The following is an 89,178-nucleotide window of genomic DNA, read 5'->3' as shown; positions in this document are numbered from 1 at the left end:
CTTACAAAAAGTAGGAGCCTCGCAAGGGGTGACTGCGTACCTTTTGTATAATGGGTCAGCGACTTACATTCAGTGGCAAGGTTAACCGAATAGGGAAGCCGTAGAGAAATCGAGTCCGAATAGGGCGTCCAGTCGCTGGGTGTAGACCCGAAACCAAGTGATCTATCCATGGCCAGGATGAAGGTGCCGTAACAGGTACTGGAGGTCCGAACCGACTAGTGTTGCAAAACTAGCGGATGAGCTGTGGATAGGGGTGAAAGGCTAAACAAACTTGGAAATAGCTGGTTCTCTCCGAAAACTATTTAGGTAGTGCCTCAAGTATTACCGACGGGGGTAGAGCACTGTTTTGGCTAGGGGGTCATGGCGACTTACCAAACCAATGCAAACTCCGAATACCGTCGAGTACAGCTTGGGAGACAGAGCACCGGGTGCTAACGTCCGGACTCAAGAGGGAAACAACCCAGACCGCCAGCTAAGGTCCCTAAAATTGGCTAAGTGGGAAACGAAGTGGGAAGGCTAAAACAGTCAGGATGTTGGCTTAGAAGCAGCCATCATTTAAAGAAAGCGTAATAGCTCACTGATCGAGTCGTCCTGCGCGGAAGATGTAACGGGGCTAAGCCAGTTACCGAAGCTGCGGATTTGCAATTTATTGCAAGTGGTAGGAGAGCGTTCTGTAAGCCTGTGAAGGTGGTGGTGTAAACCCTGCTGGAGGTATCAGAAGTGCGAATGCTGACATGAGTAGCGTTAAAGGGGGTGAAAAGCCCCCTCGCCGTAAGCGCAAGGTTTTCTACGCAACGTTCATCGGCGTAGAGTGAGTCGGCCCCTAAGGCGAGGCAGAGATGCGTAGCTGATGGGAAACAGGTCAATATTCCTGTACCGATGTGTAGTGCGATGTGGGGACGGAGAAGGTTAGCTCAGCCAACTGTTGGATATGTTGGTTCAAGCCTGTAGTCGTGCCTGGTAGGTAAATCCGCCGGGCTTAGATGAGGGGTGATAACGAGTCTGCTTGCAGACGAAGTGAGTGATACCCTGCTTCCAGGAAAAGCCACTAAGCTTCAGCTACACACGACCGTACCGCAAACCGACACTGGTGCGCGAGATGAGTATTCTAAGGCGCTTGAGAGAACTCAGGAGAAGGAACTCGGCAAATTGACACCGTAACTTCGGAAGAAGGTGTGCCTTTAGTAGGTGAAGTCCCTGCGGATGGAGCCCAATGAGGTTGCAAAAAATCGGTGGCTGCGACTGTTTATTAAAAACACAGCACTCTGCAAACACGAAAGTGGACGTATAGGGTGTGACGCCTGCCCGGTGCTGGAAGATTAAATGATGGGGTGCAAGCTCTTGATTGAAGTCCCAGTAAACGGCGGCCGTAACTATAACGGTCCTAAGGTAGCGAAATTCCTTGTCGGGTAAGTTCCGACCTGCACGAATGGCGTAACGATGGCCACACTGTCTCCTCCTGAGACTCAGCGAAGTTGAAATGTTTGTGATGATGCAATCTCCCCGCGGAAAGACGGAAAGACCCCATGAACCTTTACTGTAGCTTTGTATTGGACTTTGAACAGATCTGTGTAGGATAGGTGGGAGGCTTTGAAGTAGGGTCGCTAGATCTTATGGAGCCAACGTTGAAATACCACCCTGGTGTGTTTGAGGTTCTAACCTAGGTCCATTATCTGGATCGGGGACAGTGCATGGTAGGCAGTTTGACTGGGGCGGTCTCCTCCCAAAGCGTAACGGAGGAGTTCGAAGGTACGCTAGTTACGGTCGGACATCGTGACGATAGTGCAATGGCATAAGCGTGCTTAACTGCGAGACTGACAAGTCGAGCAGATGCGAAAGCAGGACATAGTGATCCGGTGGTTCTGTATGGAAGGGCCATCGCTCAACGGATAAAAGGTACTCTGGGGATAACAGGCTGATACCGCCCAAGAGTTCATATCGACGGCGGTGTTTGGCACCTCGATGTCGGCTCATCTCATCCTGGGGCTGTAGCCGGTCCCAAGGGTATGGCTGTTCGCCATTTAAAGAGGTACGTGAGCTGGGTTTAAAACGTCGTGAGACAGTTTGGTCCCTATCTTCCGTGGGCGCTGCAGATTTGAGGAAGCCTGCTCCTAGTACGAGAGGACCGGAGTGGACACACCTCTGGTGTATCGGTTGTCACGCCAGTGGCAATGCCGAGTAGCTAAGTGTGGAAGAGATAACCGCTGAAAGCATCTAAGCGGGAAACTCGTTTCAAGATGAGATCTGCCGGGGCCTTGAGCCCCCTAAAGAGTCGTTCAAGACCAGGACGTTGATAGGTCAGGTGTGGAAGCGCAGTAATGCGTTAAGCTAACTGATACTAATTGCTCGTGCGGCTTGACCCTATAACTTTGATCAGTTTGATCAAGGAAGTTATGCCAAGTTGACGCATTCAAAAATCCTGCAAGTAAGCAATTACAAACAGGTTCGTTAAATCGATGAAGCTGATTAGCTCTATAAATTGGTTGTCTTGACCCAGTCAAGATGACAAAAAGTTATGTCTGACGACCATAGCGAAGTGGTACCACTCCTTCCCATCCCGAACAGGACAGTGAAACGCTTCTGCGCCGATGATAGTGCGGGTTCCCGTGTGAAAGTAGGTCATCGTCAGACTATTACACCGAAAACGCCCCGTCTAATGACGGGGCGTTTTTTTTGGTCTCGTTACTTTAACGACTCAGTTCTGGACAAATATCTACTGCCGATTAAAGTCCTAGGGACAGACAGGTCTGTAGATCTGCCGCACACTGCGTAGCATCGCCATGGGACAAACGCTGTATCCAAGAGGATTCACGTGCGTTGACAATCCCCAGGAATTCTTCGGCGCTACGGCCCTTGCCTGACATACCTGCAAAGGTGTCGAATCCGTTCTCAAGGAACAGCTGCAGTGACCCCAAGCCGGCGGCTTTGGCTGGACCGCGCATCATTTTGAGCATCAAGCGCAGCCCTGGTGTGCGCGTAAGTCGGTCCAAATCTCTCCCGACTTGAAGAACCACACCCAACTGCCGAAGACGCACGTCACTCTGGCCAGTGCTCCTCCAGCAGGCGACATAGTGCGTTGCTGCATCTTTCGCCGCCATTATTGGATCTAAGGCCCAATTTGAAGCCATTTGCCAATCCAACTCTTCTGTCAGCAGATGCAATTGAGCCAACAAAACGGCGGTCATAACCACTTGTTGAGGAAATAGCCGTTGCAAGGCCCCAGCGATGCGGGAAAATTGGGCATCGCGCTGTGAGTAGTCCTTGTCGCTGTATAAATCTTCTAAAAAGAAGCGCGAAGCAGCTCCGTAGGCCTCAGATCGCAGCAAATCGGCGTATGTGCCTGCAAATCGCCTAGCTTGAAGCGCCTTGACACTTGCTAGGGCTGTGCGGGCTTCGGGCCGGGACGCTGCCGCTTCCCGTATCGCACCGACTCGGGCGACTGCTTCGCGGATGGTTTGTGCTGCGTCCATAGAAGCCGTCAGTGTAACGACGCACTGCTTATCGGATGCCCCCGACTGACTACTTTGGGGTGCAAAGACTAGGGAAAACCCGTATATTCCAACCATGCTCGCAGCAGCCAATCTTATTAAAGCCTCGTTGGAAGTGGGGCGTGACTTTCTGCGCCCGCCGCAAGACGGCGGCCCGGAGGAACCGGCCAAGCGTTCGACTCCTTTGCTGGTTCCCATACGCTCCCTGGGCGCAAACCATCGCGCCCGTATTGCCCAACACCTGCTGTCATTGGATGCCCAAGACCGCTATTTGCGTTTCGGTTACCTCGCGCAAGACGAGCACATCCAACGCTATGTCGACGGCCTTGACTTTGAGCGCGACGAAATCTTTGGTATCTACAACCGACGGCTCGAATTGATTGCCATGGCCCACTTGGCCCATGCGCATGACAAGGATCTGGAAGCCTGCGCCGAGTTTGGCGTATCCGTGTTGCCGGGTGCCCGGGGACGTGGCTACGGCGCCCGCCTGTTCGAGCGCGCCGCCATGCACGCCAGCAATGACGGCATCAGTCTGCTGTTCATTCACGCCCTGAGCGAAAACGCGGCCATGTTGAAAATCGCCCGCAACGCCGGCGCCAAGGTCACGCGGGACGGCACGGAGTCGGAGGCCTATCTGCAACTCCCCCCGGCGACCTTTGATAGTCAAGTAACCGAGATGATCGAAGAACAAGTCGCCCAGACCGACTACCGTATCAAGGTCCAAGCCAAGCAATTTTGGAGTTTCCTGGCCGAGCTGCAAGAGATACGACGCAACGCCATAGACGCCCAAAGCCGCAGTTCTCCCTGAGCCCCGGTTCGCGGACGTGACGGAGCCGCCACGCAAATCCGCTATCCTTATGGGTCCACAACAACGGCAAGCTTTGCCTCCCCTCCGTGTCAGACCCCCACCCCGCGCGCGCGCCAGACAAAGAAGACAAGCGCACTTTTCTGCGCAAACTGGCCGAGTTCATCCACCCTGGCCCCGACTCGACCGCTGAGCTGATAGAGACGCTGGCGGAGGCCGAGGACAACAACATCATCGGCGCCGAATCGCGTGTCATGCTCGAAGGCGTGATCCGCATGGCTGATATGACGGCCGGTGACGTGATGGTGGCTGCCACGCGCATGGACCTGCTTAACATCCAGGCACCCATGGATGAGCTGATACACACCGTCATAGACACGGCGCACTCGCGCTTCCCGGTGTACGAGGGGGAACGAGAAAACGTCATCGGCATTCTGATGGCCAAAGATTTGCTCAAGCTGCAGCGCGCGCCCGAGCTCAATATCCGTGCTCTCTTGCGCCCGGCCGTTTTCGTGCCCGAGACAAAGGCGCTGAACGATCTATTGCGCGACTTCCGCGGCAACCGTAACCACTTGGCGATCGTCATCGACGAATTCGGCCGCGTGGCCGGTCTGATCACGATTGAAGATGTGCTGGAGCAGATCGTCGGTGAGATCGAAGACGAATTTGACATCGCCGAAGATGCGGGCGACATCTTCGCGCTGGCCGACCGTACCTACCGCGTCAGCGGCGACACACGGATTGAGCGGGTCAACGATGCCTTCTCGGTCACGCTGGACGGCCAAGACCCCGACCAACACTTCGACACTATCGGCGGCTTGATCGCCCACGAAATGGGTCATGTGCCCAAGCGTGGTGAACGCTACTCGGTGGGCGGCCTGGATTTCTTGGTGCTACACACCAAGGGCGGCGCCGTGAAATGGTTCAAAGTCTCTGCTGCAGCGGATGTGGACGGCTAGCGGTACGACGCTGGGCGGTGGCCAGCGCGCCTCGCTAACATCGACTCTTGCACGAGTAGTTACAGTTTTACTAGCGGCCTACGCCCAAGCGGCGGGGGTTAGCTGGCCCTTTTCTTTTGGCTTCGATACGGGCCAGTCGCTGTGGTGGCTGCAATGCGCCGCTTTGGCCGCCTTACTAGCTGTATTGCAAACCAGCAAAACCGCGAAACAAGCGGCTGGGTTGGGATTGCTGTTTGCCACGGCCTGGTTGTGCGCCACGTTCTGGTGGCTCTACATCTCCATGCACACCTATGCGGGCCTGGATGGCACACTCACGGTACTGGCGATTGTCGCCCTGGCCGCGGCGCTGGGCCTGTATTACGCGGTGGCTTGCGCACTGTACTGGCGCTGGAAGGGTGACAGCCCCTTGTTGGCCAGCCTGTTGTTCGCCGCGTTGTGGGTGATGGCCGAAATGGCACGCGGAACCTGGTTGACGGGCTTTGGCTGGGGTGCCATTGGCTACGCACATACTAGCGGACCGCTCGCCCCTTTCATTTCCTGGCTGGGTGCGTATGGCGTAGGGGCGCTGGCTGCCTGGCTGGCGGCTGCCGCGGTGCTCGTTTGGCAGCCCAAGGCGGGTACGCTGCGTGCAAGCTTGGTTGTGCTCATCGCTGCAGGCCTGTTAGTGCCGTTGGCCAACCTGAGTTGGTCGCAACCCACCGGCAATCTGTCGGTCACCCTGCTCCAGGGCAATATTCCCCAGGACGAGAAATTCCAAAGCGGCACCGGCGTGCCCCTGGCCTTGCAATGGTATGGCGACCAGTTGAATCGCAGCACGACCGAGCTGGTGGTCGCGCCGGAGACCGCCTTGCCCATACTTCCGCAAGATCTACCCGATGGCTACTGGGATGCATTAGCGGCCCGTTTTACCAAAGAGGGAAATTCACAGGGCGGGCAAGCCGCGCTGGTCGGTTCACCCTGGGGCAATATGCGCGAGGGCTACACCAACTCGGTGTTCGCCTTCGGCCCTGGCCAAACCGGGGAGTGGCGCTATGACAAGCACCACCTGGTGCCCTTCGGCGAATTCATTCCCCCGCTCTTCAAATGGTTCACGCGGATGATGAATATCCCGCTGGGGGACTTCAACCGCGGCGCTGTCGGCCAGGCGTCTTACCCGTGGCTGGGCCAGCGTCTGGCCCTCAACATCTGCTACGAAGACTTGTTTGGCGAAGAATTGGGCGCGCGCTTCCTGGACGCGGCCAATGCACCCACCATCTTCGTCAATGTCAGCAATATCGGCTGGTTTGGCGATTCCGTCGCCATTGACCAGCATCTGCAAATCAGCCGCATGCGGGCGTTGGAGTTCGAGCGTCCCATGCTGCGGGCCACCAATACCGGTGCCACGGTCATCATCGACCACACCGGCCGCGTCACCGAATCCCTGCCCCGATCCACGCGCGGCGTGCTGGTGGGTGACGTTCAGGGGCGCAATGGCACCACGCCCTTCGCGTGGTGGGTGTCGCGCTTCGGCCTGTGGCCGCTCTGGCTGGCAGCGATTGCTATTGTTTTCATAGCTGCTCGCACACAACGGACGAGGGCGATCTAGCGGACTCGCCCCTGTAAAATCGGGGCATGCTCACATTTCAACAAATCATCCTGAAATTGCAGGCCTACTGGGCCGACCAGGGCTGCGCGCTTTTGCAGCCCTACGACATGGAAGTCGGCGCCGGCACCTCGCACACCGCCACCTTCTTGCGTGCCCTCGGCCCCGAGCCCTGGAAGGCCGCCTACGTGCAGCCCAGCCGCCGCCCCAAGGATGGCCGCTACGGTGAGAACCCCAACCGCTTGCAGCACTACTACCAATACCAGGTGGTGTTGAAGCCCGCTCCCAGCAATATCCTGGAGCTGTACCTGGGCAGCCTCGAAGCCCTGGGCTTTGACCTCAAAAAGAACGACATCCGCTTCGTTGAAGACGATTGGGAAAACCCCACGCTCGGCGCCTGGGGCCTGGGCTGGGAAGTCTGGTTGAACGGCATGGAAGTGACCCAGTTCACTTACTTCCAGCAAGTAGGCGGTATCGATTGCAAACCCATCACCGGTGAGATCACCTACGGCCTGGAGCGCCTGGCCATGTACCTTCAGGGCGTGGACAATGTCTACAACCTGACCTGGACCGACGGCCTCTCCTACGGCGACGTGTACAAGCAAAACGAGGTGGAGCAATCGACCTACAACTTCGAGCACAGCGATGCGGACTTTCTGTTCACCGCATTCGCCGCTCACGAAAAGCAGGCCAAGCATTTAATGGAAAACCAGTTGGCGCTGCCCGCGTACGAGCAGGTGCTCAAGGCGGCCCACAGCTTCAACCTGCTGGATGCCCGTGGCGCCATCAGCGTGACCGAGCGTGCTGCATACATCGGCCGCATCCGCAATATCTCGCGCAGCGTTGCTCAGAGCTACTTTGAAAGTCGCGAGCGCCTGGGTTTCCCGTTGGCGCCGCGTGAATGGGTGGAGCAGATGACGACGACTACGAAGAAGGCTGCGTGAGCGCACGGAGAGAACAAGAATGACAACAACGAAAAACCTTCTGGTTGAACTGTTTGTGGAAGAGCTGCCGCCCAAGGCGCTCAAGAAGCTGGGTGAAGCCTTCGCCTCTGTGCTGGCTGACGCGCTGAAGGGTCAAGGCCTGGCCGGTGCAGATGCGGTGGTGACCCACTTCGCGTCACCCCGCCGCTTGGCTGTGCATGTGACGTCTGTGGCCGCACAGGCCGCAGACAAGGCCGTGTCGCAAAAGCTGATGCCTGTCGCCGTGGGCCTCGATGCCGCTGGCAACGCGACCCCAGCCTTGCTGAAGAAGCTGCAAGCCCTGGGTGCCGACGCATCTGCTGTGGCGGGTTTGAAGCGCGCACCGGACGGCAAGGCCGAAGCCCTGTTCTATGACAGCACGGTCAAGGGCGCCAGGCTGGCCGTCGGCTTGCAAAAGGCCTTGGAAGACGCGATCGCCAAGTTGCCCATTCCCAAGGTCATGACCTACCAGTTGGAAAGCGGTTGCGAATTGCCGGGTTGGACCAGCGTAAGCTTTGTGCGGCCGGCACACCGCTTGGTGGCCCTGCATGGATCGGACGTCATCGGCGTCAATGCGCTGGGCTTGCAAGCCAGCAATATGACACAAGGCCACCGATTTGAGTCTTCAGTGGACGCGTTCGCAATTCGCGACGCGGATAGTTACGAAGAGCAGATGCACTCCCAGGGTGCGGTGATCCCCAGCTTTGAAAAGCGCAAGGCCGAGATCGCGCGCCAACTCGCCACCGCAGCGGCCAAGGTCGGTGGTGGTTGCAGGCCCATTGAAGACGACGCCTTGTTGGACGAAGTGACCGCGTTGGTCGAGCGCCCCAATGTGCTCACGTGTGCCTTCGAAAAAGAGTTTCTCGATGTGCCGCAAGAGTGCCTGATCTTGACGATGAAGGCCAACCAGAAGTACTTCCCGCTGCTGGACGCCGCGGGCAAACTCACGAACAAATTCCTGGTCGTCAGCAACATCAATCCCGAAGACGCCAGCTTTGTGATCGGCGGCAACGAGCGCGTCGTGCGCCCGCGTCTGGCAGATGCCAAATTCTTTTTTGACCAAGACCGCAAGAAAACGCTGGCCTCGCGCGTCGAGGGCCTGGGCAAGGTCGTGTACCACAACAAGCTGGGCTCGCAGGGCGAGCGTGTGGAGCGCGTCCGCGCCATTGCCAAGGCTATCGCGGCGCAGCTGGGCGATGCCAGCTTAGTGGCGCAAGCCGACCAGGCCGCACAACTGGCTAAGACCGATCTGGTGACCGACATGGTTGGCGAGTTTCCTGAGCTGCAAGGCATCATGGGTGGCTATTACGCGCTCAACGATGGCTTGGGCGAAGTGGTAGCCAACGCCATTGAAGACCACTACAAGCCGCGCTTTGCCGGCGACACCTTGCCGCGCAGCATGGCCGGTGTGGTTGTGGCGCTGGCTGACAAATTGGAAACCCTGGTCGGCATGTTTGGCATCGGCAATCTGCCCACCGGCGATAAGGACCCCTTTGCACTGCGCCGCCATGCGCTGGGTGTGATCCGTATGTTGGTGGAGAAGAATCTACCGCTGGAGTTGGGCATCTTGCTGGCCAATGCCGTTCCCGCATTTGGCGACAAGATCAGCGACGCGACCGTGGCACTGACGGACTTCATTTATGACCGCCTGGCGGGCTCTTTGCGTGAACAGGGCTACAGCGCGCAAGAGGTGGATGCTGTGCTAGCCCTGCGCCCTCAACGTCTGGGTGATGTTGCCAAGCGTCTGGCCGCAGTACGCACCTTTGCCGGGTTGCCCGAAGCGCCCGCGCTGGCTGCCGCCAACAAGCGCATCAGCAATATCCTGAAAAAGGCCGATGGCGAAGTAGACCCGCATGTCAGCGAAGTGCTGTTGCAGGAGGCCGCGGAAAAAGCCTTGTATGCGGCTATGCAGACCGTGGTTCCTGCGGCCCAAGCCAAGTGGGAGGCAGGCGACTACACCGCGTCCTTGCAATCCCTGGCCGCGCTGCGCGCACCGGTTGACGCTTTCTTCGAAGACGTCATGGTCAACGCGGAGGCGCTGGATCTGCGTCTGAACCGGCTGGGTCTGCTCAAGAGCTTGCACGTAGCAATGAACCGCGTGGCCGACCTCTCCAAGCTCGCCACATGAACACCCCCACGCTCCACCGTTGCACGGGTCGCTGCCCCCCAAGGGGGCTAGCCTGCCTTGGGGCGGCCCGGCGGCAGGCTGTTTCCTCACTACAGGCTTGATATGAAACTCGTCATCCTCGACCGCGACGGCACCATCAACGAAGACAGTACCGAGTTCGTCAAGTCCCCGTCCGAGTGGCAACCGCTGCCCGGCGCATTGGAGGCCATTGCACGGCTCAACCATGCGGGCTGGCATGTGGTGGTGGCGACCAACCAATCGGGTCTGGGTCGCGGCCTGTTTGACGTGGCTTCGCTCAATGCCATGCACGCCAAGATGCACACCATGTTGGCGGCGGTTGGTGGCCGGGTGGATGCCATTTTTTACTGCCCCCATGCGCCAGACGAGGGCTGCCGCTGCCGCAAACCCGAGCCGGGTTTGTGCGAACAGATTGCTGAGCGCTATGGCATCACGCTGGACGGCGTTCCGGTCGTGGGAGATTCCCAGCGCGATCTGGTGGCGGGAGTGGCCGCAGGCTGCGATCCGCACCTGGTGCTGACCGGCAAGGCCGCCGTCTTTCGCGACCGACCTCTGCCCGAGGGATATCCGCCCGACACCATCGTGCACCAGGATCTGGCGGCCTTTGCCGAATACCTGGTCATGCAGGACGTGCGCCCCTCGCAAGCGGCCGATCTGTAGTGCGCTTTGTTTTTGATAGCGCCATAACCAATTAATACGAGGGCTACAGGCCCATTCGCTGCACTATGTCCTTTCTCCGCTCGCTCGTTCACATGGCCTGGATGGTGCTGACCGTGATTCCGTACACGCTGGCCATCATGCTGGTGGCGGTGCTGCGTCTGGACCGTACCTACCGCTACCGCATTGCGTCGGCGTGGCTGGGTTTGAGCAGTGTAGGCAGCGCGCGCGTGCTGCTGGGCATTCAGACACGGGTCACCGGCATGGAGAACCTGCCCAGCGGCGAGAAGAGCCCGGCCGTTCTGCTGGTCAAGCACCAGTCCACGCTGGAAACCTTTCTGATGCCGGCGCTGATGCCCCATCCGCTGGCCTATGTGTTCAAGAAGGAACTGCTCTACCTACCCTTCTTCGGCTGGGCCATTGGCTTGCTGGACATGATCCACATCGACCGCAGCCTGCGCACCCAGGCCTTCAAAAAGGTCGTGGCCCAGGGCAAGGAGCGTCTGGCCCAGGGCATCTGGATCATCATGTTCCCCGAGGGTACGCGTGTGGAGCGTGGGCAAAAGGGCGTCTACGAAACCAGCGGCACGCGTCTGGCCGTGCAGACGGGCGCGCCCGTGATTCCGATTGCAGTGACCTCGGCCAAATGCTGGCCGCGCAAGGCCTTTATCAAGACGCCAGGCGTTGTGGACGTGTCCATCGGCAAACCCATCCCCAGCGAAGGCCGCCACCACAAGGAACTGATGCAGGAAGTGGAAGACTGGATCGAGGCCGAAATGCGCCGTCTGGATCCCGAGGCCTACCGGTAGGCCGTCCCACCGAGAAGGCCACGGCACGCTCCACACCATGCGCAGCTTCTTTCAGTACACCCTTGACCTGTTTGATGCGCTAGCCCCCGTGGAGGCTGTGCATGCCGCTCCTGAAAATATAGCGCCCTCCAAGCCGGTATTGCCCGAGCCCAAGCCGGCGTCAGCCACCGCACCGGGCATCAACCACAAGCTGGCCCAGCCGCTGCACCAGGCTATCGCGCCCGCAGCCTTCACCCACCCTCGTGCCAACCGCGAGTTGCACCTGGGCGACGCCACGGTGGCCTACCTGTTCCAGCGCGCCAAGCGGCGCACCATAGGCTTTGTCGTGGGGCCAGACGGCCTGGTCGTGCGTGCACCCAAGTGGACGCCGCTGTTCGAAGTGGAGGCCGCGCTGCGTGAGAAGTCGCAATGGATCACGCGCAAGCTGGGCGAATCTCGCGAGCGCCAAGCACGCCAGCACGAGGCCCGTGTGGACTGGCGCGATGGCGTGGTGCTGCCATTCCTGGGCGATTACATTCAGGTGCTGCTGGACCCTGGCCACCACTTTGGCGCAGCCGGTGCGCAGTTGGAGGTGGAGCCAGCCACAGCGGCGTCACCGCGCGTACTGCGTGTTGGCCTGCCCAATACAGCCTCGCCCGAACAGATTCGTGATGCCGTACAGGCTTGGCTGATGCGCCAAGCGCGCCAACACTTTTTGGATCGGCTCCACCACTTTGCACCCCAATTGCAAGTGCGCTGGACCAAGCTCAGCCTCAGCAACGCAGGTACGCGCTGGGGCAGCGCCAAATCGGACGGATCCATCCGCCTGAACTGGCGCCTGATCCACTTCCGCCCCGCCGTGATTGACTATGTGGTGGTCCACGAGCTGAGCCATCTGCGCGTCATGGACCACAGCCCCCGCTTCTGGGACACGGTGCGCAGCGTGGTGCCTGACTATGCTGAGTTGCGCGGGCAGCTCAAGGACGATGCGATACCCAAGTGGTAGGCGATAATCCGCCGCGTCACATACCCTGAATCGGAATGCAAAGTCCGAAGTCGCATGAAGAAGAGAATCGCCTATACCGCGTTGGCACTCGCCACGCTTGTTCCCTGTGTACACGCTGCTGAAAATTCGGACTTTGTCCGAAAAGTGATCAAGAGTGATCGTGAATCGTCGCAATGGCTGTCCAATGGAGGCAACCAATCTTGGCCTTCAGGTGTGTACCAGTGGTACTACAACCCGTCGGGCCAGCCGGCTTCTTTCAGCACCGAAGATGTCGTTGCCGCCCTGCAAGCTGCCGCCGCGCGCTGGGCGCAGGTCTGCAAGGTCAACATCCAGTACATGGGCTTGACCAGCATTGCGCCCGAGACCGAAGTGGGTGGTCAACCCGACTATGTCAACGTATGGGGATGGCGTGGGTTTTGGCGCGACGAGGTTTACACGGCGGCCTACAGCCTGTCCTGGACGTCGGGCGATTCCAAGCGAATAGTGGACTCCGATATCGTCATCAATGCCTTCGAGTACTGGGATCTGGTCAAGCTGGATGGCGTCATGACGCACGAGATTGGACACTCTTTGGGGTTGGACCATTCCGATGTCAGCGAATCCGTGATGTTCGCCAAGCCCTATCACAGCGCGGCCTATATTCGAACCTTGCGCGGGGACGATGCGGAGGGGTGTGCTGCCCTATACGGCGCTAGCCCGAATGCAATGGCGGAACGCACTATGAACTGGGCGGAGCAAGCCTATGCTAGCCTTTTGTACAACATAGGGCCGGCCCCAACGGCAGTCAAAGACGGCTTCCGCTACCGCTACTACCGCTATTCCAGGAACTATGCGATGACGAAAGACGGCTTCGCATACTATGTTGACCCCAATGGAGTCACCGAAAACGTCGGGCCCTTGAGCAACTTCGAAGCAAGTGTGAAGGCCGCTGGCTTTTGACGATTCGGTGACCGGGGTTGCGGCTAGTTAGCGCCCCTTGTCGAGACCCAGCAGCGCTTCTTTCAGTTGTGAGTCCACCGGCGAACTACCCACCCAGATATTCAGCACCATGCTGAAGAACTCCGCATCGCCGACCGGGCTGCCCTGGGGTTTGCCAGATATGTAGAAGGTGGTGCCCTTGCCCGGCACGAAATCCATCGCGAAGGTATCGCCCGGCGTCAGTTTGGGCTGGCCTGAAAAAATATCGATCAAGCGCGTGGACGAGCCGGTGTGCTTCTGGATCTGCTCCCTGGAGGCATTGGCTTGCAAACCCTTGATGAAGGCCACACCCAGGTCGGTGCCCGGGATCTCGCGCAGCGCCACGAAGCTCAGGCGCTTGGGGCCGGGCAGCGCCAGCAAGTCTTCGGGCGTGCTCACTTTCTTGGGGGTGTACAGGGCCAGGTCGTAGACCTTGAATAGCAGCCTGTAGCGCGTCCCAGCGCCATTGAGCTGCAGGGTCGAGCCCTCCAGCTGACCGGAGGGCTCGAACTTGCTGCCGGTGGGTGCGGCATTTGCCAAACCGCAGGCCAGGGTCAGCAGGCCCGCTATGGCGAAAGCCCCAAAGCTCCGGCCCATCGAGGTAGCCGCCGTCATCAACTGCATGGAACGTCTCCTTGTTATGTCCGCCTATTGTGTAGCAAGTCACTCCCACTTCCGAGCAGGGTAGGGCGCTCCGCACCATGGCGCCGCCCGGCTTGGGATGGGTGTATTTTGGGGTGCACAGGCCCCTCGGTGCGTGCGATACTGGCCGCGCAACTCTGGAGGGGCGGTTCAATGGAAGGCTTGAAGTGGTTGGCAATCACCGTGGTGTCCGTGGCCTGCGGCTATTTCTGGCACAAACTGACCGGCAATTGGACTGTTGCCTCTGCCGTGGCGGTGGGGCTGATCGTGCTGCTCAACATGCTGCTGCAACAGCGTTGGAGCGTGGCCGCCGTCATACTCGGTGTGGGTGTCTACCTGGCGTTCACCAATGTCGGGGGAAATGATCCGCTTAAGAGCACGCTGACCCGCAAGCCGACGACCCCGGTGTCTGTGGACACCAGCAAGCCGCCGCTGGCGCAGCCATCCAGCCCAAAGCCGGACAACAACAAACCGTCGTCGCCGCAACCGGGCCTGGCCGTGCAGGCACCGGCATCTGCGCCGGCCAGCGCGGCCCCGCCGCCCGCAACCCCCCCTGTCGCGGTGGCCACCGTCGGCAGCGACGGCAGCACAGGCACCAAGGATTGCGCGGACTGTCCCGAACTCACCACCATCCCTGCGGGGCAATTTGTGATGGGCAGCCCTGCGAAGAAAAAAGCCGACCCCGCTGAGGCCCCAAATGTGCGCGAAGAAGGGCCGTCGCACAAGGTGACCGTGCGTGGTTTTGCCGCCGGACGTTATGCCGTGACCAAAGGGGAATTCGCCGCCTTTGTGCGCGCAACCCAATACCAGACCGAAGCCGAGCGCAGCGGCGGTTGCTTCGCATGGTCGAACGGCAAATGGGTCAACCACCGCAACTTCCACTGGCGGGAGGTGGGCTTTGTCCAGACCAATGACCACCCCGCGGTCTGCGTCAGCTGGAACGATGCCCAGGCCTACGTGCAGTGGCTCAGCCAGGCTACGCGCAAAACCTACCGCTTGCTCAGCGAAGCCGAGCGCGAATACGCCACGCGTGCCGGTAGCACCACGGCCTTCTGGTGGGGCGAAATGCTGGACAGCGAACGCGCCAACTACGACACCACGGCTGCGGACTACCGCGGTAGCCACAAGGGGGCGTGGCGCCAGGCCACGGTGCCGGTCAACAGCTTTGGTGCTAACCCCTTTGGCCTGTACAACGTCCATGGCAATGTCTGGGAATGGGTACAGGATTGCCAGCACGACAGCTATGCGGGTGCACCTGCGGATGGCAGCGCGTGGGTGAAGGCCTGCCAGGTGCTGGACAAGCGGGTGTTGCGCGGCGGCGCCTGGGTCGGCGAGCCCGCCGGCTTGCGTGCCAGCGGCCGCAACGGCCTGACGCCGGACTACCGATCCAATGCCATCGGCTTTCGTGTGGCGCGTGGCTTGGACGCGCCGAAGTAAACCTAAGCCAGGTGTCGGCTATCTCGCTGCGTTTACCACGCCAAACCGGTAGACCCCCTGCGCATCCGTTGTGCGTTGGAGTTGCCCCCCAAACCACAGCGCATGCAGGTGGGCCACCGCTTCACCCATTGCAAACGTGGTTTGGTGCATGTCCAGCGGGCGCTTGAACATCACTGGCAGGATGTCGAAGGCGCTGCAGGGGCGCTCGCCGCAGGCCTCCATGACCTCGGCCAGGCGGTCGCGGTGGTGGTCGTGCAATTGCTGGATGCGGGTGTGCAGGCCGGTGAAGGGCTTGCCGTGGGAGGGCAGCACCAGCGTGTCTTCGGGCAGCGTCAGGAATTTGTCGATGGAGTCCAAAAATTGCGCCAGGGCGTTGGCCTCGGGCTCCTGCTCGTAAACGCTGACATTGGTCGATATGCGGGGCAGCATCATGTCGCCGCCAATCAGCACATTCAGTTCTGCGCAGTACAGCGCAATGTGCTCGGGCGCATGGCCGTAACCGCTGATGCAGCGCCAGCCGCGGCCACCAATATCCAGCACCATGCCATCCATCAGTCGCCGATACTGCGGCGGAACGGACGGCACCAGCGATGGAAAGTAGCCGGTGCGGCCCTTGATCTGCTCCACGGCGTCGGGGCTGTTCAGTCCATGGGATGCGAAATACTCAGCGGCGCGGTCACCACCAAAACCGGTCGGTCCCAGGCAGCCCAGGCGCGCCACCTGGTAGTCCGTGGCGCTGATCCATAAACGCACATTCCAGCGCTCACACAGCCAGTGCGCCAGGCCGATATGGTCGGGGTGCATGTGGGTGACGATGACGCGCAGGATGGGCAGACCTTCCAACTCTTTGGCAAAGATGGATTCCCACTGCGCCTTGGCTTCGTCGCGGTGGATGCAGCAGTCCACGATGCTCCAGCCCTCTATGCCATCGATGCAATCGCGCAGTAGCCACAAGTTGATGTGGTTCAGCGCAAACGGCAGGCTCATGCGGATCCACTTGACGCCGGGCGCCGCCTCCAGCGTGCCGCCCATGGGGGCCAGCGCCTCGCCCAGCGGGTAATGGAGCTGCATTTCCAGTTCGTTCATCGGGCGCGCCTTTTTATTACATAATTGACGTTTACGTAAACGTCAACAACAAATGGGGCATTCTAGGCGGCGTCTTTTGAAGGCACTGTCGCACTTGTTCACACAGAATCATCCATGAGCACAACCTACAGCATTGGCGATCTGGCGCGCGAGTTTGACCTGACCACCCGCGCCATCCGGTTCTACGAAGACCTGGGGCTGCTGGAGCCCCAGCGCACCGGTCCTGGTGGACGCAGCCGCGTCTACAGCGGGCGCGACCGCACCCGGCTCAAGCTGACGCTGCGGGCCAAGCGACTGGGCTTGTCACTGACGGAGGCCAAGGAAATCATCCAGATGTACGACAGCCCGCGCGATACCGGCGCGCAGCTGCAGAAATTTCTGGATGTGCTGGCCGCCCACCGCCTGCAACTGGAGTCGCAAATGACCGATCTGCAGGCCAATCTGGACGAGTTGAAGACCCACGAAAAAGAAGCCCGCGCGCTCTTGGCCAAGGCGACCAAACCGGCCGCCAAGAAGGCCAAGGCCTGACTTTCCCCCAATAAACACCAACACAAACCCCAGCTACAACAGGAGACCCCCACCATGAACACCCTACCCGGACTGAACTTCCAACTCGGAGAAGACATTGACGCTCTGCGCGACGCCGTGCGCGAATTCGCCCAAGCCGAGATCGCCCCCCGCGCGGCCGAGATCGACAAGACCGACCAGTTCCCGATGGACCTGTGGCGTAAGATGGGTGATCTGGGCGTGCTGGGCATCACCGTGGGTGAGGAATACGGCGGCGCCAACATGGGCTACCTGGCCCACATGATTGCGATGGAAGAAATCTCCCGCGCATCGGCCTCCGTGGGTCTGAGCTACGGCGCGCACAGCAACTTGTGTGTGAACCAGATCAAACGCAATGGCAATGACGCCCAGCGCACCAAATACCTGCCCAAGCTGATCAGCGGCGAACACGTGGGCGCACTGGCCATGAGCGAACCCGGTGCCGGCTCTGACGTGCTCTCCATGAAGCTCAAGGCCGAAGACAAGGGTGGCTACTACCTGCTCAACGGCAGCAAGATGTGGATCACCAACGGCCCCGATGCCGACACGCTGGTCGTCTACGCCAAGAGCGAGCCCGAGCTGGGCGCGCGCGGCGTCACTGCCTTCCTGATCGAAAAGGGCATGCCCGGTTTCAGCATTGCCCAGAAGTTGGACAAGCTGGGCATGCGCGGCAGCCACACCGGCGAGCTAGTATTCAACAATGTGGAAGTGCCCCACGCCAATGTGCTGGGCGCGGTCAACGGCGGCGCCAAGGTGCTGATGAGCGGCCTGGACTATGAACGCGCCGTGCTGACCGGCGGCCCGCTGGGCATCATGCAGTCCGTCATGGACAACGTCGTCCCCTATATCCACGACCGCAAGCAGTTTGGCCAGAGCATTGGTGAATTCCAGCTGATCCAAGGCAAGGTCGCCGACATGTACACCGTGCTGCAGGCCGGCCGCAGCTTTGCCTATACCGTGGCCAAGAACCTGGACCTGCTGGGCGCCGAGCACGTGCGCCAGGTGCGCAAGGACTGCGCCTCCGTCATCCTGTGGACCGCCGAGAAGGCCACCTGGATGGCCGGCGAGGGGGTACAGATCTTTGGCGGCAATGGCTATATCAACGAATACCCGCTGGGCCGCCTGTGGCGCGACGCCAAACTGTACGAGATCGGTGCGGGTACATCGGAGATTCGCCGCATGCTGATTGGTCGGGAGCTGTTCGCTGAGACAATGTAGGCCGTTGCCCACATTCTGTCTCCCGTAGATGAAGCTCGCCCTCCAACGCACACTGACCACTCTTCTCCATGGCACCCTGCGCGGCCTGCTGCGCGCCTGGGTGCTGGTGCTGCCTTTGGTGCTGGTGCTGTCGGCCATCCGCATCGGGCAGCTGGTGCACTTCTGGCCGGCGGGCTACCAGGCCAGCAGCGGCGATATTGCCAGCGTGCTGCTGCAAGGTTTTCGTTTCGATCTGAAGGTCAGCGCAGTAGCCGTCTTTCTATTGCTGCTGGTGCTGCCCTGGGCGTCTGCCAAGGCCAATGGCCGCATCGCAGTCGGCGTCGCGTTCTTCTATGTGCTGCTGTCCCTGGTCAATCTGCACTACTTCGGCTTCTACAAGACCCCCATTGATTCGCTGGTGTTTGGCCTGGTAGAGGACGACACCACGGCCGTGCTGCAGACCATCTGGCATGACTTCCCGGTAGTGTGGACACTGCTGCTGGTCGCGGTGCTGACGGGGGTCTGCACACTGCTGCACCGCTGGATGACGGCGCGCTTGAAGCCGGACGCCGCGCTGCAAACGCGTTCCGCCGCCGTTCAACTGGTGCTGGTTGTCGTCATCTTCTTCGCACTGGTCTTTGCCGGCAAGGGCACCATCCGCGAGATGGCCTTGCAGCGCCAGCATTTGACCGTCACCACCTCCCAGTTCCTCAACGACATGGTGCCCAATGGCCCCATCGCGCTGAAGTACGCCTGGGACAGCCGCGGTCAGTCGCAGAACCTGCAGAACCCGTTGGCCGGCCTCAAGGCCATGGGCTTCGATTCCGCTCAGGCCGCGGCCGAGGTGCTGGGCCTGCCCCATGGCAGCGAGGCCGAGGTCAAAGCCGCGCTGACCGCGCACGAGGCAATGCCACCGGGTGCGCCTAAGAAAAACCTGATCTTCTTCCTGATGGAGTCGTGGAGCGCCGAGCCGCTGCTCTACCAGGCTCCCAAGTTCGACGTGCTGGGCCGCATGGTGCCTACGCTGGACAAGGCCTGCCACTTCCGCAATTTCGATTCCGCGCAGCCCGGCACCCATCCGTCGCTGGAGGCCATCCTGTTCTCCACCCCGATCACGCCCTTGACCATGGGCGACGTGGGGCGCAAGCCCATCCCCTGGGCCATTCCCCGCGTGGTCAAGGATGCCGGTTATCAGACGTTGTTCGTCACCTCGGCCCGCTCCGGCTGGCGCGACCTGAACCGTGTGCTGGCCGTGCAGGGCTTTGACGAGGTGGTGGACGCCAACACGTTGAAGGAGCAGTACCCTGATGCCACCTTGGGTATTTGGGGCGTGTGGGACAGTTATGTCTTCAAGTACCTCGCCAAGCGCCTAGCTGCCCAGCCCGCGGACAAACCCATCTTCGTCTTCGTGCTGACGTCCACCAACCACCCGCCCTATGACCTGCCGGCCGACTACCAACGTGTGCCGCGCGACATGGCGCTGTGGAAGGGCGAGACCACGTCCGATACCCTGCTGCTGAACCTGGACACCTACCACTACGCCACCGACCTGTTGGGCGGTTTTGTGCAGGATGTGCAAAAGGGTCCGCTCAAGGCCAACACCATCATCGCGGCCACCGGCGACCACAATGTGCGCTCGTTTGGTATGTATGCCGATGCCTCGCGCCGCTACCTGCAGCGCCAGGTGCCCTTCGTGATCTGGGGAGATGGGCTGGGCGGGCCGCAATGCGGCCCGCAGCAGGCCCTGCCCGCCAGCCACCGCGACATGTTCAGCACGCTGCTGCCGCTGGTCGGCGTGAACGGCCCCTACGTCAATGCCGGACGCAACCTGCTGCGCACGCCAGCGGCCACCAACCCGCTGGACGCGCCCCGCACCATGTTCTTCACCGGTGAGGTGCGCAACACCCAGGGCCTGTGGCAGTTGGGTAACAAGGATTCATTCACCTGCAGCTCGGCAGCGTCGTCTGCCACGCCCGCAACAACACCGTGCCAGTTCAATGCGTTGGATGACCAGCAAGAGCGGGCCCGCTACGGCCTGCTGGACTGGAACGTGCGCTACTCCCTCAAGAAATAAGTCAGATAAATAAGGAGCTTATCGATGGCAGACAAACTCAGCGACCTCTTCGCCCACAACCGCGCCTGGGCCGCCCGCATGGAGGCCGAGCGCCCCGGCTTCTTCACCGGCCTCAAGGCCCAGCAAAAGCCCAAGTACATGTGGATTGGCTGCTCCGACAGCCGCGTGCCCGCCAACCAGATCACGGGGCTGGAGCCGGGCGAGGTCTTCGTGCACCGCAACGTGGCTAATGTGGTCGTGCATTCCGATCTGAATGCCCTGTCCACCATCCAATTCGCCATCGACCTGCTCCAGGTGGAGCACATCATGGTGGTCGGTCACTATGGCTGCGCGGGTGTGCGCGCCGCATTGGACGGCGCACGCGTAGGCCTGGCGGACAACTGGCTGCGCCACATCCAGGACGTACGCGACCGCCATCGCCACCTGCTGGAGGCGCTGCCCGAGCATGGCCGTGCCGATGCCCTGTGTGAACTCAATGTCATCGAGCAGGTCGTCAATGTGGCCCAAAGCACGGTGGTGCAGGACGCCTGGGCGCGCGGCCAGGGCGTCACCTTGCACGGCTGGGTCTATGGCCTGCAGGACGGCCTGCTGCAAGACCTGCATATGACGGTGAGCGGTGCGGATGACCTGGACGTGCTGTACCGCCAGGCCCTGTCGGGCGTGCGCCTGATCGCCCGCCACGAGTAGGTTTGAAAGAAATAGGCGCTAGCCCTCGTCGGTATTGCGTGAGTAGCTATGAATAAGTGAGCAGCATGTTTCCCACCCGCCTGGACTCTTCTATCGCTTATGACATCGCCAAGGCGATGATGGATGGCTTCAACCGCCACTACCAGCTGTTCCGCACCGAGTCCGCTCGCGCCAAACACCGCTTTGAGACGGCTGATTGGCACGGCCAGCAGCGGGCGCAACGGGAGCGGATCGAGTTCTACGATCTGCGGGTGACGGAATGCTCACGCCGCCTGGAGCGCGAGTTCAAAGCCGGCGACCAGTCCATGGACATCTGGCAGCAGATCAAGCTGCATTACATCGGCCTCTTGGTGAACCACCACCAGCCCGAGCTGGCCGAGACCTTCTTCAACTCGGTCACCACCAAGATACTGCACCGCAGTTATTTCCAGAACGACTTCATCTTCGTGCGCCCGGCCGTCAGCACCGAGTACATCGAAAACGACGAGTCCAAGAAGCGCCCCACGTACCGCTCGTATTACCCCAAGCGCGACACCATGGCCAGCGTGCTGGTCACCATGGTCAAGGACTTTGACCTGCAGCGCCCCTTTGACAACCTGGAGCACTATTGCGGCCTGGTGCAAGACGCCATGATGGAGCGCCTGGGCGATGCCAAGCTGCGCGCCAATTTCCAGATTCAGGTGCTGACCGGATTGTTCTTCCGCAACAAGGGTTGCTACATCGTCGGCAAGCTGATCAATGGCTTCAACGAGTTTCCGTTTGCGCTGCCGATTCTGCACACCAAGAAGCCCACGGCCGCGCGTCTGGCGGACGATCGCAATGCGGCGGGTGACGCCGCCGAGGACAGCCATGCGCACCGCTCCAAGCTGGTCATAGACGCCGCGCTGTTTGGCGAGGACGACCTGCTGATGCTGTTCAGCTTTGCTCGCGCCTACTTCATGGTGGACATGGAGATCCCGTCCGCCTATGTGCAGTTCCTGCGCAGCATGATGCCGCGCAAACCCCGCAACGAGATCTACAACGCGCTGGGCCTGGCCAAGCAGGGCAAGACGCTGTTCTACCGCGACCTGCTGGCCCACCAGCGCCACAGCACCGACAAGTTCCGCATCGCGCCGGGCATCAAGGGCATGGTCATGCTGGTGTTCGATTTGCCGTCGTTTCCCTATGTGTTCAAGGTCATCAAGGACTACTACCCGCCGCAGAAGGACACGACCCGCGAACAGATCAAGGGCAAGTACCTGCTGGTCAAGCAGCACGACCGCGTGGGCCGCATGGCCGACACGCTGGAGTACAGCGAGGTCGGCTTCCCGCGCGACCGGTTTGACGACGAGCTGATTGCCGAGATTCAGAAATTCGCCCCCAGCCAATTGGAGATCAGCGACCGCGATGGCGATGGCACGGTGGAAGTCATCATCAAGCACGTCTACATCGAGCGGCGCATGATCCCGCTCAATATCTACCTGCAAGAGGCCTTTGATGCCGGCGGTGCCACTGCAGCCGACCAAAGCCTGGCGGCGGTGCGTGCCCGCGAGCAGATCGAGCGCGGTGTCGTCGAGTACGGTAACGCCATCAAGGACCTGGTGGCCGCCAATATCTTCCCTGGCGACATGCTATGGAAGAACTTCGGCATCACCCGCCACGGCAAGGTCGTGTTCTACGACTATGACGAGATCGAATACATCACCGACTGCAACTTCCGCACCGTCCCCCCGCCGCGCAACGAAGAAGACGAAATGTCCGGCGAGGTCTGGTACAGCGTGGGCCCCAAGGACGTGTTTCCCGAAACCTTCGGCCCCTTCCTGCTGGGCAATCCGGCGGTGCGCAGCATCTTCATGCAGCACCACGCCGACTTGCTGGAGGCCTCGTTCTGGCAAAGCCACAAGGACCGCATCCAGGCGGGCCATGTGCACGATGTGTTTCCGTATGACAAGGAGAAGCGGTTCAAGCCGCCACACAGCTAACACGGACGACAATGCGATAGATAACGGTTTCAGTCTCTCGCCACGCAAGGAACAGCATGCCCCATCTGACCATCGAATACTCCAACAATCTGCCACAGTTCAACGCCGAAGGCGCTTTGATGGCGTTGAACCAGGCGCTGATGGCGTCCGGTCAGTTTGAGGAAGTTGACATCAAGAGCCGAGCCGTTCGACTCAGCAATTTTCTGGTGGGCACATCAACGGCGGACCGTGCTTTTGTCCATGCGAAGTTGGCGATATTGAGCGGACGTTCGATTGAGATCAAACAAGAACTTTCGAAGAGCTTGCTGAGTGCGCTGAATGGCGTGTGTGCCTGGCCATCAACTCTGCAGGTTCAGCTCTGCGTTGAAGTGCAGGAGATCGAGCGCCAGTCTTACGCCAAGATGAGCGTTGGATAGCCCATGGCAAGCACCTCTCGCCTGCACGGGCTCTTCCTGGCCAATGCCACCGTCCTCATCACGCACCAGATAGACGCCGCCTTCTGGCGCGAGTGGGAGTTGTTTCGGATTCCCGGTGGCAACCAGATGAACTTGCTGCTCAACATTCCCATCATCGCGCTGGTGCTGTATGCGCACAACCGCGTAGTGGCCAATATTCAAGCTGGGATGTTTTTCTACAAGCTGCTGGCGGCCTTGGGTTTCCTGACCTGCGCCATCCACTCTGGTTTCTTTTTGGTTGGTAGCACGGCGTTTGTCCAACCCATGTCGATATTGCTGCTGGTCGCCACGTTTGTCCTTTCTGTATGGCAATTGCTTGCCGTGCGAGGTATGGGCAAACTGGCGGCGCCAGTGCGGCAATGACGCCAATACCGGTGTTAACTGAATTCACAAACAGTAACTCTTCGTAAGACGCCGCACACCCCGGCCTCATCCATTTACAGAGCCTTGCATTCAGCCCTCATAACATCGCATGATGATGGCGATGAACGGCGTGTCGGGAAGCGTGCCTCGCACGGAAGGCGCCCGCTGCAAGAGGAGTACTGCCATGCGCATTCGAAACAGCTATTGGGCCATGCTGGGCCAAGATATCAGCAGTGCCCCCGATACCTTCGCGCGGGTGCGTGGGGCGATGCTCGCGCTGATGGAAAAGCACTGCCCCGACAACGCCGATCTGCGCCATAGGGTCACCTTTGCTACCGACATTGACACCCTGTGGTACTTGCGTTCCAACCTGTTGGCCGCCCTGGCTGCGAGGCAGGGCGAGACGGTGGCGCGGGATTACATCTCGCAGGTCACCCTTTTGTTTCAGGAGCGGCAGCCAGGTGGAGCACTGAGGAACCAGCCCTGACTGGGGCAACGACCGGTTTGTCGTACACTCCGCCTTGCCCGGGGTGCGCAGTGGTTGCGCTGAGATGGATTCCGAACCCGCGAACTTGATCTGGTTGATACCAGCGTAAGAAGTGCACAGCCGCCAATGGCCCAGAACCGTCCAGGCGGCGCCTTTTCACAGTTTGCGGGGCAGGTGCCTTTTGTCTTCGGGTGATGACGATTACCTCAGGAGACATTCCAATGAACGCACCCGACAAGCTAGCCCAGTTCATCCGCCTCACCCGCGAACCGCTTCCCGCTTCCACCAAACGCTACCTGCCAGGCAGCCGCCCCGACATCCAGGTGCCGGTGCGCGAGATCTTGCAAAGCAATGGCGAGGCCGTCACGGTTTACGACACCTCCGGCCCCTACACCGACCCGCGTGCCGAGATCGATGTGCGCCAGGGCCTGCCGCTGGTGCGCCAGGGCTGGGTTGCCGAACGCGGCGACACCGAAGTCTACGAGGGCCGCAAGCCCTACGCATTGGACGACGGCCTGAAGCACGGCGAGACCGATGCGCTGGCCGCACTGCGCGCCCAGGCCGCCGGCCTGCAGCGCCAGCCGCGCCGGGCCAAGGCGGGCGGCAACGTGACGCAGATGCACTACGCACGCAAGGGCATCATCACGCCCGAGATGGAATACGTGGCCCTGCGCGAGAACCAGAAGCTGACCTGGATGGAGCAGTACCTGGGCAATGCCGAGCGCGAGGCACGTCTGGCGGGCAATAGCTTCGGCGCCAGCATCCCCAAGGTCATGACGCCGGAGTTTGTGCGCGACGAGGTGGCCCGCGGCCGCGCCATCATCCCCGCCAACATCAACCACACCGAGCTGGAGCCCATGGCCATAGGCCGCAACTTCCTGGTGAAGATCAACGCCAACATCGGCAACTCGGCTGTCACCTCCAGTATTGAGGAAGAGGTGGAAAAACTGGTCTGGTCCATCCGCTGGGGCGCAGACACCGTCATGGATTTGTCCACCGGCAGAAACATCCACACCACGCGCGACTGGATCGTGCGCAACTCACCGGTGCCCATCGGCACCGTGCCCATCTACCAGGCGCTGGAGAAGGTGGGGGGCATTGCCGAAGACCTGACCTGGGACATCTTCCGCGACACGCTGATCGAGCAGGCCGAGCAGGGCGTGGACTACTTCACCATCCACGCCGGTGTGCGCCTGCCCTTCATCCACCTGACCGCGAACCGCGTGACCGGTATCGTGTCGCGCGGCGGCTCCATCCTGGCCAAGTGGTGCATTGCCCACCACAAAGAGAACTTCCTGTACACGCACTTCGACGAGATCTGCGAAATCATGAAGGCCTATGACGTGAGCTTCTCGTTGGGTGACGGTTTGCGCCCTGGCTCGGGCGCTGATGCCAACGACGAGGCCCAGTTCGCCGAACTGCGCACGCTGGGCGAGCTGACACAAAAGGCCTGGGCGCAAGACGTGCAGGTCATGATCGAAGGCCCTGGCCACGTGCCCATGCACATGGTGCAGGCCAATATGACCGAGCAGCTCAAGCACTGCGGCGAGGCGCCGTTCTATACCCTGGGCCCGCTGACCACCGACATCGCACCGGGCTACGACCACATCACCAGCGGCATTGGCGCGGCGATGATCGGCTGGTTCGGCACGGCCATGCTGTGCTACGTGACACCCAAGGAACACCTGGGCCTGCCCGACCGCAACGATGTGAAGACCGGCATCATCACCTACAAGATCGCCGCCCACGCGGCCGATGTGGCCAAGGGCCACCCGGGTGCGCGGGCACGGGATGACGCGTTGAGCAAGGCACGTTTTGAATTCCGCTGGATGGACCAGTTCAACCTCTCGCTGGACCCCGACACCGCGCGCGACTTCCACGACGAAACCCTGCCCAAGGACAGCTCCAAGGTCGCGCACTTTTGCAGCATGTGCGGCCCCAAGTTCTGTTCGATGAAAATCACGCAAGAGGTGCGTGAGTACGCCAAGGCCAAGGGCGTCAGCGAAGAGCAGGCGCTGGACGCCGGCATGGAGGCCATGTCGGACTCGTTCAAAAAAGCGGGCGGCGAAATCTACATCCCCATCACCAAGGCCTGACCGAGCCAGGAGAGTCGATATGCACATTGGCATTGCAGGAGCGGGTTTGCTAGGCCGCCTGCTGGCGCTGGAACTCAGCCGCGCCGGGCACCGGGTCGATGTGTTCGACCCGGCCAAGGGCCCTGGGCCTAACGCCGAGTCAGGCTCTGAGGCCGCAGCCTGGACAGCGGCGGGCATGCTGAGCCCGGTGGCCGAACTCGAGTGCGCCGACGAGCGCGTGTTTGCCTGGGGCCTGCGCTCCTGCTACCTGTGGCCGTCCATCGTGCACGGCCTGGGTGAGCCGGTGGCGCTCAGCCTGCAAGGCAGCCTGCTGCTGGCCCACCGGGGCGATGCCGGTGCGGCCCAGCGCGTGGTCAGCCTGCTGCAGGCCAAGGCCGGTGCGCCCTACCAGCCCGAGCTGCTGGACGCCAAACGCCTGGCCGAGTTGGAGCCATCCATCCAGGGCCCGGCCCTGAGCTGGCTGCTGCCTTGCGAGGGCCAGATCCACACCGTGCAGGCCATGCAGGCATTGGCCGCGCAGGGCACGCGCCAGGGTACGCATTGGCACTGGAACACGGTGGTGGAGGGGGCCGCCGCGGGTGAACTGCAGGTGCGCCTGAGCAAGGGCGGCGCGCATGGGGCCGAGAGCCTGCGCTTTGACCATGTGTTCGACGTGCGCGGTCTGGGTGCGCGCCCGCAGCTACCGGTGCGCGGTGTGCGCGGCGAGGTGTTCTGGCTGCACGCGCCGGGTATTCAGCTCAGCCGCTCGGTGCGGTTGGTGCATCCGCGGCACACGGTCTACATCGTGCCCCGCCCCGACGACATCCTGGTGGTGGGCGCCAGCGAGATCGAGAGCGAGGACCGCTCGCCAGTGTCGCTGCGCAGCACGCTGGAGCTGCTGAGCGCCGCGCACAGCGTGATCCCCGAGCTGGCCGAGGCCCGCGTCGTTCACTCCGAGGCCAACCTGCGGCCGGCCCTGCCCAACAACCTGCCGCTCTTGACGCGCGATAAGGGCATCACACGCATCAACGGCCTGTACCGCCACGGCTGGCTGGTGGCACCGGCCATGGTGGAAGAGGCACTGGCCGGGGGCTTGCAATGAGCGCATCCGCAGCCACCGTGTCGCAGACCCTCACCGTGGTGGTCAACGGCACCACGCAGACCACCGCCGCGCGAACCTTGGCAGAGTGGGTGGAGCAGCAGGGCCACAGCCCCAACGCCGTGGCCACCGCATTGAACAGCCAGTTTGTGCCACGCGCTTTGCGGGCCGCGCAGACGCTGGCGGATGGTGACGCCATCGTCACGTTCCAACCGATTGAAGGAGGTTAGTCCTGTGGACACGAGCAACAGCACAAACCCGGGCTACAACCCGTCCGATACCTGGACCCTGGGTGGGCGCACGCTGCAGAGCCGCTTTCTGCTGGGCACGGCGGGCTATCCATCGCCCGCCATCCTGCAGCAGGCCATTGCCGCATCGGGCGCGCAGGTGGTCACCGTGGGGCTGCGCCGCCAGGTCGCTGCCGGCGCTAGCGCCGCGGCCGAGGGCGATTTCTTCGGCACCATCAAGGCCACCGGCGCCCACCTGCTGCCCAATACGGCCGGCTGCCGCACGGCGCGCGAGGCCATTACGCTGGCGCAGATGGCGCGCGAGCTGTTTGACACGCACTGGGTCAAGCTGGAAGTGGTGGGAGATGCGCACACGCTGCAGCCCGACCCGTTCGAACTAGTGGACGCGGCCCGCCAACTGGTCAAGGACGGCTTTGAAGTCTTCCCCTACTGCACCGATGACCTGGTCAGCTGCCAGCGCCTGCTGGACGTGGGCTGCAATATCCTGATGCCCTGGGGCGCGCCCATTGGCTCCGGCCAGGGCCTGGTCAACCCCGGCGCGCTGCGCACGCTGCGCGCACGCCTGCCCGGTGTGCCGCTGATCGTGGATGCCGGCATAGGCTCACCGGCGGACGCCGTGCAGGCCATGGAGCTGGGGCTGGACGGCGTGCTCCTCAATACCGCCGTGGCCAAGGCGCTGAACCCGGTGCGCATGGCGCGCGCGTTTGGCTTGGGAATCCGCGCCGGACGGCTGGCCTACGAGGCCGGCGTCATGGCCAAGCAGGACATGGCAGTAGCATCCACGCCGGTAGCGGGTTACCCCATATTGCTATGAAATCAGAAGCGCATCACATAGATTCGACGAGGGCTAGCGCCCCATTTGGCAATGGTGCTTCTGGCGGAAAAGAGTCGGCACGGCCCATCGTCTGGAGCATTGCCGGGTCCGACAGCGGCGGTGGCGCAGGCCTGCAGGCTGATCTGAAGGCCTTGGCGGCATTCGGGGTGCATGGTTGCACGGCGGTGGCCGCCATCACCGCGCAAAACTCGGTGGTGGTGACGCAGGTGGAGCCGGTGCGCGCCGAGTTGCTGGACGCCCAATTGGCGGCACTGGCGCAAGACATGCCACCCGCAGCGATCAAGACCGGCCTGCTGGGCAGTGTGGACAACATTCGCGTGGTCTGCCGCTGGGTGGACCGCCTGCGCGCCCAGGGCCATGCCGTGCCGCTGGTTGTGGACCCGGTGCTGGGTGCCAGCACCGGCGCGGGCTTTGCCGACGACGCCATCGTGCAGGCCTATGTGCAGGAGCTGCTGCCGCGCGCCACGCTGGTCACCCCCAACCGCGCAGAGGCGCAGCGCTTGCTGGCGGCCCTGCAGCCGGGATTTGACGGCGCCGATGCAGAGGCTATGGCCCGCGCGCTGGCCCAGCGTGCCAACCCGCCCGTGGCCGTGGTCATAACCGGTGGCGATGCCGCGCAGCACGAGGGCGTCGCCAGCGACTGGCTCAGCAGCCCGCAGGCCAACGCCTGGCTCAGCCTGCCGCGCATGGACACCGCGCACCAGCACGGCACCGGCTGCACCTTTGCATCCACGGCCGCTGCTGCGCTGGCCAGCGGCTACTGTGTGGCCGATGCCGTGGTGCTGGCCAAGATGACCACCACCCACGCGCTGCGGCACGGCTATGCAGCGGGTGCTGGGGCCGGGCCGGTTAGCGCACAAGCGGACTTTGCGCAGCAGATTGCCAACCTGCCGGCGCTGTCGCCCCATGCCAATGCTCTCCAAGCGAGTGGCCGCAGCGGCGAGGCGGTAGATCCCCCCGCCTTTCGCACGCTCAGAGACCCACGCCTGGGCGTCTATGCCGTCGTCGACAGTGCCGCCTGGGTGCGCCGCGTGCTGGCCGCCGGTATACGCACGGTGCAGTTGCGCATCAAAGACCCCCACGAGCCGACGCTGGAGGCGCAGGTGCGCGAGTCCATCGCGCTGGCCAACGCCACGCCCGGCGCCCAACTGTTCATCAACGACCACTGGCAGCTCGCACTGCGCCTGGGCGCCTATGGTGTGCACCTGGGTCAGGAAGACCTGGACACGGTGGACCTGGGTGCCCTGCGCCAGGCCGGCGTGCGCCTGGGGCTTAGCACCCACAGCTATTGGGAGGTGGCCCGCGCCTGGGCCCTGCGCCCGTCCTACATCGCCTGCGGACCCATCTTCGCAACACAGAGCAAGGACATGCCGTGGATTCCCCAGGGGCTGGACAACCTGCGCTACTGGGCCGGCGTGCTGCCGGTGCCGGTGGTTGGCATTGCGGGTATTGATGCGGGCAATATCGCCGAGGTTGCGGCCCAGGGCGTGGCCAGCGCGGCGGTGATCACGGCGATCACCCGTGCGGCCGACCCCGAAGACGCGTGCTCTACGCTGATGGCGGAGTTTGCGCGGGGGCAGCAGCGCAGTAGAGCGGTGCTGCCGCTGCAGGCCAAGCCTACGCTGTAGGCGCGGCCTTCACTACGCCCGCGCCGTAGCCGCTTTGGCCGCCACCGTCTCCAGCACGGTCAGATAGGCTTTGGCCTCGCTGGCGATGGCGTGGTCGGGGAAGCGCCCCAGCACGGAGCGTATGAGGGCCGCGGCCTTGTCGTGTTGGCGCATCTTCTCGCTCATCAGCTTGGCGCCCATGAACAGTACGGCGGGCAAGTCCGGGTGCTGGGGGAAGCGCTTGTCAAACCCCTTCAGTAGCTTGACGGCCAGGGCTGCCTCGCGCATGTCCAGCGCTGCTTGTGCGGTGGGCAACACCACATCACCGTCGGCGACCACAAACTCGGGGTCAATGGCCAGCAGCTTGCCCAAGGCCACCACCGCTTGCTTGCCCTGCTGGGCGCGCACCAATGCCGTCAACCACTGTTGACCATGGGCGGTGGTGGCTGCAGGGTCACCTTGCTGCACATACAAGGCATGTAAGCGTGTGTTGAGCGCGGGGTCGTAGCGGTCGTAGCGCATGTGGTCCTTGACCTCGGCAATCGCTTCCTTGACGTTGCCCTCTTTGAGCAGTGCATGGATTTTGCGTTCGAAGGGATCGGCCGGGGCCACACCGTGGATGGCCACATTGGCAGAGCCCGCGCGGGCGATGGCCTTGGCGCCGCCTGCTTGGCGGTGGTCGTCAAAGTCGACTTCCACATCCAGGTTGAGCTCCTGGTGGAACTGGTACAGGGTGTAGCCCATCATCGCAAACAGCACCAGACCCAGATAGGTTGCCAAGGCCATCTCCAGCGGAAAGCCCAGTCCCATCGGCCAATTCTGGCCAGCCGACATGGCCAGTTGGCGAGCACCGGCAATGGACAGGAAGAAGGCCCACAACGCAAAGTAGGCGCTGCCTATGGATTGGATGAAATAGAAGACCAGCGCAGGGTTCAGGGCTTTGAAGAATTTGTCCTCCAGCGCGATGACGATGGCGGCCGACGGCAGCATCAGGCTCAGCAGGACCATGACACCCCAGTACCACGCGGGCTGGAGCTTGAACCACAGCGGGTCGGTGAAGCTGGGTTTGCCCGCTTCCAGCATCTCGGCACGGCTGGGGCCGCTATCGGGTCTGGCAACCTCCGGCAGGGCGCTGGGCAGCGGTGGCAGCGCCGCGGCTTGGCCCGCCTCTTGCGGGCCGTCGTCATCGCCGTCGGTGGAGGGTGGGGCGCTTTGACCGCCGACCGGAGCACGCGCGATGCTGCTCATGTGTCTGTCGTACTCTTCCTGCTCCAGGCGACGAGCCTCTATTTCCTGGGCATGGGCGGCCTTGTAGCGTTCCAGAACACGGTCCTGCACAGCGGTGTTTTTGGCGATACGTGCGTCCAGCGCACTATTGCCCAGGTTGATGCCCACCGTAATGAAGAGCGCGATCACCAGGCCCAGCTTGGCGGGGCGTTTTTCCGGCCCCCACAGGGAGTGGTCGACCGAATGCCCTTCAAACCGGCCCTTGGCAAACAACTCCAGCACATTGAAGGCATAGCGCAGTCCCAGATAGACCAGAAACCCCTTGAAGACCAGTCCGAAGCCGCCCAGTACAAAGCCTGCGACCGCGCTCGCCACAACGATGCAGGCCATGAAGATCAGGGGGCCGAAGCGAAACGGAAACAGAAAGAAGAACGGCAACTTGTGCCAGAAGGGCGTGATGGCCGCCTGCTTGTACTGGATCGTCAACTCTTCGGACATGCGCAAATCCCCCTGCGTTGGTGTGAGCCCTGGTACCGGTGATGTGCCGCTGATGTGACAGGTGCGGCGGATCGACCGTGAAGATTATCCGGCAAGTCCAGGCGGGCGATTGGTGTCGCCTCGCACGCTGTCTGGCGCATCCAGTGCGTCAATGCACGCCACCATCTGTTCCCTGCAACGCTCCATCAGCGCCGGCATATCGTCCAGCGTCATCCCCGTCGTCGGCATGGGCGGCAGGGCGCGTATGCGCAGCGGGCCGCTGTGCCAACGGTTCAACCGCATCGTGCGCTTGTAGTTGCTGCAGCAGATGGGCACGATGGGCACACCGGCGGTGATGGCCATCTGGAACGCGCCCTTCTTGAACGGCAGCAGGCCTTGGCCCAGGTTGCGCGTGCCTTCGGGGAAGACCCAGATGGACGTGTCTTTGTGCAGCAGCGTGTCGGTGGTTTTCAGCATCGCGGCCTTGGCCTTGATGGCGTTGCCGCGCTCGATCAGCACATTGCCGGCCAGCCAGTAGATTTGGCCAAAGATGGGAATCCAGCGCAGGCTGGTCTTGCCGATGGTCACGGTGCGGCGCGGCACCACACTGCCCAGGACGTAGAGATCAAAGTTGGATTGGTGGTTGACGACGATGACACAGGGACTGCTCAGCCTGCGCAGTTCATCCACCTGCAGCTCGGTCTGCAAACCCAGGAAGCGCAGCGCCGGCAGCGAATACACGCGCCCAAAGATGCGGCTGTTGTCGGGATTGAAGGGGCGCAGCAGACCCAAAGTCAGGTTGATGGCGCCGGCCACCAGAAAGTGGAGGCCCAATAAGAAAAACCGCACGGTGACTAGCATGGCGACAAAAAGAAAAGTGCGGTGATCGCGTGAGGAATGAAGGGCTTATGAAGTGGGGCACTCGGCCAGATTGACACTATCCAGCGCACGCACCAGTTGCCCCAATTTACGCTGGCCCTGGACCAGCGTGGAACTGGGGATCTGTGGCAGCGCAGTGGTGGGCTTCTTCAGCGCCGTCTCAAAGTTTTCCAGCGTCATGCAGGCCAGCGTCTTTTTGGCGTCTGCTGAAATCTTGCCTTGCAGGCTTTCCACATTGCGCTGGGCCACATCCAGCGATGTCCGGGTGCGGGCGCCTTGCACGGCCAGCAGGAACGCGCCATAGGCGATGTTGGTGTTGACCTCGACGCCCGTGCCGTCGCGCAGCATCACGCCCATGGCATTCAAGCCGTCAAAGTTGTCCAGGCCCCACGCGGCCGAGAACCAGCGGTAGGCCAGCGCGTTGTCCTTGGGCGTGAGTTCGCCGTTCAGGTAAGACAGGCCCACGGACTGCGCGGCGATGCCGTCGCGGTAGCTGGCCATGTGGGCAAAGATCGCGCGCATCGTAACGCCGTCACCGCGCTCGCGTGCGGCCTGTGCGGCCTCCAGGCTGGCTATAGCCTTGTAAGCGTTTTTTTCCTGGTACTGCTGGTTGATGTGCGCGGGGATGGTGTAGCCGTTGGTGGAGCGGAATGCCTTCAGGGTTGCACCAAACTCGCCAAACTGCTCATACCCCGGGTTCTTGCCCATGGCTTGGAAATCCATTTGGGGGGCTGCGTAGCCCAGCAGGGCGCGGTTGCAGCTCGCGGGGGTGGGTTGCTCGCGGTTGAAGTAAACCCTGACGCGGCCGGTCACGCCATTGGCCACCGAGGTCATCAGCGCAGCGGACACGCGCTGGTGTGCCTCGGCACTGATGGCCTTGGCCTGGGCCAGGTATTGGTCCGCCCATACCGTGGCCGCGATGATGTCGTCCTTGTTGCGGTCAAACCAGGCACGGGCGATGGTCTCTACGTGGGTGGACTCTGTTGGCATCATGGTGCCGCACTCCAGGCGCAGCACCTGCAGGCTGGCGTCTGCCACCTGGACAAAGGCCGTAGCCGCATTGCGGCGTTCGACCTCGGCTGCCGGCAATATGCCGACTTGGGCCAGGCACGCCGGCATGGCAGCACCCCAGAGCAGGCATGCCAGGAGGGGCTTTCGGGCACGCAGGTATCGGGTTGGTTTTTGCATCGGGCCAGTTTAGCGCGGAGACCGCTGCTTTCTGTCACAATTGACGTTTACGTAAACGTCAACTCGGACGCCTTCCCTTAATCAGTTGAGGACAGCGCTAAAGTCTGTCCCGCAACGTCTTCGCAAACCAGGAGAACCAGCATGTCGGATTCCATCGTTATCGTCGGCGCAGCCCGCACCCCCATGGGCGCTTTCCAAGGTGATTTTTCCAGCCTCGCGGCGCATGACCTGGGTGGCGCGGCCATCAAGGCGGCGGTGGAGCGCGCCGGCGTCAAGCCCGAATTGGTGACCGAGGTTTTGTTTGGCAACTGCCTGATGGCGGGCCAGGGTCAGGCGCCCGCACGCCAGGCCGGTTTCAAGGGTGGCTTGCCTAAGAGCGCTGGCGCGGTCACGCTGTCCAAGATGTGCGGCTCGGCCATGCGTGCGGCCATGTTCGCCCACGACATGCTGCAAGCCGGCAGCCACGAGGTGCTGGTGGCCGGCGGTATGGAGAGCATGACCAACGCCCCCTACCTGCTGCTCAAGGGCCGTGGCGGCTACCGCATCGGCCACGACCGCATGTTTGACCACATGATGCTGGACGGCCTGGAAGATGCCTACGAGCCCGGCCGCTCCATGGGCACATTCGGCGAAGACTGCGCCGCCAAATACAGCTTCACCCGCGCCGAGCAGGACGCGTTTGCCACCGCCAGCGTGCAGCGTGCCAAGGCGGCTACCGAATCTGGCGCGTTTGCCGCCGAGATCACACCCGTCATGGTCAAGGGCCGTGGTGGCGAGGTGGTCGTGTCCATTGACGAAGGCCCCGGCAAGGTCAAGCTGGACAAGATCCCCACGCTGAAACCCGCATTCAAGAAAGACGGCACCATCACGGCCGCCAGCAGCTCGTCCATCAACGACGGCGCCGCAGCTCTGGTGATGATGAAGGAAAGCACCGCTGCCAAGCTGGGCTGCAAGCCGCTGGCCCGCATCGTGGCGCATGCCACCCACGCGCAGGAGCCCGAGTGGTTTGCCACCGCCCCCGTTGGCGCTACCCAAAAGGTGCTGGCCAAGGCGGGTTGGGAAGTGGGCGACGTGGACCTGTGGGAAGTGAACGAAGCTTTTGCCGTCGTGCCCATGGCGCTGATGAAAGAGCTGAACGTGCCACACGACAAGGTCAATGTGAACGGCGGCGCCTGCGCACTGGGCCACCCTATCGGCGCATCCGGCGCGCGCATCATGGTCACGCTGATGTATGCGCTGCAGGCCCGCGGCCTGAAGAAGGGCCTGGCCACGCTGTGTATTGGTGGTGGCGAGGCAACGGCGGTGGCATTGGAAATGCTATAAATTTGGTAGCTATTGGCGCATATTCAACGAGGGCTAGAGGTCTGCTTCTCATATGAACATTCTTGTGATGGGTGCCTCCCGCGGCATTGGACTGGAGTTTGTGCAGCAGTACCGCGCCGCTGGCGACCGTGTCATCGCCACCGCCCGTGATGACGCGGGGCTGGAGCGCCTGCGGGCCTTGGACGCGGTGGCGTTGAAGCTGGATGTGGCCAACCCGGCCAGCATCAGCGGCCTGGCCTGGCAACTCGACGGCGAGAAGATCGACGTGGCGGTCTATGTGGCCGGCGTCATGTCGCGCGGCGATGCCCATGCACCGCCCACGCAGCCCGACTTTGACCAGGTGATGCGCACCAATGTGCTGGGCGCGATGCAGGCCATTCCCCAGGTGGCCCCCTTGGTGGAGGCCGCGCAGGGGCGCTTTGGCTTCATCAGCAGCGACATGGGCCATATCGCCGGTGTGGCGTCCAGTTATAGCTGGACCTACCGCGTCAGCAAGGCCGCGTTGAACATGGCCGTGGCCTCGGCCCGGCACGATTACCCACAAGCCATTTTTACGGCGCTGTCACCCGGCTGGGTGCAGACCGATATGGGCGGCAGCGGTGCCCCCCTGACCGTGCAGGACAGCGTGGCCGCCATGCGCCGTACGCTGGCCCAACTGAAGCCTGCCGACAGCGGCCGCTTCTTTGGTATAGACGGCAAGCCCAAGGCGGGCTGGTAGAACACGAAACATAAAACCCGAGGAGACTTTTCAGATGTTGTTGACCCAAGACCAGGAGATGGTGCGCGATGCCGTCCGCGATTTTGCCCAGGCCGAGCTGTGGCCCAACGCCGCGAAGTGGGACAAGGAACACCACTTCCCCAAGGCCGCCCACCAGGGCCTGGCTGCACTGGGCGCCTATGGCATTTGTGTGCCAGAAACCTATGGCGGCGCCAACCTGGACTACGTCACGCTGGCCCTGGTGCTGGAAGAAATTGCGGCCGGCGACGGCGGCACCAGCACGGTCATCAGCGTGACCAACTGCCCGGTCAATGCGATCCTGATGAAGTACGCCACCGAGGCGCAAAAACAGAAGTGGCTGGTGCCCTTGGCCCATGGCCAGATGCTGGGCGCCTTCTGCCTGACCGAGCCGCATGTGGGCAGCGACGCATCCAGCCTGCGGACCACGGCGGTGCGTGAGGGTGATGAATACGTCATCAATGGCGTCAAGCAATTCATCACCAGTGGCAAGAATGGCGATGTGGCCATCGTTATCGCCGTTACTGACAAGGGCGCCGGCAAGCGGGGCATGAGCGCCTTCCTGGTACCCACCAATGCACCGGGCTACGTGGTGGCTCGCATCGAAGACAAGCTGGGCCAGCATTCCAGCGACACGGCGCAGATCAATTTCGACAACTGCCGCATCCCGGCCGAGAACCTGATCGGCAAGGAAGGCGAGGGTTATGGCATTGCGCTGGGCGGCTTGGAAGGCGGGCGCATCGGCATCGCGGCCCAGAGCGTCGGCATGGCCCGCAGCGCGCTGGATGTGGCCGTGGCCTATGCCAAGGATCGCCAGAGCTTTGGCCAACCCATCTTCAACCACCAGGCCGTGGGTTTCCGCCTGGCCGAGTGCGCGACACAGATTGAAGCAGCACGCCAATTGATCTGGCACGCGGCTTCATTGCGTGACGCGGGCCGTCCTTGTTTGAAAGAGGCTGCCATGGCCAAGCTGTTCGCCAGCGAGATGGCCGAGCGCGTTTGCAGTGCCGCCATCCAGACGCTGGGCGGCTATGGCTACGTCAGCGACTTTCCGCTGGAACGCATCTACCGAGATGTGCGTGTCTGCCAGATTTATGAAGGCACGTCAGACGTGCAGAAGATCATCATCCAAAGGTCGCTGGCGGGCTGAGCGCCGGGGCAGCGACCCGCGTAGCGGCGGAGCGTGGGGGCAACACCTTACTCTTGCCGGAACTCGAATTCGATTTGCGTCGTGCGGTCGGCCAGCAGGGGCTCGAACCGCCATTGGGCAATGGCCTGCATCGCAGACCGGTTCAGTCGGCGGTCACTGCCGGCAAGCACGGTTGGGGTCGCCACGGTTCCGTCCCGCTGCACGGTGAAGCCCAACTGCACCTTGGCGTTAAAGACCTCATCGCGCATTTCCCGCGGAATAGTCGGCTCCACGACAAAGACGGGGCGCAAGGGCTTGGCGGTCTCCGCTGCAATCTCAGGCTCTGGCGTTGCGGGCGCCGCCACGGCGACAACTGGCGGTGCTGGCTGCTGCTGTTGTTGTGTGTCTGTGCCGGGCAGGGCAGCCGCAGGTGCCGCGTCGGCCATGGCGGGCGCTGGGCTTGATTCCGCAGGCGGCTTGTTGGCGTCGGGCTTCTTGACGACCAGCGGCGGTGGCTGTTCGGCCTTGGGGCGCGCCTTGGCCGGGTCGACCTTTTTGGGCTGCTCGGCAAAGTACTTGATCCACTTGTAGACGTTGTCCGACTGCTGTTGCGAACGCTCCTGAGCCTTGTCGGTGCTGGCCGCGGTTTGCGCCAACGCGGGCCATGCAGCGAGGGCGATGCAGCCAGCGATGCTCCAAGCCAACGCTGCGGTGGCCAGATGGCGCGGCGAGTTGCCACCGGAATGGAGGGGAGCGGAAGTGGAAGTCGGCAACATGTCCTGGTGCGGGAAGATCAGCAAACAATACGGGGGGCTATTGTGCGTTGAATGCGATTTCCACCTGCACGGTGCGCGGAATGCGCACGGGCTCAAACACCCACTTGGCAACGGCATCGGTTGCCGGCTTGCCCAGCTTGCGGTTGGTGTAACTGACTACGGTGGGTTCGGCCACGGTGCCGTCGGTCTGCACCGTAAAGCTGACGACCACTTTGCCATGCGAAATCACGGTGCGCAGGTCCCGTGGGAATTCAGGTTGGGCTTGGGAAATGATTTTCAGATCGGCATCCAACTCCTCGCTGGTTTCGGCAACCGGTGCGGGCGCCGGCGCGGCGGCGGTGACAGCGGCCACAGGGGCACTGGCCACGGGGGTCACATTGTTGTTACCGGCAGGTGCTGGCTGGGGTGCTGCTGCCTCTGCAGGCGCAGTGGCTGCTGGTGTGCTAGCCTGTTGCGGGCGCTCGGTGGTGCCAGCTGGGGCTGTCGTTGTGGCCTGGGCGTCGGGTTTGCGTACCGGGGCAGCGGCTGGCGCTGCGGGCTTGGGCTTGGGTGCATCCGCCGTGGGTTTGCGCTGGGCATCGCCCTGGATCTTGATCCAGCGGAACACGCTGTAGGCAGGGTCTTCGGTGCGGTTGTTGGTCGTGCTGTTCGCAGGTGCCGCTGGTGTTTGCGCCCATAGGGGCGTGGCGACGAACGCCGTGCAGACCAAGGCCGCACACATGCCCAGGCGCATTACCGCGGGCATATCTGCCGCGGGCGCACCCGTCTGGGGGGTTACAAAGAAAACGGGTGGAGGGAACAACGCATGTCCTGTTCTGGAAAAATAACTCTGGCGCAGGGTGCAAAAAAATGCGCCCGGTTAGTATCACGGCAAAGCCAAGCGGCAACAATGGGGCTAACCCCGAGCAGAGGAGAGCAATAAATATGCCCATTACGACATCGTCACGCCAACTGGTGGACCAGGCCATGGCGCATATCCGCACGTATACGGTGGCCGACGTCTTGCCCCGGCTGAACGACCCCAAGACCCAGTTGGTCGATATCCGCGATATTCGCGAACTGGCCGACGGCACGGTGGTCGGGGCCTTCCATGCTCCGCGCGGCATGCTGGAGTTTTGGGTGGACCCGGCCTCGCCCTATTTCAAGCCCATCCTGGGCGACGAGAGCAAGGAATACATCCTGTTTTGCGGTGCCGGGTGGCGCAGTGCGCTGACGACCAAGACCTTGCAGGACATGGGCATGACCAATGTGGCGCACATCGAGGGCGGTTATACCGAGTGGGTCAAGCAGGGCGGTCCCACCGAGACACTGGAGGCCCAAAAGGCCCGAAGGGCCGCTTCGAAAACCTAAGCCTTCGCTCCAGAGGCCGATACGGCCCGCAGGCAAAAGGCCTGGATGGCGGAAATCAATTCTTCGGCCGGTAAGTCCGGCTTGTCTGACGCCGTCCACGACAGCGGCCCCACCATGGATTCGGCAATCACCCCCACCAGCGCAGCCGCGCTGACGGTGGGCAATTGGGGTGCAAATGCGCCGTTGGCAACACCTTCTGCTACTAAATCCACAAACACAGTGGCATAGGCCTGGCGGTAGCGCAGACGCTGGGCATCCACCAACGCGTCCACGGGTTCGGCGATCAGTGCAAAGGCCAGCCGTGGGTTGCGCAGGGCGCGCAGTGCAAAGGCTTGCACCGTGTGCAGCAGGCGCTCGCTCGGCGTGCCGGGGCCTGAAGCCATGGCGCGCACCATGGCCACTTCTTTTTCGGTGGCGATACCAAAGACCTCGGCGCACAAATGCGCCTTGGACTCGAAGTGCTTGTAGACAGCCCCGGTGGCGATGCCAGCCCTGGCCGCTACAGCCACCACCGTCAATGCGGCAAAGCCGCCCTCGCTGACCAGGGCTAATGCGGCGTCCAGCAGCCTTTGTCGGATTTCGGCTTTGCGTGCCTCGGTTTTTTCAGTGGGCCGGTAAGCCATGGGTGGGGGAGCCTGCAGGATTGGTGAACAGGTGCCACTGTAGCGCAACCGTGGTGGCAGGCCCCGGTCTGTGCACCAGCGGATTGACGTTGGCCTGGCGTTGTGGTGTACTTTTGGGAATATGTGAATTTGAATTCACAGGTTTCATTAACCATAGTCCACAGTTGCCCGGCCCGCTGTGGCACAGGGAGAATCCAAGCATGCAGCCAACCACGACCGAAGCCACCGCCGCTGCCATTGCCTACGGGCATTTGGCCGAAACCCATGTTGTCACCAACCAGCCGCCGCCCCTTTGCGACTACAACGCCTACCAGCAGGACATCGCCCTGCGCGAGGCCGTGGCGCGCGAAGGCGCAGGCTGGGCCGAGCCGGAGCTGCAGGCTTTTGGCGCGCTGACCGGTAGCCGCGAGCTGATTGAGCTGGGCTTTCAGGCCAACGAAAACAAGCCGGTGCTCTATACGCACGACAACTATGGCCACCGTGTCGACGAGGTGCGCTTCCACCCGGCCTACCACCGGCTGATGCAGATATCCATGGAGCACGGCCTGCACGCCGCGCACTGGCGCATGCCCCAAAGCGGCGCCCATGTGGCCCGCGCTGCCATGTGCTACCTGCAAAACCAGGTCGAAGCGGCGCATGGCTGCCCGGTGACGATGACGTCGGCCGTCGTGCCCGCGTTGCAAGAGCAGCCCGACCTGGCGGCCCAATGGCTGCCCAAGATCACGGCCCTGCAATACGACCACCGCAACATCCCCATGGAGCAGAAGTCCGCCATCACCGTGGGCATGGCCATGACCGAAAAACAGGGCGGCTCGGACGTGCGTGCCAACACGCTGCGCGCCCACGCTTTGGGCGCCAGCGGACCGGGCCAGACCTATGCACTGGTCGGCCACAAGTATTTCGTGTCGGCGCCCATGAGCGACGCCTTCCTAGTGCTGGCCCAGGCGCCCGATGGCCTGTCCTGCTTCTGGCTACCGCGTTGGCAGGCCGACGGCCGCAAGAACCCCATGCAGATCCAGCGCCTGAAGAACAAGATGGGCAATGTGGCCAATGCATCCTGCGAGACCGAGCTGCGCGGCGCCTATGCGCAGATGGTGGGCGGCGAGGGTCGCGGCATCGTCACCATTTTGAAGATGGTCACGATGACACGCTTTGACTGCATGGTAGGGTCCAGCGCCGGCATGCGCCAGGCCGTGGCCCAGGCTTTGCACCATTGCAGCCATCGCTCAGCCTTTGGCAAGCGTCTGGCCGAGCAGCCGCTGATGCAAAACGTGCTGGCCGATCTGGTGGTGGAAAATGAAGCCGCACTGGCCATGACCATGCGCATCGCCAAGGCGCTGGACGCAGGCGAGACCAGCGAGCACGAAAAAATGCTGGTACGCGTAGGCACCGCGGTCGGCAAATACTGGATCTGCAAACGCACACCAGCCCACGCTTACGAAGCCATGGAATGCATAGGCGGCAGCGGCGTCATGGAAGACTGCATCATGCCCCGCCTGTTCCGCGAATCCCCGGTCAACTCCATCTGGGAAGGCAGCGGCAATGTGCAGTGCCTGGACATGCTGCGCGCCATGGGCCGCAACCCCGGCTCGGTCGACGCCTACATGGACGAAGTGCAACTCGCCGCCGGCACCGACCGCCGCCTGGACCAGTACGTGGCCCGCCTGGGCAGCGAATTGCTGGACCCTTCCGCCATCGAGTACCGCGCACGCAGCGTCGTCGAAAAAATGGCACTGGCCTTGCAGGGCTCGCTACTGGTGCGCTTTGGCAACCACGCCGTGGCCGATGCCTTCTGCGCCTCGCGCCTGGGTGAGCACAGCAGCGGACTCACCTTTGGCGCGATGCCCCGAGGGCTGGATTGCGCGGCGATTATTGAGCGGGCTACGCCGCGCTTGTAGGCTCGGCTCCGGTGCTTTAGTTACAAAGAACAGAGAGACAAGCTCCTGTAGTTCTCGGTCTAGGCTAAATCCGTTGGTTATTGCTGCGTTGCTTAGCCCTGCGGCGGCGTGCTATCTCACCCATTAGCCCCAGGCCAACCAGCATCATCGCGTATGTTGCCGGCTCCGGAACCGCTGCAGTAGGGGATAACAGAAAACCGTGTGTTACTCCAGTATGCATGTTCTTTGCATCGCCTACGATCAAGCCAGAGTCATTGATATCCCTGGCACTGACAAGGACCCAACCTGCTTCGACGTCACTGAGAGACAAAAAGCTGTTGAGGTCAGTTGCCGTGTGGCCATTCCACAATGTGGCGCGCATTCCTCCACCGTAGCCGAAGGTGGCGGCGTCGCCAACCACTTGTCCCGCATTGTTGATAGCGTAGGCTGTGCTGTAGCCACCACCCAGCGTACCAAGGTCTATTGCCGTTCCAGCACTCCAAAGCGTAGCGTGAAAACCCAGATCGCCGAATATTTGAGAGTCTCCCACCACCTGCCCAATGTCATTGATGGAGTGGGCGGAACTATTGCTTCCACCCACCGTACCCAAATCAATAGCGGTACCTTCGCTCCAAAGCGTAGCGCGTCCTCTGACATTGCCAGCGGTAGTGGCGAATCCTGCAATTTGCCCCTTGTCGTTAATGTCATACGCTTGGCTATATGCACCACCCAGTGTGCCAAGATCGGTAGCGGTGTTGCCGCTCCAAAGCGCAGCGTGCCAGAGATGATCCGTGGTGGCGGAATAGCCGACGACTTGCCCCGCACTATTGATACTTGAGGCGTAGCTGCTGGGTCCATACATCTCAGTGGAAGTGCTTAGCGTGCCAAGGTCGGTTCGACCGTTGGCGTTCCATACGGTGGCATGCCACTGACTAGGTGGGGTGAACAAGGACGTCCCCGCCACTTGGCCAGCATTGTTGATACTCGTGGCATTGCTGTTTGCTAAAAAAGGTGCTCCCAGGTCGATGGCAGTTCTATTGCTCCATACGGTCGCATGGTCGGTCTGGCCTGCAATGCTGGAATATCCGGCAACTTGGCCAACACTGTTGATTCCACGCGCAAAACTACTTCTCCCGCCAGGCGCAGCTAGGTCCGTGAAGGTATAAGAGGTTGCTTGTGCTTGGCTAACGCATACGAGCAAAATTGCAGATGCAAATATGTTCAGTTTCGACTTCATCTTTGTGTATTTGGAGTTGTGAACGCAATCGCATGAACCCATCCCTATGCAAATTGCGCGGATTGATTCTATGGGCATTGATCAGTTGAACTTGCCAATTAGTGGCGCATGTTGTGTCGTGGTCACGCTCCTCAATGTAGGCGCGAGCAGAATTGCCATCCGCGTTCGATAAGCAACTGTACATGTCACCCCACTGATACAACGCATTCCATCCACCCCCATCTGTGCCTTGGCGGCAAGCGCTTCGCCTCCTACAGTCAAGCCATTGACCAAGGAGCCTGTGCCAAATGTGGACCGATTTACTGCCGTTGATGACCTACTGCTTTGTGATGTCCAGCACACCGGGGCCGAACAATGTGATGCTCGCCACCTCGGGCGCCATGTTTGGCTACCGTCGCGCGCTGCCGCAAATCTTTGGCACCAACAGCGGTGTGGCGGTGCAGACCTTCATCACCTGCCTGGGGCTGGGCAGCCTGTTCGTGGCCTTCCCGGTTCTGCACCAGATTCTGCGGGTGACCGGGGCGCTGTACCTGGTCTTCCTGGCCTGGAAGTTGAGCGCCAGTTCCCTGGGCGAGGCGCGCGAGACCAAGCCGCTGAGCTTTACCCAGGCCGCACTATTCCAGGCCGTCAATCCCAAGAGCTGGGTGAAGGCGATCACGCTGGCCTCCGTCTTCATGCCCGTGGGTCTGAGCGCTCCAGTGGGGGCGCTGCTGGTGGCCGTGGTAGGGCTGGTCATCGGCTTCCCCAGCGCGTCCATGTGGGCCCTGTTTGGCGTGGCCATTCGTCGCCTGCTGACGGACCCCTTCAAACGGCGCATTTTCAACCTGACCATGGGGGCCATGTTGGTGGTGCTGGCGGTCAGCTTTCTGCTGTAACCTTGGCGTGTGTTTTCCCTTGACCGCAACGCCCCAACCGCACTGGCCGACCAGATTGAGCTGCGCCTGCGCGAGCTGATCGCGGCCGGCCAACTGCCCTGCGCTGCGCGGCTGCCGTCGATACGCCAATTGGCTGCGCAGTTGGCAGTCAGCCCCAACACCGTGGTCACCGCCTATGACCGCTTGATGGCCTTGGGCTTGATTGAATCACGCGGCACCGCCGGCTACTTTGTTTGCGAGACACGCCGCAGTGCGTTGCCCGATGCCGCGGCATTGGAGGCCGGTGAGGAACAAGAGGGCGTGTGGCTGGCCCAGCAAGCCAACGACCAGCGGGCCGGCGTGCTCTTGGCCAGCAGCGGTGCGCTGCCGCCTGCGTGGCTGGAGGACGCTGTGCCCGCAGCCGCCGTGCAGCGCGGCCTGGCCCGCGCCACCGCCGGCATGGCCTCGCGCTGCCCGCCGCAAGGCCTGCCCGAGCTGCGCGAACGCATTGCCATGGTTATCCGCGGCGTGGGCATTGCCGTGGATGCCGGGCGCATCCTCACCACCTACGGCGGCACGCACGCCATCGACCTGATCTGCCGCGCCTTCTTGCAACCCGGCGACACGGTGCTGGTGGAAGACCCTGGCTACTTCTTGATGTTCGACCGGCTGCGCAAGGACGGTGTGCGCATCGTCTCCATTGCGCGCCGCCCCGATGGCTTGGACCTGGAGCAATTGGAGGCCGCCTGCAGCGAGCACCGGCCACGCCTGCTCTTCATCCAGACCGTGCTGCACAACCCCACGGGCTGGAGCAGCTCGGCCGCCAACCTGCACAAGGTGCTGGTGCTGGCGCAGCAGTATGGTTTCTTGATCGCCGAAGACGATGTACATGGTCACTTCCACCCCGGCCACGCCATGCGGCTGGCCAGCCTGGCGGGATTGGACCGCGTCATCTACTACTCGAGCTTCTGCAAGGCACTCAGCCCGGCACTGCGCGTGGGCTATATGGCGGCCGACCACTCGCTGCTGAAGGCGCTGATGCGTGAAAAAATTTATTCGGTACTGACAACACCGGCGCTGAACGAAAACGTGATGTTGGAAATCTTGGCCGCCGGTCGCTGGCGCAAGCACCTGGACCGCCTGAACGCCAAGCTGCTGGCTGCCCGCCATGCCAGCGCGCGCCAGTTGACCGATGCCGGCCTGGTGCTGGACCATCCTGGCGAAGGCGGCCTGTTCCTGTGGGCATCTGTGCCGGACCATGTGGACCTGAACCTGCTGGTGCAAGACGCCTACCGTAACAAGATACTGCTGGTGCGCGGCGCCACCTTTAGCGCCGACAACCCCAACGATGCGCACATTCGCTTCAATGTCGCCTTCAGCCAGCAAACGCGGCTGGCCGACTACCTGCGTGAACGCCTGCAATCCCTGGCGGGTGTGCGGGCCACGCTGGCGCGGGTTGGCACGGTGGGCCCGGGCGCGGTGCCCCGCGCCTGACGCGCCGGAGTGTTGGCAGGCCCCGAAAAGGCGTGTATATACCTAAATTGGGGTTGTTTGGTATGCCGATGACGGCGTTACACATAAAAATGGCCGCTAGCCCTCGTTGGATATACCTATTTCGCTATCAAATGTGAAGCATTGCTTGATTCGACTGGGGCAGAGCGCACGCCACACCCCGCGTTTGGTTAATATCCAGACACACCATGCAAGCCGTTCCCGAACACTTCGAATTCCCCAGCGACCGCGCCGAGTTTCGCGTGGCGGCGGGTGGGCGCGCGGGGGTCGAGCTGTACCGGGCGCACATCGTGCGCCATGCTTTCGAGCCACACACCCACGACGCCTATGGCTTTGGTGTCATCGAGCAGGGCGTGGAGCGCTTCCGCTACAAAGGCAGCGACCACCTGGCTCCGCCCGATTCCATCGTGCTGATGCACCCCGACGTGCTGCACACCGGGCGCGCCGAGACGGCCGGCGGTTGGCGCTACCGCATGATCTACATCGAGCCCACGGTGCTGGCCGACATCGCTGGCGAGCCGGGCTGGTGGTTTGACGAGGCCGTCGTCGAACGTGACCGGCCCCGCGCCCAGCATCTGGCGCGCCTGCTGGAGGCGCTGTGGCAGACCCCCGATGACCCGCTGGCCTTCGACAGCCTGCTGGCCCAATTGGTCGCCGGCGTGCGCCCGCTGGCCCGCCAGCAGCCCGGCGCACCGCAGCGGCCGGTGCGACGCTTTACCGAGGTGCTGGACTACATGCAGGCCCATCTGGGTGACCGCATCGTGCTGGAGGACCTGGCTGCCGTGGCGGGCTTGAGCTCCTTCCATTTCTTGCGCCAATTCCAGGTGCAATACCACGTGACACCGCACCAGATGCTGATGGCGCGGCGCCTGTATGCGGCCAAGCAGTGGCTGGCCCAGGGCATGGCGCCCGCGCAGGTGGCGGCCATGGCGGGGCTGACGGACCAGGCCCACCTGACACGCGCCTTTGGCCGCCGTTATGGCGTATCTCCCGCGCGCTACCAGCGCCAAGTTGCTCCGTAGTCTGGGCGGCGGAGCGTTCTGCTCCGTGTCCTCCGCCCGCTGCGCGGGCTCCCCCTTTACCTGCGCAGAACGCCCCGCCGCCCAGACTACTCCTTTGCTCTTGCAGCAATCTCGTACAAGACGCGCCCATCCTTTTGGCGCGACACTGCCAGCCTTACATAGAAATGTAGAAAGAGGGGCGGTTGTTCATGTTGGCAGGTGTTGCGTTTGCGCTGGCGGCGGGGGTGATGTGGGGTTTGGTGTTTGTCGGGCCTCTGATCGTGCCGGAATACCCGGCCGCGCTGCAGGTCTGCGGCCGCTACCTGGCTTTTGGCTTGATCGCACTCCCGTTGGCGTGGCTGGACCGTGCGGAATTGCGGCGCATGACCCGCTCCGATTGGCTGGAGGCGCTCAAGCTCGCCGCCATCGGCAATGTGCTGTACTACCTGTGCCTGGCCAGCGCCATCCAGCGCGCCGGCGGTCCGTTGCCCACCATGCTGATCGGCACCTTGCCGGTGGTGATTGCCATCTGCGCCAACCTACGCAACCACCAGCGCGACGGCCGTCTGCCCTGGGCGCGCCTGGCGCCTTGCCTGGCCGTGATGCTGGCGGGCATTGCCTGCGTGAACCAGGTCGAGCTGGCGGCCTTGGCCGCCGAGCCCGCCGCCGACTACGCACGTTATGCCAGCGGCGCCCTGTTGGGAGTTGGTGCGGTTGCCTGCTGGACCTGGTACCCGCTGCGCAATGCCGACTGGCTGCGCGACCATCCCGGGCGCAAGCCCCGCGCCTGGGCCACGGCGCAGGGCTTGGCCACACTGCCTTTGGCGCTGGTGGGGTACGTGGCTTTCTGGGGCTGGTCCGCAGCAACACAGGACAGCTTCCCCATGCCTTTCGGTCCCCGGCCTTGGGTCTTTGTGGGCTTGATGCTGGCGATTGGCCTGTTTGCCTCGTGGCTGGGCACGCGCTGCTGGAACGAGGCCAGCCAGCGCCTGCCCACGGCGCTGGTGGGCCAGTTGATCGTGTTTGAAACGCTGTCGGCGCTGACCTATGCCTACCTGCTGCGCGGCCAGTGGCCCCAGCCGCTGACCATTGCGGGCATCGTGCTGCTGCTGGTGGGTGTGCTATGGGCGGTGCGCATCAAGCCCGAGCGAACGCAGTTGGTGGAGAGCACCGCTTCCTGACGTGGTATTTGGAAATTTAACCGCTAGCCACCGTCAATATTACGTAATGCGCTATTAAATACAGAGCATTCGCGCGCTACGTCCGGTTCAGGGCCGGATGTCAGGCGCGGGTGTCGTGGGCACACCCTGGTCCAGCGCGGCTTGGTGCTGCACCGCCAGTGCCCGCTGGAACGCAGGCCGGGCCTGCAGGCGCGCCCAGTAGGCCGCCACCGCGGGGGTGAACTGGGCGCTCAGGCCCAGGTGGTTGGCCAGCATCAGTGCATAGGCGACTGCGATATCGGCAGCGGTGAAACGCCCTGCGCAGAGGTGGTCTTGCTGTTGCACGACTGCGTCGACGGCGCGCAGCCGGGCCAAGAACCAGCGACTGTAGTCTTCGGCCACCTGGGGCTGCTTGCGTTCGGCGGGTTCGAAGTGGGTGTAGCGCAGTACCAGGGTTTGCGGGAAGGTCAGCGTGGCGTCGCTCATGTGCAGCCAGTTCAGGTAGGTGCCGTAGGCGGGTTCGTCCATCGCCACATTCAGATTTCCGGGGCTGTGCCGCGTGGCCAGGTATTCGCAGATGGCGGCGGACTCGGTCATGCGGGTCTCGCCCTCCACCAACAGCGGCACCGTGCCCAGCGGGTTTTCTTGCAGGTAGGCCTTCGCCAGCGCACGGGGCGGGAAGGGCAGCATTTTCAGCTCGTAAGGCAGCCCCAGTTCCTCCAATAGCCACAGGGGGCGAAAGGAGCGGGCGCTGACGCAGTGGTAGAGGGTGATCATGGGAATAGCCTAATTGCGTTTCTTGAGGGCGCGCAGGTCGTGCATACCGGGCAGCGTGCGCGGGTCCTGGCCTTCGGGGAAGATGCGGTGCTTCTGGATTTTCTGCGTGCCAGTGGTCGGGATTTCGGCAGCGAACCACAGCCAGCCGGGCGCCTTGTAGTAGGCCAGGTTGGCATGGCAGAAGTCGAACAGGGTGTGGGCGGTGTCCACCGTCTCGTTGCCTTGACGGTCCTTCAGTACGATGCAGGCCAGCACCTCTTCCTCGCGCACGTCATCGGGCAAAGCCATGACCGCCACATTGGCGACCAGCGGGTGTGTCAGTAGCAGGGCCTCCACCTCGGCGGCGGCAATGTTCTCGCCAGAGCGGCGGATGATGTTCTTGCGCCGGTCCATGAAGTGCAGCATGCCGTCAGCTGAACGGGTCACGATGTCCCCGGTATGGAACCAGCCGCCGCGCCACGCATCCTCGGTGGCGGCGGGGTTGTCCAGATAGCCGCTGAAGAAGTGCCGGCGCGGAGTGGCTTCGGAGTGGCGGATGACCAACTCGCCCGGCGTGCCGTCTGCCACCACTTGGCCAGTCTCGTCCATCACGCAGGCATCCAGCCCGGGCCGTGCGCGGCCAAATGCGCGGGTGCCCACCTGGCGCGGCGCATGGTTGTCGCACAGCGGGCGAACCATCTCGGTCATGCCCCACAGTTCCAGCAGCGGGAAGCCATAGCGTTCTTCAAACACCGCGTGCAGTTGCGGCTCCACCCCCGCGCCGTAGCCAAAGCGCACGCAGTGGGCGCGTTCCAGCGGGCTCACCGGTTGCGACAACAGCATCGGCACGACCACGCCCAGGTAGTGCACGATGGTGGCGCGGCTGTCCACCACCTCCGTCCACCAGCGGCTGGGCTGGAAACGGTCGGTCTGCACCTGGCAGCCGCCGCTGAGCAACATGCAATAGAACGACAGGATGGACGCGTTGACATGGAACAGCGGCAGCGGGTTATACAGCCGCTCCTGCCCTTCGCGCACCGTGCCCAGGCCGCCCTGGTGGGCGTACCAGTGGCCGGCGGCCAGCTCGTAGGTGTGGGACAGCACGCAGCCCTTGGGTTGGCCGGTGGTTCCGGAGGTGTAGAGGATGCTGGCAGGGGTGTCGCCGGTGGGTGTGCCCGCCTGGGCGGGCGTGGCGGGTGCGGTCAGCGGCGTGTTGGCGAAATCTTCCAGCAATGCAACCGAAACTTGGTGCTGCGTCAAAGCCAGCGCAGCTTGCACCGCATCGTTGCGGCTTGCCAATGCCACGATCAGATCCACCTTGGCATGGTCCACCACATAGGCCAGTTCACGCGGCCGGTAATCCGGGTTGATGGGCACGCAGCACACGCCTATTGCATTGAGCGCCAGCTTGTGCAACATGTGCTCGGGGCGGCTCTCCAGGAATAGGCCCACGCGGTTGCCTAGCCCGTAGCCTGCGGCACGGTATTGCGCTATGAGTTCGCGGACGGTGTCGGCCGCTTCGGCGTAGCTGATCTCGCGGCCCGCAGGGTCGTAGCGCCGTGCCGGGTTGGCGGGCACGGCCAACAGGCTATTGGATGCATAGCGTTCCGCAGCTTGGAAGAACGCTACGCCTATCGTCGTGGAGTCGTCAATGGCAATCATCATCGTCATGGTTTTTGCAGTCTACAAACAGCAGGGATGCCGCGTGTGCCATGAAGGGGACAAATCATGCCAAGGAGGAGTTGTTGGTGTGGCGCGGTGGTGATGGCAGGCAAGCTCCTGTTTTGCGAGAGGACGGCCGTGATTGGACATCTTTCAGCCATCGGTACAGAAGCTAAAGTAGCGGCTTCTTGATCATCCTTCACGCGGGGCGGTGGTCCAGTTGCAGGGCGCAGCCGACAGCGGCTGTTGCGTGTCAATCCGCATTAACCGTAGGTGCCACTTCAGATGCTGCGCTCGTTCATCCCCATCGTGTACATCCGCATTTCAGCCGAGCGTCTGACCGTGACCAATGCACGGAGCGGCGAGTCTGTGTCAGAGGTGCCTGAGCTTGCCATAGCCAAGAATCCGGAGAGGGTTCTGGCCGCTGGCTCAGCCGCCCGCTCAGCCGCAGCGAATGCGCAAGCCGTTGTCGTCAACCCGTTCGCCCATCCCAGGTCGCTGGTTTCTGACTTCACGTCGGCGCAGCAATTGCTGAAGCTGTTCGTACGGCGGCTCTTTGGCAAGCCTTGGTTTTTGCCGAGCCCGCGAATCGTCATCCATCCCTTGGGTGATCCTGAAGGGGGCTTTACGCAGGTCGAACGCCGCGCATTTCGGGAAATGGCGCTTGGAGCTGGTGGTGCCAACGTCGTGGTGTGGATGGGGAGAGAGCTGACCAATGAAGAAGTCGTAGACGGCGCTTTTCCTGCAGGCGGTGTCGCAGAATAAGCTTGCACGTCGCCTAGGGATGCGTGGCTTCACTCCGTCGGCACTGCCTGTCTGCGAAACTCCGCCGGCGATAGCCCAGTCCAGCCTTTAAACGCCCGGATAAAACTCTTCTCATTGCGAAAGCCCGCCGCCTCGGCCACCTGCTTGATCGGTCGCTCGGTGCGGTGCAATAGTTCGATGGCTCGACCTTGGCGTACCTCGTCTTTCAGACCTTGTAGCGTCGCACCCTCGTCCTTCAGCTGGCGGTGCAGCGTGCGGGGCGACACGTTCAGCAGAGTCGCCAATGCCTCCGCACTATGGGTTTGCTGCGCATGGCTGGCCAGCGTCTGGCGCACGCGCTGCACTAGCAGGCGGTCGCGGCGGTATTGCAGCACGGTCAGCGGTAGGGCGTGTTGCAGCATTTGTTGCAGCGCCTTTTCGTCGCGGCGCAGCGGCAGCTTCAGATATTGGGCGTCAAACCGAATGCTGGCCGGGCCGCTGTCGAAGCTGGTAGGGCCGGAGAACAAGACGGCGTAGGCGCTTGCGTGTGCAGGTGCTCCAAATGGAAATTGCGCCCCCAGCAATGCAATGCGCGAATCCACTAACCAGCAGGCCAGACCGTGGATGTTGCGAAGCACGGAAACCAGGCAGAACTCGCGCATAGGTGCAGGAAGGCTGTGTGGCTGGGGATTCTGCGTAGGTAAAGGAGGAGCCCGCAAAGCGGGCGGGGGACACGGAGCAGAGTCCCCAGCCACACGGTCTTCCCGTGTCCCAAAGTGCTCCGCAATTCGGACAGTCGCCACGTCGCCCGCAATCTCAAGCGACAGCGCAATGTCCGGAGCAATCAACCCGTGGTGTCGGCACCAACGGGAAATCGCCACCCCCAAGGTCGGCGCGCTGATGGAAGCCCGCGCCAGCATGCCGTAGCTACCCCAGGGCAGGCGCCGGCTGAACCAGCCCAAGGCCTCGTCGTCCAGCTCCTGCATCGCGGCTCCCGATAGCGTTTCCATCTGCCAAGCGGTGATGCGCGCATCGGGCTTGTTGATTTGTTCTGGCGCAATCTGTGCCTGGCGCAGGGCCTGGGCCGGTTCCTTGCCATAGCGTCGGTAGGCGGCCACAATGGCGCGCACAAAGGCCATGGGCGTAGCGGCAATGGGAGATGATGCAACCATGCCCTAAGTGTGCCGCAGTTTTTAAGCGGTGGCGCGATTTGCAACCTTTATGACCTGCGCGACCTGCCCCACCCGGCTGAAAATGCAAGCTGAATCCTGAAACCTTCTACTGGAACTCCCATGCCCATTCTGGAGACCCAACTCAACGCCCGCTCGGCCGACTTCGTCGCCAACGCCAACGCCATGCGCGCGCTGGTGGCTGATCTGAACGCGCAGACCGACAAGGCCGCCATGGGCGGTGGCGACGCCGCCCGCGCCAAGCACACGGCCCGCGGCAAGCTGCTGCCGCGTGACCGCGTGCACAACCTGTTGGACCCGGGCACGCCGTTCCTGGAGCTGTCGCCGCTGGCCGCCATGGGCATGTACCCGGACCGCGACGGCAGCGACAGCGCGCCCTGCGCCGGTGTGATTGCCGGTATCGGCCGCGTGTCGGGTGTGGACTGCATGATTGTGTGCAACGACGCCACGGTCAAGGGCGGCACTTACTACCCCGTCACCGTCAAAAAGCATTTGCGCGCGCAAGAGATCGCCCAGCAAAACCGCCTGCCCTGCATCTATCTGGTGGACTCTGGCGGCGCCAACCTGCCCAACCAGGACGAAGTCTTCCCCGACCGCGACCACTTTGGCCGCATCTTCTTCAACCAGGCCAACATGAGCGCCGAGGGCATTGCCCAGATCGCCGTCGTCATGGGTTCGTGCACGGCTGGTGGCGCCTATGTGCCGGCCATGAGCGACGAGACCATCATCGTCAAGAACCAGGGCACGATCTTTCTGGGCGGCCCGCCATTGGTGAAGGCGGCCACGGGTGAGGTAGTGACGGCGGAAGACCTGGGCGGTGGTGATGTGCACACGCGGCTCAGTGGCGTGGCCGACCATCTGGCGCAGAACGATTTGCATGCCCTGTCCATCGCCCGCACCGCGGTGGCCAACCTCAACCAGAAGAAGGCGCTAGCCCCCGCACTCAAAGCGCCTGTTGCTCCTAAATTCGCAGCAGAAGAGTTGTACGGTGTGATCCCCACCGACACCCGCAAGCCCTTTGACGTGCGCGAGATCATCGCCCGCATCGTCGACGGCTCGGAGTTCCACGAGTTCAAGCCCCGCTTTGGCACCACGCTGGTCACTGGCTTTGCGCACATCGAAGGCATGCCGGTGGGCATCATCGCCAACAACGGCATTCTGTTCAGCGAATCGGCGCTCAAGGGCGCGCACTTCATCGAGCTGTGCTGCCAGCGCAAGATCCCGCTGGTGTTCCTGCAGAACATCACTGGCTTCATGGTCGGCCGCAAATACGAGAACGAAGGCATCGCCCGCAACGGCGCCAAGATGGTCACGGCCGTGGCCACGGCCAATGTGCCTAAGTTCACCATCATCATCGGCGGCAGTTTTGGCGCCGGCAATTACGGCATGTGCGGCCGGGCCTACTCGCCCCGCTTCCTGTGGATGTGGCCCAACGCGCGCATCAGCGTCATGGGCGGCGAGCAGGCCGCCAGCGTGCTGGCCACCGTCAAACGCGACGGTATAGAAGGCAAGGGTGGGGCATGGAGTGTGGAGGAGGAGGAAGCCTTCAAGACCCCGATCCGCCGCCAGTACGAAGAGCAAGGCCACCCGTACTACGCAACTGCTAGGTTGTGGGACGACGGCATCATTGACCCGGCGGACACGCGCCGCGTGCTGGCCCTAGGCTTGAGCGCCACGCTGAACGCGCCGATCCCGGATGTGAAGTTTGGCGTGTTCCGGATGTAATGAGGATACCGACTATGTTTACCAAAATACTCATTGCAAACCGCGGCGAGATCGCCTGCCGCGTAGCCGCCACCGCACGCCGCCTGGCCATCAAAACAGTCGCGGTCTATTCCGACGCGGACGCAGGCGCCAAGCACGTGGCCGCCTGCGACGAGGCCATCCACATCGGTGGCAGCGCACCCAAGGACAGCTACCTGCGCTGGGAGCGCATCATCGAAGCCGCCAAGGCCACGGGAGCACAAGCCATCCACCCGGGTTATGGCTTTCTGAGTGAGAACGAAGACTTTGCCCAAGCCTGCGCCGCTGCTGGGTTGGTCTTCATCGGACCACCCGCATCCGCCATCAAGGACATGGGGCTCAAGGCCGAATCCAAACAGCTGATGGAAAAGGCTGGCGTGCCGCTGGTGCCCGGTTACCACGGTGCCGACCAGGACCCGGCGCTGCTGCAGCGCGAGGCGGACCGCATTGGCTACCCCGTGTTGATCAAGGCCAGCGCCGGCGGCGGTGGCAAGGGCATGCGCGCGGTAGACAAGGCCGAGGACTTTGCGGCAGCCTTGGCATCGTGCAAGCGCGAGGCCATCAACAGCTTTGGTGATGACGCGGTGCTGGTCGAGAAATACGTGCAGCGCCCGCGCCATATCGAGATCCAGGTGTTTGGCGACACGCACGGCAATTACGTGTACCTGTTCGAGCGCGATTGCTCGGTACAGCGCCGCCACCAGAAGGTCTTGGAAGAGGCCCCCGCACCCGGCATGACACCCGAACTGCGCGCCCGCATGGGCCAGGCAGCGGTGGAGGCAGCGCGTGCGGTGAAGTATGTGGGTGCGGGTACCGTGGAGTTCATCGTCGAGCAGCCCGGCGGCTACGAACACCCCGAGCAGATGAAGTTCTATTTCATGGAAATGAACACGCGCTTGCAGGTGGAGCACCCCGTCACCGAAGCCATCACCGGGCAAGACCTGGTGGAGTGGCAATTGCGTGTGGCATCTGGCGAGAAGCTGCCCTTGGCGCAGGACGAACTGAAGATCCACGGCCACGCCATCGAGGCCCGCATCTGCGCCGAAAACCCCGACAACAATTTCCTGCCCGCCACCGGCACCTTGCATGTCTATGGCCTGCCAGCCTGCACGACCTTTGAACGTGCCGACAACGCGGTGCGCGTGGACTCGGGCGTGCGCCAGGGCGACAGCATCAGCCCCTTCTACGACTCCATGGTGGCCAAGCTCATCGTGCATGGCGCAACGCGCGAGCAGGCGCTGGCGCGCTTGGACACGGCGCTGGCGCAGACCCATATCGTTGGCCTGACAACCAATGTGCAGTTCCTGCGCCATGTCACCACCAGCGCGTCCTTTGCGCAAGCCCAACTCGACACTGCCTTGATTCCGCGCGAATCGGCTGTGCTGTTCAAGCAGGAGAAGGTGGGCCTGCACATGGCCACCGCGGCCATGGTGGCGCAGACGCTGGTCAGCGAGCTGGCCCTGGCGACGAAGGCGGATGCCAGTGGCTGGATAGACCCTTGGGCACAGCGCGATGGCTGGCGCTCGCACGGTGCGTCCAACCGCGACTTCATGCTGGAGTTCCATGGCGAACCCCATACCGCGCGGTTCACCCGCTTGCACGATGGCGGTCTGCAGTTGTCTGTGGATGGCAACACCGCGGCCCTGCACTACACGCCACTGGCCGGCGGCGCGCTGGATGTGCGCTATGGCGACCTGCGTTCCACTGTGCACCTTTACAAAAATGGCGAGGTAGCCCACGTATTCACTGCACGTGGCGCTACACAAATCGTAGCAATCGATGCGTTGGCCCACTCCGGCGATGCCCATGCCGAAGCCGGCCGACTGACCGCGCCCATGCCCGGCAAGGTGGTGTCCTTCGCCGTCAAGGCCGGTGATGTGGTGAAGAAGGGGCAGGCCCTGGCTGTTATGGAAGCGATGAAGATGGAGCACACCATTGCCGCGCCGACCGATGGCACGGTGGCCGAGCTATTGTTCGCACCAGGTGACCAGGTGACCGAAGGTGCAGAGTTGCTGAAGCTGACCGCTGCGGCCTGACATGCGGATGCAGCTGCCTATCGCCACCGTCTACTAGACTGCGATCCTGTCTTCACCGGGATCACCAGCCATGCGCATCACCTTCTGCTGCACTGACACCGCGTCCGAGCCCTGGCTGCAAGGCCTGCGCGCGGCGCTGCCCGATGCCGATATCGCGTTGTGGTCGGCGGGCGCGCCGGCCGCGGACTACGGCGTAGTCTGGGCGCCGCCGCAACAGTTCTTTGACGAGCAGTCGCAACTGAAAGCTGTGTTCAATATTGGCGCCGGGGTCGATGCGCTGCTCAAACTTCGGTTGCCTGCCCACGCGCAGATCGTGCGGTTGGACGACGCCGGCATGTCGGTGCAAATGGCCGAGTATGTGTGCCACGCGGTCATCCGCCACTTCCGCGAGTTCGATGCGTATGAGGCCGATACCCGCCAGGGCAAATGGTCTTACCGCAAGCCACAGGCCCGGGCCGATTTTCCGGTCGGTGTCATGGGGCTGGGTGTGCTGGGTGCGCGTGTGGCCCGGGCATTGGGCAGCTTCGAATTCCCGGTCCATGGCTGGAGCCGGTCTCCAAAAACAGTGGAGGGCGTGCATTGCTTCTCGGGCACGCAGGGCTTCCAAGACTTTCTGGCCGCCAGCCGCGTGCTGGTCTGCCTGCTGCCCCTGACGCCGGACACACAGGGCATCATGAACCGCGGCACCTTGTCGCAACTGCAGGCCGGGGCCTATGTCATCAATGTCGCGCGTGGCGCCCATCTGGTGGAAGAGGACTTGCTGGCGCTGCTGGACAGCGGCCACATTGCCGGCGCCACGCTGGACGTGTTCCGCACCGAGCCCTTGCCTGCAGAGCATGCATTCTGGAAGCATCCGCGCATCACCGTCACGCCGCACACATCGGCCCGCACGTTACGCAGTGAGAGCATTGCGCAGATCGTTGGCAAGATGATGGCCTTGCAACGGGGCGAGCCTGTTGCCGGTATCGTGGACCGCGGCCAGGGCTATTGACGCCGTTGAAATAGGGTGACAGCGCCCCCGAATGGCAGTACCCTTCGCAGCACAAGAACCTCGCCCACGAGGGCCAATACCTGTTGGGATGCACCATGAATTTTCGTAATTTGCGCATTGGCCCCCGTCTGGGGATCGGGTTCGGAATCGTGTTGGCGATCCTGGTGGCCATGGTTTTGATTGGCAATTCGCTGAACGCATCCAACAAGGCCCAACTGGTGGCAGGCCTGTCCAACAGCGCCGACAAATCCGCGTTGGCCGGCACGATGAAAGGCAGCCTGCTGGAGATTGCCGTCGCCATGCGCAACATCGGGCTGACGGCCGATGTGCCCCTGATGCAAAAGGAAGAGGCCAAGGTCAAGGAACAACGCGCAAGCTATGTCGCGGCCCGTGACAAGCTCACGGCCCTGGGCTTGAACGATGCCGAGAAAAAGGTGCTCGACGAAATCACCAGGATAGACAAGACCACCGAGGGCCTGTTCAAAGAGGCCGTCGGCCAGGCGCTGGCCTTCAATACCGAGGGCTCGGCCAAGATCATCGTGAGCCAGATAGACCCGTTGTCGCAGCAACTGCTGGTGGAGATCAACAAACTGGTCGGCATCCAGGTGGCGGCGGGCAAAGAGGTGATGGACCGCTCCATTGCGGCCGACCGCTCGCTGACGCTGGTACTGCTGGCCTGCGGCCTGGTGGGGGTGGTGTTGGGTGCCGCCTGCGCCTGGCTGACCACACGTAGCATTACCGAGCCGCTCAAGGGCGCGGTGCGTGTAGCGCAGACGGTGGCGTCCGGTGAGCTGACCTCACGCGTGGAACTGAGCGGGCGCGATGAGGTCAGCGAATTGCTGGCAGCCCTCAAGGAGATGAACGACAGCCTGGCCAAGACCGTAGGCGAGGTGCGCCAGGGTACCGAGACCATCACCTCGGCTTCACAAGAAATTGCAGCCGGCAACCACGACCTGTCGGCCCGTACCGAGAACCAGGCCAGTTCGCTGGAAGAGACCGCCGCCGCGATGGAAGAGCTGACCGGCACCGTCAAACAAAACGCCGACAGCGCCCGCCAGGCCAACCAGTTGGTGGAGTCCGCATCCGCGGTGGCCGCGCAGGGCGGCCAGATCGTCACCCGCGTGGTCAGCACCATGGGCTCCATCAAGGCCAGCTCCAGCAAGATTGTGGACATCATTGGCGTCATCGACGGCATCGCGTTCCAGACCAATATCCTGGCGCTGAACGCGGCGGTGGAAGCCGCGCGGGCCGGTGAGCAGGGCCGCGGCTTTGCCGTGGTGGCCGCCGAGGTGCGCAGCCTGGCACAACGCAGCGCCAGTGCCGCCAAAGAGATCAAGTCGCTGATTGGTGACTCGGTGGACAAGGTCGATGCGGGCAGCAAGCTGGTGGACGAGGCCGGCCAGACCATGGGCGCCATCGTCACATCGGTTAAGCGCGTGGCCGACATCATGGGCGAGATCACCGTGGCCAGCCAGGAGCAAAGCGTGGGCATCGAAGAGGTCAACAAGGCCATCAGCCAGATGGATGAGATGACGCAGCAAAACGCGGCCCTGGTGGAGCAGGCGGCGGCCGCCGCATCCAGCATGCAGGAGCAAGCGCAAATGCTGCAGCGCGCGGTCAGCATCTTCAAGCTGGCCGAAGGTGAGGGCTTGGCCTTTGGCTCGGGCCGCAGTACTGCAGCGATTGGGTTCCAGCGCTAAAGGGTCCCAACTCCCACGCTTGCCACTGCGCGCGTATTGCCCTTGTGGCGGGTGTTGCGCAGGCTTTTTTGAGACAATTGCGCAGCAACCCCAACAAGGAATTCCATGGCTATACCCACCCGCGTCAAGCTTGTCGATGTCGGCCCGCGCGACGGTCTGCAGAACGAAAAACAACCGGTTCCCGCCGCCGTCAAGATTGAGTTGGTGCACCGTCTGCAGGATGCCGGTCTGACCGAGATCGAGGTCACCAGTTTTGTCTCGCCCAAGTGGGTACCGCAGATGGCCGACAACGCCGAGGTCATGGCCGGTGTGCAGCGCAAACCGGGTGTGCGCTACTCGGTGCTGACGCCCAATATGCAAGGCTTCGAAACTGCCCTGAAATCCAGTCCCGATGAGATTGTTGTGTTTGGCGCGGCCAGCGAAGCCTTCAGCCAAAAGAACATCAACTGCTCCATTGCCGAGAGCATCGAGCGCTTCCGCCCCGTGGTGCAGGCCGCGCTGGAAAAAGGGCTCACCGTGCGCGGCGCCATCTCGTGTGCTGTGGGCTGCCCCTATGAAGGCGAGATTGCCCCAGCGCGGGTGGAGATGGTGGCGCGGCTGATGCATGACCTGGGCGTGCAGCATGTGGGCGTGGCCGACACCATTGGTGTGGGGACCCCGCACAAGGTGCAAAAGGCGATGGAGGCCACGCTCAAGGTCTATGGTGTGGACCATATCTCGGGCCACTTCCACGACACCTATGGCATGGCCCTGGCCAATACGCTGGCCAGCCTGCAAATGGGCATCTGGAACTACGACACCTCGGTCGCAGGCCTGGGCGGTTGCCCCTATGCCAAGGGTGCGACCGGCAACGTGGCGTCGGAAGACGTGGTCTACCTGCTGCACGGCATGGGCATCGAGACCGGCATTGACCTGGACAAGCTGGTGGACGCCGGCAAATTCATCAGCGATTTTTTGCAACGCAAGCCCAATTCGCGCGCGGCGACTGCGTTGCTGAACAAACGATTGGGTTGAGCGCAGCATGGAATTGAACAACCTGCCTGAAGGCGTGCAGCGCGTGGCGGCTGCATTGAAGGCCAAGAACCACCCCCATCAGCCCGTCATGCTGGACGATGCCGCCCGTACCGCCCAGCAGGCAGCGGATGCGCTGGGCATCGCCGTGGGCCAGATCGCCAAGAGCATCATCTTCCGCCGCAAGGAAGACGATGTGGCCGTGCTGGTCATCACCTCGGGCGACCGGCGCGTGGACGAGAAAAAGGTCGAAGCCTTGGTGGGCCGCATAGGCCGTGCCGATGCCGACTTTGTGAAGACCAAGACCGGCTTCAGCATTGGCGGTGTGTCGCCCTTGGCCCATGCGCAGCCCCCAGTGACCCTGGTGGACCAGGAGCTGTTCCGCTTTGAAGAAATCTGGGCCGCGGCCGGCCATCCGCATGGCGTGTTCAAGCTGCACCCGCGCGATCTGGCCGTGTTGTCGGATGCGCCCACAGCCGATGTGACGCAGGTGGTGCCGACATGACGGTCGAATGGGATGCTACACAATCGATAGCGGTTCGCGCAGAACTGGTGAGGGCTATGGCCGAAGAAATTCCATCGCCCTGTGTGTCGGTGTGCCGCATGGACGCCCAGCGCACCTACTGCGAAGGCTGCCTGCGCAGCATCGACGAGATCCGCGTGTGGCGCGCCAGCAGCGATGCCGAGAAGAAGGCCATCTGGGCCCGCATTGCCGAGCGGGCCACCACGCTGAGCCCGGTAACGCCTTAGCCAACTGCCTGCGCTTGCCTATCCTATGAAACAGATCAGCTTCTACCTGGACTTCATCTCGCCTTATGCCTATCTGGCGTTTGAGGAGATGCCACAGGCCCTGGAGGGGCTGAGCTATTCGGTGACCTACAAGCCGCTGCTGTTTGCTGCTCTGCTGAAGCACCACGGGCAACTAGGGCCTGCGGAGATACCCGCCAAGCGGGACTGGACCTACCGCCAGGTGCAGTGGCTGGCGCACAGCAAAGGGCATACGCTGGAGATGCCGGCCACGCACCCCTTCAATCCCCTGGGACTGTTGCGTCTGGCACTGGCCACCGACGCCAATGGCCAACCCAATCGCTATGTATGCGAGACCCTGTTCCGCTACGTGTGGATGGGCGGGGCCGATGCGGCAGACGCGGACCGGCTGGCCGCCATCACCCAGCAGTTGGCACCACAGCGCGACCCGGCCGACGAGGCGGTCAAAGCCCAATTGCGCACCCACGCCGAAGAGGCGATCGCGCTGGGTGTGTTCGGTGTGCCGGCCTATGTGGTGGATGGCAAGGTCTTCTGGGGGCTGGATGCATTGCCGATGCTGCGCGCCTACCTGCTGGGCGACACCTGGTTCGACGGGCCGCAGTGGGAAGCTTCACGCACGGTCGGTGCGGGCGTGGTGCGCGCACGGTCGTAGCCGCATCGCTCAAAAACCCGCCCCAATGCCCCTGTTAGCCTGTAGGGAATACGGGGACTTTCCCTAGGTTCCATGGCCACTGCGGTCAGGCTGTATGGGGCTTTCCAAGGCTTTTGTGGGCCCAAATTCCATATCAAGAAACGCTGAATCCGGGTTAGTACGGAGTCTGTAAGTTCACGTTCAGGTGGCGGTAAGTTGCTGTTGGCAAGGTGTCAGAACTGGGTCAGACCGTGCTTGCATAGTGCGATCACCAACCCGCGTCGGTAGCACGCATCCACAACCTTGATTGGAGACACAAACCATGGCAACTGCAGCCCCACGGCCGATGTCAGCAGAAGAGAAGAAAGTCATCTTCGCTTCTTCGCTCGGTACCGTTTTTGAATGGTATGACTTCTACCTCTACGGCTCTCTGGCCGCCATCATCGCCAAGAAATTCTTTGGCGGTCTGGACCCCACATCGGCCTACATCTTCGCGTTGCTGGCCTTTGCCGCGGGCTTCCTGGTGCGCCCCTTTGGCGCCCTGGTGTTTGGCCGCCTGGGCGACATGATTGGCCGCAAGTACACCTTCCTGGTGACCATCCTGATCATGGGCCTGTCCACCTTCATCGTGGGTGTGCTACCTACCTATGCCAGCATTGGCTTGGCAGCACCGGTGATCCTGATCGCGCTGCGCATGCTGCAAGGTTTGGCGCTGGGTGGTGAGTACGGTGGTGCCGCAACCTATGTGGCCGAGCACTCACCGCATGGCAAGCGTGGTGCCTATACGGCCTGGATTCAGACCACGGCGACCCTGGGCCTGTTCCTGTCGCTGATCGTGATTCTGGTGACCCGCGAATTCACCGGCGCCGATTTCGATGAGTGGGGCTGGCGCGTGCCATTCCTGGTCTCCATCCTGCTGCTGGGCGTGTCGGTCTACATCCGTTTGAGCATGAACGAGTCGCCCGCTTTCACCAAGATGAAGGCCGAGGGCAAGACCTCCAAGGCACCCTTGTCCGAGTCCTTTGGTCAGTGGCGCAACCTCAAGATCGTCATCTTGGCCCTGGTCGGTTTGACCGCAGGCCAGGCCGTGGTCTGGTACTCGGGCCAGTTCTATGCGCTGTTCTTCCTGACGTCCATCGCCAAGGTGGACGCCAAGACCGCCAACCTGTTGATCGCCTCGGCGCTGGTTATTGGCACGCCCTTCTTCATCGTGTTCGGTTCGCTGTCGGACAAGATCGGCCGCAAGCCCATCATCATGGCTGGCTGCCTGTTGGCCGCGGTGACCTATTTCACGGTTTTCCCGATGCTGTTGAACTATGCCAACCCCAAGCTGGTGGCCGCACAAAAAGCGGTGCCCGTGATTGTGACGGCCGATCCCGCACGCTGCTCGTTCCAGGGTAGCCCGATCGCCCGTCCGATCGACTTCACGACGTCTTGCGACATCGCCAAGCGCACACTGACCGAAAACTACATCCCCTACCAGAACGTGGCGGCCGCTACCGGCACCGAAGCCACGGTCAAGGTCGGTGAGACACTGATTCCGTCGCTGGTGGCTACGCTGAACGACAAGCGTGATGCCTTCTCGCCCGAAAGCGCCAAGGCCATCGCCGAGTTCAAGAAGGCTGTGGTCGACGCTGCCAAGGCCGGTGGCCTGACCACCAAGGCCGATGACAAGCTGATGAACACCCCCATGGTGTTGGCGGTGTTGGTCTACCTGGTGATCCTGGTGACCATGGTGTACGGCCCCATTGCCGCCATGCTGGTGGAAATGTTCCCCACCCGCATCCGCTACACCTCGATGAGCTTGCCCTACCACATTGGTAACGGCTGGTTTGGCGGTCTGCTGCCGACCACAGCCTTTGCGATGGTGGCCGCGACCGGCGACATCTTCTACGGCCTGTGGTACCCCGTGGTGGTGGCCGCTGGCACTTTCATCATCGGCATGATCTTCATCAAAGAGACCAAAGACGTTGACATCTACGCCAACGACTAAGCACCGATGACATACACGACCCCGGGCTGTGGTGGCCCGGGGTCTTTTTTTGGAGAAAAACCATGTGGAAAATGGCTTTGGGCTTTGTGGTCTTTGCTGCACTGGCCCTGTTCATCTTGAACCGCGGTGGCAGTGACATCGACATGAGCGGAGAAAAACACGGATCCGACACCACGGCGCCCGCGCACACCGCGGCTCCGGCCAGCGCCGCCGCATCGACCGCACCTGCGGTGGCGGCATCCTCGCCTGCATCTGCTGCGTCAGAGCCTGCATCCTCGGCCAAACCTTGAGCCGGATGGGTGTCGGCAGCCGCCCAATCCCGGCGTAGAGGCTGCGCAAAGGGTAATCCGCCTTGTATAGGCCAATGTCCTGGAGTTAGGATATGGCAATGAAACTTATAAAAACGGAGACAGGGCAGCAGGCATTCAAGGCGCGTTCACCGCTGTTTTCGGCACGGCAGCGCACGGCCTTCATCATGTTCGATGGCAACAAGACCGTGGGCGAAGTGCTGACGGCGGCTGCGGCCTTGGGGCTGACCGCCGAAGACGTGGAGCACATGGTGGCCCACGGCATGCTGGCTCCGGCGCCGGGCGAGACGCAAGCCTCTGCCAGCGCGTCGGTCGTTGAGCCCACCTGGGCTGCCAAAACCGTTGCCATTACGGCCCCTCTCAACAGCGGGCGCACACCGCAAGAGCGCTATACCGAAGCCAAGCCCATTGCCACCAGACTGACTGCAGCCTTGGGGCTGCGCGGTTTCCGCCTGAACCTGGCCGTAGAGTCGGCCAGCGGTTACGACGAATTGCTGGCCCTGTTGCCCAAGATCACCGAAGCCGTAGGCGCCAAGGCCAGCGAAGAGCTGGAGCGGGCGCTGATCGGCTAGGGGCAAATCCGCGCCGGGCCGCCCCAAGCGGATTTAGCCCCCTCGGGGGGGCAGCGACCCGCGCAGCGGCGGAGCGTGGGGGCCACATGCTTCAGCGCATGAATTTTCCGTCCGATCCAATGATGGACAGGTCGGCAAAGTCCAGGCCGCTGTGGTTGCCCGGGCTATAGCTGACCTCCAGCCCGCCCAGGTCGAATTTCTGCAAGGTTTCCAATGCGTCGCGCAGGCTGCTGGGCGTGGGTTTGGGGCCGGCACGGCGCAGGCCTTCCACCAGCACCTTGGCTGCGGCAAAGCCTTCAATCATCGCCGGTGACACGCCGCTCAGTCCTTTGGCCTTGGCCAACTCCTGGGCCTCCTTGATCAAGCGGTAGTTCATGGCCCGCTCATTGGGGAAGACCTGGGTCACGATGATGCCGCGCGCATGCTCGCCCAGCAACTTGATAAACCCCTCGGACGCGTTGTTGGACAAGGTCACAACCTGTACCGTCAGGCCCGCGGTGCGCAAAGCCTTGACGCCGCTGGCCACGCTGCCAGAGGACCCGATGTACAGCACGGCCTGGGCATCGCTGGCCTTGACCTTGGCGGCCAGGTCGGCAAAGTCCGGTTTCTCGCGCGGGAATTTTTGCAACAGTACGGGCTTGAGGTCGGTTGAGGTAAAACCCTTTTCCGCGCCCATGGCCGCGTCGGCGCCAAAGGAATCATCGGTCTGCAGCACCGCGATGCGCGTCATGCCCAGACTGGCCAGGTGGCGTATCGCCTTGATCGCTTCACGCTGGTAGGTGGCGCGCACATTGAAGACCCAGGGCAGCACAGGCTCGTGCAGTGCCATAGCACCGGTGCTGGGCGCGACCAAGGGCACATGCAATTCGGCCAGCACCGGCAGCAGCGCCTGGGCGTGGGGCGTGCCGCGGTTCAAAAACAGGGCCAGCACATGTTGTTCGGTGATCAGTGCACGGCCCATGGCGGCCGTGGTGGCGGGGTCGAATTTGTCGTCCATCGTGACCAGCTCAATTTGCTGGCCGTTCACGCCCCCACGCCGGTTGACCGCGTCGAGGTAGAGCTTGGCACCCTCGGTGTTTTCCTTGACCCCTGCCGCCGCGGAACCGGTGAAACCCGAGGGCTGGCCTATGCGCAGTTGGGCCTGTGCGCTGGTCGCAAGAGCGGCCAGCAACACCGCATTCCACAGGGTGTGGGCAATATTCATGGTACGTCTCCTGGCTTTGTTATGCCCCAATTGTCCGGAGCGTATCTCTGGCGCGCCAGTTGTGGTCTTCCACACCTAGGGTTTGCCCCAGCGCGCAACAAGACCCTGTGCCATGTGGCCCGGATGCAAGTCCCTAGAATGATTGGCCTCATGCAGAAAGACCGCACACCATGACCCAGGGAACCATCCGTATCCGCGGCGCGCGCCAGCACAATTTGAAGAACCTGGACCTCGATATCCGCACCGGTGAATTGACGGTAGTGACGGGTCCCAGTGGCTCCGGCAAGTCCAGCCTGGTGTTCGACACGCTGTATGCCGAAGGCCAGCGCCGTTATGTGGAAACCTTCTCGGCCTATGCCCGCCAGTTCCTGGACCGCATGGACAAGCCAGCCGTCGACAAGGTAGAGGGTGTGCCCCCGGCCATTGCCATCGACCAGACCAACCCGGTGCGCTCCAGCCGCTCCACCGTCGGCACCATGACGGAGCTGAACGACCACATCAAGCTGCTGTATTCCCGCGCCGGTAATTTGTTCGACAAGCAAACCGCGCTGCCGGTGCAGCACGATACGCCGGAGACCATTTATGCGGAGCTGGTGCGGCGTGCGGCGATCAATACTCCCACGGCAGACCCTCGTCTGGTGCTGACATTCCCGGTTGAACTGCCTGCCAGCACCACGGCCGAAGAACTGACCCAATGGCTATCCGCCAGCGGCTTCACCCGCATCCACGCCGAGCGGGAAGTGGAGGTGGCGGAAACGGGGTCAGATCCCGATTCAGGAAAGAAAACCAAACGGAGCGCGAAGCCTGGTGCGAGATCGGGCTCTGACCCCGTTTCCGACTCTAACCGGAGAAAAGTCCTCGACGTCGTAGCCGACCGCTTCCGCATCACCAGCGTAGAAAAAGCCCGCGCCCTGGAAGCCATCGAAGTCGCCCTCAAGCGCGGCAGCGGCCGGCTCAATGTGTATGTGGTGGTGGATGCAGAGGCGGAATTCGCCGCCGGGCCGCCCCAAGGCGAATTGGCCCCCTCGGGGGGCAGCGACCCGCGCAGCGGCGGAGCGTGGGGGCATGTCTGGCGCTTCTCCACCGGCCTGCACTGCCCGCAAAGCGATATCCGCTATACGGACCCGATTGCGTCCATGTTCTCGTTCAACTCCGCCGTGGGCGCCTGCGAAGCCTGCCGTGGCTTTGGCCGTGTGGTCGGTGTGGACCTGGGTCTGGTCATCCCCAACGACAAGCTCACGCTGCGCGCCGGCGCCGTCAAGCCCATGCAGACCCCCGCCTGGCAGGAGTGCCAGGACGACCTGATGCGCCACGCCGAGGTGGCCGGCATCCCGCGCGACACGCCCTGGTACAAACTGACGCCCGAGCAGCAGGGCTGGGTCATCAACGGATCGCCCAACTGGAACGGCAAATGGAACCAGCACTGGTTTGGCATCAACCGTTTCTTTGCCTACCTGGAGAGCAAGGCCTACAAGATGCACATCCGCGTGCTCTTGTCCAAGTACCGCAGCTACACGCCATGCGGCACCTGCGGCGGTGCGCGGCTGAAGACCGAGAGTCTGCTGTGGCGCATTGGGACCAAGGCGCAGGCGGATGCGGTGCTGTTGCCCTCCAAGCGGTTTATGCCGCAGGGGGTGACGTGGTCGCGTGCGCAGCTCGAAGCCTTGCCGGGCCTCTGTTTGCACGACATGATGTTGATGCCCATCGACAAGCTACGCCGCTTTTTCGATGCGTTGCAGGCCGGGCTCGACGTGTCCGAGGGCTCGGAGGCCGACGCCAAGACGCTCAAGCTGCTGTTCGAGGAAGTCTGCACACGCCTGAAGTACCTGTGCGACGTAGGCATAGGCTATCTGACCCTGGACCGCCAAAGCCGCACCCTCAGCGGTGGTGAAGTCCAACGCATCAACCTGACCACCGCGTTGGGAACTTCGTTGGTCAATACCTTGTTCGTTTTGGATGAACCCAGCATCGGCCTGCACCCGCGCGACATGCACCGCATCATCGTGGCCATGCAGCGCCTGCGCGATGCCGGCAACACACTGGTGGTGGTAGAGCACGACCCGGCGGTGATGCTGGCTGCAGACCGCATGATCGACATGGGCCCGGCGCCGGGCGAACGCGGCGGCCAGATCGTGTTTGATGGCAGCACCGAAGCGCTGCGCAGTGCCGACACACTGACGGGCGCCTACCTGGGTGGTCGCAAACAGGTCGGCATGGGCTTCAAGCGCATGGTGGCCGAGAACACACCGCGCCTGATCCTGGAGGGCGTGACCGAACACAACCTGAAAAATATCTCGGTGGAGATCCCGCTGCAGCGCCTGGTGTGTGTCACTGGCGTCAGCGGCTCGGGAAAGTCCACGCTGATCCAGGATGTGCTGGCACCAGCGCTCTTGCGCCACTTTGGCAAGGCGACTGAGACGCCGGGCGCGCATGCACGCCTGCTCGGTGCCGAGCAGTTGAGCGAAGTGGTGTTTGTCGACCAGTCGCCCATCGGCAAAACCGCACGCTCCAACCCGGTCAGTTATGTCGGCGCGTGGGACGCGATCCGCGAACTGTTTGCTGGTGCCGACCTGTCGCGCGAACGGGGCTACACCGCCAGCAAGTTCAGCTTCAACGGTGGCGACGGGCGTTGCCCCACCTGCGGTGGCTCGGGCTTTGAGCACATCGAGATGCAGTTTTTGAGCGACGTGTATTTGCGCTGCCCGGACTGCGATGGCAAGCGCTACCGGCCCGAGATTCTGGAGGTGACGATTGAGCGCGGTACCGTAGGGCCCTCCGGTAGCCGCAAGCGCGTCAATGTGTCCGATGTGCTGGACCTGACGGTTACCGAGGCCGCCGACCTTTTCTCCAACGACCGCGATGTGATCCGCGCACTGCAGCCCATTGTGGATGTGGGTCTGGAGTATGTGAAGCTGGGCCAACCCGTGCCCACGCTGTCGGGTGGCGAAGCCCAGCGCCTGAAGCTGGCCGGCTTCCTGGCCGAAGCCGCCAAGAGCAGCACTGCCAGCCGCCAACTGGTGGCCAAGCGCGGCACGCTGTTCATGCTGGACGAGCCCACTACGGGCCTGCATTTCGACGACATTGCCAAGCTCATGCGCGCATTGCGCAAGCTGCTGGATGCCGGACATTCGCTGCTGGTGATTGAGCACAACCTGGACGTGATACGCGCGTCGGATTGGTTGATCGACCTGGGGCCAGAGGGCGGTGATGCGGGCGGTGAAGTGGTGGCCCATGGCACGCCGGAAGATCTGCTGCTGCACGCCACATCGCATACCGCGCAGGCGCTGCGGGAATATGCGGCTGCCATGGGGGTGGTGCATGAGGTGCAGGAAGAACGGGCTGGGTATGTTGCGCTCGCTGCAGTCGAACCGGGTTCGCCGGGGGCCTCATACGGGTACACGAAATCGGCCCCCGGCGAACCCGGTTCGGCTGCGGGTCTGGGTGTGCCAACGCTCTCCGACGCAGGCGACGCCAACGCGATCCGCATCGTCAACGCCAAGGAGCACAACCTCAAGTCGCTGAGTGTGGATATTCCGCGCGGCAAGTTCAACGTCGTCACCGGCGTCTCCGGCTCCGGCAAATCCACACTGGCATTTGACATCCTCTTCAACGAAGGCCAGCGCCGTTACCTGGAGTCGCTCAATGCCTACGCAAGAAGCATCGTGCAACCCGCAGGCCGCCCCGAAGTGGACGCGGTCTACGGCATCCCCCCCACAGTGGCGATCGAGCAGCGCCTGTCCCGCGGTGGCCGCAAGTCCACCGTCGGTACCACCACCGAGGTCTGGCATTTCCTGCGCCTGCTGTATGTCAAGCTGGGTACGCAGCACTGCATCCACGATGGCGCGGCGGTGGAGCCGCAGTCAGCAGACAGCATTGCCGCGCAGTTGCTGAAGAATTTCCGCGGCCAGCACATTGGCCTGCTGGCGCCCTTGGTGTCGGGTCGCAAAGGCGTCTATACCGAGTTGGCGGACTGGGCACGGCCGCGTGGTTTCACGCATCTGCGAGTCGATGGCAACTTCTTGCCTACCACCGGCTTCCCGCGCATCGACCGCTTCAAGGAGCACAACATCGAGCTGCCCGTCGCCAGCCTGGATGTGAACCCGGCCCACGAGGCGCAGTTGCGCGAGGCACTGGCCACGGCCCTGGTGCACGGAAAGGGCGTTGTGCATGTGTTGAGCGAGCTGGATGGTTTGAAAGAGGCCATCGTGGCCGGTACGTCCACGGCCAGTATTGGCAAGGTCCAAGTGTTCTCCACCAAGCGCGCCTGCCCGGTGTGTTCGACTTCGTATGTGGAGCTGGACCCGCGCCTCTTCAGCTACAACAGCAAGCACGGCTGGTGCCCGGATTGCGTAGGTACCGGCGTGGCCTTGACCAAGGACCAGCGCAAGGTGTTTGACGATTCGGTGAAGGACGATGACAACAAGGGCCGCGAGCAGACCTTTGCCGAGGCCGATATCGAGGACCTGCATGACGCAACCTGCCCCACTTGCCAGGGCACGCGCCTGAATGCCACGGCGCGCGCGGTGCAGTTCAGTGGTGTGGGTATCACCGACATAGCGCGCCTCTCCGTGACCGACGTGCGCAAGTGGGTGCAGACCTTGCAAGTGGTGGGTGGCATGACCACGCGCGAGGGTGACATTGCGCGCGACCTGGTGCCCGAGATCAAGAGCCGCCTGGAATTTTTGGAAGAGGTGGGGCTGGGCTATCTGACACTGGACCGCGGAGCCCCCACGCTCAGCGGTGGCGAGGCGCAACGCATCCGCCTGGCCGCGCAGTTGGGCAGCAATCTGCAAGGTGTGTGCTATGTGCTGGACGAGCCCACGATTGGCCTGCATGCGCGGGACAACAAGATACTGCTGGGCGCCCTGCGGTCACTCAGCGACAAGGGCAATACGCTGGTGGTGGTGGAGCATGACGAGGACACCATCCGCCATGCGGACCACATCATCGACATCGGGCCCAGTGCGGGCAAGCGCGGTGGGCGGTTGGTTGCGGAGGGGATGGTGGGTGATTTGCAGGGGGCTGCCGACTCTCAGACCGGGCGCTATTTGTTGCATGCGATGAAGCATCCGCTGATGGTGCGGCGGGCTACGGTTTCGTTTGAAGAGTCGGCTGAGTTGTCGGCGCTCGCTGCGGCCGAAGCCGGTACGCCGGGCGCCTCATACGGGTACACGAAATCGTCACCCGGCGTACCGGCTCCGGCCGCGGGTCTGGGAGGGGCAAAGGGCATCAAACTGCCGAAAGGCAAAGCGGCAAAGGCCGCCGCGATTGCAGCGTCACGCGTGACTTCCAGCGTTGAAGCCAACGCAGAGTTGGTCGAACGCGCGCGCGTGGCAGCCCAATACGCAGCAGCGGGAGCGGCCAGGGCGGGTGACGACATCAGCTACGCGTCGGAGGAACCCGCCCTGGCTGCTCCGGCTGCGGGCACAGAACCTCAGCCGCCGATAGATTGGCTCACGGTCAAGGGCGCCAACCTCCACAACCTGCAAAACGTCACGGCCCATATCCCCCTCAAACGCCTGGTCGCCGTAACCGGTGTGTCAGGCTCCGGCAAGTCCACTTTGGCGCGCGACGTGTTGCTGACCAATGTGCAAGTCGCCGTCCAGAAACGCAGCACCAAGGCAGGCAGAGACGCCCTGGGCGCTGGCGAAAAAATCCAGTGGACCGGTTGCGAAGGTGTCACCGGATTCGAGACCGTGGACCGCGTGCTGGAAGTGGACCAGACCCCCATCGGCAAGACACCGCGCAGCTGCCCCGCCACCTACATCGGCTTCTGGGACACCATCCGCAAACTCTTCGCCGACACGCTGGAGGCCAAGGCCCGCGGCTACGCGGCCAACCGCTTCAGCTTCAACACCGGCGAAGGTCGCTGCCCCGGTTGCGAAGGCCAGGGCATCCGCACCATCGGCATGAGCTTCCTGCCCGATGTGAAGGTGCTGTGCGAAACCTGCAAGGGCGCGCGCTTCAATCCCGAAACCCAGGCCGTCACCTGGCGCGGCAAGAACATTGGTGATGTGTTGCAAATGGAAGTGGACGAGGCCGTGGAGTTCTTCGCCGCCATGCCATCCATAGCCCACCCGCTGCAACTGCTGAAGGATGTGGGCCTGGGCTACCTGACGTTGGGTCAGCCGTCACCCACACTCAGCGGTGGCGAGTCGCAGCGCATCAAGCTGGTGACCGAACTCTCCAAGGTGCGCGACGACATCGGCAAGCGCGGCAACAAGTCGCCGCACACGCTCTACGTGCTGGACGAACCCACGGTGGGCCTGCACATGGCGGACGTGGAGAAGCTGATCCTGGTGCTGCACCGCTTGGTCAATGCGGGCCATAGCGTGGTCGTCATCGAGCATGACCTGGATGTGATCGCCGAGGCCGACTGGGTCTTGGACCTGGGGCCGGAAGGCGGCAACGCGGGCGGTCGCGTGGTGGCTGCAGCGACGCCCGAGGCCGTGGTGGCGCTGGGCACGCACACGGGTGTGGCGCTGGCGCCGGTGCTGGCGCGCTAGTCGTGGGCAGTGTTGCTATGAAAATAGAAGCTACTCAGGTATATTGCACGAGGGCTAGAGCATGATTTCATCTAAAAGTGCGGCTGGGACCCCTGTTTTGACCTCTGAAAACCCTGATTTGGGTATTTTGGAAACCAACCCCTTGCCTCCGCTGGTGGAAGCATTGCGCGCCTTTGCCCAAGCGCGCGACTGGGGGCAGTTCCACACCCCCAAGAACCTGGCCTGTGCGCTGTCGGTAGAGGCGTCCGAATTGCTGGAGCACTTCCAGTGGCTGACCGACGCGCAAAGCCAGTCTCTGGCGCCGGACAAGCAGCAGGAGATTGCGGCCGAGGCGGCGGATGTATTCCTCTACCTGCTGCAGCTGTGCGACAAGCTGGACATCGACTTGGTCGCAGCCGCGCGGGCCAAGATGGTGGTGAATGCTGAGAAATACCCCGTTGCCACGGCGCGGGGCGGCAGCGCCAAGTCCACGGAGCGTTGAACCTCAACCGCATGGGCGGGTTAGCCTGGCCCCACCGGAAACCGGTTCACCGCCTTGATCTCCCGCATGGCCAGGCTGGAATGCATCATGCTGATGCCGGGCACCTGGCGCAGCAGGGCTTCGACAAAGTCGCTATAGGCGTCCAGATTCTGGGCCACCACCTGCAGCATGTAGTCCGCCTCGCCGGTGATCTTGTGGCAGGACAGCACGGCGGGGTGGACGCGGATGATGTCTTCAAATGCCTTGACCGACGCATCGGTGACCACGGTGAAGCGCAGTTGCACAAAGGCCAGCACATCCAGGCCCAGCTTGCGGCGGTTGAGGTTGGCCTGGTAGCCGGTGATGTAGCCCTCGTCCTGCAGGCGCTTGAGCCGGCGCCAGCAGGGGGTCACGCTCAGCGACAGGTGTTCGGCCAGTTGCGCGTTGGACAGGGTGCCGTCTTGCTGCAGCAGGCTCAGAATGGTCAGGTCTGCGCTGTCCAATTCTGATTTGGAGGTCTTTGGACTCATTTTTGTTGCATTTTTAGTTCATTCATCTCAAATCATAGGCTTGGCGGCTCTGTAAAAGCAAAGCGCATGCTGCTCGCCATCGGCATACTGTGGACCTCTGCAACCCCTTTGCGATGCCTCCACTGTGATCACCTTCTACAACCACCTCCACGCCCAGCACCAGGGCAAGGTCGAAATGTTCCGCGGCGCGCTCGTGCCGTGCTTTGAAGTGCCGGCCCGCGCCGACCACGTGCTGGCCGAGCTGCAGCGCCGCAAGCTGGGCAGGGTGCAGCCGCCCGATGCGTTTGACGATGCCGTGCTGGCGCGCATCCATAGCCCGCGCTACCTGAAGTTTTTGGCAACCGCGTGGGAGCAGTGGGTGGCGCTGGACCCTGCGAATGCGGACAAGGACATCCTGCCCTCGGTCTGGCCCACGCGCACCCTGCGCAGTGACATCGAACCCGACAATTTCGCGGCCAAGGTGGGGCTGTATTCCTACGATGCCGGCTCGCCCTTTACGTCTGGCACCTGGGTGGCTGCGCGTGCCGGCGCCCACTGCGCGCTGAGCGCGGCCCAACGGTTGGTGCAGGGGGATCGCGCGGCCTTCGCGCTGAGCCGCCCGCCCGGCCACCACGCGGGGGCCGACTTCTTTGGCGGCTACTGCTTTTTGAACAATGCCGCGCTGGCCGCCCAGAACCTGCGCGATGCGGGCCTGCAGCGGGTGGCGGTGCTGGACATCGACTACCACCACGGCAACGGCACGCAGGCCATTTTCTACGACCGCGCGGACGTGTTCTTCGCCAGCATCCATGGCGATCCGCGCACCGAATACCCGTTCTACCTGGGTCATGCGGACGAAACCGGAGCCGGGGCCGGGCAGGGTGCCAACCTCAATATTCCGTTGCCCCGTGGCACCGACTTCGTGCGCTGGTTCGCCGCGCTGGAGCATAGTTTGCAGGCCATCGCCCGGTTTGGCGCCCAGGCCCTGGTGGTGTCGCTGGGTATGGATACCTTTGAAGGCGACCCCATTTCGGGGTTCACGCTGCAAAGTGCCGACTATCTGCATGTCGGTGAGCGGTTGGCCCGGGCTGGTCTGCCCACCACCCTGGTATTTGAAGGCGGCTATGCCGTGGCCGAGGTGGGTGTCAATGCCGCCAATGTGCTGGAGGGCTTTGCTGCTGCGGCAGGGGCTTGACGCTGAGACACCGCACGCGCTACTCTCAGTGCGTGCGCGACCCTCTCAAATCTGGAGATCCGTATGGCCAAGCCGCTGTGGTGCAACGCTCAGGCAGTTTTGGCTTGCCCGAAGACACGCACCCCGCCGCCAGCGAGCCTGCGGGTCCTGCCACCGCGGGCGGGTTGATGCTACGACTCTTGCACAACTGGAAGCCCAAGTCGGCCAAGGCCACGCTGGCGGTCATCGCACTGGTGGCCTCCACGCTGCTGATGGGCGGCTTTGCGGCCGGCAGTTACTGGATGACCGAGCAACGCCTGCACGCCCAGCGCACCGAGTTGTGGACCCAGGTGCAGCGCCACCTGGGCCAGCCGACTGCCATGTCGCTGTGGAATTTCGATCTCAAGGGGCTCAATGCGGCGCTCAGTTCCGAGATGGGGGGCTCGGTGTTGGGGCTAGCCGTCGTCGACGAGGCCGGCAAGGTCGTGACCCAGGTCGGCCAAGCCCTGCCCGTGGCGGGCGGCACACTGCCCGCCGATGCCGAAGTCCTGAGCATGGACATCCCGCCGGTGGATGGCCACCAATTGGGCCGCATTCTGGTGGGCTGGTCCGATGCTTCGCTGCGCGAGGCGCTCAATGCCACGCTGTGGCTGGCGCTGGCCCAGCTCATTGGCGTGAGCCTGGTCCTGCTGGCCGTGGTATGGGTGGGCATGGATTGGCTGATCTTCAAGCGGGTGGCCGAGTTGCAGCGCGCGCTGGACCATGCGGCCGGCCGCGACCAGGCGGCCGACATCGTGGCCTTGCCGGAAACGGCGGATGACGAGTTTGGCGACATCACGCGCAGTATCAACGCCATCACCCAACGCCTGGGCGATGAGTTGGAGGCCGGCAAGGAATCCGAAGAAGAAGCCCGCGCCGCGCTGACCAATATGGAGAACGCCCAGGAGGGGCTGGTCCAGGCCGAAAAGATGGCGGCGCTGGGCCGCCTGGTGGCGGGCGTGGCGCACGAGCTCAACACCCCCATCGGCAACATCATGATGGTGGCCAGCACACAGCAAGAGGTGTCGCAGACCTTGACCCAGTCCATGGCGTCGGGGGGCCTCACGCGCAATGCCCTGACCAGTCTGGTGGGCCAGATTGACGAGGGTGCGGGTCTGATGCTCAGTAGTTCGCGGCGCGCGGCCGAGCTGATCCAGAACTTCAAACAGGTGGCTGTGGACCAGACCACAGACCAGCTGCGCGACTTTGACTTGGACCGTCAGATTGCCGAGATGCTGTCCGTCATCAACCACGTGTTGGCCAAGACACCGATCAAGATGGTGCAACAGCTCGAGCCCGGCATCGCCATGCGCAGCTACCCCGGCCCGCTGGGCCAGGTGCTGACAAATCTGGTCATGAACGCGTTCAAGCATGGCTTTGATGGCACACGGGCCGGCACCATCACCATCACCTGCGCCCGCCAGGGCGAACGCGCCTGCATCACCGTGGTGGATGACGGTGTCGGCATTCCACCCGAAAACGTGGGCAAGATTTTCGACCCCTTCTTCACCACGAAATTGGGCCAGGGCGGCACGGGCCTGGGCCTGCACATTTCGCACAACATGGTCTATGGCCCGCTGGGCGGTCGCATGTCGGTGCAGAGCACGCCCGGCACCGGCACGGTCTTTACGCTGCTACTGCCATTCACGGCGCCCGATTCCAAGCGGCATTGATGCTGCCATGAAAACCCAGCCCATTCGTCTGCAACCCGGCCAAGACCTGCGCTTGGCATTGGAGGCCGTTGTTCAGAGTCAGGATTACCGCGCTGCCTTCGTGCTGTCCGGCATTGGCAGCTTGTCTGCTGCCGGCCTTCGGTTTGCCGGGGCCGATCAGGCCGAATGTCTGACGGGTGACATGGAAATCCTCAGCCTATCGGGCACGGTGGCATGTGATGGCGCCCATACCAGCTCCCACCTGCATATGGCTTTGGGTACTTCCACCGGCCAGGTGCTGGGCGGCCATGTGGCGCTGGGCTGCACCGTGCGGACTACGGCCGAGGTGCTGCTGGCCCTGTTACCGGACTGGGCATTTACCCGCGAGCCCGATGCGGTTACGGGGTATGACGAACTGGTGGTGCGGGCGCGTTGACGTCAACAATCGCTGCGGCCACTTCCGCAAACCCCGCCCCACGTTCACTGGGCGTGATATAGCGTGGCAAGTGCGTCAGTTGGGCTTCAAAACGGCGAATATTGGCCACACCCGCGCTGTGCGTGAAGTGTTCAAACATGGCTTGGTCGTTTCCCGAGTCGCCGACAAATACCCAGTGGTCCAGCTCTTGCGCGAGGTCGCGCTGCAGCAGCTCGCGGACGATCCAGTTGGCGCCCTGCCACTTGTTGAAGTCGCCAAAGCAGCCGTGGATGTGGATGCTGCTGACGGTGGTGTGCATGCCAAAGCCCTGCAGCAGGTTCACGACGCGCTGCACTGTGGCGGGGGGCAGGCGGGCGTGCTCGTGGTAGTCAAAGGCCAGATCGGTCTCGCGGCCGGCGCCGTCGCGGGTGATGAACACGCCGGGCACTTCGAACATCACCCGCGCGCCGATCTGCTGCATGCGCGCCTGGTTGGTGGCGCGGGTGCCTGCGGTCTGTTGGTATAGTTTTGATAGCGCTACAGGTCCACTCGACGAGGGCTTCAGGCTATTTTCTTCAAGTGGCTTGTCGCGAACCAGGGCTACGGCACCGTTCTCGGCAACGATGGCATCCACGGGCCAGGTGGCGGCAAAGGGTTCGCACCAGCCCACGGGGCGGCCCGTGATGGCAATGACCGTCAGCCCCGCGGCCTTGAGTTGCGCCATGGCCTGCAGGGCGTCTGGCGTGATGGCCCCGTCGGTGGTCAGCGTGTCATCGATGTCGGTGAATACGCCGGCAATCTTGCTGCGTTCACTGGCTGGCCAAAGATGCAGGGGGCGCATGGTCACGTGTTGGTATGCTGTGGCGGGAGTGCAAGTGTATCGGCGCCGGCGCCATCCATGTTCCAGGAGATTCGTGTGCGTCCTCTAGTCTTTCAGACCCTGCTGATCTCCATGGCCTTGTCCCTGATGGCATGGGCTCCGCCGGTAGTTGCACAAACCCGGGGTGACCAGGCCTTCACCTGCAAGCGCGCGGCGGACAAGATCGACAGCATGGTTGAAGAGTGGCGGGAACTGGTCATAGAGCATAAGGGCCAAGCCCAAAACGCAGCCGTGCTGAAGATGGCCGCCGAGCACCGCAAAGGGCGCCTGAAGGCCAACTTCACGAAGCATTGCAATGCCCAGTGGGCCACCCACCAGGCCATCTTTATCTGCTTCAGCGGCTCCGTCTCGGCGGTGGGTCTCGCCTTGTGCCGGGCGCCGGACGACAACCCCAATAACTGGCAGTACCAGTAGCCCGCTGACGGGCCGTATCAGCCCGCCGACTGCAGCGCCAAGCCGGCGTGCTCGCGCAGCGGATGGAAGTGGATCTTGGGGAAGCGTTCCTGCGCCAGGCGCACGTCGTACGGGCTGGTGCACAGGTAGGCCAGCGTGTCGGCCGCGTCCTTGGCCATGCGCTGCGGGTAGGCGTTGATGAACTCCTGCAGCTCCTTGGGCGAATCGGCGGTGATCCAGCGCGCGCCGGTGTACTGGCAGCCCTCCAGGCGGATATCGGCATCGTATTCGGCCTTCAGGCGGTGCTGCACCACTTCAAACTGCAGCTGGCCGACGGCGCCCAAGAGCATATTGCCGCCCATCTCGGGCTTGAAGACCTGGATCGCGCCTTCCTCGCCCAGCTGGGCCAGGCCCTGCTGCAGTTGCTTGGTGCGCAGTGGGTTCTTCAGCACCACGGTCATGAACATCTCGGGTGCGAAGAAGGGCAGGCCGGTGTAGAGCAGGTTGACGCTGCCGTCGGTGATGGTGTCGCCCAGCTGCACGCCGCCATGGGTCGTAAAGCCCACGATGTCGCCGGCGAAGGCTTCGTCCACCGCCTCGCGGCGCTGGCTCATGAAGGTGACCACGGAGGTGGGGCGCAGCTCCTTGGCGGTGCGCATGACCTTGAGCTTCATGCCTGGCGTGTACTTGCCTGATGCCATGCGCACGAAGGCAATGCGGTCGCGGTGGTTGGCGTCCATATTGGCCTGCACCTTGAAGACCACGCCGCTGAAGGCTTCGTCCTCGGGCTGCACCTCTTTCACCACGGGTTGCTTGTTGACCAGCACGCTGCTGGTGCGGCTCTTGGGGCTGGGGGCCAGCTCCACCAGGGCGTCCAGCACCTCCATCACACCGAAGTTATTGACGCCCGAGCCAAAGAACACGGGCGTCTGCTTGCCGGCCAGAAAGGCTTCGTGGTCCCACTCGGGCGATGCGCCGGTGGCCAGTTCCATGCTCTCGAACGCGGCATCGATCTCGAAGCCAAAGCGCTTGGTCAGTGTCTCGGTGTCGGTGACGGGGATGGTTTCAAAGTCCTGCGGGCGGCGCTCGGAGCCGGACTCGAACACCGTCATGCCGCGGGTGCGCAGGTTGATGATGCCGCCGAACGATTTGCCCTGGCCCACGGGCCAGGTCATGGGCACGCAGGGCATGCCCAGTTCGCGCTCGATTTCGTCGAGGATGTCCAGCGGGTCGCGCACCTCGCGGTCCATCTTGTTGACGAAGGTGATGATGGGGGTATCGCGCTGGCGGCACACCTCGATCAGGCGGCGGGTCTGTGATTCCACACCGTTGGCCGCGTCAATCACCATCAAGGCCGAATCCACGGCCGTCAGCACGCGGTAGGTGTCTTCCGAGAAGTCCTTGTGGCCGGGGGTGTCCAGCAGGTTGACCACATGGTCGCGGTAGGCCATTTGCATCACGCTGGATGCGACCGAGATGCCCCGCTGCTTTTCAATCTCCATCCAGTCCGACGTGGCATGGCGGCTGGCCTTGCGGGCCTTGACCGAGCCCGCGATCTGGATCGCACCCGAGAACAGCAGCAGCTTTTCGGTCAGCGTGGTCTTGCCGGCGTCCGGGTGGGAAATGATGGCAAAGGTGCGGCGACGCTTGGTCTCGGCAAGAAAAGTCATGGAAGCAGGTGGCTGCGAGCAGCGGCAGAGGCAAAGGGCGTGATTTTAAGGGGAAGGCCCTTTTGCCGGGCTTTCCTCAGTTGGCATCCACCCCGATGAAGTCGGCCAGGGCCTTGGTTTCCAATGCACCCAGCGTGCTGACCAGCTCGCCGGTGCGCACGTTCTTGGTCAGGATGAAGGGCACCGACTCAATCTTGAGCTGGTTGAAGATGTCGGTATTGCCCTTGATAGCGGCCGCCATGGCGGGCGACATGCTGCCCATGGTGATGACGCCGCCCTTGCCCGTGGCCAAGGACGTCTCGTGGGCGGTCATGGCTTGTTCGGGGTTGGATGCGCCCAGTAGCGCTGCGCCCTGCGGGCCGCTCTTGGGGTTCAGTATGGCAACGGGAATCCACACAAATTGGGTCTTGCCCAGTAGCGGTTGCACGGTTTGCCACAGATGGCCGCAGTGGGGGCATTGGGCGTCGAACATCACGTACACCGTGTTGGCGCTGGCCGCGGACCCGACCGTGAAGCCCTTGGCCTGGGCGCTGATTTGCGCCAAGGCCTGTGCCGGGTTGGCCACGCCGGGTGGTGGTGCGTCTTTGGCCCAGCCGCTCAGGCTGAACAGCATCACGGAGAGACCGAGAATCAGGGCTTTGGTGCGTGCAGAAAGTGTCATATTGAAACGTCGTGTAAGGGGTGATGGCGCCAGCGCCAAAACCCAAGCTTACGCGATGGCGACCAGCCTGACACGGCGCACCCGGAGTGGGCTGCCTAGGCCTGGGTGTGCAGCGCGTACATCTTCTGCATGCCACCGATCCAGCGTTCGTAGTCCTGGCCCTTGTTGCGGAAGTACTGCGCCACTTCGGGATGGGGCAGCACGAGGAATTTGCCGTTGTCCATGGTTGCCACCACTTCTTGCGCCACGGCTTCGGGCTCCAGGATGCCGTTGACCGCTGCCGAGCCACCGTCGGTGCCGGCCGTCATATCGGTCTGCACCGACTGCGGGCATAGGCAGGCCACCTGCACGCCCTTGCGGCCATAGGCAATGCGCAGCCATTCGGCAAAGGCCACGGCGGCGTGTTTGGTCACGGCATAGGGTGCAGATTCCACAATCGTCAGCAGCCCGGCCGCTGATGCGGTGACCAGAAAGAAGCCCTCGCCCCGTGCCACCATCTCGGGTACCACGGCGCGGGCCGCCCACACATGGGCCATGCCGTGGATGTTCCACATGCTGTTCCACAACGCGTCTTCCAGATCCAGCCCGCCCATGCGGCCCAGGATGCCGGCGTTGGAGATGAAGGCATCCACTTGGCCATAGTGTTGGCGTGTGGTCGCCACCAGGGCCTGGATGTCGGCCTCCTGGCTCACATCGCAGCGCACGGCCAGGCCCCCAAACTCATCGGCGACGGCCTGGGCGCGTTCCAGGTTGAGATCTGCCACGACCACGGCGCGTGCGCCGTCTGCGGCGAAGCGGCGGGCGATGCTGCGGCCAATGCCGCTGGCGCCACCGGTGACGATGGCGACTTTGTTTCGGATGTCCATGTACAAGCACTCCTGTTGGTTGCCCACAGTGTCTGGCCTGATTGTGTCGGGGTCAGCCACGCAGGTGACATCGGAGGCGGGCTATTTGGCGTGCCTGCTGATAGCTCCGTATAATCGGCCACTTCCGAGGAGCGTTGCAGCTCGAAACCCTGGTCTGAAACAGACGCAGGCGGCGAGCGAGGCTCGGAACACGTTGCCTCCACAAAAGGCAACGCAAGTCAACGGCGCTCACCCACTGGTCTGTGCGGTGAGCCTATACCCGGTTTGTGCGCAGTCCAATGGCCCCACTATTTTTTGGAGCAAACCATGAGCGCACTGAAACCCGTTTCCAAGACCCCTGACTACAAGATCGCCGACCTGAGCCTGGCCCCCTGGGGTCGCAAGGAGCTGACCATCGCCGAGACCGAAATGCCCGGTCTGATGGCCATCCGCGAAGAGTTCGCCAAGTCCAAGCCGCTCAAGGGCGCGCGCATCACCGGTTCGCTGCACATGACCATCCAGACCGGCGTGCTGATCGAAACGCTGAAGGCCCTCGGCGCCGACGTGCGCTGGGCTTCTTGCAACATCTTCTCTACCCAGGACCACGCTGCCGCCGCGATTGCCGCCACCGGCACCCCCGTGTTTGCCCACAAGGGTGAGACTCTGGACGAGTACTGGGACTACACCCACCGCATTTTCGAATTCAACGGCAAGAAGGGCACCGCCGCCGAAGGCCCCAACATGATCCTGGACGACGGTGGCGACGCCACGTTGTTGATGCACCTGGGCGCCCGCGCCGAGAAGGACATCAAGGTCCTGGCCAAGCCCGGCAGCGAAGAAGAGACCTGCCTGTTCAACAGCATCAAGGCCAAGCTCAAGGTGGACCCCACCTGGTACAGCCGCCGCCTGAAGAACATCATCGGCGTGACCGAAGAGACCACCACCGGCGTGATGCGCCTGGAAGAAATGTCCGCCAAGGGCACGCTGGCCCTGCGCGCCATCAATGTCAACGACTCGGTGACCAAGAGCAAGTTCGACAACCTGTACGGCTGCCGCGAATCGCTGGTGGACGGCATCAAGCGCGCCACCGACGTGATGATCGCCGGCAAGGTCGCCCTGGTGGCCGGCTACGGTGACGTGGGCAAGGGTTCCGCCCAGGCCCTGCGCGCACTGAGCGCCCAAGTGTGGGTGACCGAGATCGACCCCATCAACGCGCTGCAGGCCGCGATGGAAGGCTACAAGGTCGTGACCATGGAATACGCCGCCGACAAGGCTGACATCTTCGTGACCACCACCGGCAACAAGAACGTCATCACCTACAAACACATGGACGCGATGAAGGACCAGGCCATCGTCTGCAACATCGGCCACTTCGACAACGAAATCGACGTCGCCTCGCTGGCCAAGTGCAAGTGGGAAGAGATCAAGCCCCAGGTCGACCACGTGATCTTCCCAGCCACCAAGGGCAAGAACGGCAAGGCCGAAAAGCGCATCATCCTGCTGGCCAAGGGCCGCCTGGTGAACCTGGGTTGTGGCACGGGCCACCCCAGCTTTGTAATGTCGTCCAGCTTTGCGAACCAGACCATCGCCCAGATCGAACTGTTCACCAAACCCAAGGAATACAAGGCCGGTAAGGTGTACGTGTTGCCCAAGCACCTGGACGAAAAGGTGGCCCGCCTGCACCTGAAGAAGGTTGGCGCCATGCTGACCGAACTGACCACCGAGCAGGCCGCCTACATCGGCGTCGACAAGGCTGGTCCGTACAAGAAAAACACTTACAGGTATTGAACACCCCCGAAGCGCCTGCGGCGCCTCCCCCTCAAGGGGGCGATACCAGCCGCCCGGCAAAGCCGGTTCGGCGGTATCCCTGGTAAGGGGAGGGCTCGCGGTGCAACAACTGGAAAATTATGCGCATTGACCAACTACTCGTCCAACGTGGCCTGGCCACTACCCGGTCGCAGGCCCAGCGCCTGATTGCCGATGGTGTGGAATGGCTGCACGGCGAGGCGTGGAAGCGCGTGGCCAAGAACGGTGACGAAGTGCCGGAGAACGCCGAGATTCGCTTGCTCGACGACTCCGAGGCCCGCTACGTATCCCGTGGCGGCCTGAAGCTGGAGGCGGCGCTCAAGCAGGTGGGCCTGTCGGTCGATGGCTTGGCTTGCCTGGACGTGGGCCAGTCCACCGGCGGCTTCACCGATTGCCTGCTGCAACATGGCGCGCGCCTGGTCGTGGGAGTGGATGTGGGCAGTGCCCAGTTGCACCCGCGCATCCGCGAAGACGGCCGTGTGTTGTGTGTGGAGGGTGTCAACGCCCGCTCCTTGGTTGCTACAGATTTCGAAGCGGCCTGTGTCAATTACACGGGGGCTGGCGGCCAGTTTGATCCAGAGGCCGAAGACGCAGAGCCGTTTATGCCGGAGTTTGACGTGCTGGTGGGCGATTTGTCCTTCATCTCGCAGACCTTGGTGCTGCCGGCGGTTGTGCCCTTCCTGAAGGCGGGCGGCACGCTGCTGACCCTGGTCAAGCCGCAGTTTGAGTTGCAGCCTGGACAGGTGGGTAAGGGTGGCATCGTCAAGGATGACGCGATGTACCCCATCGTCGAGCAGCGCCTGCGCGAGGCCTGTGCCGAACTGGGCCTGACCGTGACCGCGTGGTTCGATTCGCCGATAGCCGGTGGCGATGGTAACCGCGAGTTTTTTATCTGCGCGAAGAAGAACTAACCCATGTCCGACATATCTCGCATTCCCCTCAGCGTGGAATTCTTTCCACCGAAGACGCCTGAAGGCGTGGCCAAGCTGCGCACCGTGCGCCAGCAGTTGTATGCGCTGAAGCCCGAGTTCTGCTCGGTAACCTTTGGGGCCGGCGGCTCCACGCAAGATGGAACCTTCAACGCGGTCTCTGAAATCCTGGCCGAAGGTGTCGGCGCTGCCTCGCACTTCTCGTGCATAGGCGCCACACGCGACACGGTGCGTGCTCAGTTGGCCACGTTGAAAGCCATGGGCGTCAAGCGCCTGGTGGCCCTGCGCGGCGACTTGCCCAGTGGCTATGGCGCCGGTGGTGAGTTCCACTACGCCAGCGAACTGGTGGCCTTCATCCGCGCCGAGACCGGTGACGACTTTTTCATCGAGGTCGCGGCCTACCCCGAAATCCATCCCCAGGCCCGCTCCCCCGAGGCGGACCTGCAGGCCTTTGCGGCCAAGGTGAAGGCCGGCGCCAACTCGTCCATCACCCAGTATTTCTACAACCCGGATGCCTACTTCCGGTTTGTCGATGATGTGGCGGCGATGGGGCTGAACGTGCCGGTGGTGCCCGGCATCATGCCCATTACCAGTTCTACCCAATTGATGCGCTTTTCGGATGCCTGTGGCGCCGAGATTCCGCGCTGGATACGCCTGCGCTTGCAGAGCTTTGGTGACGACACCGCGTCCATCAAGGCATTTGGCCTGGATGTGGTGACCAGTCTGTGCGAGCAATTGCGCGCCGGTGGTGCTCCCGCTTTGCACTTCTACACGATGAACCAGAGCGTGGCGACGATCGCCCTCTGCGAGCGGCTGGGGTTGACGGGCTAGCTCTGCGCGCCCCGACACGGGCCGCAGCAGAACTGGGGTAAGCGCCGTCGTTCGTGTCCCCCGGCCTTCGGCCTCCTCCTTTACCTCACTATGTCGCTCACCCCAGCTCTGCTGCTCGACGCAATTGGTGGCAGTGACGAAATCTAAACCCCTTCAAACTCCATCGCCGGCCGGTGTTCGGCCTGGCTGACAAATTGCCAGCGGCCGATAAAGCAAGCGGCCAGCCAAGCCACGCCTCCGATCAAGGCCAGGACCCGCCAGGCGCTGAGCCAGTCGCCGTCAAAGGCGTCAAACATGCTGGCGCGCAGGGCTTTGATGACCCAGGTGAACGGCAGCCAGGGGCTCACGGTCTGGTAGATGCCGCCCGACAGCTCCACCGGCAACACACCACCGGCGGATGACAACTGCAGCACCATCAGCAACAGCACGGCGGCCTTGCCGGCGTCACCAAAGGCGCGGGTGATGGCCACGATCAGCGTTAGAAAAGTCAGCGAGCTCAGCACCAGGGTCAGAGCGAAGGCCCCCAGGCGCGCCACCTGCAGCTCCAGCAGGAACAAGGACATCAGCATGATGACCATGGCCTGCGCCACGACCAGGGCGCTCAGTATGCCCAGCTTGCCCAACAGCCGCGCTGGCCGTGATGTGGCGGCTGCGGCCTCCGGCAGGCGGCGCAAGTGGAACAAGAACGCCGACATCACCGCGCCCAGCCACAGCGAGGTGGCCAGAAAGTTGGGTGCAAAGCCCGCGCCGTTGTTGGGCACCGGGGCCACGATCTCCACCACGGGCTCCACCGAGTCGGCCAGGCCGCGCGGGCTGCCATCGGGCGCCCGTACGTCGCCTGGTAGGGAATGGTTCAGCAGCTTGAGGCCAGAGGCCAACTCCTTGGCGCCGGTCTTCAACTGGCCCAAGCCATTGCGCAGATCTTGCGCGCCGGAGCCCACGCTGCGGCTGGCGCTGGCCAGCTCGTCGAGCTTGCTGTCGGCAGGCACTTTGCTGGCCGCTGTGTGTATGCCATTGCCCATGGCGGTCACGCCATCGGTCAGTTTGCCGATGCCGGTGTTGAGCCGCACCGTTCCGTAGTTCAGGCGGGTCTGGCCGATGCGAGCCGCCTCCAGGCCAGCGGTGAGCTGGGTCGCGCCAGCAGTGAGTTGGGCAGCGCCCTCGGATATGCGGGTGCCGACCAGCGGAATGCCCTTGGTCTCGTCACGCATCTTGGCGCTGCCATCGGCCAGTTCCTGCGCGCCCTCGTGCAGCTCTTGCAGGCCGTGGGCCAGCGTGGCGTGCCCCGCCAGCAATTCGGAGGGACCGGCCTTGAGTGCGGCCAGGTCTTGTGCGGATGGGCGCTGCTGGTCCATGGTGCGCAGGCCCGCGCCCAATTGTTTGACCCCGTCAGTGAGCTGCACGACGGCGGTACCCAGTCCGTCCGTTCCGTTGGCCAGTGTCTTGGAGCCGGCTTCGGCCTTGGTCAGCCCTGCGTCCAACTTGATGGCGCCTTCGTTCAGGGCGGCAACGCCGCGGCGCAGTTCGGCCAGCTTGTCGCGCGAGCCGGTCACGGTGGTTAGCACCAAGGACCAGCGGTTCTCATTCAGGTTGATATTGACCTGGTGGCCCAGCTCGGACGCAAAGCGTTTGGCGATGTTGGCCCCGTTGTAGTTGTTGCCTTCGGACACGTACATCACCAGGCGACCGCCGGCAGCCTCTTGGCCAGGGACGGCATTGGCGCTGAAGTCCTTGGGGATGATCAAGGCGAAGGCCAGGCGCCCCCGGCGCACGTCCAGCTTGGCTGCCTCTTCGTCGGTGTAGGCTACAAACCCGAAGGTGCGCTTTTCCTGGATGGAGGTGGCTACCGCCTTGCCCACATTGACGTCCTGGCCGCGGTAGTTCAGGCCCTGGTCCAGATTCACCAGCGCTGCTTTCAGGTCGCCCGTGTGGGCGCTGGGATCCGTCACGCTGGACAGGTAGATCAGCGCGTACAACGCCGGGATGATGATCACCCCCAGCGCCGATACCTTGAGCTTGGGGAAGCGCCGAAACAGCAGGGCCTCCATGCGGAAGATCGCCAATGCATCGTGAAAGACGCGCATGGCCGGCCAGCCCCCTTCAGCCGCCCGATTCGAGCGTGAACGCAGCGTTGGCGTCCTGCGGAAGCAACTCCACCATCTGGGGCAGGGCTTTTTGCAGACCGGCCTTCAGCGTGTGCGGCGGGTTGATGATGAACATGCCGCTGGCGGGCAGGCCCGGGCGTATCACTTCACCCGCGTCATCCTGCAACAACTTGCTGGACTTGACGGTCAGCGTGGCGCCCAGCCAACTCTTGCCAGCCTTGTTGGCCAGCGTCTTGAGCTTCTTGGGCAGGTCGTGGGCTTCGGGGCGCGGGATGATGGGGTACCAGACGGCATAGGTGCCGGTTGCAAACCGCACCAGCGCATCGGCCACCATGTCGACGACACGGCCGTAGTCGGTCTTGAGCTCGTAGCTGGGGTCGCACAGCAGCAGGGCGCGGCGCGAGGGCGGGGGCAGGAATTTTTTGACGCCCTCAAAGCCGTCTTCGCGCAGGATGGCGATCTGGCGCCCGGCTTCCAGCTGCGCCACATTGGCGGTCAGTGTCTTGGTGTCGGTGGGGTGCAGTTCAAACAGCTTGAGCTTGTCGCGGTCGCGCGCTTCTTCTTGCAGGATGCGATGGATGATGAAGGGTGAACCGGGATAGACCTTGTGGCTGCCGGCTTTGTTGAAACCGGCCACCAGGTCCACATAGTCCTGCAGCAGCGGGGCCAGGGGTTGCGTGGGCTTGCCGGCCACCAGCTTCAAATAGCCTTCGGCCGCTTCGGCGCTGGTCTGGGCGTAGTCGCCGTCCAGGCGGTAGAGCCCGGCGCCGGCATGGGTGTCGAACACCGTTAGCGCAGCCTCTTTTTGCACCATGTGCCGCAAAATGGCCAGCAAAATGCTGTGTTTGAGAACGTCGGCGTGATTTCCGGCGTGAAAGGCGTGGCGGTAACTGAACATGCCTGGATGGTAACCGCCCCGGATGCGGGCTGGTGTGTGCTTGGTGTAAATGGCATCCAGCCCTCACCGGTGCTGCGTTTAGTGCTACGGTTTTGGTAGTGGTTGCTGCGACGACGGTTTCCACCCCTACGGTGGCCTGCCTGAAAAACTGGCAGTTTTTGGCAAAACGTCTTATAATCATGGGCTTCGCAGCGATTTTGTGGCTCCGCGGCGAAGCACTCTGAGCAACGTCTCGCGACCGCGCGCCGAGTATCCCCACCTAAGAGATTCCCATCAGAGGAACGCCGACCGTGGAAAAGAGCCCGCCAAACCAACTCCTTTTAGGAAATTCTCATGTCTACTTTCAGCGCAAAACCCGCTGAGGTCGTGCACGAGTGGTTTGTGATTGACGCGACCGACAAGGTCCTCGGACGAGTAGCCAGCGAAGTTGCTCTCCGTTTGCGCGGCAAACACAAGGCCACCTACACGCCTCACGTTGATACCGGCGATTTCATCATCGTCACCAATGCAGCCCAGCTGCGCGTCACCGGCGCCAAGTCGCTGGACAAGGTGTACTACCGCCATTCGGGTTACCCCGGCGGCATCTCGTCCACCAACTTCCGTGACATGCAAGGCAAGTTCCCCGGCCGCGCTTTGGAAAAAGCCGTCAAGGGCATGCTGCCCAAGGGCCCCCTGGGTTACGCCATGATCAAGAAGCTGAAGGTCTACGGCGGTGCTGAGCACCCCCACACAGCCCAACAGCCCAAGGTTCTGGACATCCCCGGTATTTCTCCCGCAGCAGTGAAACGTGAGGCCGCCAAATGATCGGTGAATGGAACAATGGCACCGGCCGTCGCAAATCCAGCGTCGCCCGCGTGTTTCTGAAAAAAGGCTCCGGCCAAATCGTCGTGAACGGCAAGGACATCTCCAAGTTCTTCGGTCGCGGCACTTCCATCATGATCTGCAAGCAGCCCCTGCTGTTGACCAACCACGCTGAAACGTTTGACATCATGGTCAACGTCGCTGGCGGCGGTGAGTCCGGCCAGGCCGGTGCAGTGCGCCACGGTATCACCCGTGCCCTGATCGACTACGACGCAACGCTCAAGCCAACACTGAGCCAAGCTGGCTTCGTGACGCGTGATGCGCGCGAAGTCGAACGTAAGAAGGTCGGCTTCCACGGCGCTCGCCGTCGCAAGCAGTTCTCCAAGCGTTAATCGACGCACGTCACTGCAACACTCCGTTGCAAATCGAGCGGTCGCCAGGGTGCAAACCCTTGCGGCCGTTTTACATGGCACTGCTAGACTTCGCGCTCCATGCGATTCAAACTCCTACGCCGCCGCCTCACTATCAGTGCTCCGCGCATGTCGGTGCGCAGCGCCATGCCATGGCCTTTCCGTTGGGCCATCCTCGCCATCGTGTTGGGCTTTTGTGCGGCCATCGGCCTGTGGGCCTTCGAGTTTGGCAAGGACATTGCCGGGCTTGAAAAGGGCTCCAAGGAAGAGATGCTGCGCCTGCGCACCGAGTTGGTCGAAACGCGGGCCGAGTTGGCTAAGATCCGGCAGGAGCGCGACCATGCGCAGTCCATTGCCAACACCGCAGACACCTTGGTCACCGCCGAGAAGGCTTCGCACGAAAGCCTGCTGGCCCAGCTCAAACAACTGGAAGCCGACAACCGCACGCTGCGTGATGACCTAGGATTTTTTGAAAAACTGATACCGGCCGCGGGTGGCGACGGATTGGCCATACGCAGCCTGCAGGCGGATCTGCAAAATGGCAACAAGTTAAAATGGCAGGTGCTGGTGATCCAGTCGGGCAAGAACCCGGCCGAGTTCAATGGCCGGCTGGAGGTCTCTTTCTCCGGGTTCTTGGACGGCAAGCCCTGGACAACCACGCTGACGGGTGACTCCCCTGCTATCAAGGTCAAGCAGTACGGCCGCATGGAGGGCACGTTTGACATTCCCGCCCAGGTCGTTGTGAAGGGCATGTCTGCCAAGGTGATGGACGGCGCGGTTGTCAAGGCAACGCAATCCATCAAGTTGTAATTTTCTTTACCGAGGATAGCCGTATGTTCAACAAGAAAAAGCAGCCCCCCATCAAGAGCCTGATTGCCGAAGGCAGCGAGATCGTTGGCAACATCACGTTCACCGATGGCCTGCGGGTGGATGGTTGCATCACCGGCAACATCCGCGCGGGTGAAGACGTCGCCAGTATTCTGGTGATTTCGGAGATCGCCAGCATCACCGGCGAGGTGGTCGCCGACCACATCATCATCAATGGCAGCGTGAAGGGCCCTATCCACGCCCGCAAGATGCTGGAACTGCAGCCCAAGGCCCGCATCGAGGGCGATGTGGAATATGCCGCCCTGGAAATGCACCAGGGAGCCTTGATCACCGGCCAATTGCGCCCTTTGCTGTTGGTGGACGGGGAAAAGCCCACACTGAAGCTGGCGGCAAATAACCAGTAAAAGAATTCCCGAGCGAATTGCTGTACTATTCGCCGCAACCCCTGAATACTGATTTGACCGGAGTCCACCCATGAGTGCCGTAGCCCTAGCCGAAACCACCCCCACCGAAATGCCCGCGCCCATCCTGTTCACCGACAGCGCGGCCGCCAAGGTGG

Annotated in this window: 79 protein-coding genes, 2 rRNA genes and 2 riboswitches (2 of these 83 cut by a window edge); of the genes, 60 read left to right on the top strand and 21 right to left on the bottom strand. The window is 62.6% G+C overall.

The window, feature by feature from the left end; translation table 11 throughout:
* Positions 1–2,363: ribosomal RNA gene (locus AC07OO_RS12980) — 23S ribosomal RNA — on the top strand (it extends 517 nt beyond the left edge of the window).
* Between the two features lie 155 nt (positions 2,364–2,518).
* Positions 2,519–2,631, top strand: a 5S ribosomal RNA gene (rrf, locus tag AC07OO_RS12975).
* A gap of 92 nt (positions 2,632–2,723) precedes the next feature.
* Here rrf and AC07OO_RS12970 read toward each other — a convergent pair.
* Positions 2,724–3,470 carry an FFLEELY motif protein gene (locus AC07OO_RS12970; RefSeq protein ID WP_495082526.1) on the bottom strand — a complete coding sequence of 249 codons (747 nt, stop codon included), beginning with the start codon at positions 3,468–3,470 and terminating at the stop codon, positions 2,724–2,726.
* A gap of 94 nt (positions 3,471–3,564) precedes the next feature.
* Here AC07OO_RS12970 and AC07OO_RS12965 point away from each other — a divergent pair, with 94 nt between their 5' ends.
* The 9 genes from AC07OO_RS12965 to AC07OO_RS12925 all read left to right on the top strand — a co-directional run bounded on the left by AC07OO_RS12965 (position 3,565) and on the right by AC07OO_RS12925 (position 13,332).
* Positions 3,565–4,296, top strand: coding sequence for a GNAT family N-acetyltransferase (locus AC07OO_RS12965; RefSeq protein ID WP_495082525.1), 732 nt, complete (start codon positions 3,565–3,567; stop codon positions 4,294–4,296).
* An 86-nt stretch (positions 4,297–4,382) separates the two neighbouring features.
* Complete coding sequence (locus AC07OO_RS12960) at positions 4,383–5,252, top strand: CorC family transporter (protein WP_495082524.1); 870 nt, start codon at positions 4,383–4,385, stop codon at positions 5,250–5,252.
* Positions 5,239–6,837: an apolipoprotein N-acyltransferase gene (gene lnt, locus AC07OO_RS12955; protein ID WP_495082523.1), complete on the top strand. Its 1,599-nt coding sequence runs from the start codon at positions 5,239–5,241 to the stop codon at positions 6,835–6,837. Before AC07OO_RS12960 ends, lnt begins: the two co-directional genes overlap by 14 nt.
* Positions 6,838–6,863: 26 nt before the next feature.
* Positions 6,864–7,778, top strand: coding sequence for a glycine--tRNA ligase subunit alpha (gene glyQ / locus AC07OO_RS12950; RefSeq protein ID WP_495082522.1), 915 nt, complete (start codon positions 6,864–6,866; stop codon positions 7,776–7,778).
* A 19-nt stretch (positions 7,779–7,797) separates the two neighbouring features.
* Complete coding sequence (gene glyS / locus AC07OO_RS12945) at positions 7,798–9,924, top strand: glycine--tRNA ligase subunit beta (RefSeq protein ID WP_495082521.1); 2,127 nt, start codon at positions 7,798–7,800, stop codon at positions 9,922–9,924.
* A 102-nt stretch (positions 9,925–10,026) separates the two neighbouring features.
* Complete coding sequence (gmhB, locus tag AC07OO_RS12940; protein WP_495082520.1) at positions 10,027–10,602, top strand: D-glycero-beta-D-manno-heptose 1,7-bisphosphate 7-phosphatase; 576 nt, start codon at positions 10,027–10,029, stop codon at positions 10,600–10,602.
* Between the two features lie 65 nt (positions 10,603–10,667).
* A complete protein-coding gene (locus AC07OO_RS12935; protein ID WP_495082519.1) occupies positions 10,668–11,408 on the top strand; it encodes a lysophospholipid acyltransferase family protein in 741 nt (246 codons plus the stop codon).
* Between the two features lie 37 nt (positions 11,409–11,445).
* Entirely contained in the window at positions 11,446–12,393 is a 948-nt protein-coding gene (locus tag AC07OO_RS12930; protein WP_495082518.1) for a M48 family metallopeptidase, read from the top strand.
* 54 nt (positions 12,394–12,447) lie between these two features.
* Complete coding sequence (locus AC07OO_RS12925; protein ID WP_495082517.1) at positions 12,448–13,332, top strand: matrixin family metalloprotease; 885 nt, start codon at positions 12,448–12,450, stop codon at positions 13,330–13,332.
* 27 nt (positions 13,333–13,359) lie between these two features.
* Here AC07OO_RS12925 and AC07OO_RS12920 read toward each other — a convergent pair whose 3' ends face one another.
* A complete protein-coding gene (locus tag AC07OO_RS12920; protein WP_495082516.1) occupies positions 13,360–13,974 on the bottom strand; it encodes a chalcone isomerase family protein in 615 nt (204 codons plus the stop codon).
* Between the two features lie 171 nt (positions 13,975–14,145).
* On the opposite strand from AC07OO_RS12920, the gene AC07OO_RS12915 reads away from it, so the two are divergent.
* A complete protein-coding gene (locus AC07OO_RS12915) occupies positions 14,146–15,429 on the top strand; it encodes a formylglycine-generating enzyme family protein (protein ID WP_495082515.1) in 1,284 nt (427 codons plus the stop codon).
* An 18-nt stretch (positions 15,430–15,447) separates the two neighbouring features.
* Here AC07OO_RS12915 and AC07OO_RS12910 read toward each other — a convergent pair whose 3' ends face one another.
* Complete coding sequence (locus AC07OO_RS12910) at positions 15,448–16,515, bottom strand: MBL fold metallo-hydrolase (RefSeq protein WP_495082514.1); 1,068 nt, start codon at positions 16,513–16,515, stop codon at positions 15,448–15,450.
* A gap of 114 nt (positions 16,516–16,629) precedes the next feature.
* Here AC07OO_RS12910 and AC07OO_RS12905 point away from each other — a divergent pair, with 114 nt between their 5' ends.
* The 13 genes from AC07OO_RS12905 (at position 16,630) to thiD (ending at position 30,170) form a co-directional block, all read left to right on the top strand.
* On the top strand, positions 16,630–17,043 hold the full coding sequence (locus AC07OO_RS12905) for a MerR family transcriptional regulator (protein WP_495082513.1): 414 nt from the start codon (positions 16,630–16,632) through the stop codon (positions 17,041–17,043).
* Between the two features lie 54 nt (positions 17,044–17,097).
* Complete coding sequence (locus AC07OO_RS12900) at positions 17,098–18,279, top strand: isovaleryl-CoA dehydrogenase (RefSeq protein WP_495082512.1); 1,182 nt, start codon at positions 17,098–17,100, stop codon at positions 18,277–18,279.
* A gap of 28 nt (positions 18,280–18,307) precedes the next feature.
* Positions 18,308–20,332 (top strand): LTA synthase family protein, encoded by a 2,025-nt coding sequence (locus AC07OO_RS12895; RefSeq protein WP_495082511.1) that lies wholly within the window; start codon positions 18,308–18,310, stop codon positions 20,330–20,332.
* A gap of 24 nt (positions 20,333–20,356) precedes the next feature.
* Positions 20,357–21,019: a carbonate dehydratase gene (can, locus tag AC07OO_RS12890; protein WP_495082510.1), complete on the top strand. Its 663-nt coding sequence runs from the start codon at positions 20,357–20,359 to the stop codon at positions 21,017–21,019.
* A 65-nt stretch (positions 21,020–21,084) separates the two neighbouring features.
* Positions 21,085–22,980, top strand: a complete 1,896-nt coding sequence (aceK, locus tag AC07OO_RS12885; protein WP_495082509.1) for a bifunctional isocitrate dehydrogenase kinase/phosphatase — start codon at positions 21,085–21,087, stop codon at positions 22,978–22,980.
* Positions 22,981–23,036: 56 nt separating this feature from the next.
* Positions 23,037–23,396 carry a 5-carboxymethyl-2-hydroxymuconate Delta-isomerase gene (locus tag AC07OO_RS12880; RefSeq protein ID WP_495082508.1) on the top strand — a complete coding sequence of 120 codons (360 nt, stop codon included), beginning with the start codon at positions 23,037–23,039 and terminating at the stop codon, positions 23,394–23,396.
* Positions 23,397–23,399: 3 nt separating this feature from the next.
* Positions 23,400–23,798, top strand: a complete 399-nt coding sequence (locus tag AC07OO_RS12875) for a DUF6713 family protein (RefSeq protein WP_495082507.1) — start codon at positions 23,400–23,402, stop codon at positions 23,796–23,798.
* A gap of 184 nt (positions 23,799–23,982) precedes the next feature.
* Positions 23,983–24,285, top strand: coding sequence for a hypothetical protein (locus AC07OO_RS12870; RefSeq protein ID WP_495082506.1), 303 nt, complete (start codon positions 23,983–23,985; stop codon positions 24,283–24,285).
* 29 nt (positions 24,286–24,314) lie between these two features.
* Positions 24,315–24,415: riboswitch (TPP riboswitch) on the top strand.
* Positions 24,416–24,506: 91 nt separating this feature from the next.
* Positions 24,507–26,381 carry a phosphomethylpyrimidine synthase ThiC gene (gene thiC / locus AC07OO_RS12865; RefSeq protein WP_495082505.1) on the top strand — a complete coding sequence of 625 codons (1,875 nt, stop codon included), beginning with the start codon at positions 24,507–24,509 and terminating at the stop codon, positions 26,379–26,381.
* A gap of 19 nt (positions 26,382–26,400) precedes the next feature.
* Positions 26,401–27,462: an FAD-dependent oxidoreductase gene (locus AC07OO_RS12860; protein WP_495082504.1), complete on the top strand. Its 1,062-nt coding sequence runs from the start codon at positions 26,401–26,403 to the stop codon at positions 27,460–27,462.
* Positions 27,459–27,689: a sulfur carrier protein ThiS gene (gene thiS, locus AC07OO_RS12855; protein ID WP_495082503.1), complete on the top strand. Its 231-nt coding sequence runs from the start codon at positions 27,459–27,461 to the stop codon at positions 27,687–27,689. The genes AC07OO_RS12860 and thiS overlap by 4 nt, the downstream gene beginning before the upstream one ends.
* A 4-nt stretch (positions 27,690–27,693) precedes the next feature.
* On the top strand, positions 27,694–28,521 hold the full coding sequence (locus AC07OO_RS12850; protein ID WP_495082502.1) for a thiazole synthase: 828 nt from the start codon (positions 27,694–27,696) through the stop codon (positions 28,519–28,521).
* On the top strand, positions 28,518–30,170 hold the full coding sequence (gene thiD, locus AC07OO_RS12845; protein WP_495082501.1) for a bifunctional hydroxymethylpyrimidine kinase/phosphomethylpyrimidine kinase: 1,653 nt from the start codon (positions 28,518–28,520) through the stop codon (positions 30,168–30,170). The genes AC07OO_RS12850 and thiD overlap by 4 nt, the downstream gene beginning before the upstream one ends.
* Before the next feature lie 12 nt (positions 30,171–30,182).
* Here thiD and AC07OO_RS12840 read toward each other — a convergent pair whose 3' ends face one another.
* The 3 genes from AC07OO_RS12840 to AC07OO_RS12830 form a co-directional block, all read right to left on the bottom strand.
* On the bottom strand, positions 30,183–31,874 hold the full coding sequence (locus AC07OO_RS12840) for a tetratricopeptide repeat protein (protein ID WP_495082500.1): 1,692 nt from the start codon (positions 31,872–31,874) through the stop codon (positions 30,183–30,185).
* 84 nt (positions 31,875–31,958) lie between these two features.
* Complete coding sequence (locus AC07OO_RS12835; RefSeq protein WP_495082499.1) at positions 31,959–32,714, bottom strand: lysophospholipid acyltransferase family protein; 756 nt, start codon at positions 32,712–32,714, stop codon at positions 31,959–31,961.
* 45 nt (positions 32,715–32,759) lie between these two features.
* Positions 32,760–33,920, bottom strand: a complete 1,161-nt coding sequence (locus AC07OO_RS12830) for an SEL1-like repeat protein (RefSeq protein WP_495082498.1) — start codon at positions 33,918–33,920, stop codon at positions 32,760–32,762.
* A 141-nt stretch (positions 33,921–34,061) separates the two neighbouring features.
* Between AC07OO_RS12830 and AC07OO_RS12825 the strand changes: the two genes are divergently transcribed.
* The 3 genes from AC07OO_RS12825 to AC07OO_RS12815 are packed head-to-tail and all read left to right on the top strand — an operon-like array spanning position 34,062 to position 37,129.
* Positions 34,062–35,243 (top strand): acetyl-CoA C-acyltransferase, encoded by a 1,182-nt coding sequence (locus AC07OO_RS12825; protein ID WP_495082497.1) that lies wholly within the window; start codon positions 34,062–34,064, stop codon positions 35,241–35,243.
* A 52-nt stretch (positions 35,244–35,295) separates the two neighbouring features.
* Complete coding sequence (locus tag AC07OO_RS12820; RefSeq protein WP_495082496.1) at positions 35,296–35,961, top strand: SDR family oxidoreductase; 666 nt, start codon at positions 35,296–35,298, stop codon at positions 35,959–35,961.
* Positions 35,962–35,995: 34 nt separating this feature from the next.
* On the top strand, positions 35,996–37,129 hold the full coding sequence (locus tag AC07OO_RS12815) for an acyl-CoA dehydrogenase family protein (RefSeq protein WP_495082495.1): 1,134 nt from the start codon (positions 35,996–35,998) through the stop codon (positions 37,127–37,129).
* A 47-nt stretch (positions 37,130–37,176) separates the two neighbouring features.
* Here AC07OO_RS12815 and AC07OO_RS12810 read toward each other — a convergent pair whose 3' ends face one another.
* Positions 37,177–37,884 (bottom strand): TonB family protein, encoded by a 708-nt coding sequence (locus AC07OO_RS12810; protein ID WP_495082494.1) that lies wholly within the window; start codon positions 37,882–37,884, stop codon positions 37,177–37,179.
* 37 nt (positions 37,885–37,921) lie between these two features.
* Positions 37,922–38,629 carry a TonB family protein gene (locus AC07OO_RS12805; RefSeq protein ID WP_495082493.1) on the bottom strand — a complete coding sequence of 236 codons (708 nt, stop codon included), beginning with the start codon at positions 38,627–38,629 and terminating at the stop codon, positions 37,922–37,924.
* Positions 38,630–38,808: 179 nt separating this feature from the next.
* Between AC07OO_RS12805 and AC07OO_RS12800 the strand changes: the two genes are divergently transcribed.
* On the top strand, positions 38,809–39,234 hold the full coding sequence (locus AC07OO_RS12800; protein WP_495082492.1) for a rhodanese-like domain-containing protein: 426 nt from the start codon (positions 38,809–38,811) through the stop codon (positions 39,232–39,234).
* Here AC07OO_RS12800 and AC07OO_RS12795 read toward each other — a convergent pair.
* Positions 39,231–39,857, bottom strand: a complete 627-nt coding sequence (locus AC07OO_RS12795; RefSeq protein ID WP_495082491.1) for a TetR family transcriptional regulator — start codon at positions 39,855–39,857, stop codon at positions 39,231–39,233. The two genes, AC07OO_RS12800 and AC07OO_RS12795, sit on opposite strands and share 4 nt — an antisense overlap.
* 200 nt (positions 39,858–40,057) lie before the next feature.
* On the opposite strand from AC07OO_RS12795, the gene AC07OO_RS12790 reads away from it, so the two are divergent.
* Complete coding sequence (locus AC07OO_RS12790) at positions 40,058–41,755, top strand: acyl-CoA dehydrogenase family protein (RefSeq protein WP_495082490.1); 1,698 nt, start codon at positions 40,058–40,060, stop codon at positions 41,753–41,755.
* A 64-nt stretch (positions 41,756–41,819) separates the two neighbouring features.
* Here AC07OO_RS12790 and AC07OO_RS12785 read toward each other — a convergent pair whose 3' ends face one another.
* Entirely contained in the window at positions 41,820–42,971 is a 1,152-nt protein-coding gene (locus tag AC07OO_RS12785; RefSeq protein WP_495082489.1) for a PEPxxWA-CTERM sorting domain-containing protein, read from the bottom strand.
* A 287-nt stretch (positions 42,972–43,258) separates the two neighbouring features.
* Here AC07OO_RS12785 and AC07OO_RS12780 point away from each other — a divergent pair, with 287 nt between their 5' ends.
* The 4 genes from AC07OO_RS12780 (at position 43,259) to AC07OO_RS12765 (ending at position 47,519) form a co-directional block, all read left to right on the top strand.
* Positions 43,259–43,846, top strand: coding sequence for a LysE family translocator (locus tag AC07OO_RS12780; RefSeq protein ID WP_495082488.1), 588 nt, complete (start codon positions 43,259–43,261; stop codon positions 43,844–43,846).
* A 9-nt stretch (positions 43,847–43,855) separates the two neighbouring features.
* Positions 43,856–45,319, top strand: coding sequence for an aminotransferase-like domain-containing protein (locus AC07OO_RS12775; protein WP_495082487.1), 1,464 nt, complete (start codon positions 43,856–43,858; stop codon positions 45,317–45,319).
* 206 nt (positions 45,320–45,525) lie between these two features.
* A complete protein-coding gene (locus AC07OO_RS12770; protein WP_495082486.1) occupies positions 45,526–46,359 on the top strand; it encodes an AraC family transcriptional regulator in 834 nt (277 codons plus the stop codon).
* A 188-nt stretch (positions 46,360–46,547) separates the two neighbouring features.
* Positions 46,548–47,519, top strand: coding sequence for a DMT family transporter (locus tag AC07OO_RS12765; protein WP_495082485.1), 972 nt, complete (start codon positions 46,548–46,550; stop codon positions 47,517–47,519).
* 87 nt (positions 47,520–47,606) lie between these two features.
* On the opposite strand, the gene AC07OO_RS12760 is transcribed toward AC07OO_RS12765, so the two are convergent.
* Positions 47,607–48,275 (bottom strand): glutathione S-transferase family protein, encoded by a 669-nt coding sequence (locus tag AC07OO_RS12760; protein ID WP_495082484.1) that lies wholly within the window; start codon positions 48,273–48,275, stop codon positions 47,607–47,609.
* Positions 48,276–48,284: 9 nt separating this feature from the next.
* Positions 48,285–49,925: an AMP-binding protein gene (locus AC07OO_RS12755; protein ID WP_495082483.1), complete on the bottom strand. Its 1,641-nt coding sequence runs from the start codon at positions 49,923–49,925 to the stop codon at positions 48,285–48,287.
* A 276-nt stretch (positions 49,926–50,201) separates the two neighbouring features.
* On the opposite strand from AC07OO_RS12755, the gene AC07OO_RS12750 reads away from it, so the two are divergent.
* Positions 50,202–50,681: a rod shape-determining protein gene (locus AC07OO_RS12750; RefSeq protein WP_495082482.1), complete on the top strand. Its 480-nt coding sequence runs from the start codon at positions 50,202–50,204 to the stop codon at positions 50,679–50,681.
* A gap of 29 nt (positions 50,682–50,710) precedes the next feature.
* Here the strand turns inward: AC07OO_RS12750 and AC07OO_RS12745 are convergent, their stop codons facing one another.
* Positions 50,711–51,832: an AraC family transcriptional regulator gene (locus AC07OO_RS12745; protein WP_495082481.1), complete on the bottom strand. Its 1,122-nt coding sequence runs from the start codon at positions 51,830–51,832 to the stop codon at positions 50,711–50,713.
* Between the two features lie 120 nt (positions 51,833–51,952).
* On the opposite strand from AC07OO_RS12745, the gene AC07OO_RS12740 reads away from it, so the two are divergent.
* The 11 genes from AC07OO_RS12740 (at position 51,953) to AC07OO_RS12690 (ending at position 63,603) form a co-directional block, all read left to right on the top strand.
* On the top strand, positions 51,953–53,575 hold the full coding sequence (locus AC07OO_RS12740) for a carboxyl transferase domain-containing protein (RefSeq protein WP_495082480.1): 1,623 nt from the start codon (positions 51,953–51,955) through the stop codon (positions 53,573–53,575).
* Between the two features lie 14 nt (positions 53,576–53,589).
* Complete coding sequence (locus AC07OO_RS12735; protein ID WP_495082479.1) at positions 53,590–55,629, top strand: acetyl/propionyl/methylcrotonyl-CoA carboxylase subunit alpha; 2,040 nt, start codon at positions 53,590–53,592, stop codon at positions 55,627–55,629.
* Positions 55,630–55,699: 70 nt separating this feature from the next.
* The gene (locus tag AC07OO_RS12730; protein ID WP_495082478.1) at positions 55,700–56,620 is read left to right on the top strand and encodes a 2-hydroxyacid dehydrogenase; all 921 of its coding nucleotides are present in this window, start codon (positions 55,700–55,702) and stop codon (positions 56,618–56,620) included.
* A 95-nt stretch (positions 56,621–56,715) separates the two neighbouring features.
* Positions 56,716–58,320 carry a methyl-accepting chemotaxis protein gene (locus tag AC07OO_RS12725; protein ID WP_495082477.1) on the top strand — a complete coding sequence of 535 codons (1,605 nt, stop codon included), beginning with the start codon at positions 56,716–56,718 and terminating at the stop codon, positions 58,318–58,320.
* Between the two features lie 105 nt (positions 58,321–58,425).
* The gene (locus AC07OO_RS12720; RefSeq protein WP_495082476.1) at positions 58,426–59,334 is read left to right on the top strand and encodes a hydroxymethylglutaryl-CoA lyase; all 909 of its coding nucleotides are present in this window, start codon (positions 58,426–58,428) and stop codon (positions 59,332–59,334) included.
* Between the two features lie 7 nt (positions 59,335–59,341).
* A complete protein-coding gene (locus tag AC07OO_RS12715) occupies positions 59,342–59,836 on the top strand; it encodes a YbaK/EbsC family protein (protein WP_495082475.1) in 495 nt (164 codons plus the stop codon).
* On the top strand, positions 59,833–60,081 hold the full coding sequence (locus AC07OO_RS12710; protein ID WP_495082474.1) for a DUF1289 domain-containing protein: 249 nt from the start codon (positions 59,833–59,835) through the stop codon (positions 60,079–60,081). The genes AC07OO_RS12715 and AC07OO_RS12710 overlap by 4 nt, the downstream gene beginning before the upstream one ends.
* 25 nt (positions 60,082–60,106) lie before the next feature.
* Complete coding sequence (locus AC07OO_RS12705; protein ID WP_495082473.1) at positions 60,107–60,751, top strand: 2-hydroxychromene-2-carboxylate isomerase; 645 nt, start codon at positions 60,107–60,109, stop codon at positions 60,749–60,751.
* 301 nt (positions 60,752–61,052) lie between these two features.
* A complete protein-coding gene (locus tag AC07OO_RS12700; protein ID WP_495082472.1) occupies positions 61,053–62,723 on the top strand; it encodes an MFS transporter in 1,671 nt (556 codons plus the stop codon).
* 62 nt (positions 62,724–62,785) lie between these two features.
* Entirely contained in the window at positions 62,786–63,013 is a 228-nt protein-coding gene (locus AC07OO_RS12695) for a hypothetical protein (protein ID WP_495082471.1), read from the top strand.
* 98 nt (positions 63,014–63,111) lie between these two features.
* Positions 63,112–63,603, top strand: coding sequence for a hypothetical protein (locus tag AC07OO_RS12690; protein ID WP_495082470.1), 492 nt, complete (start codon positions 63,112–63,114; stop codon positions 63,601–63,603).
* 91 nt (positions 63,604–63,694) lie between these two features.
* Here the strand turns inward: AC07OO_RS12690 and AC07OO_RS12685 are convergent, their stop codons facing one another.
* Positions 63,695–64,807, bottom strand: coding sequence for an ABC transporter substrate-binding protein (locus tag AC07OO_RS12685; protein ID WP_495082469.1), 1,113 nt, complete (start codon positions 64,805–64,807; stop codon positions 63,695–63,697).
* Between the two features lie 170 nt (positions 64,808–64,977).
* On the opposite strand from AC07OO_RS12685, the gene uvrA reads away from it, so the two are divergent.
* Complete coding sequence (gene uvrA / locus AC07OO_RS12680; RefSeq protein WP_495082468.1) at positions 64,978–71,313, top strand: excinuclease ABC subunit UvrA; 6,336 nt, start codon at positions 64,978–64,980, stop codon at positions 71,311–71,313.
* Between the two features lie 97 nt (positions 71,314–71,410).
* Positions 71,411–71,794, top strand: a complete 384-nt coding sequence (locus tag AC07OO_RS12675) for a nucleotide pyrophosphohydrolase (protein ID WP_495082467.1) — start codon at positions 71,411–71,413, stop codon at positions 71,792–71,794.
* Positions 71,795–71,814: 20 nt separating this feature from the next.
* On the opposite strand, the gene AC07OO_RS12670 is transcribed toward AC07OO_RS12675, so the two are convergent.
* Positions 71,815–72,303 (bottom strand): Lrp/AsnC family transcriptional regulator, encoded by a 489-nt coding sequence (locus AC07OO_RS12670; RefSeq protein ID WP_495082466.1) that lies wholly within the window; start codon positions 72,301–72,303, stop codon positions 71,815–71,817.
* Between the two features lie 124 nt (positions 72,304–72,427).
* Between AC07OO_RS12670 and AC07OO_RS12665 the strand changes: the two genes are divergently transcribed.
* The 3 genes from AC07OO_RS12665 to AC07OO_RS12655 are packed head-to-tail and all read left to right on the top strand — an operon-like array spanning position 72,428 to position 75,583.
* Positions 72,428–73,477: a histone deacetylase family protein gene (locus tag AC07OO_RS12665; RefSeq protein WP_495082465.1), complete on the top strand. Its 1,050-nt coding sequence runs from the start codon at positions 72,428–72,430 to the stop codon at positions 73,475–73,477.
* 32 nt (positions 73,478–73,509) lie between these two features.
* Complete coding sequence (locus tag AC07OO_RS12660; RefSeq protein ID WP_495082464.1) at positions 73,510–75,168, top strand: sensor histidine kinase; 1,659 nt, start codon at positions 73,510–73,512, stop codon at positions 75,166–75,168.
* A gap of 7 nt (positions 75,169–75,175) precedes the next feature.
* On the top strand, positions 75,176–75,583 hold the full coding sequence (locus AC07OO_RS12655) for a PPC domain-containing DNA-binding protein (RefSeq protein WP_495082463.1): 408 nt from the start codon (positions 75,176–75,178) through the stop codon (positions 75,581–75,583).
* Here AC07OO_RS12655 and AC07OO_RS12650 read toward each other — a convergent pair.
* On the bottom strand, positions 75,546–76,403 hold the full coding sequence (locus AC07OO_RS12650) for an HAD family hydrolase (protein ID WP_495083343.1): 858 nt from the start codon (positions 76,401–76,403) through the stop codon (positions 75,546–75,548). The genes AC07OO_RS12655 and AC07OO_RS12650 overlap by 38 nt on opposite strands.
* A 75-nt stretch (positions 76,404–76,478) precedes the next feature.
* Between AC07OO_RS12650 and AC07OO_RS12645 the strand changes: the two genes are divergently transcribed.
* Positions 76,479–76,856, top strand: coding sequence for a hypothetical protein (locus AC07OO_RS12645; protein WP_495082462.1), 378 nt, complete (start codon positions 76,479–76,481; stop codon positions 76,854–76,856).
* Between the two features lie 17 nt (positions 76,857–76,873).
* Here the strand turns inward: AC07OO_RS12645 and AC07OO_RS12640 are convergent, their stop codons facing one another.
* The 3 genes from AC07OO_RS12640 to AC07OO_RS12630 form a co-directional block, all read right to left on the bottom strand.
* Positions 76,874–78,505 carry a peptide chain release factor 3 gene (locus tag AC07OO_RS12640; protein WP_495082461.1) on the bottom strand — a complete coding sequence of 544 codons (1,632 nt, stop codon included), beginning with the start codon at positions 78,503–78,505 and terminating at the stop codon, positions 76,874–76,876.
* Positions 78,506–78,581: 76 nt separating this feature from the next.
* Positions 78,582–79,166, bottom strand: a complete 585-nt coding sequence (locus AC07OO_RS12635; RefSeq protein WP_495082460.1) for a DsbC family protein — start codon at positions 79,164–79,166, stop codon at positions 78,582–78,584.
* Between the two features lie 95 nt (positions 79,167–79,261).
* Positions 79,262–80,032 carry an SDR family oxidoreductase gene (locus AC07OO_RS12630; protein WP_495082459.1) on the bottom strand — a complete coding sequence of 257 codons (771 nt, stop codon included), beginning with the start codon at positions 80,030–80,032 and terminating at the stop codon, positions 79,262–79,264.
* Positions 80,033–80,152: 120 nt separating this feature from the next.
* Positions 80,153–80,269: riboswitch (S-adenosyl-L-homocysteine riboswitch) on the top strand.
* A gap of 69 nt (positions 80,270–80,338) precedes the next feature.
* On the opposite strand from AC07OO_RS12630, the gene ahcY reads away from it, so the two are divergent.
* From ahcY to metF, 3 genes are all read left to right on the top strand, one after another.
* The gene (gene ahcY, locus AC07OO_RS12625; RefSeq protein WP_495082458.1) at positions 80,339–81,799 is read left to right on the top strand and encodes an adenosylhomocysteinase; all 1,461 of its coding nucleotides are present in this window, start codon (positions 80,339–80,341) and stop codon (positions 81,797–81,799) included.
* Between the two features lie 119 nt (positions 81,800–81,918).
* A complete protein-coding gene (locus AC07OO_RS12620) occupies positions 81,919–82,728 on the top strand; it encodes a TlyA family RNA methyltransferase (protein ID WP_495082457.1) in 810 nt (269 codons plus the stop codon).
* A 3-nt stretch (positions 82,729–82,731) separates the two neighbouring features.
* Complete coding sequence (gene metF / locus AC07OO_RS12615; protein ID WP_495082456.1) at positions 82,732–83,577, top strand: methylenetetrahydrofolate reductase [NAD(P)H]; 846 nt, start codon at positions 82,732–82,734, stop codon at positions 83,575–83,577.
* 143 nt (positions 83,578–83,720) lie between these two features.
* Here the strand turns inward: metF and AC07OO_RS12610 are convergent, their stop codons facing one another.
* Entirely contained in the window at positions 83,721–85,661 is a 1,941-nt protein-coding gene (locus AC07OO_RS12610; protein WP_495082455.1) for a YhgE/Pip domain-containing protein, read from the bottom strand.
* 16 nt (positions 85,662–85,677) lie between these two features.
* Complete coding sequence (locus tag AC07OO_RS12605; RefSeq protein WP_495082454.1) at positions 85,678–86,580, bottom strand: 23S rRNA (adenine(2030)-N(6))-methyltransferase RlmJ; 903 nt, start codon at positions 86,578–86,580, stop codon at positions 85,678–85,680.
* Between the two features lie 333 nt (positions 86,581–86,913).
* Here AC07OO_RS12605 and rplM point away from each other — a divergent pair, with 333 nt between their 5' ends.
* The 5 genes from rplM to erpA all read left to right on the top strand — a co-directional run.
* On the top strand, positions 86,914–87,384 hold the full coding sequence (gene rplM / locus AC07OO_RS12600; RefSeq protein ID WP_495082453.1) for a 50S ribosomal protein L13: 471 nt from the start codon (positions 86,914–86,916) through the stop codon (positions 87,382–87,384).
* Positions 87,381–87,773, top strand: coding sequence for a 30S ribosomal protein S9 (gene rpsI, locus AC07OO_RS12595; protein WP_209397630.1), 393 nt, complete (start codon positions 87,381–87,383; stop codon positions 87,771–87,773). Before rplM ends, rpsI begins: the two co-directional genes overlap by 4 nt.
* A gap of 99 nt (positions 87,774–87,872) precedes the next feature.
* The gene (locus AC07OO_RS12590; RefSeq protein ID WP_495082452.1) at positions 87,873–88,601 is read left to right on the top strand and encodes a DUF6776 family protein; all 729 of its coding nucleotides are present in this window, start codon (positions 87,873–87,875) and stop codon (positions 88,599–88,601) included.
* A 23-nt stretch (positions 88,602–88,624) separates the two neighbouring features.
* On the top strand, positions 88,625–89,023 hold the full coding sequence (locus AC07OO_RS12585) for a bactofilin family protein (protein ID WP_495082451.1): 399 nt from the start codon (positions 88,625–88,627) through the stop codon (positions 89,021–89,023).
* Positions 89,024–89,093: 70 nt separating this feature from the next.
* Positions 89,094–89,178, top strand: the beginning of a protein-coding gene (erpA, locus tag AC07OO_RS12580) for an iron-sulfur cluster insertion protein ErpA (RefSeq protein ID WP_495082450.1). 287 nt of this gene lie beyond the right edge of the window; 85 of the gene's 372 nt are visible here — the first part of the coding sequence; it begins with the start codon at positions 89,094–89,096; its stop codon lies beyond the right edge, outside the window.

It is taken from the genome of Rhodoferax sp. GW821-FHT07G04 (genome assembly GCF_059418585.1).
Note: the sequence above shows the minus strand (reverse complement) of the source record. Positions and strands in the feature narration are given on the sequence as shown.

Bases quoted from the DNA above. Each gene is read 5' to 3' on its own strand.
- AC07OO_RS12970 (WP_495082526.1), bottom strand. From the start codon at position 3,470: ATGGACGCAGCACAAACCATCCGCGAAGCAGTCGCCCGAGTCGGTGCG.
- AC07OO_RS12965 (WP_495082525.1), top strand. From the start codon at position 3,565: ATGCTCGCAGCAGCCAATCTTATTAAAGCCTCGTTGGAAGTGGGGCGT.
- lnt (WP_495082523.1), top strand. From the start codon at position 5,239: ATGTGGACGGCTAGCGGTACGACGCTGGGCGGTGGCCAGCGCGCCTCG.
- glyQ (WP_495082522.1), top strand. From the start codon at position 6,864: ATGCTCACATTTCAACAAATCATCCTGAAATTGCAGGCCTACTGGGCC.
- glyS (WP_495082521.1), top strand. From the start codon at position 7,798: ATGACAACAACGAAAAACCTTCTGGTTGAACTGTTTGTGGAAGAGCTG.
- gmhB (WP_495082520.1), top strand. From the start codon at position 10,027: ATGAAACTCGTCATCCTCGACCGCGACGGCACCATCAACGAAGACAGT.
- AC07OO_RS12935 (WP_495082519.1), top strand. From the start codon at position 10,668: ATGTCCTTTCTCCGCTCGCTCGTTCACATGGCCTGGATGGTGCTGACC.
- AC07OO_RS12930 (WP_495082518.1), top strand. From the start codon at position 11,446: ATGCGCAGCTTCTTTCAGTACACCCTTGACCTGTTTGATGCGCTAGCC.
- AC07OO_RS12925 (WP_495082517.1), top strand. From the start codon at position 12,448: ATGAAGAAGAGAATCGCCTATACCGCGTTGGCACTCGCCACGCTTGTT.
- AC07OO_RS12920 (WP_495082516.1), bottom strand. From the start codon at position 13,974: ATGCAGTTGATGACGGCGGCTACCTCGATGGGCCGGAGCTTTGGGGCT.
- AC07OO_RS12915 (WP_495082515.1), top strand. From the start codon at position 14,146: ATGGAAGGCTTGAAGTGGTTGGCAATCACCGTGGTGTCCGTGGCCTGC.
- AC07OO_RS12910 (WP_495082514.1), bottom strand. From the start codon at position 16,515: ATGAACGAACTGGAAATGCAGCTCCATTACCCGCTGGGCGAGGCGCTG.
- AC07OO_RS12905 (WP_495082513.1), top strand. From the start codon at position 16,630: ATGAGCACAACCTACAGCATTGGCGATCTGGCGCGCGAGTTTGACCTG.
- AC07OO_RS12900 (WP_495082512.1), top strand. From the start codon at position 17,098: ATGAACACCCTACCCGGACTGAACTTCCAACTCGGAGAAGACATTGAC.
- AC07OO_RS12895 (WP_495082511.1), top strand. From the start codon at position 18,308: ATGAAGCTCGCCCTCCAACGCACACTGACCACTCTTCTCCATGGCACC.
- can (WP_495082510.1), top strand. From the start codon at position 20,357: ATGGCAGACAAACTCAGCGACCTCTTCGCCCACAACCGCGCCTGGGCC.
- aceK (WP_495082509.1), top strand. From the start codon at position 21,085: ATGTTTCCCACCCGCCTGGACTCTTCTATCGCTTATGACATCGCCAAG.
- AC07OO_RS12880 (WP_495082508.1), top strand. From the start codon at position 23,037: ATGCCCCATCTGACCATCGAATACTCCAACAATCTGCCACAGTTCAAC.
- AC07OO_RS12875 (WP_495082507.1), top strand. From the start codon at position 23,400: ATGGCAAGCACCTCTCGCCTGCACGGGCTCTTCCTGGCCAATGCCACC.
- AC07OO_RS12870 (WP_495082506.1), top strand. From the start codon at position 23,983: ATGCGCATTCGAAACAGCTATTGGGCCATGCTGGGCCAAGATATCAGC.
- thiC (WP_495082505.1), top strand. From the start codon at position 24,507: ATGAACGCACCCGACAAGCTAGCCCAGTTCATCCGCCTCACCCGCGAA.
- AC07OO_RS12860 (WP_495082504.1), top strand. From the start codon at position 26,401: ATGCACATTGGCATTGCAGGAGCGGGTTTGCTAGGCCGCCTGCTGGCG.
- thiS (WP_495082503.1), top strand. From the start codon at position 27,459: ATGAGCGCATCCGCAGCCACCGTGTCGCAGACCCTCACCGTGGTGGTC.
- thiD (WP_495082501.1), top strand. From the start codon at position 28,518: ATGAAATCAGAAGCGCATCACATAGATTCGACGAGGGCTAGCGCCCCA.
- AC07OO_RS12840 (WP_495082500.1), bottom strand. From the start codon at position 31,874: ATGTCCGAAGAGTTGACGATCCAGTACAAGCAGGCGGCCATCACGCCC.
- AC07OO_RS12835 (WP_495082499.1), bottom strand. From the start codon at position 32,714: ATGCTAGTCACCGTGCGGTTTTTCTTATTGGGCCTCCACTTTCTGGTG.
- AC07OO_RS12830 (WP_495082498.1), bottom strand. From the start codon at position 33,920: ATGCAAAAACCAACCCGATACCTGCGTGCCCGAAAGCCCCTCCTGGCA.
- AC07OO_RS12825 (WP_495082497.1), top strand. From the start codon at position 34,062: ATGTCGGATTCCATCGTTATCGTCGGCGCAGCCCGCACCCCCATGGGC.
- AC07OO_RS12820 (WP_495082496.1), top strand. From the start codon at position 35,296: ATGAACATTCTTGTGATGGGTGCCTCCCGCGGCATTGGACTGGAGTTT.
- AC07OO_RS12815 (WP_495082495.1), top strand. From the start codon at position 35,996: ATGTTGTTGACCCAAGACCAGGAGATGGTGCGCGATGCCGTCCGCGAT.
- AC07OO_RS12810 (WP_495082494.1), bottom strand. From the start codon at position 37,884: ATGTTGCCGACTTCCACTTCCGCTCCCCTCCATTCCGGTGGCAACTCG.
- AC07OO_RS12805 (WP_495082493.1), bottom strand. From the start codon at position 38,629: ATGCCCGCGGTAATGCGCCTGGGCATGTGTGCGGCCTTGGTCTGCACG.
- AC07OO_RS12800 (WP_495082492.1), top strand. From the start codon at position 38,809: ATGCCCATTACGACATCGTCACGCCAACTGGTGGACCAGGCCATGGCG.
- AC07OO_RS12795 (WP_495082491.1), bottom strand. From the start codon at position 39,857: ATGGCTTACCGGCCCACTGAAAAAACCGAGGCACGCAAAGCCGAAATC.
- AC07OO_RS12790 (WP_495082490.1), top strand. From the start codon at position 40,058: ATGCAGCCAACCACGACCGAAGCCACCGCCGCTGCCATTGCCTACGGG.
- AC07OO_RS12785 (WP_495082489.1), bottom strand. From the start codon at position 42,971: ATGAAGTCGAAACTGAACATATTTGCATCTGCAATTTTGCTCGTATGC.
- AC07OO_RS12780 (WP_495082488.1), top strand. From the start codon at position 43,259: ATGTGGACCGATTTACTGCCGTTGATGACCTACTGCTTTGTGATGTCC.
- AC07OO_RS12770 (WP_495082486.1), top strand. From the start codon at position 45,526: ATGCAAGCCGTTCCCGAACACTTCGAATTCCCCAGCGACCGCGCCGAG.
- AC07OO_RS12765 (WP_495082485.1), top strand. From the start codon at position 46,548: ATGTTGGCAGGTGTTGCGTTTGCGCTGGCGGCGGGGGTGATGTGGGGT.
- AC07OO_RS12760 (WP_495082484.1), bottom strand. From the start codon at position 48,275: ATGATCACCCTCTACCACTGCGTCAGCGCCCGCTCCTTTCGCCCCCTG.
- AC07OO_RS12755 (WP_495082483.1), bottom strand. From the start codon at position 49,925: ATGACGATGATGATTGCCATTGACGACTCCACGACGATAGGCGTAGCG.
- AC07OO_RS12750 (WP_495082482.1), top strand. From the start codon at position 50,202: ATGCTGCGCTCGTTCATCCCCATCGTGTACATCCGCATTTCAGCCGAG.
- AC07OO_RS12745 (WP_495082481.1), bottom strand. From the start codon at position 51,832: ATGGTTGCATCATCTCCCATTGCCGCTACGCCCATGGCCTTTGTGCGC.
- AC07OO_RS12740 (WP_495082480.1), top strand. From the start codon at position 51,953: ATGCCCATTCTGGAGACCCAACTCAACGCCCGCTCGGCCGACTTCGTC.
- AC07OO_RS12735 (WP_495082479.1), top strand. From the start codon at position 53,590: ATGTTTACCAAAATACTCATTGCAAACCGCGGCGAGATCGCCTGCCGC.
- AC07OO_RS12730 (WP_495082478.1), top strand. From the start codon at position 55,700: ATGCGCATCACCTTCTGCTGCACTGACACCGCGTCCGAGCCCTGGCTG.
- AC07OO_RS12725 (WP_495082477.1), top strand. From the start codon at position 56,716: ATGAATTTTCGTAATTTGCGCATTGGCCCCCGTCTGGGGATCGGGTTC.
- AC07OO_RS12720 (WP_495082476.1), top strand. From the start codon at position 58,426: ATGGCTATACCCACCCGCGTCAAGCTTGTCGATGTCGGCCCGCGCGAC.
- AC07OO_RS12715 (WP_495082475.1), top strand. From the start codon at position 59,342: ATGGAATTGAACAACCTGCCTGAAGGCGTGCAGCGCGTGGCGGCTGCA.
- AC07OO_RS12710 (WP_495082474.1), top strand. From the start codon at position 59,833: ATGACGGTCGAATGGGATGCTACACAATCGATAGCGGTTCGCGCAGAA.
- AC07OO_RS12705 (WP_495082473.1), top strand. From the start codon at position 60,107: ATGAAACAGATCAGCTTCTACCTGGACTTCATCTCGCCTTATGCCTAT.
- AC07OO_RS12700 (WP_495082472.1), top strand. From the start codon at position 61,053: ATGGCAACTGCAGCCCCACGGCCGATGTCAGCAGAAGAGAAGAAAGTC.
- AC07OO_RS12695 (WP_495082471.1), top strand. From the start codon at position 62,786: ATGTGGAAAATGGCTTTGGGCTTTGTGGTCTTTGCTGCACTGGCCCTG.
- AC07OO_RS12690 (WP_495082470.1), top strand. From the start codon at position 63,112: ATGAAACTTATAAAAACGGAGACAGGGCAGCAGGCATTCAAGGCGCGT.
- AC07OO_RS12685 (WP_495082469.1), bottom strand. From the start codon at position 64,807: ATGAATATTGCCCACACCCTGTGGAATGCGGTGTTGCTGGCCGCTCTT.
- uvrA (WP_495082468.1), top strand. From the start codon at position 64,978: ATGACCCAGGGAACCATCCGTATCCGCGGCGCGCGCCAGCACAATTTG.
- AC07OO_RS12670 (WP_495082466.1), bottom strand. From the start codon at position 72,303: ATGAGTCCAAAGACCTCCAAATCAGAATTGGACAGCGCAGACCTGACC.
- AC07OO_RS12655 (WP_495082463.1), top strand. From the start codon at position 75,176: ATGAAAACCCAGCCCATTCGTCTGCAACCCGGCCAAGACCTGCGCTTG.
- AC07OO_RS12650 (WP_495083343.1), bottom strand. From the start codon at position 76,403: ATGCGCCCCCTGCATCTTTGGCCAGCCAGTGAACGCAGCAAGATTGCC.
- AC07OO_RS12640 (WP_495082461.1), bottom strand. From the start codon at position 78,505: ATGACTTTTCTTGCCGAGACCAAGCGTCGCCGCACCTTTGCCATCATT.
- AC07OO_RS12635 (WP_495082460.1), bottom strand. From the start codon at position 79,166: ATGACACTTTCTGCACGCACCAAAGCCCTGATTCTCGGTCTCTCCGTG.
- AC07OO_RS12630 (WP_495082459.1), bottom strand. From the start codon at position 80,032: ATGGACATCCGAAACAAAGTCGCCATCGTCACCGGTGGCGCCAGCGGC.
- ahcY (WP_495082458.1), top strand. From the start codon at position 80,339: ATGAGCGCACTGAAACCCGTTTCCAAGACCCCTGACTACAAGATCGCC.
- AC07OO_RS12620 (WP_495082457.1), top strand. From the start codon at position 81,919: ATGCGCATTGACCAACTACTCGTCCAACGTGGCCTGGCCACTACCCGG.
- metF (WP_495082456.1), top strand. From the start codon at position 82,732: ATGTCCGACATATCTCGCATTCCCCTCAGCGTGGAATTCTTTCCACCG.
- AC07OO_RS12610 (WP_495082455.1), bottom strand. From the start codon at position 85,661: ATGCGCGTCTTTCACGATGCATTGGCGATCTTCCGCATGGAGGCCCTG.
- AC07OO_RS12605 (WP_495082454.1), bottom strand. From the start codon at position 86,580: ATGTTCAGTTACCGCCACGCCTTTCACGCCGGAAATCACGCCGACGTT.
- rplM (WP_495082453.1), top strand. From the start codon at position 86,914: ATGTCTACTTTCAGCGCAAAACCCGCTGAGGTCGTGCACGAGTGGTTT.
- rpsI (WP_209397630.1), top strand. From the start codon at position 87,381: ATGATCGGTGAATGGAACAATGGCACCGGCCGTCGCAAATCCAGCGTC.
- AC07OO_RS12590 (WP_495082452.1), top strand. From the start codon at position 87,873: ATGCGATTCAAACTCCTACGCCGCCGCCTCACTATCAGTGCTCCGCGC.
- AC07OO_RS12585 (WP_495082451.1), top strand. From the start codon at position 88,625: ATGTTCAACAAGAAAAAGCAGCCCCCCATCAAGAGCCTGATTGCCGAA.